Raw genomic sequence first — 115,343 nt, 5'->3', positions numbered from 1 at the left:
GTCAGTGTAACGACGCTTACTCCGCCATCATTCTGGCCGTCACGCTGGCAGAAAAACTGGGCTGTGGCGTGAACGACCTGCCGCTGTCTCTGGTGCTCTCCTGGTTCGAACAGAAAGCGATCGTCATCCTGCTGACGCTGTTGTCTCTGGGCGTGAAAAACATCGTGACCGGGCCGACTGCGCCAGGTTTCTTCACCCCGGATCTGCTGGCTGTCCTCAACGAGAAATTTGGCCTGCGTCAGGTCACCACCGTTGAAGAAGATATGCAGCAACTGTTGAGCGCGTAAGGAGTTTTAGAATGACGATGCCAACCACTCAGTGTCCGTGGCGGATGCAGGTACATCACATCCATCAGGAAACCCCGGATGTGTGGACTCTCTCATTACTGTGTCACGATCACTATCCGTACCGTGCCGGTCAGTATGCGCTGGTCAGCGTTCGCAACTCTGCGGATACGCTGCGGGCCTACACCATTTCGTCCACGCCGGGCGTGAGCGAGTACATTACGCTGACGATCCGTCGCATTGATGAAGGCGCAGGTTCACAGTGGTTAACCCGCGAGGTGAAACGCGGCGACTATATCTGGCTGTCCGATGCGATGGGCGACTTTATCTGTGAAGACAAAGCCGAAGACAAGTTCCTGATGCTGGCGGCCGGTTGCGGCGTCACGCCAATTATGTCGATGCGTCGCTGGCTGGCAAAATACCGCCCGCAGGCAGATGTGCAGGTGATCTTCAACGTGCGTTCGCCGCAGGATGTGATTTTCGCTGAGGAATGGCGTCAGTACCCGGTCACGCTGGTGGCGGAGAACAATGCGACCCACGGTTTCGTGGCGGGTCGCCTGACCACTGAATTACTGAAAAACGTGCCGGACCTGGCATCGCGCACCGTCATGACCTGCGGCCCGGCGCCGTATATGGACATGGTTGAGCAGGAAGTGAAAGCGCTCGGCGTAACGCGCTTCTTTAAAGAGAAGTTCTTTACACCAGTTGCCGAAGCGGCAACGGAGGGTCTGAAGTTCACCAAACTGCAACCGGCGCAGGAGTTTTACGCGCCTGTCGGCACCACGCTGCTGGAGGCGCTGGAAAGCAATAAAGTTCCGGTGACTGTGGCATGTCGTGCTGGCGTGTGCGGCTGCTGCAAAACCAAAGTGGTTTCCGGTGAATATACGGTCAGCAGCACCATGACGCTGACCGATGCGGAAATCGCCGACGGTTATGTGCTGGCCTGCTCCTGCCATCCGCAGGGCGATTTAGTTCTGGCATAAGCTCTCATTGCCGGATGACGCTTCGCTTATCCGGCCTGCCATTTTTCGGCAGGCCGGGTAAGGCAGTTACGCCGCCATCCGGCAATTCTTCACCGCCAGGCCGAATTTCCCGCAACAGAGAACCGCCCCGCCCCCAGAAACGCCACCGCCAGCGCGCCAATAAAGAAATAAACTAAACTTTCTATCGCCCATGCGCCGACGGCATCCAGTTGCCAGGTTTTCCCGGTGCCGACCATTAACCACGCCACCACCATCGTCAATGCCAGCACCAGCGCGGCAGGACGCGTAAGAATACCCAGCACAATCAGGCAAGGCGCAATCACCTCGCCCACCAGCACGCCATAGGCGATAAACCCGGGCAATCCTTTTGCAATCAGCATATTGCTAATGCCATCAATACCGTCGAACAGTTTATGCAGGCCGTGAAACAGCATCAGCCCCCCTACCGCGAGGCGTAACAGAAACTTGCCAAAATCTTCATGCGTCAGCATACGGTTCACTGCATTTAATAACGTTGTAACCATCTGAATTGACTCCTGGTTCCGGCTGGTTTGCCATTAAATTACGCGTTCTGTCGGTTGAAATATAGCTGCTGAAAATAAGGGGTGATGACAAAGCGTAACGATTATCTTCATCTAAACTTGTAACCGGTATCACATTACAGGAGATGGAAAACCATGAAACAAACCGTTGCCGCTTACATTGCAAAAACACTTGAACAGGCTGGCGTGAAACGTATCTGGGGCGTGACAGGCGACTCCCTGAACGGCCTGAGCGACAGCCTGAACCGGATGGGGACGATTGACTGGATGTCGACGCGCCATGAAGAGGTCGCCGCCTTTGCCGCTGGCGCGGAAGCACAACTCACCGGTGAACTGGCGGTGTGCGCGGGTTCATGCGGGCCTGGCAACCTGCATTTGATTAACGGTCTGTTCGATTGCCACCGTAATCACGTTCCGGTTCTGGCTATCGCCGCCCACATTCCTTCCAGCGAAATCGGCAGCGGCTACTTTCAGGAGACCCACCCACAAGAGCTGTTTCGCGAATGCAGCCACTATTGCGAGCTGGTTTCCACCCCGGAGCAGATTCCGCAGGTACTGGCGATCGCCATGCGTAAAGCGGTGCTTAACCGTGGCGTCTCCGTCGTGGTGCTGCCGGGCGACGTTGCGCTGAAACCGGCGCCGGAAAGCGCCAGCACCCACTGGTATCATGCCCCGCTGCCGATCGTGACCCCGGCCGAAGAAGAGCTGAAAAAACTGGCACAGCTATTACGTTACTCCAGCAATATCGCCCTGATGTGTGGCAGCGGCTGCGCGGACGCGCATAAAGAGCTGGTGGAATTCGCCGCCAAAATTAAAGCGCCAATTGTTCATGCGCTGCGCGGCAAAGAGCATGTAGAGTACGACAACCCTTACGATGTGGGCATGACGGGATTGATCGGCTTCTCATCCGGTTTCCATACGATGATGAATGCTGACACCCTGATCCTGCTCGGCACCCAGTTTCCCTATCGCGCCTTTTACCCGACCGACGCCAAAATCATTCAAATCGATATCAACCCGGCAAGCATTGGCGCGCACAGTAAAGTCGATATGGCGCTGGTCGGCGATATTCGCTCCACGCTCGCCGCGTTATTGCCGATGCTGGAAGAAAAAACCGATCGTAAATTCCTTGATAAAGCGCTGGAGCACTATCGCGACGCGCGCAAAGGGCTGGACGATTTAGCCAAACCGAGCGAGAAAGCGATTCACCCGCAATATCTGGCGCAGCAGATCAGCCATTTCGCCGCAGATGACGCCATCTTTACCTGCGACGTCGGCACACCGACCGTATGGGCGGCGCGTTATCTGAAAATGAACGGTAAGCGCCGTCTGCTGGGATCGTTTAACCACGGTTCAATGGCCAATGCCATGCCGCAGGCGTTAGGCGCCCAGGCCACCGAACCGAGCCGTCAGGTGATCGCCATGTGCGGCGACGGGGGATTCAGTATGCTAATGGGCGATTTCCTCTCTGTCGTACAGATGAAGCTGCCGGTAAAAATTGTTGTTTTCAACAACAGCGTGCTGGGCTTTGTGGCAATGGAGATGAAAGCGGGCGGCTACCTCACCGACGGCACCGAGCTGCACGACACGAACTTCGCCCGCATTGCTGAAGCCTGCGGCATTACAGGGCTCCGCGTTGAAAAAGCCGCCGACGTCGACGAGGCGCTGCAACGTGCACTGTCTATCGACGGTCCGGTACTGGTCGATGTGGTCGTGGCGAAAGAAGAACTGGCCATTCCGCCGCAAATCAAACTGGAGCAGGCCAAAGGGTTTAGCCTGTATATGCTGCGCGCGATCATCAGCGGGCGCGGTGATGAAGTGATCGAACTGGCGAAAACCAACTGGCTAAGGTAAAACAATGCACATCGCCTTTTAAACTATAGGGATGTGCAATGATCGATTTACGTAGTGATACCGTCACCCGGCCAAGTCGTGCCATGCTCGAAGAAATGATGGCCGCCCCGGTCGGGGACGACGTGTACGGAGATGACCCAACCGTCAACGCCCTCCAGCAATACGCCGCTGAGCTTTCCGGCAAAGACGCGGCGATTTTTTTACCCACCGGCACTCAGGCTAACCTGGTCGCTCTGCTCAGCCACTGTGAACGCGGCGAAGAGTATATCGCCGGTCAGGGCGCGCATAACTATCTGTACGAGGCAGGCGGCGCGGCGGTGCTGGGCAGCATTCAACCGCAGCCCATTGATGCCGCCGCAGACGGTACGTTGCCGCTGGATAAGGTCGCCGCGAAGATCAAGGCGGATGATATCCATTTTGCCCGCACTCGCTTACTCAGTCTGGAAAACACCCACAACGGTAAAGTGCTGCCGCGCGAATATTTAAAACAGGCGTGGGAATTTACCCGCGAGCGCGGTCTGGCGTTACACGTTGACGGCGCGCGTATTTTTAACGCGGTCGTCGCCTACGGCTGCGAACTGAAAGACATTACTCAATACTGCGATTCATTCACCATTTGCCTGTCAAAAGGTCTGGGGACGCCGGTAGGCTCACTGTTAGTCGGCAACCAGGACTACATTAAGCGCGCCATCCGCTGGCGCAAAATGACCGGCGGCGGTATGCGTCAGGCGGGTATTCTGGCTGCTGCCGGGCTGTACGCGTTGAAGAATAACGTCGCACGTTTACAGGACGATCACGACAACGCGGCCTGGATGGCGGAGCAACTGCGTGAAGCTGGTGCGGATGTTATGCGTCACGACACCAATATGCTGTTTGTCCGCGTTGGTGAAGAGAACGCGGCGGCGCTGGGCGAATACATGAAGGCGCGTGACGTGCTGATCAACGCGTCGCCAATCGTGCGTCTGGTGACGCATCTGGACGTATCGCGTGAACAGCTTGCTGAAGTCGCCGCCCACTGGCGCGCCTTTTTAACCCGCTAAGGAGACGGACGTGCCGCAACGTATTTTGGTTCTTGGCGCCAGTGGTTACATTGGTCAACATCTGGTGCGGGCGCTCAGCGCGCAAGGGCATCAGATTCTGGCGGCGGCACGTCGCATCGAACGGCTGGAAAAACAGCAACTGGCTAACGTCAGTTGTCATAAAGTCGATCTCAACTGGCCGGATAATCTGCCCGCGCTGCTCCGCGAGGTCGACACCGTCTATTATCTGGTGCATGGCATGGGCGAAGGCGGTGATTTTATTGCCCATGAGCGCCAGGTTGCGATGAACGTGCGCGATGCGCTGCGTGAAGTACCGGTCAAACAGCTCATATTCCTCAGTTCGTTGCAGGCGCCGAAACATGAGCAGTCTGACCATTTGCGCGCCCGGCAGTTAACTGCGGAGACGCTGCGCGAATCCGGCGTGCCGGTGACTGAACTGCGCGCCGGCATTATCGTCGGCGCAGGTTCAGCCGCCTTCGAAGTGATGCGCGATATGGTCTACAACCTGCCGGTGCTGACGCCGCCTCGCTGGGTGCGCTCCCGAACCACGCCCATCGCGCTGGAAAATTTGCTGCACTATCTGGTGGCGTTGCTGGATCACCCTGCCTGCGAGCACCGGGTTCTCGAAGCCGCCGGGCCGCAGGTCTTAAGCTATCAGGAGCAGTTCAAGCACTTTATGGCCGTCAGCGGCAAACATCGCCTGCTGATCCCCATCCCTTTTCCGACCCGCTGGATTTCAGTCTGGTTTTTAAATGTCATTACGTCCGTTCCGCCGACCACGGCAAAAGCGCTGATCCAGGGGCTGAAACATGACCTGCTGGCCGATGATACCGAACTGCGGGCGTTGGTCCCCCAGACGCTTATCACCTTTGACGATGCCGTGCGTCGCACGCTGAAGGAGGAAGAAAAACTGGTCAACTCCAGCGACTGGGGATACGACGCCCAGGCGTTTGCCCGCTGGCGACCAGAGTATGGCTATTTTGCCAAACAGGCCGGATTCACGGTTAAAACCTCCGCCAGCCGGAAAGCCCTGTGGCAGGTGATCAATCGTCTCGGCGGCAAAGAAGGCTATTTCTTTGGCAATATTCTCTGGAAAACGCGTGCGACAATGGATCTGCTGGTGGGGCATCGACTGGCAAAAGGCCGACCTGAACACGCGCTTCTTCAGACCGGCGACACGGTGGACAGCTGGAAAGTCATCATTGTCGAGCCGGAAAAGCAGCTGACCTTACTGTTTGGCATGAAAGCGCCGGGCCTTGGCCGTCTGAGCTTTACCCTTGAAGATAAAGGCGATCACCGGCAAATTGACGTGCGCGCCTGGTGGCACCCGCACGGGATGCCCGGCCTTTTCTACTGGCTGCTGATGATCCCGGCGCATCTCTTTATTTTCCGGGGCATGGCAAAGCGAATCGCCCGGCTTGCAGAACAAATCACAGATTAATCATAAAAACATACTGTATTCTTTCATGTTTCCCATTGCATACCGACGTAATTCACGGAAGAATGCGCACGAAGTTCTATTAACCACAGTGGATTGATATGAAGGTACTGGTTACCGGCGCCACCAGCGGCTTAGGTCGAAACGCGGTTGAGTTTTTGCGCAATAAAGGCATCAGCGTCAGAGCTACCGGTCGCAATGAAGCGATGGGCAAGCTGCTGCAAAAAATGGGAGCGGAATTTGTCCATGCGGATTTGACCGAGCTGGTCTCTTCGCAGGCAAAAGTGATGCTCGTAGGCATTGATACGCTGTGGCACTGCTCCAGTTTCACCTCGCCGTGGGGAACCCAGGAAGCCTTCGATCTGGCGAACGTCCGCGCCACCCGACGCCTCGGCGAATGGGCCGTCGCCTGGGGCGTACGTAACTTTATTCATATTTCCTCTCCGTCACTCTATTTTGATTATCACCACCATCGCGATATCAAAGAGGATTTTCGTCCGCACCGCTTCGCCAACGAATTTGCACGCAGCAAAGCGGCCGGTGAAGAGGTGATTAACCTGCTGGCGCAGGCCAACCCGCAAACGCGTTTTACCGTCCTGCGTCCGCAAAGCCTGTTTGGCCCACACGATAAAGTCTTTATTCCGCGTCTGGCGCATATGATGCACCACTACGGCAGCGTTCTGTTGCCGCACGGCGGCAGCGCGCTGGTGGATATGACTTATTATGAAAATGCCGTCCACGCGATGTGGCTGGCAAGCCAGGAAAGCAGTGACAAGCTGCCTTCTGGTCGGGTCTATAACATCACAAATGGCGAACACCGAACGCTGCGCAGCATTGTGCAGAAGCTGATTGATGAATTAAACATTGATTGCCGAATCCGTTCGGTTCCGTATCCGATGCTGGATATGATCGCCCGCAGCATGGAGCGTTTCGGCAATAAATCGGCGAAAGAGCCGACGCTGACGCACTACGGCGTTTCCAAGCTGAATTTCGATTTTACGCTGGACACCACGCGCGCCCAGGAGGAACTGGGCTATCAGCCCATCGTCACGCTGGATGAAGGCATTGAGCGTACCGCCGCCTGGCTGCGCGATCACGGCAAGCTACCGCGCTGACCGGCGCACAGTGAACACAAAAAACGGCAACCATCAGGTTGCCGTCAGATCGTTGTTGTACCGGATGGCACAATAGATACGACTCACCCGCCGCAGGCCCGATAAGCCTTCGCCATCGGGCATTTCAGGCGTTGTCGTTTTATATTGTCATTACAGCGCGCTCCACGCGTCAGACCATGCCAGACCCGCGCCGGGTTCATAATAGGCCGGCGCCGTATTACACCAGCCGCTATACGGGAATGGTTTGCACTGGAACAGCGTACCGTGGTTATTCACGATATCGCCCGCATTGTACTTGCTGTTCGCGCTCCATGCCGGATACGAACCCGAAGCGCCGTCGTCCTGAGATGGCGTTACCGCTTTCGCTTTCACGTTGAGCAGATAAGAGGTGGTGCTGCTCAACTCACCATCACTGACGGTCAGGCTCACCTCGTACTGCTGAGCGGTCGCCGCTTCCGGCGCGGCGAAGGTTACGACCGCTTTGTCTTCGCCAGACACGGTCTGACCATCCTGAGCACGCCAGGTGTAGGTCAGTTTGTTGCCGTCTTCGTCAGTCGACCCCTCCGCACTCAAAGAGACCTGCGCCCCCGCATCTACCGCGCCAATCGGCCCTGCAATATGGGCTACCGGCGCATGGTTAACGGTGGTCGGCTCTGCTGGCGTTTCATCCGGCACTGGCGCAGGTGCAGGCGTATCATCAGCCGGTATTGGCGTTACGGGCTCTTCATCCGGTTTAGTCGAAGAACCGTCATCATTAATGATGTTCACATTGTAGAAATGCTGTACACATTTCGTGTAATCCCCCTCTTTAAACGCGCTGAATGGCGTCTGATAACCCACCAGTTGGCAGGCATAGGTTTTGCCGTCCGGCGTATCCGAGCTCCATCCCCAATCTTGTTCCCAGTAGATCTTCAATGCGCCCGCGCCGCCTTCATCGAACTGCTTCATGTTGGCGCAGCCCAGCACTTCATCTGCCGGAACCGGTACTTTCAGGTAGTTAGCGAACTCTTTGTAGTATTTGATACGATTCTGCGACTGCGCGATTTCCGTCGGGCCGCCGCATTCAACGCCGCCGTTGATAATCTGGGTGGTGACGCCAAAGCCGGGCACCAGACCGTTAGCCTTATCGTGCGCGTTCGGCCGCCAGGTGCCATCGATGACCTGCAACATGCTAGGTTTCGGCGGCTGCGGGTAGGCGAAGAAGAAAATAGCGCTCGCCAGGTTCAGCCAGGTATCGGCAACCAGTTCCGGTTTATCCAGCAGCGTGCGAACGTCGCCATACATCGCTTCGGAGAACGGCCCGTAGTTGTAGTTATAGGACAACTGTTTCGCACCGCGGCCAAAGTAACTCAGGAATTCACCATCTTTGTCTTTGCCGCACGGCCAGGTTTGCCCCTGCCAGACGCTCGGATTACATTCGCCGTTATAGCCGCCTTTCTGCCCTTCGCTCCAGCCCATTTCACGCACATACACCAGCGCCTGACGCCATTCGGCCTCTGGACGCCAGCTCTCATGGCCGCCGGTTTCCTGCGCAAAGTGGGCGAACATCGTAGCCAGCTCTTTGCGGCAAATCGCATCACTGTCGCGACCATCGTTATAGGTCTTACACAGCGCCGGGAATTTACCGACTGCTTTCAGGAAATTGCTGTAGGTATATTCTTTAGCACGCAGCGGGAAAAGATATTCCCAGTCGCTGGCTTTGATGATTCCCTCAACGCGTTTGACGTTTTCCGGGTTGGCGGCGCGACCGGGTTCAATGAGTTCTACCTGGGCATTATCCAGCGTCTGGATCGTCTCTTTCACCGAAGCCATCAACGGGAAATTTGTCAGCTCCTGCTCCTTTTTCGCCAGATCGCTGGCTTTTATGGTGTAAGGCTCACTGCTGCTGGCCTGCAATGTATTTGCTTGCGCCATAAACGGCACCGCACAGGCACCCGCAATGAGTACACTCAATAATGTCCTTTTGCTCATTTCAATTTTTCCTTTATGTACAATAGTGATTAATTCAAATTCTGCGTTGTCCATTAACAACACGAATAAACAAACGTCAGAACCTGGGGTTTTACTTTTCGAAGAACACCAGCAGGAATTCTTCAAAAAATAAAAGCGGCTGGATTTATTTATATTGCGTGGTCATTTTTATACGCTGGTATGTTTCCCAGACTTTATGCGCGTAAATCATGCGCTGCGGGTAATTCTCTTTTTTAACTCCGGCGTTATATGCGCCTACCGCCTCCCAGTTATAACCATATACTTTGATCATATCGGATAAGATCGACGCGCCGACCATAATAGATGTACAGGGTTCCAGCATCAGTCGATACTCATCAATGCCACGGCGTTTCAGCGCTGAAAAATGCGAGCTATTTATTTGCATCAACCCGACATCCCTCGTTCCGTCGTGATTTCGTCCTACCGCATAGGGATTCATGCCAGACTCGACTTGCGCAATGGCAAATAATAAATAAGGGTCAACATGATAATAATTTGCGGCTCTGTCCCAGCAGTTGGCAAACGCGCTTTGGCTTAACATCAATAACAACAAAATTAAACGTTTCATATTTTTATCCGGTTGTCGGGGTGATCTGCTCCTTGTTCGTTATGCACATTATTTTTTAGAGATGGCCGCCCCCAGACAGGGGCGGCTACCCTTCGCGGATAGATAACGTATCCGCATTATTAAGGTAAGAGGATTATTGACAGTCTGCGGCGGCGCTTTCTTTCACCCACACGTCGCTGTTGCCGGGTTTATCACCCTGCGTCCACCATTTGGCGCGGTATACAGACCCCTGATAGGTGGTAGTCTCACCGCCGTTGTAAACCACATCGGAACGCCAGTTGAATTTCACCTGGCTGACCAGTTCCCACGCGTCCACGCCGAAGCCTGGCTGATTGCCCTGCGTCCAGTACTTCGCTTTCCACACCAGGTGATCAAAACTGACGGTATCGCCATTGTTGTAGATTTTGCTGGCGTCCCATGCCGCGTAGTGGCTGGCATTGGCATCAACCGGGCTGTCGCAACCGCCGGTTGCCGCGCCTTCATCAGACGGCGTCGTCCCTTCGTCGGACGGCACCGGCGCCGCTTTTGGCGTAACGTTAATCTGCACGTTGGACTGCACGCTGGTTTTACCATCGCTGACCACGACGCTGACGGTGTAAGTCGAGGCGGAGCTTACTTCCGGCGCGGTGATGGTCACGCTGGAGGTGTCCGTCCCCGTCGCGTTCATGTCGCCCGGCACGCTCCAGGCGTAGGTCAACGCGTCGCCATCAGGATCGGCAGCCTGCGCATTCAGCGTGTAGGTTGCGCCTGCTTCAAGCGACACCGTTTCCAGCGGATTCACAACCGGGGCCTGGTTCGCTTTTGGCGCTTTGTTCACAACCTGAACGTCAATGGCGTTACTCAGACCTTTCGCATCGGTAACGGTCAGACGGAACGCCAGATTCTGATTGCTGGAGACGGCGGCGACGTTAAAGCTCGCTTTCGCGCTGGTGCTCTTGTTCAGCGTTACGGACGGACCGGAGATCTGCGTCCACTTATAGGTGATCGCATCGCCATCCGGGTCGGTAGAGGCAGAACCGTCCAGCGTGACCGTCGCCGGGCCGGTTACGACCTGGTCAACTGCGGTCGCGACTGGCGCATGGTTGGTCACAACCGGCTCAACCGGCGTAGCCCCCCCACCCAGCAAACTTTCGTTCATCGCGTTCAGAATGTCGCCGTTATCAGAGTCGATAGACCAGGAGAACAGGCCGCCGAGGTTGTTAGCCAGGACGTATTTACCTTTCGCCGCCGCAGAGCGGGCGTCTTCATAGGTAATCAGGTCGCCGGTAGATTTATTGAAAATATACGGCGCTTCCGCCGCAGCGTCGTAACGGTATTCCCAGCCTGGTTTGCCTTTGTATTCGTTAACAATCTGACGATAATCAACCACGCCCGGCTCCCAGGTGCCTTTCACCGGGCCGGTAGCCGTACCGGTAAACGGATTGTCGCCGGTATAGCCATGCACGCCAGTCCAGCCGCGGCCATACATCCCCGCGCCCACCACGATCTTGCCTGGCTGCACGCCCTGCGCCAGCAACGCATTGACGCCATTTTCCGTGGTGTATTTGGTGTCCGGTTTCCACTCTGCGCCGTGCAGCGCCGCCTGGTGCCCCAGATCGGTGTTGCTCCAGCCGCCGTAGAAGTCGTAGCTCATCAGGAAGATGTGATCCATATACTGCTGCGCCTGGGCGTAGTCCACGTCTTCAATTTTGTCCTGACCGGAACCGATAGCGGAGGTCAACTCGTAAGTCCGACCGGTTTCGGCAGACAGTTCGTTGAGCATGGTGCGCAGATCGTGCATCAGTGCCGTGTAGGTCGCTTTATCCTGCTGCGGGTTGCCCAGCGTTTCATTCTGACCGCCGCCGCCCGGGAATTCCCAGTCAATATCTACGCCGTCGAAGAATTTCCAGGTCTTCAGGAAATCCTTAACGGAAGCAACAAACCGCGCGCGAATCGCGCTGTCATGCATCTGGAAGAACGGATCGGAAAGCGTCCATCCCCCAACCGATGGCAGGATTTTCAGATCCGGGTGCGCTTTTTTCAGCGCCATCAATTGACCGAAGTTGCCTTTATACGGGTCATCCCAGTTAGAGACGCCAGCCTGCGGTTTTTGCAGCGCCGCCCACGGATCGTGGATCGCCACGGTATAGTCCTGTCGGCCATTGCAGGCGCGTTTCAGCGCTTCAAAACTGTTGCCGCCTTCGATGGATTTCAGGCTGTCATTGATGCCGTCGCCGCCGCAAATGGGAATAAAGCCGTACAGGATATGGTTCAGATTAGCCGCCGGGATTTTATCTACCGGGAAATTACGTCCATACACGCCCCATTCCGGGAAGTACGCGCCCACCACTTTATCGGTATGCTGAGCAAACGTTTTATTGTTTTCCTTCATGGTGGTATTCAGCGGCAGCAGATGGCTACCGTCGGTATCCGCCACAATAATCAGCTTGCTGGCGCTTTTCGTACACCCGCTGGTATTACATAACTCAACCTGCTCCTGATAACGACCGCCTTTTTTGACTTTGAAGGTCGCAGAACCGGCAGCGCTACCTGCGCCAGACCATACGGTCTTACCATCCAACAGCACTTTCGCGGAGGTCGGCGCATCGCCGCTCCAGACGTTCCATTCCACCTTGACGTCCACGCCATCGTTATGAACTTTCACCAGGTTGTTATAATCCTGCGCAGCCTGATCCACTTCCACAATAGCGAATTTATCATTGCCGCTGGTAATAGACGGCGTACCCGGCGCAGCGGCAAAAACCGGACTTGTCGCTGCTGCCACAAAAAGTGCCAGATATTTAGGCTTCATAAATTTCATTATTAATTCCTGATAATTTTATTCGTGAATATTTAACAGCCATGCATTCCTTAGAGCATGGACGAATTGCAAACAGTAATTTATTTAAGACAACGGAAACCAACCCATTATAAAAATGAAATAATCTATTTCGCTTTGCGCTCCTCCCTAAAATGGCATAAGCATTAATTCTATTGACTTATGCGACAATGATAATCTGGAAAATAAATAAGTTCCCTTTATTCCCTCGGCGAAAGAATTTAAAAAAACACTTGACCAACCGCGTCAGAATGTGAATTGCAATGTCTGGAAGATAAACATCACCATTCCCGAAAAGGCCAGACAGGGACCAAAAGGAATTTGCCCCGCTTTATTTACGCCAGAGTAAAAAAGGCCATACAGCACAATACCGCTTAATGCCGCAACCAGAATTAATAACGGTAACGCCTGCCAGCCGCACCACGCCCCCAGCGCCGCCAGTAGCTTAAAATCGCCCTGTCCAAGCCCTTCCCGCCCCGTCAGCAGGCGAAAACTCCAGTACACCAGCCACAAAATGAGATACCCCGCAACGGCGCCATATAACGCGCTCGCCAACGGCATCGTGTGGAAAACGCAATGCAGCAGCAGCCCAGCCCACAGCAGCGGCTGCGTGAGACAATCCGGCAACAGCATATATTTCGCATCAATCATCGTGAGCGGCAGCAAACCGCACCATAAAACCCACAGCGCGATCAGCGTGACAGAGGAAGGGAGCACCGCCGCCGTTGCCGCAAAAAAAAGCGCGCTGGCTAACTCCACCAACAGCAAGCGCAGGGGAATCACAGACTGGCAATGGCGGCAACGACCGCGCAGGCCGCACCAGCTCAGTAACGGAATATTTTCCCACCAGGCCAGTTGATACCCGCAGTCCGCGCAGTGTGAGGCTGGAAAAAGTAAATTCCCCGCCCCTTCCTTTTCCATCACCATTGCGGGAACGCGCTCGCTGACTACGCCAAGAAAACTGCCGAGGATTCCGCCCAGACAGGCGCTCATTATGCAAAACCCAATCGGCCAGCTTTCCCGAAACAACATGATCGTATTCATGCGTTTTTATTCCAGCTCAGCGTAATATTGGCTTTCACGTCGCTTTGACGATCGACCGGCTGCAAATCCATTTTTTGCAACTGAACGCCGGACGTAACATTCACTTCACGTAGCCAGTTTTTCAGTTCATAAATATTGACCTGTTCAACAACAAAAGAGAGTGAGCGTTCATCCTGACGAATATCAGACAACGCGAGATGGATCTCTTTCGCGCTCTCTTCAATAACCGTTCGCGGGTTGTTCGTTTTTAAGACTTTCGCCTGTAAATGATTTTTATCGATTTCGTCCCGCATCCAGCGCAGCGTCTCTTTTTGCCGCATTAACGTGGACTGACTGTTTTGAATCATATGATCCAGCGGAATAATACCGCCGTAATAAATTACCGCGCAGCACATCGCCGCCGCACATCGCGTAATAAGACCACGCTCGCGATCGCTGTAGTTTTGATAGCGCGCTTTTAATTGTGCAATTCGCTCTTTCATTTATATTTCCCCGTCACGATCGCCGTATAGGGTGACTGGTTCGAAACCGGTTGTAACGCAAAGTCAAAATGGGGGCTGGCCTGCGTAACGAAATCCTGTAGCGCCTGCGCGTTCGGTGAAGCCGCGTTCAGCGTCAACACATTCTGCGCGTTGTCATATTCCACTTCATTTATCTCAATAGCAGGCACAGACTGTTTAACCTGCTCCAGCGCCTCAAGTTGCAGAAAAATACCTTTGCTCTGTTTTTTAATATTCTGACCAAAATGGTATTTGATATTGGTTTTCTGCCGCAGACTCGGGAAATAGTGTTGAGCGACCTGGGCAATCTCGGCCTGTACCTGATTTTCCTGCTGAACCAACATCCATGCCATTGCCACGCGCGGGCCAATCAGCAAACCCATCGACAGCAGCGCAGACACCGCCATTGCTGTCCTCAGATGTCGAAATCGCCCCACCTCTTTGCCGCAGGCGGCAAATGCGCCATGCAGCATATTGGCGCGACACGCTTTCCATTGCGGCTGAATCAATACCAGCGGATGCTGCCACGGCAGTTGTTCAGCGACATTGATACCCGCAGGCGCTTCGCCATAGCAGCGCACTTCGCCATCGCCGCCTTGCGCCAGCAACAGCGGCAGCAGCGTAGCATCCGCTTCGCAGGCGCCGAACGGCGGAAAGCGCAGCCACCAGCTTTCGTCACAGGAAACCAGCGTACTGCCGCCTTCGTTTACCGGCAGCAGAATGGCGTCCGGCAATACCTGAATTACCTTCAGTCCGGCCTCTTCGCACAGCGCAAGCCAGCGCTCAAAGCAGGTGGCGTCAATAGCCACGGCATCCACTTCCCGCCCTTTTTTCCGCAATACCGTCCAGTGCAGCGAGTCCACATCGCCGATCAGCGTCTCTTCCGCCAGCCATGAAAACGGTGTGGAGGCCGTCGATAACCCTTTTTTGGGCAGGGTAAAATGACGGAACACCATCTCACTGGCGGGCAACAGCAAACAAACGCGTGTCGCCAGGGGATTTACGGCAAGCGTTTTCAGCGCATCCCGACTTTCCAGCGTTGCCACCTGCTGGCTACCGGAGACGCACCACTCGATTTTCCCGTCCACGTTTGCATCGGGACGAATAAAAAGTACCTGTTTCATAGACTATGACTTTTCTTATTCAATCATTCGGTAACGGCGTTGCCAGGTTCTCACCTCGCCAGAGTCACGATCGACATGAATCTGGCTGACAACGCGCAGCGTTAAATCATCAGTATTACCGGTACTCTCGACCCGGAAATAGTGACTGTTCACCGCAACAAACGCCTGCATCTGCGCGAGGATCGCTTTGCTCTGCGGATAGTTTGTTTCGAGCGTTTTACTGAACGCGTCAACCGACGCCCACCCTTCTTCCGGGCGCGAGGCAATCAGCCGTGCTGCGTCATCCTCACTTAACGTCCCCGCAGACAGCGCAGACAACAGCGGTGCCTGCCCGGGCTTCAGGGTATTCACATCCACTTTGCTCTCCGTATCAGGCAGCGCGCACAGCACCTTGCTGGCGCGGGAATATGCCGCCACCGGAAAACCCGGCAACCGTTTTATCTCGCTGATGGTGCGCATCATCTGATTCGCAGGAAGCCGCTGCGGCATCACGCCCGCCCAGGCATCGCTTTCCAGAGCCTCTTTTGCGGTTGTGCTGTCAGCGTCCAGATAATCCACCAGTTGTTGATAAACCTCTTCCGCCGCTGCCGTACTGATGCCGCTGTCGATCAGCAACTGTTCAACGATCTGCTCTTTCACCGGCTTTGTCGGCTGCGCGGCGGCGCTATCCGCAGGAAGAGCAGGGTCAATGACCAGCAGACTGTTCACGTTAAAGCAGGTCTGGGCGTCCTCAATCTGGCTCACGACGGTATAGTTCTCACCCTGAGTTTCCAGCGGTTCGTGCCACGCGCCTTCTGGCGATAATCCATTGCTCTCACCGCTGGCGTCGGTTTGCAGACGATCTTTTATCGCCGCAGCCTGGCCTTGCATCGCCCAACGCAGCTGCTGCTGACTGACCTGATAGCGGGTTTTCTGCAAATTTCGGCAAAACTGCTGACCGATCTTTGCCGCCAGCGCTGACATCATCACCAGCAAAATCAACACCACCAGCAGCGCGACGCCGCGCTGTTTTTGCGCCGATTGCGTGTTCATTGCCGTTCTCCACCGCGTGCTGGCGGAATCGATGCCGTAACGTCAGCAGGCGTGGGTTGTGCAGCCTCAGCGCTTTCGTCTTTCTTTGCTCCCTGGATTTCCGGCATGTCTCCCGGCGTCATAAACACCCAGCGCCAGGTATCCCCGTTTTCCATCGTCAGCGTCAGTTCGGCGCCTTCCGGCTGATGGGCGGTTTCAACCCATGTCGTCTGCCAGCCCTGTCGCCAGAATCGCCACTTCATCGCTTTAACGTTGCTTAAAATAGGTACTTCTTCTGGACTCACGTCAGCGGGACTATCAATGTCAGGCCAGACATCACGCCACAGGCGATGCGCCTCCAGCCGCCAGCGCACGCGTTCCAGTTGAATTTGCCCACTGACGCCGCTTACCGTCGTCAGCTCGACGGCATGTTGATCCAGACGGAACACATCCGTTTCATTGCGCGGCGCGCGCGGCTGGAGCTGAGAGAAATCGCGCTCCAGCAGGTTACAGGCTCGCTGAAGCTGATTAAGCGTCGTCGCAGCAGCATCCGTTGCCGTGGTGGTGCGCATCGCGCCGTCAAGGATTTGCCAGGCAAGGGTGCTGATCACGGCAAAAATCGTCAGCGCAATCATGATCTCCAGCAGCGTAAAACCTTGCTGGCGACGGAGTGGCGTATTCATTTGCGCTCCTTCGGCGGGACAACCCGCAGCGTGATGATCGGCTGGCCCTCTTCGCCTTCGGCATACACCTGGACTTCATCGGCAAACGCCTTGTCATCGGTTTTCACCCGCTGTTTGCGCCAGTTCCAGCTGCGTCCACCCATCGTTTCACTGCCTTCTTCAGCGACGTCGGGAAAAACGCTTTTTGCAAGCTGCGCTTGCGCGAGCTGGTTTTCCGCAACCCAACTGGCCTGTAGCGTATCGGCAAGACCGTGCGTAAAACGCACATTCAGCGAGACGGAATTCATCAACGCCAGCGCGGCGGTAGAAAAGATCACCAGCGCCACCATGACTTCCAACAGCGTCATGCCCTGTTCTTTCGCTTCCGGTTTAGTCATTGTTCTCTACCAAAACGGGCGAAGCGCCCTGCGACACCACGCGGAAATGGTGCTGTTTGTCATAGCTCTGCAACGTCAGCGTGAATCGGCTAATTTCCCCATCCGGTAAAAAGAGCACCTGCGGATCGGCATCAGGCGTGGCCGCCAGACGCTGGGGAGCGAGCGAAACGTGCATCTCTTCAGGAAACTGTCCGTGGGTGAAAATACGCCCGGCTGTCAGCGGCGCCCAATGACGCCCGCCGTTTTCCCCGGCCCACTTCACCAGCTGATATTCCGTTGGCGTCATCACCAGCCCGACTATATTTCCGTCCATCACTGCCCGATCAGAACCATATTCAACGAGGGATTGTAATTGCTGGCCTAATATATCTGCGCCGCTGCGTGAGGGTATTGTCGAAACCACCATCATGGCGCAGCTGGCAAAAATAACCAGCGCCAGAATAATTTCCAGCAATGTAAATCCACGTTGCTTATTCATTACTTATCTTTTTTATCTAAAGACCAGTTCGTTATATCATCGGCGGTATTCGCTTCACCATCCGGGCCGGAGGAGAAAACATCTACCGCGCCATGTTCGCCAGGGCTAACCAGAATGTAATCATTTCCCCACGGGTCCTGCGGCAGACGGCGAATATAACCGTCAGCACGATAGCCGTTGGGAATCGGCGCGATCTCCGGCTTCGTCACCAACGCCTGCAACCCCTGTTCGGTGGTTGGGTAGCGATGGTTATCGAGCTTATACATATCCAGTGAGCCTTCCAGTGCGACAATATCGCTGGTCGCTTTTTGCGCATCCGCTTTCTCTTTATTCCCCATCAGATTCGGCACCACCATACTGGCCAGAACGCCAAGAATAACGATGACCACCATTAATTCGAGCAAAGTAAACCCGGCCTGACCTTTCAGGCTATTTTTTTTCACAGACATAATTAACCCACCATATTATTGAGCTGAAGAAGCGGTTGTAATATTGACAGTACGATAAATAAAACCACCGTCGCCATCGTCACTACCAGCGCCGGTTCAAATACCGACAGCGTTAATGTAATGCGATGTTGTAATGCCGACTCCTGGTTTTCGGCGGCGCGATCCATTAATGAACCGAGTTCGCCGCTCTCTTCGCCAGAAGCAATCATATAAAGCATGGTTGGCGGAAATAATCTGGCCTGCTCCAGTGCGTTATATAATGACGCGCCCTGACGCACGGTATCCGCCGCCTGTTCCAGCACCTGACGCGCATACAGATTCTCAATACCGTCCATCGCGATATACATACCTTCCAGCAACGGCACGCTACTGGCCTGTAAAATGCTCAGGGTGCGGATGTAACGGGCGCTGTTTATTGCACAGACCAGTTTTTTCAGCGGCGAACGGTTCACCAGCCAGCGGTGATATGCAAAACGATGACGCTCTTTTTTAAGCCAGGCGTTGAAAGCGATAAACGATCCGACAAGGCCGCCGCCGATAACCATTCCGTAAGCCTGCAAAAAATCGCTGACCGCAATCAGGGTACGGGTGGTGACGGGCAACTGCTGCTTCATATGCACAAACTGTTCGATGACCTGCGGCACCACCGCCACCAGCAGAATGGAGATAACCGCAATCGCCACCACCGTCAGGGTGATGGGATAGACCATCGCCTGCGACAGCTTGCTTTTCATTTTCTGTCGCTGTTCGTTGTATTCAGCCAGCTTTTCCAGCACGCCGCCGAGATGCCCGGTCTTTTCCCCTGCCATCACCAGCGTGCAATAGAGCTTGTCGAAAGTACGCGGAAACTGGCTGAAAGCGTCGAAAAGCGTGTGCCCTTCCACCACTTTATCGCGGATCTCACCGACCATCACCGCCAGCTTTTTGTCTTCCGTCTGCTTAGAAATCGCCTTCAGCGCACTCTCCAGCGGCAGTGCGGCATTAACCAACGTCGACAGCTGGCGGGTAAACATTGAGAGCACCGGTGTCGAAAGTTTTGCGCCTTTCTGAGCCCCCTTTCCGGCGGCGCGCTCGCGGGTGAGCGTAATGCTGATCGGCATCAGCTTCTGTTCGCGCAGCGTCTGGCGTACCTGCTTTGGGCCTTCAGCCTGCAAGGCGCCGCGCCGGGTTTTCCCGGCGGCATCCGTAGCCGTCCATGCGAACCAGGCCATTATTCGTCACCTCCGCGCTCGGCGGTAACACGCATCACTTCCTCCAGCGAAGTGACGCCGGAGATCACCTTCAACAAACCATTTTCCCGCAGGCTGTAGGCCTGCTTAAACAGCTGAGTTTCAATCGACATTTCGTCTTTATCTTCATGAATAGCGCGGCGCATCGCGCTGTCCACCAGCAGAAACTCATGAATACCGGCGCGTCCCTGGTAACCGCTCTGGCGGCACTGTTCACACCCCACGGCGCGATAAATCACGTCGGGGGGGCTCTCCATAAAGCTGAACAGCGGTTTTTCATTATCATCCAGCGGACTGACGGCGCGGCAGTGAGGACACAGCCGACGAACCAGACGCTGGGCAATGACGCCAAGCAGCGATGAACCAATTAAAAACGACTCCAGCCCCATATCGCGCAACCGGGTAATCGCTCCCGCCGCGCTGTTGGTATGCAGCGTAGACATGACCAGATGGCCGGTAAGCGACGCCTGAACCGCAATCTGCGCGGTTTCGCCGTCACGAATTTCACCGATCATCACCACATCCGGGTCCTGACGGAGGATCGCGCGCAGGCCTCGGGCGAACGTCATATCCACTCGCGGGTTAACCTGCGTCTGCCCCACGCCTTCCAGTTCATATTCGATCGGATCTTCAACGGTAAGAATATTGCGTTCATGGCCGTTTAGCGCCGAGAGGATGGCGTAAAGCGTCGTGCTCTTACCGGACCCGGTCGGCCCGGTCACCAGGATAATCCCGTGCGGGCGGCCAATCAGTCCCTTGAGCTGTTCCAGTTCTTCGTCGATCAGCCCCAGTTTATTGATATCCGGCTTCAGGTTGCTTTTATCCAGCAGACGCATGACCACCCGCTCGCCATACTGCGACGGGATGGTTGAGACACGCACATCCACTGCTTTACGCCCAATGCGCAGGGAGATGCGACCGTCCTGTGGCAGGCGTTTTTCGGCGATATCCAGTTTAGACATCACCTTAATCCTCGATACCAGCAGAGGCGCCAGCTTACGCGCGGGCTGCAATACAGGACGCAGCACGCCGTCAACGCGAAAACGGATACTCAGCGTGCGCTCAAAGGTTTCGATATGGATATCCGACGCGCCATCCTTCACCGCCTCGCCAAGAATGGCGTTAATCAGACGGATAACCGGCGAGTTTTCATCGTTATCCAGCAAATCCTCGTTATCGGGGATCTCCTCGGTTAACGCCATCAGATCGATATTGGCATCCATATCATCAACCAGCTGCTGCGAAACACCGCTATTTTGCTGCCAGATTTTAGCCAGCATCTCTTCAAACGCTTCTGGCGTTAATGTTACCGGCGTAAAGGCACGCCCCAGCACGCGACGCATCTCCAGCAGGGCAAACGCGGGCGCATCCTCACGGATATATACGTCGTTGTGATAAAGCAGCACACCGTTGTCTTTTGCGAAGCTGCTGCTGCACAAATTTTTGCTTAATTCATCCACGCGACACCCCGGCTTACTCTTTAAACGGATTGCGCGACGCCGTGGCTGGCGCAGCAGTGCTGGTTTTTACGGGCGACGGGAACGCGGGCAGAATGGCGTTATCGCCCGGCTCCAGGATGCCCATTTTCTTCTCCTCCATACGCTGCTGCTGGCGCGCGCGCACCTGGTCGTATTTCTCTTTCGACGCGGCGCTGTAGTTATCGTCATCGCGCAGAACGGTGGTATGGATAAAGACCATCAGGTTTCGCTTGGTGGTATCCTGCGAGGTGTAGCGGAACAGTTGCCCCACCAGAGGAATATCGCCAAGCAGCGGCACTTTCGACACATTCTGTTTGGTGACATTTTCGATAAGCCCTCCCAGCACTACCGTCTGCCCGCTGTGAACCATCACTTCGTTATTGATCGTGCGGGTGTTAAAGGTGGGGCCTAAAGACGAATCCTCCGTCGAACTGGCGTCCACGCTGGAAACTTCCTGCTCGATCTTCATGTGGATCATGTCGCCGTCATTAATCTGCGGCAGGATCTTCAACTTCGTCCCCACCGTCTTACGCTCAACGGTGTTAAAGACGTTGTCGCCCGTCGTCGTTTGCGAACCAGAAAGCACCGGCACATCCTGACCAACGTTAAACGACGCTTCTTTGTTATCCAGCGTCACCACGCTCGGCGTGGAGAGAATGTCATTTTTGCCGTTGGTCGACAGCGCCGTCATCAGCGCGCCGAAATCGCCGTTAAAGAAACCTGTCGCCATACCGGTAAAATTCACGCCTTTTATCGTCCCGTTCTTAACCTGGCCGATCGGCAGACCGGTTGCGCCAAACTGTACGCCGCCGTGTTTACTCGTCCACTGCACGCCGAGATCGGTTCCGGCGCCATCCTGCACTTCAGCGATAATGGCTTCCACCAGTACCTGGGGACGGCGAATATCCAGCTTGTCGATCACCTTCTCAAGCGAGTTCATCACGTTCGGCTGCGCGGTGATCACCAGTGAGTTTGTCGACTCGTCGGCAGTAATATTCAGATCGGTCGCGGCAACCGGCGATTTACTTTTCGCCGCGCCCGGCTTGTCCTTCATCTGCTCTCCAATGCCCGTTAACACCGACACCACTTTGGCGGCATTGGCATATTTCAGGTAGAAGACGCGGGTATTCCCCTCGTTATTCTGCTCGCGATCAAGCTGCGCTATCAGCGTGCGGGTACGCGCCCGCGCTTCTTCGCTGCCGCTAATGACCAGGCTATTCGTCTCCTCATCCGCCACCACTTTGGTCGCCAGTTGCGGTGCGTTCTGCCCTTTTTGCTCTTCGTTGTTGAGGTTATTCAACATATCCGAAAGTTCTTTCGCAGAGGCGTAATGCAGCGGAACGATTTCGCGCCGCTGTACGCCGGAACGATCGACGCGCTGAACCAAATCGACCAGGCGGTTCACCACCGAGGCTTTACCGGTGAGCAGCAGGACGTTCGACGGCTCAAAGTGCACCACGTTGCCGATACCGGTCGCATCATTCAGCTGGCGCAACAGCGGCGCCAGTTCGCGTACCGGTACATTTTCCATCCGCACGACGCGGGTAATAATTTCATCCCCTTTACCGGGATTTTTGCTGTCGGCAATCGGCGTTCCCGCGGTTCTCGCAACGGATGAACGAACCACTTTCACCATGCCGTTATCCATCGGAATCACGGAAAGTCCGTACAAATCCAGCACGCTGAGGAAAAACTGATAGTATTCATCTTCGGTCAGGACGTTATACGTCCGAACCGATACGGTTCCCTGTACCGACGGATCGACCAGAATCGTTTTATTAAGATTACGGCCAACCGTATCAATAAATTCACGAATATCAGTATTTTTAAAGCTGGCGCTAAAATTCGCCGCAAAGAGCGAACTGGAATATAACGCCAGAGTTGTCAGCGCCACGCACGCCCACGGAAATTTCTTCATGGCAATTCACTTGTTAGTTGTTTAAAACATTGACCTGAATATTTTCCAGGTGAGCGTGACGTCTTACGACTACCGCCGCTTCTTTCATTTTTGACCAGCCAGCAATGATGCTTTTCGCCTGTTCTTCTTTCGTCATATCGGTACTGTTCACCTTCACAACCACATCACCCTTCTCCAGCCCACTGTTCTGAAAGAAAGACGAAGCATTGCGCGGGTTGATTTCGTACCCTTCCAGACGACCTTTTTCAATAAACGGTTTTAGCACCAGGACATCATTAAGATGCAGGCTCTCTGCACCGGCATCGTTTGTCGGTTTTTGTAGCGGGCCGCTTTCAACACCGCCTCTGAAATAATCAGGTTTCTTTAATGCCAGTACCTGCGTAGTACCTTCATAATTAACCACCACATTGTCGTTATTGATCTCCTCAATACAGGCGTCACTCACTCCCACGAGGCTTTCGCCTTCGCGATAACTTTGCTGTCCCGCAGGCGTTTTAATAACGGCAAACGATAGCCATCTTTCATCGCTGCTGACGATGCCTTCAATCTCGGCAGAGAGCGGTGATTTAACCGCTGCTGGCGTATTTCGCTGCCAGACGGCAGGTTGAAAAAGCGCAAATGACTTTTCTTTTTCGTCATTTTTACGCACGTTAATTTTTCTGTTATTTAACTTGTTTGTAACCTTATTATAGTTTTTAAAAACAACATACCCTTGATGCCCGCTGAATATCAGTAAAACAAACATCACGCAGGGTGCAATCAATCGGGAGAAAAGCTGCATCCTCATTATTTAAATGCCTTTAATAAAGCTAAATTTCGCAGCACCGGCTGCGCCAATCGGTGCGGCAAATAGTAATGAGCGGCAAGAAAGTCGACCACTCGCTTTCCCGGCAACTTTATTGCAGAAAAACATTGACGATTTCACTTACTGGTGTTAGCGAAAATAATCAGAGTAATTTTCTCCTGTCCGGCATTTGCCCGAATAAACCCGCTCAATTATTTTTAGCGCAACGTTTCCAGAAGCCAGAAAGTACAGCGAGACACCATGTATCAGCATCATTTTAAATTTTCCGCTCAGCCGTTTGGCAAACTCACCCGGCGAACGGGAGAGTTTTTCGTTCATTATCATCAGGACATCTTTTCCCTGTTGCAGGAAAAAACCAACGTGCCCGGCATCATCGGTCTGTTTTCTGACGAACCTGAATTAGACAATGCCTTTGTGGAAAAACTGCGTAACGGCGGCACACCTGCGCTGGCCATTAACGCCTTCCCCAAACTGAGCGCCAGTACGCTGCTCTATAAACTGAACCCTGCCGTTAAAGAGGGTAAAAACAAAATTTATGCCATTGATGCCATTTTGCGCCAATGGCATGAGGAAACGCCTTCGCGTAATAAAAAAGGCAAACTGCTGATCCTCTCCACGGCACAAGCCATGAAAGATAATTGTTGGGATGTTCTGGGTATGTTGCTGACGCGGGCGCAAGAGCTGAACTTCCCGCTCACGATTCTTCTGACCGGCTCTCCCGATCAGAAATCCCGTCTTCTGGATCATTCTGGTTTACAGCCCCGCGTTCATACCTGCCTTGCGCTACGTTCGCTGACCTGCCGTGAATATCTCGACTACGTCGGGGCACAGATGGACGAACAAAACGTCGATACCTCGCCACTGACGCCCGCGCGGGTGCGCAGAATGCATGCGCTGACCAAAGGCCACGTGACCGGACTCAATAAACTGGCGCATCTGGCGCTGCTTGCCGCATGGACCGAGCGGGCGATACAGGTTTCCCCACGCCATTTACGCCTGGCTGCCGGTGAACTCCTGCCGCCCACGCCGCGCGGTAAACGCCTGGCAACCGCAGGGCTGTTTGCCTCCGTCCTGTTCGCCTGCTGCGGCTGGTACTTTTCCGGCGCGATCGCGTCTCGCCTGCCGCAACAAGTGCCGGTTCCGGCCAGCTGGAAAAAGACGCTGCCTGAGACGACTGCGCCTGTTATGCCCACCATTGAAAATGAGGTGGTTAATCAGTCGGACGCCATGCATCAGCTCTATCTTATGTGGGGTTATGATGCTTCCGCGAACGATGCGCTATGCCAGAACGCAGCGCGAGTGAACCTGATGTGTCGTCAGGGGAATACGTCTTTACAGGCGCTGGAACAGGAAGGTTATCCGTGGGCAGGAGAGATCAAAACGGGTAATCACCTGAATTACGCCGTCGTGGCCCACGTTGATAAACAGTCGCTCGATCTTCTGATCAATAACCGAACCTGGCAGGTAAGCAGACACTGGTTTAATCAACACGCCACCGGAAATTACACGCTTTTGCATCGTTTAACGCCGCAAGGGAAAGATGAGATTAGCGCGACCAGCGACGATAAAGACCTGGCGTGGCTGGATCAAACGCTAAGCCAGACGTTGAATGAACCGCTGACCCACTCGCGAAGCTGGACGGCTGAACTGGCAAAACGCACCCGTGAATTTCAGGGTAAGACAGGACTGCATGTCGACGGCATCGCCGGCGAAGAGACGCTGATGCAGTTAATGCGCGCAACCAACAGCGTTCCGGGCGTACTGGCGCAAACACTAAGCCAGAAGCAGGAACATGAAACGCAAGGGAACACGAAATAATGTCCACCATTTGCCTTGCTGCACAGCGCAGTTTCACGACGGGAGAAGCGGTCTATTTTGCCTGGCGCCTTCCGGCGCCCCAAAAAGTGCTGTTCCGCGCCATGATGTGGCTGCTGACCCTCTGCACGTTTATTATTGCCGGACTGTATGCCCATATTTACTGGAACTGTCAGCATCCGACGCCTGAGCCGAAACAGACAAAAGTGGAAAACCCGGATACCCGGCTTTCTGAGATGCACTATGTTTATATTTCGAAGCCATTCCCGCAGCCAGCCCCCAAACCGGCCCCTGCTCCCCAGGCGTTACCCCCATTGCAGGATGAAGCGCCGGTAAGTCAAGACAGCGACTGGCGGCAAGCGCCGGAAGGCGATCTCTCGGATCGGGCATTGCCCGGCGCGGAAGAACAGACGCCATCGTTGAAAGCGCGTTTCCTGCAAGCGTTACAGGAGCAAAAAGAGGACTATCAGCAGGGAAAAATACCGGAACCGCCCGATGATTGATGACGCAAGAAAACATCATTACGCCTTAATGCGCTCCCCAAAGGCCTCCGCTTCATTAGCTGAAGAGGAGACAATGGGAAATGTGATTAATATTTTTCTGGCAAGGTCGTCATCGACATTAATCGGCTTTTCTCAATGACGATATAGTTTCCTTTTTTAAGGTCAGAGAGAATTTTGATGATCGTACTACGGGCAAAATTCGTATACTCCTGAATATAGTCGTATACATTGATGTCACGGTTATGGTGAATAATCAGCTCATTAATTTCGATTAAAAATTCACGAATAACAGAGTAAGCGCTACGGGCAACCAAAACATCATCACGTTTGCTAAGCAGACAAATATACCATGACAGCACCCTGGTGAGATCTGGCCATAAACTGTGTTCAGTCAACAGGCGCATAAACTCATCTTTTTTGATTGAGCGCACGACGGTATTGGTACGAGCAAGCCCATACATATGCAGAGAACCATAAAATATGGCAGATAACCCAAAGATACACTGCCCTTGCAGGGTAAACATACATAACTCATCGGAGGTACGGCGAAATTCAACGTCTCCGCTCACGATAATATGAATATATTCCGAGTCACTGGTGGTGATTTTCTGCCATTTTTTTAAGGTTTTTTCTTTATAACCTGACGTTAAAGAAATAATACGTTCCATTTCATGATGCGGACGAATTTTCTTACCGTAAATGCTTAACATATTATGCCTTTCAAAGAATATTGATTTGAATTTAATGACAAGCGACGAGTGATAACCTCAGCTTAATGTCACTCACTGATTCAACCTGGTTAAAAATAAAATTAAGCAAAAAAAAGATTGTGCGCGCTAAGTTTCACGACTTTTAGCGTATAAGAAATATCTTCCTGATAAAATCAATCATAGATGAGGGGAATTTAAAGTCAATTAACCATAGATTAATTTGATTTTTATCCAAAATGAATTTCGATGAAAATAAACAAGTTAACTGACTTTTATCACGACGTCAGCGCCATTAATTCTGGCCATATTTTTCCAGTAACGCATTAGCAATCGCTTGCGTTTGCGCATCCGCCACCCCGTTCCATAACGCCGGGCGGAAATGCATCTGGAACGCCATGATCACCCGCTGCTGTTCACGCGCGGTCATCTCCGGTTTGACCTCGTAACCATAACGCGAAAGCAAGTCGAGCAATGATGCGGGATCGACTGGCGTATTGGGCGCGCGTCCCGCCAGATAAAACGCCACGCGCTGTTCATCAGGCCAGGCGCCAATACCCTGCGCCGCCAGATCGCGCCAGGGGAACAGAGGGCCGGGATCGTCTTTACGCTGCGGGGCAATATCCGCATGCGCCACCACGTTTTGCGGCTTAATGTCGTAGCGGGCAATGATCTCTTTCGCCAGTGGGATCAGGGCCTGAATTTGCGCAGGTTCAAACGGAGCGAAGTATTTCATTCCCGCCGACTTTTGCCAGCCGCGATTTTCCAGTTCGATACCAACAGACGTGTCGTTGATGCGCGTTGCGCCGCGCCAGAAGCTGATGCCCGCGTGCCACGCCAGATCGTGCTCTGGCACCAGTTGCCAGATACGCGGCTTGCCACGGTGAAGCGGCGGTACAGCAGGAATTAAATAGTGCGAGCTGACGTTTTTATCCGTTAACGTCGCCAGAGAGGTATCAAAGTCATCCGCCGTGTAGTGGATGACCAGGATTTTGATGCGCGGGTACGCCGCCTGTGCCTGATGACGGGTATCCAGCTGATACCCGTCTTTATCAATAATCCCTTTCTCGCCCGCGCACCCGGTTAACAGAAGCGCGAACGCGACCAGCCAGAGCAGGCGTCTCATCGGCGCGTTTTTACCGCCGTCCCGCTGACGCTCACCATCAGCATACTGCTGTCTTTGCCTACGGTCTCATAGTCAATATCGATGCCCACAACCGCATCCGCACCCAGCGCTTTCGCCTGTTCGCCCAGTTCCTGAAAAGCGATTTCACGCGCTTTACGCAACTCTTTTTCATAGGAACCCGAACGTCCGCCGACGATATCGCGAATACCCGCGAAGAAGTCACGGAAAATGTTGGCGCCCAAAATGGCTTCACCCGTTACCACACCGCAATATTCCACGATGTTCTGCCCTTCCAGCGTCGGGGTTGTCGAAAACTGCATAGCCGATCTCCTTGTTTACCTAAGCACTCGATCTCAAACGCATTATCAGACCGATACGCTATCATTGAAAAGATATAATTGATTATCGTAGATCGCTTTTTGGCAGATCGCTTATAAGGAAATCACTATGCGCTACAGCAAACTTTCTCTGCTCGTCCCTTGCGCACTGCTGCTCAGTGCCTGCACAACCGTCACTCCTGCTTATAAAGACAATGGCCCGCGCAGCGGGTCGTGCATAGAAGGCGGGCCGGACAGCGTGGCTCAACAATTTTATGACTACCGCATTCAAAACCGTACTAACGACATTACCGCCCTTCGCCCTTACTTAAGCGACAACCTGGCAAAACTGCTCTCTGACGCCAGCCGTGATGGCGAACACCGCCAGTTGGTGAGCAGCGACCCGTTCTCCAGCCGCACCACCTTCCCGGATAGCGCCAGCGTAGCCAGCGCGTCCACCATTCCTAATCGCGACGCCCGCAACATCCCGCTGCGCGTGGAGCTGAAGCAAGGCGACCAGACCTGGCGCGACGAAGTGCTGATGATCCATGAGGGTCAGTGCTGGGTTATTGATGATGTGCGTTATCTTGGCGGCAGCGTCCACGCGCCAGCCGGTACGCTGCGCCAGTCCGTCGAAAACCGCTGATCACCCGACAAAACGTCGATAAATCATAAGCCCCACAAATTGTCTGGCATTCTGCATAGAATGCCGACAATTATTCTTGCCGCCTACCGCCCCCGCTATTTTGTGCTATGTTTAGTGAAGAATGCGGTTTGCATTTAACTTTTAACGCATAAATATTGCATAACTATTCTGTCAAAGGTACTATCTGCGGCCTCAACATACACAAAATCATTCATGATGCGTCGAGGCGGCAAGTGACTGGAGTGACAAATCTGTCAGGAACAGATTTGAACGTCGCGAGCAACGGTCCGTAAGGGCGAGTCTCAGGGTGAGACGAGTCACTCAGCAGCCAACAAAGAGGCAGCATGAAGGATGACGTGTACAGTTATCAGACTGCCAGCATACGAGAATCAATGAGTATTCAATTAAACGGCATTAATTGCTTCTACGGCGCGCATCAGGCGCTGTTCGATATCACGCTGGATTGCCCTCAGGGCGAAACGCTGGTGTTACTTGGCCCAAGCGGAGCGGGTAAAAGCTCGCTGCTGCGTGTACTCAATCTGCTTGAGATGCCGCGCTCCGGCACGCTCACTATCGCAGGAAATCATTTCGACTTCACGAAAACGCCTTCCGATAAGGCGATTCGTGAATTACGCCAGAACGTAGGCATGGTTTTTCAGCAATACAATCTCTGGCCGCATCTCACGGTACAACAAAACCTGATTGAAGCGCCCTGCCGCGTGCTGGGTCTGTCAAAAGACCAGGCGCTGGCGCGTGCCGAGAAGCTGCTGGAACGTCTGCGTCTGAAACCTTACAGCGATCGCTATCCTCTGCATCTTTCCGGCGGTCAGCAACAGCGTGTGGCTATCGCTCGTGCGTTAATGATGGAGCCGCAGGTGCTACTGTTTGACGAGCCAACCGCCGCGCTGGACCCGGAAATCACCGCGCAAATCGTCAGTATTATTCGTGAACTGGCGGAAACCAAAATTACCCAGGTGATCGTCACTCACGAAGTAGAAGTGGCGCGTAAAACCGCCAGCCGGGTGATCTATATGGAAAACGGTCACATCGTCGAGCAAGGGGATGCGAGCTGCTTTGCAAACCCGCAGACCGATGCATTCAAAAACTATTTATCTCACTAAGATTCGGGACAATGACAATGAAAAAAGTTCTGATTGCCGCGCTAATTGCAGGCTTTAGCCTTTCCGCTACAGCAGCTCAAACCATCCGTTTCGCCACGGAAGCATCCTACCCTCCGTTCGAATCTATGGATGCCAGTAACAAAATCGTTGGCTTTGACGTCGATCTGGCCAATGCGCTGTGTAAAGAGATTGACGCGACCTGCACCTTTACCAACCAGGCGTTTGACAGCCTGATCCCAAGCCTGAAGTTCCGTCGTTTCGACGCGGTGATGGCCGGTATGGACATCACGCCTGAGCGTGAAAAGCAGGTTCTGTTCACCACGCCTTACTATGACAACTCCGCGCTGTTCATCGGTCAGCAGGGTAAATACACCAGCATCGACCAGTTGAAAGGCAAAAAAGTGGGCGTACAGAATGGCACTACCCACCAGAAGTTCATCATGGATAAGCACCCGGAAATCACCACCGTGCCTTATGACAGCTACCAGAACGCGAAGCTGGATCTGCAAAATGGTCGTATTGACGGTGTGTTCGGCGACACCGCCGTGGTCACTGAATGGCTGAAAGATAATCCGAAGCTGGCGCCGGTTGGCGATAAAGTGACCGACAAAGATTACTTCGGCACCGGCCTCGGCATCGCGGTACGCCAGGGCAACACGGAACTACAGCAGAAATTCAACACTGCGCTGGAAAAAGTGAAGCAAGATGGCACGTACGAAACCATCTACAACAAATGGTTCCAGAAGTAAGACTTGATGAACGAATTTTTTCCTTTAGCAAGCGCCGCCGGGATGACCGTCGGCCTTGCCGTTTGTGCGCTGATCATCGGCCTCGTCCTCGCTATGATTTTTGCCGTCTGGGAGTCCGTAAAATGGCGCCCGATAGCCTGGACAGGTTCCGCAGTGGTCACGATTCTGCGCGGCCTGCCGGAAATTCTGGTGGTGCTGTTTATCTATTTCGGTTCCTCTCAGCTTCTGCTGATGCTGTCTGATGGCTTCACCATCAACCTGGGGTTTGTGCAAATCCCGTTGCAGATGCAGATTGAAGACTTCGACGTCAGTCCGTTCCTGTGCGGCGTCATCGCGCTGTCGTTGCTGTATGCGGCATACGCGTCGCAAACGCTGCGCGGCGCGCTGAAAGCGGTTCCGTCTGGACAGTGGGAATCCGGTCAGGCGTTGGGCTTATCAAAAACCGCGATTTTTTTCCGCCTGGTGATGCCGCAAATGTGGCGTCATGCGCTGCCAGGGCTGGGCAACCAGTGGCTGGTATTGCTGAAAGATACCGCGCTGGTCAGCCTTATCAGCGTGAACGATCTGATGCTGCAAACAAAAAGCATCGCCACGCGCACTCAGGAACCGTTCACCTGGTACATTGTGGCTGCGGCTATCTATCTGGTGATTACGCTGGTGAGTCAGTACATTCTCAAACGCATTGACCTGCGCGCGACACGTTTTGAGCGGAGACCAGGCTGATGTTTGAGTATTTACCTGAACTGATGAAAGGGCTGCACACCAGCCTGACGCTGACGGTTGCGTCTATCATCGTCGCGCTGATCCTGGCGCTGATTTTCACCATCATTCTGACGCTGAAAACGCCGGTGCTGGTATGGCTGGTTCGCGGCTACATTACGCTGTTTACCGGTACGCCGCTGCTGGTGCAAATCTTCCTGATCTACTACGGCCCGGGGCAATTCCCGTCGTTACAGGATTACCCGGTACTCTGGCATCTGCTGTCCGAGCCGTGGCTATGCGCCTTACTTGCCCTGTCGCTCAACAGCGCGGCCTATACCACGCAGCTGTTCTATGGCGCGATCCGTGCGATCCCGGAAGGCCAGTGGCAGTCCTGCGGCGCGCTGGGGATGAGCAAAAAAGATACCCTGGCGATCCTGCTGCCGTACGCGTTTAAACGCGCCCTCTCCTCTTACTCCAATGAGGTGGTGCTGGTCTTCAAGAGTACGTCTCTGGCGTATACCATTACGCTGATGGAAGTGATGGGCCACGGCCAGCTGCTGTACGGTCGTACCTACGATGTGATGGTGTTTGGCGCGGCTGGCGTGATTTATCTGATCGTCAACGGTTTGCTAACCTTGCTGATGCGCCTCATCGAGCGTAAAGCGCTGGCGTTTGAGCGCAGGAATTAAGAACATCATATGTAGGCCTGATAAGATGCGTCAGCGTCGCCATCAGGCAATGGCGCAAGCGCCTTATCCAGCCTACAAAATCATCGACATAAATGCATAAAACGAAATCATAAAGACGGACAAACCACTAAACTGTCCGTCTTTTTTATAACAATAAAAATACTTAATCATTTTTATTGCATATAAATTCATTAAATGGCATTGTAAACCCATGCCGCAGACACGGTGAATAATCATAAGATTGACAGACGGGAGTTCCACCATGAAAAAGTTAGTTCTGGCCGCATTACTCGCTACTTTCGCCGCTGGCGCCTCAGCTGCCGATAAAATCAATTTCGGCGTTTCCGCCACTTACCCGCCGTTCGAATCACTGGATGCGAGCAATAAAATCGTCGGTTTCGATATCGATCTGGCGACTGCGTTATGCAAACAAATGCAGGCCGACTGTACTTTTACCAACCACGCGTTTGACAGCCTGATCCCGGCGCTGAAATTCAAAAAATATGACGCGGTTATCTCTGGTATGGATATTACCCCTGAGCGTAGCAAACAGGTGACGTTCACCAGCCCTTACTATGCCAACTCTGCGCTGGTGATTGCGAAAAAAGACAGCTATAAAACCTTTGCCGACCTGAAAGGGAAACGTATCGGCATGGAAAACGGCACCACGCACCAGAAATACCTGCAAGATAAGCATCCTGAAGTGAAAACCGTGGCTTATGACAGCTACCAGAATGCGATTATCGACCTGAAAAATGGCCGTATTGATGGCGTATTCGGCGATACCGCCGTGGTGAATGAGTGGCTGAAAACCAATCCGCAACTGGGCGCGGCAACAGAAAAAGTGACCGATCCGCAATACTTCGGCACCGGCCTTGGCATCGCTGTGCGCCCGGATAATAAAGCGCTGCTGGAAAAACTGAACGCCGCGCTGGCGGCAATCAAAGCTGATGGCACTTATCAGAAAATCAGCGATCAGTGGTTCCCGCAGTAATCTTCCTTGCCGGATGGCGCTGCGCCATCCGGCAATTCTATAAGGGCACAAAGAACCTAAACCGCGCGCCACTCACTGAATCCATCAGCCTGATCCCACCGCCGTGCAGTTCCAGCATCCGTCTTACAATCAGCAGCCCTAACCCTCCGCGATCTTCCCGCGACGCCTGATGCCCCAGCACCGATGGTCGCTGGAACAGTTGTTCACGCAACGCTTCGTCAATACCTGGCCCGCTGTCGCTGACCTCTACCTGTAGCTGCGCCTCCTCCTGCCACACCTTCAGCCGGATAGTGCTCCCCTGCGGCGAATGGCGCACGGCGTTATCCAGCAGATTCGTCACTACCCGCTCTATCATTGAGACGTCAGCATTGATAAGCGGCAGGGAATGCGGCATATCGACCTGCAAATGCAACTGCCGGGTCTCTATTGTCAGATCGAATTTTTGCGCCACATCCTGAATCAGCTCACCAATAGCAAAGCGCTCCAGTTGCGGTTTAATGCTGCCATGCTCAAGCCGCGCCAGCTCGAAAAGCTGCTGCGACAGGTGCCGCACCTTGTGCCCCTGACGCAGCGCAGTGGCGAGATATTGCTGCGTTTCCTGCGGCGTCAGCGTAGCGGATTTAAGCGATAACGTTTCCAGGTAGCCCAGCAATGACGTCAGCGGCGTGCGTAAGTCATGCGAGATATTGGCGATAAACTCCCGGCGCTGCCGGTCGCTGTCGGCCAGTTGATCCCACTGACCGGCGATTTTGCGCGCCAGCTCGATAAAAGTATTGCGCAGCACCGCAACTTCATCATTCACCGTGGTTTCCGGCTGCTGTGCCGCCAGCTGTTTGATGGCGGTAATGCTGTCCTGCTCCAGCCCGGCAACGTCCATCGTCAGGCGTTTTACCGGGCGCGTCACCCAGTACCAGATCAGTAACCCCGCCAGCAGGCCGAACAGCGCCACCCATAGCAGGGACCACAACACCGTACTCCAGAGTGCTTTATGCCAGGCCATTTCTGCCAGCGCATTTGACTCTTCACCTTGCAGGATGATGTACAAATAGCCTTTAAGCTCACCATCCTGACGTAAAGGGGTAACGCTGAAAACCTTCTGACTCTGACTACGCGGATCGTCGCCATAGACGGGCATCGCTGCGCCGCTGAGAAACGTTTGCAATGGACTAATATCGATCTTTTGCCGCTGGATATGGCCCGGCGGCGCGGCATCGGCCAGCAGTTCGCCATCAGAGGAGACGACATACAGCTCAACGCTCGGGTTAAAGGTCATCAGGCGGTCAAACAGCGGCTTCAGCACGCTGCGGTCAACCCTGCCCTGCGCATCCAGAATGGGTTCACGCTGCACAATCTGTTGCGCCAGCCCGCCGGACAGCCGCTGCACCATCGCGTTGCCGTACTGCATGCTGCTGTAGAGTTGCACCGCGCAGGCAACGGTAGCGCAGAGCATCAGCAGCAGAATGAACAGCAGCGTCAGCCGCTGGCTCAGGCTAAAGCGCCGCATCATGGTTCAGCTCCGCAAATTTGTAACCTTTGCCCCAGACGGTACGAATAATCTCCGGTTCAGCGGCATCTTTTTCAATCTTGATACGCAGGCGATTAATGTGGGTGTTGACGGTGTGCTCATACCCTTCGTGCTGATAGCCCCAGACCTGTTCCAGCAGCGCCAGACGCGAAAAGACTTCTCCAGGATGACGGGCAAAGAAGTACAGCAGCTCAAATTCACGCGGCGTGAGGTCCACGTCCTGACCGTGCAGGCGCACCGTACGCGCCAGCGGATCAAGCGTCAGGCCATGAGCCTGAATATGCCCGGCAGTCTGTGCCTGCCCCATAGCCTGCTGACGGCGAAACAGCGCTTTGATGCGCGCGATCAGCTCCTGCACCGAGAAGGGTTTTGCCAGGTAATCATCTGCCCCGGTTTCCAGCCCGGTAATGCGGTCCGTTTCGCTGCTGCGGGCGCTGATGATAATCACCGGCAGGTAGCGGGTCATCTGACGGATGCGACGACAAATCTCCAGACCGTCAACGTTGGGGAGCATCAGGTCGAGGATCACGGCATCCCAGGGTTGGGTTTCAAGGCACTGTAACGCCTTACCCCCATCCGGTTGGTGAGTAATGGCGCAGCCTTCGTCTTCTAGATTGAGGCGCAGGAGCGCCGCGATGTCGTGGTCATCTTCCACCAGCAGGATCTGCTTCATGGGTAAGCCTTCATTCTCTCAATGCCAATGACTTAAGCTTACCCGATTTCACAGGGGGGAAGAGTTCACATTTTGTTGAACTTTGTGCGGACGTTGCGCCAGGCGGCGGCTTCGCTTTACCCGGCCTACCGGTCAGCGTGCTTTGGTCAACAGCGTTAACACTTCATAATGCGCGGTATGCGGGAACATATCGAAAAGCTGAACACGCTCAATACGGTAGCCCGGCAAGTTGGCAATGTCCTTTGCCATCGTCTGCGCGTTGCAGCTGGAGTAGATGATGTATTCCGGCGCCATCTGGCTAAGATAGTCGCACAGGGCTTTTCCAATGCCGCGACGCGGCGGGTTCACCAGCACCAGTTCCGGCACCTCTCCTTGCGCGGTGGCGAATCGGGTGGAGTCCAGCGCCTGAAAATGAAGATTCGTCAGCCCCAGTTCCACGGCGGATTGCTTCGCGCAGGCGATTGCCTCTGGTGCGATCTCAATGCCCGTCAACGTCATTTCCGGGGTGGCGCAGTGCAAACCAAATCCCCCGACGCCGCAAAACAGATCCCACATATGATGAACAGGCAGCTGACGCACCCAGTCACGCGCTGTCGCATACAGATGGCTCGCAACGACCGGGTTGGTCTGGAAAAAGCTCTGCGGACGGATCCACAGCGGCACATCGTTAAAACGTTCTGCCAGCGCCTGCTGCTCCGTCAGGAAGATCTCCGTTTCCCCTTCCATAATCGCCATGTGTACCGGTTGAATATTCGCGGTAATAACCTTCAGCTGCGGTAACTGCGCCTGTAGCCACGGCAGCGCCGCGCGCAGCTGCGCCAGTTTGGTTTCTGAGCGCAGCACGAACCGCAGCATCATGCCGCCATCGAACTGACTTTCCGTCAGCAGGATGTATTTCAGCTCGCCGCGTTTGCGCGCCACATTGTAAGGCGTTAACCCGGCACGGGCGATGAACGGCTTCAGCGTGGCGAAAACGGGAGCAAACGTGTCGGGATAGAGCGGACAGTCGCTCAAATCCTCCGGGGTGCCATCGCGATGCAACATGCCTAACAGCGGCTTTTCCACGCTGCCGCTGACCACCATTTTGGCTTTATTACGAAAGGCCTGTTCCGGGCCGCTGACCGGCGCACACCACTGTTCAACTGAAAAATCGGCAAGCAGCCCCTTCAGATCGGCGGTTTTGGCGGAGAGTTGATCGCGGATCGGCTGGACTATCCACTGACAGGATCGACAGCGACCGGCGTCGTAGAGTGCGCACTGCATACAAAGACCTTCATATTACCAGGGGCGAGGATTATACACGTTATTGCAAACGGAAGAACCGCCTGCTGCCCGCAGGGATAAAGAGCAGCATCAGAACCAGCATGTCTGGCAATTTCTGCATCACCAGCGTGTGCAAAATTTCGCGTTTCGACTCCCCGGCAATACTGAACAGTTCCGGGTAGCCATAGCCCAACGACGCCGCCCACAGATAACCTGCGGCAATAACCTGCGTGAGCAGGTACACCCAGCGCGCCCAGTTGCGCCCTTTCACCAGCGAAAACGCGCAATATATTTCAGTAAAGACCAGCGCCAGGCTGCCTAAAAACACCAGCGTCAGATTCCAGGTTTGCACGCTGCGATGAATAAACTCCCCCATTCCCCGCATGCCGAGCGTGTTAAAAATCATCAGCAAATCGAGGCAGCGGATCAAAATAATCGCGAGCGCCGCCACCTGCACCAGCGTGGGTACATTTAAACGGGCATGTGATGAGGATGATTTCTTAAAAAATCCCAACGAATCGTCTTCCATGAAAACGTTACCGCGTTTGCCCACGGTAACGTGTTGCCAGGTTGGCAGATTTTAGTTTCTTCAGCCGCGTCTTGCACGTTGGATATCACGCATTCGCTGCTTTTCTGCGCGCGCCATCAGATACCAGGCGATAAAACCGACAATGCCTACCACGCCGAGGATAAGGGTCGCCAGCGCGTTAATCTCCGGGTTAACCCCCATACGCACGCTGGAGAAGACCAGCATCGGCAATGTCGTCGCCCCCGGGCCAGAGACAAAACTGGCGATCACCAGATCGTCCAGCGACAGCGTGAAAGCCAGCAGCCATCCAGAGATCACCGCAGGCATGATCATCGGCAGCGTAATCACAAAGAACACTTTTAACGGCGTCGCGCCAAGATCCATCGCCGCCTCTTCAATCGAGCGATCCAGTTCGCGCAGACGCGATGAAATAACCACCGCCACATAGGCCGTACAGAAGGTAACGTGCGCCAGCCAGATTGTCAGCATTCCGCGATCTGCGGGCCAGCCGATAGCATGAGCCAGGGCCACAAACAGCAGCAACAACGACAGTCCGGTAATCACATCCGGCATAACCAGCGGCGCGGTGATCATAAACGCAAAGCCATTCGCTCCACGAAAACGGCCAAAACGCACCATTACCACGGCGGCAATCGTCCCCAGAATAGCCGCCATTGTCGCGGCGCAAGCGGCAATCGTGAGGCTCAGGCCGACGGCGCTTATCATCGCGCTATCCCGGAACAGCTCGCCATACCAGCGCGTAGACCACCCCGCCCAGACAGTCACCAGCTTCGAGCTGTTAAACGAATAGATGACCAGCATCAGCATCGGCGCATACAGGAAGGTAAACCCGAGCACCAGAATAACAATTCGCCAGGGCGAACGAACCACCGGTAAAGTATTCATCCGAGTTCCCCCTCGCTTTTTTGCTGATGCTTATGGAACCAGATAATCGGTACAATCAGCAGTAATAACATGATGATAGCCACCGCAGAGGCCACCGGCCAGTCGCGGTTGTTGAAGAACTCCTGCCACAGTACGCGGCCGATCATAATGCTGTCTGGCCCGCCGAGCAGTTCCGGGATCACAAATTCCCCCACCGCCGGAATAAACACCAGCATCGATCCGGCAATTATTCCCCCTTTCGTTAACGGCACAATGACGCTAAAGAAGGTTTTCAGCGGACGCGCGCCCAGATCCAGCGAGGCCTCCACCAGCGAATAGTCAATGCGCGTCAGCGCGATATAAATCGGCAGTACCATAAACGGCAGATAGGCGTAGACAATACCGATATACACCGCCAGATTGGTATGCAAAATCGTCAGGGGATGATCGATAACCCCCAGCCACATCAGGAAGTTGTTCAGCACGCCGTTATTTTTCAGAATCCCCATCCAGGCGTAAACGCGGATCAGAAACGAGGTCCAGGACGGCAGGATCACCAGCAACAGCAGAATATTACGCGTTGACGGCCTGCTGTGCGCCACCGCCCAGGCCAGCGGATACCCCAGCAGCAAACAGCAGAGAGTCGAAACGCCCGCCACCTGCAAAGACTGCAAATAGGCGTCAAAATAGAGCGGATCGTCCGTCAGTTGCAGGAAGTTTCCCAGATTGAGGGTCAGGGATAGCTGCCCGTCGGCCCACGCCACCAGATCGGTATAGGGCGGGATCGCCCGCGCCATCTCCGCCAGGCTGATTTTAAACACGATCAGAAACGGCAGCAGGAAAAGCAGGATCAGCCAAAGGTACGGCACCGCGATGACCAGCTTACGCCCATGCTTCATTTGCATCCGCGCCAGCCACAGCGTCAGGCCGCCGGGCTTTTTATCGCGAGCCGGAGGTTCAAGTGTACTCATTTTCGCTCCTTAAACCGTCAACACCACACAGCTGTCCGCATCCCAGCATAAACGCACTTCATCGCCCCAGGTCGGCAACCCTTTGCGATAGCGATGCGCGTTCTGTAGCTGAGCGCTCAACATCTGGCCGCTTTTCAACCGCACATGATAAATCGACAAATCGCCGAGGTAGGCAATATGCACCACTTCACCCACGGCAAAGTTGTAGCCGTCTTCTGGCGGCGCGTCGCACAGCATGATTTTTTCCGGGCGCAGCGCGACATACACCGGAACGTTATCGACAACGGACGCATCCGCATCCACCTTCAGAGGATGCACCAGCCCCGGCGAATCAATGACCAGCCCATCATCCTGACGTTCCTTCAGCAAGCCTTCAAAGACATTCACAGAACCGATAAATTCCGCGCTGTAGCGGGTGGTCGGATGTTCATAAATCTCTTCCGGTTCGCCAATCTGCACGAATTTCCCACGGTTCATGATCGCAATTCGCCCGGCCATCGTCATCGCCTCTTCCTGATCGTGCGTCACCATCACGCAGGTCGCGCCAACGCGCTCAAGAATATCGACGACTTCCAGCTGCATCCGGTCGCGCAGCTTTTTATCCAGCGCGCCCATCGGTTCGTCGAGCAGCAACAGCTTCGGGCGTTTCGCCAGGCTACGCGCCAGCGCCACACGCTGACGCTGGCCGCCGGAAAGCTGATGAGGCTTACGTTTAGCGAACTCCTGCATATGCACCAGCCCCAGCATTTCGTTCACGCGCGCGGTGATTTCCGCCTTCGACAGCTTGTCCTGCTTCAGCCCAAACGCAATGTTCTGCTCCACCGTCATATGGGGGAACAGCGCATAAGACTGAAACATCATATTGATAGGGCGCAGATAAGGCGGGACATGCGCCAGATCGACGCCATCGAGCATGATTTGCCCGGCGGAGGGTTGTTCAAATCCGGCCAGCATACGCAGCAGCGTGGATTTCCCGCAGCCCGATGCGCCAAGCAGCGCAAATATTTCGCCTTTATAGATGGTGAGGCTGACATCATCCACGGCGTGTTGACCATCAAATGATTTTGTCAGGTTGCGGATTTCAAGAAGCGGCGTCAGCGCTTTACGGGTTTTCGCCTGTGGGCGGGGGGTCGCGTCGTTCACGGGGTGCTCTCCGGCATAAACAAAAATCAGTGCAAACGCACCATAAAAGTGCGCATTGCCCGGTAAACCTCACCGGGCAACGTTCTGATACAGCGGCTTATTTACCGCTTTTCACCTTCGTCCAGGCACGCGTACGCACACGGTCGATCTTCGGTTCCTGCACTTTCAGCGTGAACATTTTCGCTCGCACATCCGCAGGCGGATAAATGCCCGGGTTGTCACGCACTTCAGCGCTGACCAGCGCCGTCGCTTCTTTGTTGGCGTTGGCGTAGAACACATGGTCGGAAATGTGGGCGATCACGTCCGGGCGCAGCAGGTAGTTGAGGAACTGATAAGCCTCTTCTTTGTTTTTCGCATCAGCAGGCATCGCGAACACATCAAAGAACGCCATCGCCCCCTCTTTCGGAATGGAGAAGGAGATATTCACGCCGTTTTTCGCTTCTTTCGCGCGGTTAGCCGCCTGCCATACGTCCCCTGCCCAGCCAATCGCCACGCAGGTATCGCCGTTCGCCAGATCGTTTATGTATTGAGACGAGTGGAAATAACGAATGTTCGGGCGCAGCTTCAGCAGCAGATCGGTCGCAGGCCCCGTGTAGTCATCCGCTTTGGTACTGTTGGGATCTTTCCCCAGGTAGTTCAGCACGGTCGCGAACACCTCTTCAGGCGCATCAAGGAAGGAGACGCCGCAGCTTTTAAGTTTTTCCAGATTTTCAGGTTTCAGCACCAGATCCCAGCTATCGACCGGTGCGTCAGCCCCCAGCACCGCTTTGACTTTATCGATGTTATAACCGATACCGGTAGTCGCCCACATATACGGCATCGCGTATTTGTTGTCAGGATCGTGCTTCGCTACCAGCTTCAACAGCTCTGGATCGAGGTTTTTCCAGCCAGGTAGTTTGCTTTTATCCAGCGGCTGGAATACGCCCGCAGTGAGCTGGCGTTCCAGAAAACTGGCCGACGGGACAACCAGATCAAAACCGGTGCTCCCGGCCATGAGTTTCCCTTCCAGTACCTCGTTGGAGTCGAAGACGTCATAGACCACTTTGATACCGGTCTCTTTTTCAAAGTTCGCGACCGTATCCGGGGCGATATAATCAGACCAGTTATAGATATGCAGTGTTTTTTGTTCAGCGGCGAGCGTGCTGGCAGAGACGGCCATCAGAGCACCCGCAACCAGACCCGATAGCCATTTTTTATTTAAGGCGGTCATAATCTCTTTCCTTCTGAAAGTTCGTTAACAAACGAACCAAAAAAGTTGCATTCTAAGATATGCAAGAAACGTGCATATTTTGTCACTCGACACAGTTACAGAAGAGAGGGCTCTCTCCCTGCCGTCATTGCTCGCCATAAATACACAAAATCATTCAGGAGGTTGTCTGAAGGATGACGTGTAAAAGCTTCGCAAGAATAACTTTAGCCAGGGTTCGAGGCTATAGCTCAGATTAAAAAACGCCTTTTATCAATTTTTTATGCAGGTTTTGTCTATGTGATAAAGCGAAACAGGCGGAAAGGAGGTGAATTATTCTTTAAAGAAAGGTTAAAGGCAGAATAAAAAAATGCAAACAGCAGCCGCTCTGGCAGCGACTGCGTTAGACGCGTCATTCTTCAGGTTGCATGTGCGCAGATTTCAGTGAAGAAAATGATTTTCAGCGCTACTTTTTTGCGCGTCTTCTTCTGCGCTGAACAGCAGCTGATGCGCTCCGGCTTCCAGGATCACCATAGAAATCTGCTCTTCGCTCTGACGAACAAACCACTCGAACTGTTCATACGTCACGCCCCGCATAACGGATAAAGACTGGCAAACCACCAGTTTTGGCAGATTATCATCCTGCATATCCAGGAACGCTTTCACCGTTAACGAGCTGGCGTTAATTGCCGACAGATCGGCAGCCAGCGGCAGCAGCGCAGAGGGCCTCACTTCCGCCATTGCGGAAAACAGCACCGTGTTATCCACCAGGTCGATTTTCGCATCGTAAATGCCGTCAAAATTTTGCATATGGGGCAAATGCAGCGCCTGACAGGTATCACATTCAAAAAAACTCATGCCCAGGTCGTCGAGCCATTGACGCAACGTATCCAGAGTAGGAACGACCAGTGATGTCATAATAATGTGCTACCTCTTACGATAAAAAATTACCGGCACAGCTTACGCAAAAAGACCGCGTCATACCACGATCGGGAACGATATTGCGATTAACCGCCCGTTTTAAGGCAAAATTCGGGGGTGGCGTGACGCTCGATCCACTGGATCATTCGCCCGGCGATATCCACACCCGTCGTTTTTTCTACCCCTTCCAGACCCGGAGAGGCGTTCACTTCCATGACCAGCGGCCCACGCTCCGCGCGCAGAATATCGACGCCAGCGACATCCAGCCCCATCGTCTGCGCCGCTTTTATCGCGATCTCTCGTTCACGCGGCGTGATACTGGCGATACTCGCCATACCGCCGCGATGAAGGTTGGAGCGAAAATCGCCCTCTTTTGCCCGCCGCTCAATGGCCGCCACCACTTCGTCGCCCACGACCAGACAACGGATGTCACGCCCTCTGGCCTCTTTGATGTACTCCTGCACCAGAATGTGCGCATTGAGGCCACGAAACGCATCAATCACGCTCTCTGCGGCTTGCCGGGTTTCCGCCAGCACCACGCCAATGCCCTGCGTACCTTCCACCAGTTTTACCACCAGCGGCGCGCCGCCGACCATGTCGATCAGATCGCTGGTGTCATCCGGCGAATGCGCAATGCCAGTAACGGGCAAGTCAATCCCCTGCCGGGCCAGTAACTGTAGCGAACGCAGTTTATCGCGCGCGCGGGTAATCGCCACGGATTCGTTCAGCGGATAGCTACCCAGCATTTCGAACTGACGCAGCGCCGCTGTACCGTAAAACGTGATGGCGGAGCCAATACGGGGGATGACGGCATCAAAATGCGGCAACTGGCGGCCTTTATAGTGAATAGAAGAGGCCGCCGGGCTGATGTTCATATAGCAGGAAAGCGGATCGAGTATTTCGACCAGATGGCCGCGCTTCATCGCCGCTTCGCGCAGGCGTTTACAAGAATAGAGCGTTCCGTCCCGGGACAATATGGCAATTTTCACCCTGCACCTCTCTAAAAGACCTGGTAAAAGCCTGCGTATCATACACCGGGTGTTAGCGCGTCGCCCAACCCTGTTTATGCAAATAGTCCAGAATAAACGGGCGATTCTCTTTGATGATGGTACGACGGATATGATCGCTCCAGGTATCGCGGCGCGTATTGCTGTCGCGGGTCAGGTAATACTCCGCGATCTGCTCATCATATTGCGCCAGCAGCGCGGCATCCACAGGCTGATAGTGATTTTCATGCACCACCAGTTCTGCGGGCAGGCGCGGCTTAACGCCAGGGTTATCCGCAGGCCAGCCGAGGCACAGCCCAAACAGCGGCAGGACATATTTCGGTAATTTCAGCTGTTCCGTAACCGCTTCAATATGATTGCGGATACCGCCGATGTAGACGCCGCCCAGCCCCAGGGATTCGGCAGCGGTCAGCGCATTTTGCCCCATCATCGCCGTATCGACCGTGCCCAGCAGCAGCTGTTCCGCCAGCCCGAGCTGCGCGTCCGGGCAAATCTGTAAGTGACGATTAAAATCAGCGCAGAAAACCCAGAATTCCGCGGCCTGCGCAACGTGCTTTTGCCCGCCCGTCAGGGGCACCAGCGCTTCGCGCATGGCTTTATCGGTAATGCGGATAATGGAACTGCACTGTAAAAAACTGGAGCTTGAGGTTCCCCGCGCGGCGGCAATAATCGACTCACGCTGCGCATCGGAAATCGGCTCATCGGTGAAATGACGAATAGAACGGTGACCACGGATTAAATCAATGGTTGGAGTCATGCGGTTTTTCTCTTGCTGAACGGGAAGAAGAATCGGGTGAGCGCGTCATCAGTTGCGGCGCAATAAGCTGCGCGATCCGCCACATCAGCGCCACCGCAGCGGGAAGCATAAGCAGGATACCGAGAAATATCATCACCGTTACCGCCAGCGGCCTGTTCATCGGCGCGGGTAATGTGAGGTACTGATTGAGCGACAGCAACGCCGCTGCCAGCAAAATCATACCGAGAACTTCCAGAATCAACACGCTTTTGGGTAAAGCGCCAATCGAGCGCATAAGGGCCTCCCGGATAACGGATGCTCAGTGTAACGCGTTCAGGTTTATCGTGTTTAACAGATATAGCCTATAGGTATCAAAGCAACAGGCGCAACCTGCTTTTCAGATGCGTCGTTTAACGGCATCATAGCCGCCATTCGTCACAAGGCTATGAGTTCGAGGAAAAAAACAATGTTTACCGTTATTTTTGGTCGCCCAGGGTGCCCGTATTGCGTGCGTGCGAAAGAGTTAGCAGAAAAACTGAGCACTGAGCGCGATGATTTTAACTATCGCTATATTGATATTCATGCTGAAGGCATTACCAAAGCGGATCTGGAAAAAACCGTGGGTAAACCGGTAGAGACCGTACCGCAGATTTTTGTCGATCAGAAACACATCGGCGGTTACACCGATTTTGAGGCATGGGCAAAAGAGAATCTGAACCTGTTCGCCTGATCGCTGCTTTACGCCCTCTCCCGGAGGGCGTTATCGGTTCTTTTTACGTCGCTGACTAAACAGGCTGCTGATAAATAAAAAGCAAAGCGCGCCGAGCGCACACCAGAACACCGCACTGAACAACCACGCCAGTTCTTGCCATACGGAGCGCGTAGGCATAAAAACAAATCGCATCAGGACCAGACAACATGGTGCGGCCAGCATGGCGCCGATAAGAGGTTTAATGACTTCTCTGCGATGGGAAAAAAAACTGGCCACCGCGCCAGGTAACGTAAAAAACAACAGCCCAATCTCAGGATGCCCGGCAACCCGAAATGCCCCTTTCATATGCATCGTTAATGAAAGGCACACCACAATAAAGAGTACAAAGCAGCAGATTGCACCCGCCCAACCTTGTTTATGTTTCAATCGTTCCTCCTGACACTATCTCTATCGAACACTTTTTTCGCCCGAAGGCGTCCAGTCAGATAAAGTCGTTCGGCATTCCATGCCAAAAACACACCCACACGATTCTTATAGCCGTTGATACGTAATGAGATTAAACTAGCGAATTAAATTGTTGTGCTGCTTTTATTTGAGCGCCGATACGATGCCGACGCCTCATAATTTCTGGCAAAAACATTAGCGTAAATTGTCATTTCTTTCAACAGCTTACTGGTAAACAAGAAGTTAGTCTCCGTGAATATAAACGTCGCAGATTTGTTAAATGGGAATTACATCCTGTTATTATTTGTGGTCCTGGCTCTCGGGCTATGTCTGGGTAAGTTACGCCTGGGTTCAGTCCAACTCGGTAATTCCATTGGCGTTTTAGTGGTCTCCCTATTATTAGGGCAGCAGCACTTTAGTATTAACACCGATGCACTAAATCTGGGCTTTATGCTGTTTATTTTTTGTGTCGGCGTCGAAGCTGGCCCCAACTTTTTTTCTATTTTTTTTCGCGACGGCAAAAATTACCTGATGCTTGCTCTGGTCATGGTCGGTAGCGCGCTGCTGATCGCATTAGGGCTGGGTAAGCTCTTTGGCTGGGATATCGGCCTGACCGCCGGTATGCTGGCGGGCTCCATGACCTCGACCCCTGTGCTGGTCGGCGCAGGCGACACGTTACGCCATTCCGGTATGGAGAGTTCGCAGCTCTCGGTCGCGCTGGACAACCTGAGCCTGGGCTACGCGCTGACCTACCTCATCGGCCTGGTCAGCCTGATTGTCGGCGCACGTTACCTGCCGAAACTGCAACATCAGGATCTGCAAACCAGCGCCCAGCAGATTGCCCGCGAGCGCGGCCTGGATACCGACGCCAACCGCAAGGTCTATCTGCCGGTCATCCGCGCTTATCGCGTCGGCCCGGAACTGGTGGCCTGGGCCGACGGGAAAAATCTGCGCGAGCTGGGCATCTACCGTCAGACCGGTTGCTACATTGAGCGCATCCGCCGTAACGGTATTCTGGCGAACCCGGATGGCGACGCGGTATTGCAGATGGGCGATGAGATTGCCCTGGTTGGTTACCCGGATGCACACGCCCGGCTGGACCCCAGCTTCCGTAACGGCAAAGAAGTCTTCGACCGCGACCTGCTCGACATGCGCATCGTGACCGAAGAGATCGTCGTGAAAAACCACAATGCCGTAGGCCGCCGTCTCGCCCAGTTGAAGCTGACCGACCACGGCTGCTTCCTTAACCGCGTGATCCGCAGCCAGATTGAAATGCCGATCGACGACAACGTGGTGCTGAATAAAGGCGACGTCTTGCAGGTGAGCGGCGATGCGCGTCGCGTGAAAACCGTCGCGGACCGTATCGGCTTTATCTCGATTCACAGTCAGGTAACCGATCTGCTGGCCTTCTGCGCCTTCTTTATCATCGGCCTGATGATCGGGATGATCACCTTCCAGTTCAGTAATTTCAGCTTCGGCATCGGCAACGCCGCCGGGCTGCTGTTCGCCGGGATCATGCTCGGTTTCCTGCGAGCTAACCACCCCACCTTCGGGTACATCCCGCAGGGCGCGTTGAACATGGTGAAAGAGTTTGGTCTGATGGTCTTTATGGCCGGCGTCGGCCTGAGCGCGGGCAGCGGCATCGGGAACGGGCTTGGCGCGGTCGGTGGGCAAATGTTGATTGCCGGTCTTGTGGTGAGCCTGGTGCCGGTCATTATCTGCTTCCTGTTCGGCGCTTATGTATTACGTATGAACCGCGCCCTGCTCTTCGGCGCCATGATGGGCGCGCGTACCTGTGCTCCGGCGATGGAGATCATCAGCGACACGGCGCGCAGCAACATTCCGGCATTAGGCTATGCGGGAACCTATGCGATAGCCAACGTTCTGTTAACGCTGGCGGGGACACTTATTGTCATCATCTGGCCGGGCTTAGGATAAAACTGAAGTTTGCCTTTAAGTGAAAAATTTTTGCAGGTAAGCAGAACTTTTCTTCAAGGCGTCAGTCATAACTAGTGCCACTGCTTTTCTTTGATGTCCCCAATTTGTGGAGCCCATCAACCCCGCCATTTTGGTTCAAGGTTGATGGGTTTTTTGTTGCCTGAAAATCACGCCTGCCCGGCAATACGCTTCACCATGACCAGAATATCGTCCCGCGTTAAAGGCGCTCTGTCGGTGACGAAATGGAGGGTCATGCCTTCGATAAACGCGTCCAGCGCGCGGGCGGTCACCGGTTCAAACCACTGCTCCAGCGTTTGCTGACTGCGCTGCATCCAGTTCTGCATCACCGTTTTCAGCGCCGGTTTTCGGCTGGCGAAGGCATACAGCTGGTACATCAGCTCCATATTATCTGGCGTGGTCACCAGCGAGCTGTAGATCATGTCGGTAATGGCGTGACAGGCGTCCTGAACGTTCGTGACATCGGCAAAGAATGACTGAAACTGGTGCGACATTGTTGCTGTAAATCGGCTTAACGCCTCGATCAGCAACTCATCGATTCCCGAAAAATAATAGGTCATCGACCCGAGCGGCACCTGCGCTATCGCCGCGATTTTGCGGTGCGTAACGCCGTGAATGCCATGCGTTATTATCGCTTCCTGCGTGGCCTGAACGATTTTGTCTCGCCGCAGGGGATCGTTAGCTCGTCGCACTGCTTTTCCTCTCATCACGTTTGTGTACAAATGTACACAAACTTGCTAGTGTTGTCCCCTGTATTCTCTTTTTTCAGTTTGAATCAATGACCGCCATCTCATCACGTAAAGCCTTAAGACGCCGGACCTGGGCGCTTTTTATGTTCTTCTTCTTGCCAGGGCTGTTGATGGCCTCATGGGCAACCCGCACCCCCGCCATTCGCGATATCCTTTCGGTATCAACGGCAGAAATGGGGGCGGTGCTGTTTGGGCTTTCCATCGGTTCGATGAGCGGTATTCTGTGTTCCGCCTGGCTGGTAAAACGATTTGGCACGCGTAACGTCATTCAGACTACCATGTCCTGCGCCGTTGCGGGGATGGTTATCCTCAGCATTGCGCTGTGGTTCGCTTCTCCGCTGGTTTTTGCGCTTGGCTTAGGCGTATTCGGCGCCAGCTTTGGCGCCGCCGAAGTCGCTATCAACGTCGAAGGGGCGGCGGTTGAACGTGAAATGAATAAAACCGTCCTGCCGATGATGCACGGTTTTTACAGCTTCGGTACGCTGGCTGGCGCTGGCGTCGGCATGGCGCTAACCGCCTTTAACGTCCCTGCCAACGCTCATATCCTGCTGGCGGCTCTCATCGCGATCGTCCCCATTTTTATTGCTATTCGCGCTATTCCCGACGGCACGGGGAAAAACGCCGCCGACGGCGCCCACACAACGGAAAAAGGCGTACCTTTTTATCGCGATGCCCAGCTACTGTTGATCGGCGTGGTGGTACTGGCAATGGCCTTCGCTGAAGGGTCCGCCAACGACTGGCTGCCGCTTCTGATGGTGGATGGTCACGGCTTCAGCCCAACGTCCGGCTCGCTGATTTATGCGGGCTTTACGCTCGGTATGACCGTCGGGCGCTTTACCGGCGGCTGGTTTATCGACCGTTATAGCCGCGTGGCGGTAGTCCGCGCCAGCGCGCTAATGGGAGCGCTCGGTATTGGTCTGATTATCTTCGTCGACAGCGCCTGGGTCGCGGGCGTTTCCGTTATTCTCTGGGGGCTTGGGGCGTCGCTTGGCTTCCCGCTAACGATTTCAGCGGCCAGCGATACCGGCCCGGACGCGCCAACCCGCGTCAGCGTGGTGGCGACAACCGGTTATCTGGCCTTCCTGGTGGGGCCGCCGCTGCTGGGCTATCTTGGCGAACATTATGGTTTGCGCAGCGCAATGCTGGTTGTGCTGGCGCTGGTCATCCTGGCCGCTCTTGTCGCGAAGGCTGTCGCCAAACCGACATCAAACACTCAATCTGTTATGGAGAATAGTTAATGGGTATCAAGCTAATTGCGGTAGACATGGACGGCACCTTTTTGAGCGATCAAAAAACCTATAATCGCGACCGGTTTATGGCACAGTACCGGCTAATGAAGCAGAAAGGCATCCGTTTTGTGGTCGCCAGCGGTAATCAGTATTACCAGTTAATCTCTTTCTTTCCAGAGATCGCCCACGAAATCGCCTTTGTCGCTGAAAACGGCGGCTGGGTGGTCAGCGAGGGCGAAGACGTGTTCAACGGCGAACTGGCGAAAGAGGATTTTGCTGCCGTTGTCGATCATCTGCTGACCCGCGCGGATATTGAAATCATCGCCTGCGGTAAAAACAGCGCCTATACCCTGAAACAGTACAACGATGAACTGAAACAGGTTGCGGCGATGTACTACCATCGCCTTGAGTTCGTGGACAGCTTCGACAACATCAATGACGTGTTCTTTAAATTCGGCCTCAACATTACTGATGACCGTATTCCCCAGGTTCAGACGGCGCTGCATGATGCGATTGGCGATATCATGGTGCCGGTTCACACCGGTTACGGCAGCATTGATTTGATCATTCCCGGCGTACACAAAGCGAACGGCTTGCGTCTGCTGCAACAACGCTGGGGGATTAACAATGATGAGGTCGTGACGTTTGGCGACGGCGGCAATGATATTGAGATGTTGCGTCAGGCCGGCTTCAGTTTTGCGATGGAAAACGCCGGAGCGGCGGTGGCCTCTGCGGCGAAATATAGGGCGGGCTCGAATAACGCGGAAGGCGTGCTGGACGTTATCGACCGCGTGCTGAAAAACGAAGCCCCGTTCAGTGGGTAATGCCCCTTGAGGCCTGATGGCGCTGCGCCGGAGGGCCTCACCCTTCCCGTGAATCCCCTACCCGTTTGTCTTTCAGGAAGATAACCATCAGCAGCAGCCAGAGAATGCCGTTCGCCAGGTTGAAGAGGCTGAATAAGCCGTTGCCGCCGCTCAGATAAGCATGCTTGCTCACTTCAATACCCACGGTAAAGATCAGCATCTGCAACATCCCCATCGCCGCAGAAACTGTGCCTTTGCTCATATCGCTGGCGAACAGGGTCAGACGCACCAGCCCCGCGTTCGCCACGCCGATGCCAAAAGCGTAGACGCTCAGACCCGCCGTCATCCATAAATATGCATGGGAAGAGACCACCGTCGCGGCTGCGGCGATCAGCAATCCCGCCACAATCGGCCAGCCGCCCATGATAATCAATGCGCGCACCGTTCGCCGGGAGGTCAACCGCGCCAGCACCAGATTCCCGGCAATCAGCGCGCCAAAGACAGGAACCTGCAACAAGCCATATTCATAGCTGCTGAGCTGCTCACCGCTGATGATTATGATCGGCGACTGGGCAATCCACGCCAGCAGCGGCAGGCTGACGAACCCCAGCGCCAGCGCGCCGGCAACAAACCGCACGTTTTTCAGCACCAGCGTGTAATCCCGCCCCAGTTCTTTAAGCGACAGCTTCTCGCCAAGGCGGGTCGCAGTCTCCGGCATCGCGCGCTGTAAGCCGACAAAAGCAATCGCCGCCAGTACGGCAAACAGAACAAACATCCCTTCCCACGGCAGAACATGCACCCAGGCGGCGCCCACCAGCGGCCCCAGCAACGGCGCAATCAGGGCAACGTTAGCCATTAGCGCCGTAATTTTGATACACACCGCTTCTTCAAAGGATTCCTGAATGGCGGCGTACCCCACGGCGCCAATAAAGCACAGGCTTACCCCCTGCAAAAAACGCAGCAGGGTGAACTGCTCAATGTTTTGCGCCAGCAGTGTGGCAAGGCAGGTGACGATAAACCAGATCACGCCCGCTAACATCACCGGGCGGCGTCCAATACGATCCGACAGCGGCCCTAACAGCCACTGCAAAAACATCCCGCCCGCCAGGTAGGCAGTCATCGAGGTCGGAACCCAGTCGATCCCGGCCTGATACTGTTCCACCACCGCCAGCATCCCCGGCTGGATCATATCGTTGCCGATATACGTAGAAAATTCGTAAAGCACCAGACAGAGAGGGAAAAGCAGTGCCTGACGTCCGAGCCGGACGCCTGTTTGTGAAAGGTTTTGCATGCAATCTCTTCGCAAATAAAAAATCGCGCAAAGTGTAATGAAAGTACGTTACCTGAGATAGCGAATTATGTGATTTAAAAACAAAATGCGCACATTTTTACATAATCATCCTTCGTGACCTTTTGCTTTAAGGTTAATTTAAGTTGCTGGCGCTATCATGGCGAATAAGCTCGCGCCATTGTCTTAAATTTCCTCATTTTACAGGTAAATAAGACAATACCGCTTTCCCCCCGTTGCGGCACTTTGTATTCTCGCCCTTACCCGGAGCACGTAGGGTCGTTTCGTTTAATCACTGCACTGAGTCTGGATGTTATGCTGGAAAACCTTAACAACTCGCTGTTTTACTTAATCAATGCCACCCCCGACTCCGCACAGTGGATGATCGCTCTGGCCATTTTCATTGCCAGAGATTTGATTAACATCGTGCCGCTGCTGGCCGTTGTGCTTTGGTTATGGGGGCCGCGCGATCGGGTCTGCGCTCAACGCCAGCTGGTGATTAAAATGGGTATCGCGCTGCTCATCAGCCTGACGATCTCCTGGATAATGGGGCATCTTTTCCCGCACGATCGTCCTTTTGTCGATCGTATCGGCTATAACTTCCTGCATCACGCGCCCGATGACTCCTTCCCGAGCGACCACGGCACCGTTGTCTTTACCTTTGCGCTGGCGTTTTTATTCTGGCACCGCGTCTGGTCTGGCGTACTGCTCATGGCGCTAGCCGTGACGGTCGCCTGGTCACGCGTTTACCTCGGCGTTCACTGGCCGCTGGATATGCTCGGCGGTTTGCTGGTCGGGATGATCGGCTGCCTGAGCACGCAAATGCTGTGGCAAAAATATGGGGTTGCTCTCTACCACGGCCTACAAACGTGCTACCGCGTCTGCTTCGCGCTGCCCATTCGTAAAGGCTGGGTACGTGACTAACCTGGTGAAAAAAGAGTAGTATTAAGCGCTCTGTACTGTGCAGAGTGCTTATTCAACTGTCCAGGGGAATTATGGAAACACGACGCGACGAGCGTATTGGTCAATTGCTGCAAGCGCTAAAACGCAGTGATAAATTACACCTGAAAGAAGCCGCGACTCTGCTGGGCGTATCGGAGATGACCATTCGTCGCGACCTGAATAATAAAAGCGCGCCCGTCGTGTTACTGGGCGGGTATATTGTTCTGGAACCCCGCAGCGCCAGCCATTATTTATTGAGCGATCAAAAATCCCGCCTGGTTGAAGAGAAGCGCCGCGCCGCGCAGCTGGCCGCCGGTCTGGTACAGGCGCATCAGACGATTTTTTTTGACTGCGGCACCACCACGCCGTGGATCATTGAAGCCATTGATAACGAATTGCCTTTCACCGCCGTCTGTTATTCCCTGAATACGTTTCTGGCGCTCCAGGAAAAACCGCTGTGCCGGGCGATTCTGTGCGGCGGGGAATTTCACGCCAGCAACGCCATTTTCAAACCGCTCGATTTTCAGGAAACCCTGAATAATATCTGCCCTGATATCGCCTTTTATTCCGCCGCAGGCGTTCATATCAGCAAAGGGGCAACCTGTTTTAACCTCGAAGAACTGCCGGTGAAACACTGGGCTATGTCGATGGCGCAATACCATGTCCTGGTGGTGGATCACAGTAAATTCGGCAAGGTGCGACCCGCGCGGATGGGCGAATTAACGCGTTTTGATGCGGTAGTGAGCGACTGCCGCCCCGACGATGAGTTTGTCGATTATGCCAAAGCGCAGCGCATTACGTTGATGTATTGATGTCAGGTTTGCCGAATGGCGGCGCTGCCGCACCTTATCCGGCCTACAAATATGCACGTATCGTAGGCCGGATAAGCGTTAACGCCATCCGGCACCGTCACCGCGATTAAGAGAACCAGCCGCCAAACCACTGGTGGAATTTCATCAGGACGAAGTCCCATATCCGCCCAAAGAAGCCGCCCTCTTCCACGTTTTCCATCACCATCAGCGGACGCTGTTCAATGGACTTTCCGTTGAGTTGGAAGTCGATGGTGCCGACAACCTGGCCTTTCTTCAACGGCGCGGTCAGCTGCGGTTCCGTCAGCGTAAAGCTGGCCTTCAGGTTTTTCAGCTGTCCGCGCGGAATCGTCACGGAACCCGCCTCTCCCGCGCCCAGATTCACCTCGCTCTTATCCCCAAACCAGACGCGCTGAGTCACGAACGTCGCGTCAGGTTTAATGGGTGTCACCGTTTCAAAGAAGCGGAAGCCCCAGGTCAACAATTTCTCTGACTCATTAAAACGGATGCGATCGGTTTTCGTCCCCAGCACGACGGAGATCAAACGCATATCTCCCTGAGTCGCAGAGGCCACCAGATTGTATCCGGCGCCTGCCGTTGTCCCGGTTTTCATGCCGTCAACGTTCAGATTAGAACTCCACAGCAGGCGGTTACGGTTCGGCTGGCGAATCTTGTTGAAAGTGAACTCTTTTTCTTTGTGAATGGCGTACTCTTCCGGCACATCATGGATCAGCGCTTTGCCCAGCAGCGCCATATCACGCGCGGTACTAAACTGCCCCGGCGCATCCAGGCCGTGAACCGTCTGGAACGTTGTGTTGGTCAGCCCCAGTTTTTTCGCGTAACCATTCATCAAACCAATGAACGACTCCTGGCTTCCGGCAACATAATCCGCAAGCGCAATACAGGCGTCGTTACCCGACTGGATGATCACGCCCTTGTTGAGATCGGATACCGAGACCTGATCTCCGGGCTTAAGGAACATGACCGACGAACCGCGCAGAGCCGGGTTGCCCGTGGCCCAGGCGTCTTTTCCTACCGTCACCATATCCGTGAGCTGAATTTTTCCAGCCTTCAGCGCCTGCCCGACGACGTAACTGGTCATAATTTTGGTCAGGCTGGCGGGGTCCAGTTTCTCGTCGGCGTTGCCTTCCGCCAGCACCTTGCCGCTGGAATAGTCCATTAAAATCCACGCGCGCGCATCAACGCTCGGCGGCGCCGTTGTCTGCTCAGCCGCCTGTAACGTCGGCGCAAAAAGGAATAAGAGTGCTGAACCCGCAGCAAGACTACGAAGGGAAGAAGAGTATTGCGTCATAAATGCCACCCGAGTATCCATTCCAAAAAAACACGCCATACCACCGTGTTATAAGTGCGGTGAGTAATAACGCACTAACGAACTTAAAGAAACCGTAAGTTGGTAAAGTTTTTAAAGTTTATGCAATAACGCCACGCTGCGCTGCCTCCGTGAGGATTTTTTTGCAAGCTGTTGCGTAAATGTTAGCTTTATCCCACCATGGGACGAGTCGGATACCGATTGCAGAACAATTTGAGGGGTAACTATGATTACGCTGTGGGGACGGAATAACTCAACCAACGTCAAAAAAGTGCGATGGACGCTCGACGAACTGGAGCTGCCTTATACGCAAATTCTGGCAGGCGGGCAGTTCGGGCTGAATCATGACGCTGACTATCTGGCGATGAACCCGAATGGCCTGGTGCCGCTGCTGCGCGATGATGAAACGGACGTTTTGCTCTGGGAGTCCAATACCATCGTCCGCTATCTGGCGGCGCAGTATGGGCAAAAGCGTCTGTGGGTAGACTCTCCGGCGCGACGGGCAGAAGGGGAAAAGTGGATGGACTGGGCAAACCAGACGTTAAGCCCGGCGCATCGCGTGATCCTGATGGGTTTAGTCCGCACCCCGCCGGAGCAGCGCGACCAGGCGGCGATCGACGCCGGCGCCAACGTCTGCGACGGCCTGTTTGGCATTCTTGATGAGGCGCTGGCCAGCCAGACCTGGTTCTCCGGCGCGGAGTTCGGCACGGCGGATATCGCGATCGCCCCCTTCGTCTACAACCTGTTTAACGTTGGCCTGAGCTGGACGCCGCGCCCTCACCTTGAGCGCTGGTATCAGCAACTTACCGAACGCCCGGCGTTTCGTAAAACGGTGATGATCCCGGTCAGCTAAGCGCGTGGGCTGACTTTCAGCAGTTCTCCGTCGGACTCGTCGGTTAAGACATATAAATAACCGTCGGGTCCTGCGCGCACATCGCGAATACGTTTCCCTCTGTCGCCCAGAATCCGTCCGTCCTCCGTCACCTTATCGCCGTTAACGCTCAGGACAATCACATCCTGCTCTTTCAGCGCGCCGATAAACAGTTTCTGCTTCCATTGAGGGAACGTGTCGCTGTTATAAAACGCCATGCCGCTGACCGCTGGCGATTTTTTCCAGTAGAAGATCGGCTGCTCCGTTCCCTCGACAATTTCACCTTTCGCTTCCGGGATTTTAAAGCCGCTGTAGTTAATGCCCCAGGTTGCCAGCGGCCAGCCATAATTTTTACCTTTTTCGGGGATATTGATTTCATCGCCGCCGCGCGGGCCATGCTCATTCAACCACAGCGCATCGCTCCACGGGTTTATCGCCATACCCTGCGGGTTACGTATGCCGTACGACCAGATCTCAGGGCGCGCGCCGGTCTGATTCACAAAGGGATTATCCGGCGGCACGCTCCCCTGGTCGGTCAGGCGCACCACTTTGCCCTGCAACTTGTCCAGATCCTGTGCGGTAGAGCGCTGATTATTTTCGCCAAGCCCGATAAACAGATGGCCTTTGCCATCAAACACCAGTCGTCCGCCGAAATGATTACCGGTTGAGAGTTTCGGCATCTGACGAAAAACGGTCTGGAATTCCTCCAGATGCTTCAGGTCATCGCTGAGTCGCCCGAAGCCTACCGCCGTTCCGGCTTTCCCCTCGCGATCGGCCTCAGAAAAACTGAGCCAGACGCGGCGAGACTGCTCAAAATCAGGCGCGAGCGCCACGTCCAGCAATCCCCCCTGCCCGTTCGCCCAGACCTTCGGCACGCCCGTTATCGGATCGGAAAGCCCTTTATCCGCCTGCCAGTGACGAAGCTGGCCGCCTCTGAGAGTTATCAACATACCGCGATTATCCGGCAGAAAAGCCAGCGCCCAGGGATGGTCAAGTTTGGTCTGCAAAACCTCCACCTTCACCGCCGGGGTTTCTGCATTCACGAAGGGAGAAAACAGTGCCAATAAGGCAACAGAGAAAAGTGTCCGACGCATACCGCCTCCTGTATGACCCTGCGTTAAAGCGTAGTCAGCAAGGGACAGCGCGGATTGATTTTTACAAAAACTTAACGAAAAGGGGGAGTCGCCTCCCCCTGACTTAGACCTGTTCAAGCGGTGATTGCGCTTTCAGGCTCTGGATACTCAGCGTCAATGTTGTCAGACAGTTTTCAAGTTTCTCTGCGTTGACGGCGATAAACGTCGGACAGTCATGGTGTCCGCTCATGAGACATACTGCGGCGGCTGCCAGTGCGCCTTCAGCACGATGTAAAGCATTCCATTCTTCCTGATCCAGATGCAGACCTTGCAGCAGTGATTTATCGTGAAGCCCACGATTCAGTTCAAAAAAGTTGTCACGCAGATGATCACTTTCGCTGACTGACATATAGCCTTTCGCCTTTCTTAACTGCAAATAAGCGGCGAGATCGATTCGGGCGTTTATCAGCTTGTTAAGTAGCTCGGTTCTTAGTCTGTCAACGACCATACCTTGTTCCTCCTCTTTCCAACCATACTGCAACTTAATAGTATGGTCATTTTTTGAACAAAGTGCTGCCTGAGATCAATAATTCACTCGGTATTAACATACTTTACATATTTGCTATAAACTCCGTGGCGCGCTTGCCCGCACAGGCGATGAGATAGCGATACATTTTTTGCCCGGATCTCTGTAGAATCCCTGCCCTGACCATTCCAATAACTGAACAATTTTTAAGCTATGAGCAATGTAACCCGCCAGCCGAAAATCGGCTTCGTTTCCCTGGGCTGCCCGAAAAACCTGGTTGATTCGGAGCGAATCCTGACTGAACTGCGTACCGAAGGCTATGACGTCGTACCGAGCTACGACGACGCCGACATGGTGATCGTCAATACCTGTGGCTTTATCGACAGCGCCGTACAGGAGTCTCTGGAAGCGATTGGTGAAGCGCTGACTGAAAATGGCAAGGTGATCGTCACCGGCTGCCTGGGCGCGAAAGTCGATCAGATCCGTGAAGTACACCCTAAAGTGCTGGAAATCACCGGGCCGCATAGCTATGAGCAGGTTCTGGAACACGTTCACCATTACGTACCAAAACCGAAGCACAACCCGTTCCTGAGCCTGGTGCCGGAACAGGGCGTTAAGCTGACCCCGCGTCACTACGCCTACCTGAAGATTTCTGAAGGCTGCAACCATCGCTGCACCTTCTGCATTATTCCGTCCATGCGCGGCGATCTGGTCAGCCGTCCGATTGGCGAAGTGTTAAGCGAGGCCAAACGTCTGGTCGATGCGGGCGTGAAAGAGATCCTCGTCATCTCCCAGGATACCTCCGCTTACGGCGTGGATGTGAAGCACCGCACCGGTTTCCACAACGGCGAGCCGGTAAAAACGAGCATGGTCGACCTTTGCGAGCAGTTGTCAAAACTGGGCATCTGGACGCGCCTGCACTACGTCTACCCTTATCCGCACGTTGATGACGTGATCCCGCTGATGGCGGAAGGCAAAATCCTGCCGTATCTGGATATCCCCCTGCAACATGCCAGCCCGCGCATTCTCAAACTGATGAAGCGTCCGGGCGCTGTCGATCGCCAACTGGCGCGCATCAAACAGTGGCGTGAGATTTGCCCGGAACTGACCCTGCGTTCGACCTTTATCGTCGGTTTCCCTAGCGAGACGGAAGACGATTTCCAGATACTGCTCGACTTCCTCAAAGAGGCGCGCCTAGATCGCGTCGGCTGCTTCAAGTACAGCCCGGTCGAAGGCGCTGGTGCGAACGCGCTGCCGGATCAGGTGCCGGAAGAGGTGAAAGAAGAGCGCTGGAACCGCTTTATGCAGCTGCAACAGCAGATCTCCGCAGAACGTCTGCAAGAGAAAGTGGGTCGCGAAATCCTGGTCATTATCGACGAGGTTGACAAAGAAGGCGCGATTGGCCGCAGCATGGCCGACGCACCGGAAATCGACGGCGCGGTCTACCTCAACGGTGAAACCAACGTTAAACCCGGCGACGTTATCCGCGTGAAAGTTGATAACGCCGACGAATATGACCTGTGGGGCAGCCGCGTTTAATTCGCCCAAATTATCGTAAAACCCGTAGGCCGGATAAGGCATTTATGCCGCCATCGGGCGCAATGCCTGATGGCGACGCTGAAGCGTCTTATCAGGCCTACATGCTTATCAGGCCTACGGTTCTACATTCACCCCTTAATCTTCGGGTCCAGCGCGTCGCGTAGCCCGTCGCCCAGCAGGTTAAACGCCAGCACCGTCAGGAAAATCGCCACCGCCGGAAAAATCGCCACATGCGGCGCGATGACCATATCCGCCCGCGCTTCATTGAGCATCGCCCCCCACTCCGGCGTTGGCGGCTGCGCGCCTAACCCCAGAAACGACAGGCTTGCCGCAGAAATAATCGACGTCCCGATGCGCATAGTGAAAAAGACCACGATCGACGAGACCGTGCCAGGCAAAATATGGTTGAACAAAATCGTCGCGTCGCTGGCGCCAATACTGCGCGCCGACTCAATAAACGTCTGCTGTTTCAGCACTAATGTGTTTCCGCGCACCAGACGGGCAAACGCGGGGATAGAAAAGATGGCGACGGCGATAATCACATTCGCAATACCGCTACCGAGCACCGCCACGACCGCAATCGCTAACAGAATGCCCGGAAACGCGAACAGCACATCGCAAATACGCATAATCAGCCGGTCCCACCAGCCTTCGTAATAGCCCGCGACCAGCCCAAGCACCGTGCCAAGCGCCGCGCCGATAAAGACGGCGAAAACACCTGCCGCCAGCGAAATTTGCGCCCCGACCAGGACGCGGCTGAAAATATCCCGCCCCAGCGAGTCCACGCCAAACCAGTGAGCCGCCGAAGGACCGTCATTCAGGCGATCGTAATCAAAGTAATTTTCCGCATCGAAAGGCGTTAGCCAGCGGGCGAATATCGCCACCAGGATCAGCAACAGCACAAATATCCCTGCGATCATCGCCACATGCTGACGGCGAAAACGCCGCCAGAATTCATGCCACGGCGTACGCACCCGGTCGGGTTTGACCAGCGGCATGGCATCTAAAACCGCCTGACGGCGCCAGTTAAATAATCGCATCCTTACTTGTACCTGATAGCCGGGTTAATGGCGGCATAAAGCACATCCACCACTAAATTGATAAGAATAAACTCCAGAGAAAACAGCAGCACTTCAGCCTGAATCACCGGGTAGTCGCGCATTTCCACTGAATCAACCAGCAACCGCCCCAGTCCGGGCCAGTTGAAGACCTTCTCGACGACAATCGAACCGCCGAGCAGAAAGCCAAACTGCAACCCCATCATGGTCACAACCGGGATCATGGCGTTACGCAGACCGTGTTTCAGCACCACCCAGGTTTCGCTGACCCCTTTCGCGCGCGCGGTGCGCATATAGTCTTCACTGAGGACATCCACAAACGACGCTCGGGTAAAGCGCGCCATCACGGCCGCAACGGCGGCGCCAAGCGTGATGGAGGGAAGAATATAGTGCTGCCAGCTATCTGCGCCCACGGTCGGCAACCACCCCAGCTCAACGGAGAATATCTGCATCAGCAGCATCCCCAGTGCGAACGCCGGGAACGAAATCCCGGTTACCGCCAGCGTCATGCTGAGTCTGTCCGGCCAGCGATTACGCCAGACGGCGGCGATAATTCCGGCGGTCATCCCGAACAGTACCGCCCATACCATACTGGTGATGGTCAACCACAGCGTCGGCATAAAGCGGCTGGCAATCTCTGCCGATACCGGACGCCGAGACACCATCGACGTGCCGAAATCACCCTGCAACACGTTAGTCATGTAATGCCAGAACTGGACATGCAACGGCCGATCGAGACCAAGCTGCTGTCGCACCAGTTCAATCACCTGCGCGTCAGCCTCCGGCCCGGCAATCAGCCGCGCCGGATCGCCAGGCAACAGATGAACAAATAAAAACACCAGCACCGCCACAATAAACAGAGTCGGAATCAACCCCAGCAGGCGCTTAAGCACATAATTAAGCATCAGGCTCCCTTTACAAACCTTTTGCCGGATGGCGATGTAAATCCCTTATCCGACCTGCAACGAACTGCGTCTGCAAGCCGGATAAAACCATCGGGCGCGCGTTGCTTACTGCAAATCCGCGTCATCAAAACTGAAGCCAGTGTCCGGCATGATCCAGAAACCCGTCAAATTTTTACTGTGGGCTGAGACCAGTTTTTCCACCACCAGCGGAATCCAGGGGGACTCTTTCCAGAGGGTGTCCTGCGCCTCTTTATACAGGCGCGCTTTCTCCTGCGGATCGTTGGTTTTCAGCGCTGCCGCTAAGTCGTCATCAACCTGCTTGTTGCTGTAGAACGCAGTATTGAACAGCGTTGGCGGCCAGTTTTGCGAGGCAAACAGCGGTGACAACGCCCAGTCCGCCTCCCCCGTGGAAGCCGACCAGCCGGTGTAGAACATCCTCACACCGCTCTCTTTCTGCCCCTTGCCTTCCACTTCTGCCGCACGCTGCCCGGCGTCCATCGCCGTTACCTGCGCCTTAATACCGACCTGCGCCAGCTGCTGTTGCGTAAATTGCAGCACTTTCTGCGCGGTGCTGTGGTTATGAGACGACCACAGCGTGGTGCTAAACCCATTCGGATAGCCCGCCTCTTTCAGCAGTTCGCGCGCTTTCGCCGGATCGTAAGGCCACGGCGCGTAGCTCTGCGCATACGCAATGGCTGGCGGCACCACGCCCGTGGCAGGCGTCGCATAACCGGCAAAGGCCACTTTGACCAGCGCCTGACGGTTGATGGCGTAGTTCAGCGCTTCCCGCACCTTCGGATTATCGAACGGTTTTTGCGTCACGTTCATGCTGATGTAACGCTGCATGATCGACGGGCTGGCAACCAACTGTAGATTTTTGTTTTTCTCCAGAATTGTCGCCTGCTCGTATGGGATCGGGAACGCAAATTGCGCTTCCCCGGTTTGCAGCATTGCCGCGCGGGTGTTGTTGTCCGTTACCGGACGCCAGGTGATCGTATCCAGTTTAGGTAAACCTTTCTGCCAGTAATCCGCAAATTTCTTCACTTTCACGAAATCAGTCTGGTTCCAGGTATCCAGCTGATACGGCCCGGTGCCGACCGGATGGAAGCCAATGTCCTTACCGTATTTTTCCAGCGCGGCCGGAGAGATCATCGCCGTCGCCGGGTGCGCCAGAATATTGATAAACGCCGAGAACGGTTGTTTCAGCGTAATTTTTACCGTCGTCGGATCGACCGCTTCGGTTTTATCGATGTTTTTATACAGGTTGTAGCGTTTGAGATGGTTTTCTGGATCGCTCGCGCGATCGAGGTTGGCCTTCACCGCCACCGCGTTAAAGTCGGTGCCGTCCTGGAATTTTACCCCCTGGCGCAGCTTCAGGGTGTAGATCAGGCCATCGTCGGAAACGGTGTAGCTTTCAGCCAGCACATTTTTTAGCTTCATGTCTTTATCAAGACCAAACAGCCCCTGATAAAACGACTTCGCCACCGCCTGCGATAAGGTGTCGTTCGCATCGTACGGATCGAGCGTGGTGAAATTAGAGCCTACCGCTACCACCACATCTTTAGCAGCAAACGCCGGAGATGCCGCCAGTGCAGAAGCGACGCCCAGCGCAACCAGCCAATTACGGGTTACAAATGTTGTCATATTATTCTCCTGAACCCTGCCTGTTTTATGAGATGTTATAAACGCGATAACGCATTTTCTGCCTGCGGGCGCGCGACATAATGCCCTGGCCCGACTAACTGCAATGGAGCGGGCGCGATCTCCTCCCCACGTTTACGGATGTTGCTGGGGATATCGTCCGACAGCAGCACACGCTGCGGCCTGTGCCGGGAAGGATCGGCCACCGGTACTGCCGCCATTAATTTACGGGTATAGGGATGCTGCGGATTTTCAAACACCGCCCGGCGGGGGCCGATTTCCACAATCTGCCCCAGATACATCACCGCCACGCGATGGCTGATGCGCTCCACTACCGCCATATCGTGTGAAATAAACAGATACGCGATGCCCATTTCCCGCTGCAAATCGAGCAACAGATTAATGATCTGCCCGCGAATCGAGACATCCAGCGCGGAAACTGACTCATCGGCGATAATCACTTTTGGATTCAGCGCCAGCGCGCGGGCGATGCAGATACGCTGACGCTGGCCGCCAGAAAACTCATGCGGATAGCGCCACGCATGTTCCGGGCGCAATCCTACACGCTCAAGCAACCACGCCACCCGCGACGCGGCCGCCTCGCCTTCCAGCAAACCATGCACCCGCAATGGTTCCATTATGGAGTAACCCACCGTCTGGCGCGGGTCGAGCGAAGCGTAAGGGTCCTGAAAAATAAACTGAATATCTCGCCGTAGCGGCTGTAACTTACCGGCAGGAAGCGTGTCGATCCGCCGCCCGTTGAAGGTAATTTCGCCAGCCTGCGACTCCACCAGCCGCAGCAGCGCCCGCCCGGTGGTCGATTTACCGCAGCCGGATTCCCCCACCAGCGAGAGCGTTTCGCCAGGCCAGAGATCAAAGCTGACGTTTTCCACCGCATGCACTTCACGGGTCACGCGGTTAAGAATGCCGCTGCGCAGCGGGAAACGCGTCACCAGGTTGCGCACTTGCAGGATCGGATCGCCTGCCACCACCGTGTCCTGCTCAGTTTGCGGTTCCACACGATCGGGATCGTTCAGTGAAATCAGCGGAAAGCGGCGCGGCAGATCGTGTCCGCTCATCTCGCCTAATTGCGGCACGGCGGCCAGCAGCGCTTTGGTATAAGGGTGCTGCGGCGCGTGGAAAATTTGCTCAACGCTGCCGGTTTCCACCGCTTCGCCCTGATACATCACCAGGACGCGATCGGCAATATCGGCCACCACGCCCATGTCATGGGTGATAAAAATCACCCCCATCGACATATCCTGTTGCAGCACTTTGATCAGTTGCAGGATCTGCGCCTGAATCGTGACGTCCAGCGCGGTGGTCGGTTCATCGGCAATCAGCACCGCCGGGCGGCACGACAACGCCATCGCGATCATCACCCGCTGGCGCATCCCGCCGGAAAGCTGATGCGGGTAACGCGATAAGATGGCCTGCGACTCAGGAATGCGCACCTGGTCAAGCATCCGTTTCGCTTCCGCCATTGCCTCTTCGCGGCTCGCCCCCTGATGCAGGCGAATGGACTCGGCAATCTGCTCGCCCACGGTAAATACCGGGTTAAGCGAGGTCATCGGCTCCTGAAAGATCATGGCGATATCCGCGCCGCGCACGCGCTGCATCTGCGCATCGCTTTGCTCTCCCAGTTCAATGACCTGGCGATTACGCCGCCGAAGCAGCATCTGATCGCAGTGAACGTCGCCGCCCGCCTGCTCGATCAGGCGCATCAACGATAACGCCGTAACGGATTTCCCCGATCCCGATTCACCGACAATCGCCAGCGTTTCGCCTCGCTGAAGCCGAAACGACACATTGCGCACCGCGCTGACGCGTTGCTGCTCCTGCTCGAACGCAATGTTCAAATTTTTGACCGCCAGTACGTCGCTGGCGTCTAATTCGTGACTGTGTGGCACCTGTTGCTCCTCACTCCCGGTAGATCCCCGTCGTTGGCGTATCTCCGGCATATCCCCAGGCGCGATACATGCCTTCGCTGTTAAAAGGTAGGGCGACGTTGCCTTCGTGATCGACGGCAATCAGCCCACCGCTGCCGCCCAGCGCAGGCAATTTCTCCATGACCACACGCTCGCAGGCTTCCGCCAGGCTGAGTCCGCCGTAATCCATCAGCGCGGCGATATCGTAGGCCGCCAATGCGCGGATAAACACCTCGCCCGTTCCGGTACAGGAAACCGCCGCGCTGGCGTTGTTGGCGTAACACCCAGCCCCGACCAGCGGGCTGTCGCCTACGCGACCAGGCAGTTTATTCGTCATGCCGCCCGTCGACGTGGCCGCCGCCAGATTACCAAACCGATCCCGCGCCACCGCGCCCACGGTGCCCATTTTGGTGGTTTCATCCAACGGCGCGCCGCTATGGTCGAGCACCGTTTCTCCGGCGTCACGCGCCGCCAGCAGTTGCGCATAGCGCTCAGGCGTGGAGAAAAGATCGGCAGAAACGCGCTCCATCCCCCGGGAAGCCGCAAACGCTTCCGCCCCGTCCCCCACCATCAGCACATGCGGGCTTTGCTCCATCACCAGCCTGGCGGCCAGCACCGGGTTGCGTAAATGGCGAACGCCAGCGACAGCGCCTGCGTTAAGCGTATTGCCGTCCATAACGCAGGCATCCAGCTCGTGGGTGGCGTCGCGCGTGTAAACCGCGCCGATCCCGGCATTAAATAATGGGCACTCTTCCAGCAAACGCACCGCTTCCGTCACCACATCCAGCGCGCTTTCGCCCGCCTCCAGCATTTTCTGTCCTGTTTCGACGATGTCCGACAGCGCCTGAATATAGCGCTGTTCCTGCTCCTGGCTCATCTGTGCGCGCGTAATTGCGCCTGCGCCGCCGTGAATAGCAATGACTGCTTTGCCCATTATTTGTCGTCCGTTAGCGGTGGCACACAACTTTCCCTATAAATATCAGAATTGTTGTGAGTTATTGATTCGATTTTTGAATATAGAAAGATGCAGGCGGCATGTAAAGGTAAAGGGCCAGCCCCTAAGTCTGAGGTGGCATACAGCCTGCCCGCATTTTCTGACATAATAGACGGATTCGATTTTGCCTCGCAGGAGTGTTTTCATGGAATTTACCGCCGGACTGATGCCGCTTGAAACGGCGCTCACCCAGATGTTGTCGCGCATTACGCCACTCACGGCATTCGAAACCCTGCCGCTGGTTCACTGTTTTGGCCGCATCCTGGCAAACGATGTGGTCTCCCCGCTGGACGTTCCGGGATTCGATAACGCCGCAATGGACGGTTACGCGGTGCGTTTGGCGGATCTGACCGCTGGTCAACCGCTGCCGGTGGCGGGGAAAGCCTTTGCCGGGCAACCGTTCCAGGGGGAATGGCCTGCTGGCGCCTGTATCCGCATTATGACCGGCGCGCCGGTGCCTGCGGGGTGTGAGGCGGTGGTCATGCAGGAACAGACGGAGCAAACCGACGAGGGCATCCGCTTTACCGCTGACGTTCGTAACGGACAAAACATCCGCCGCCGTGGGGAAGACATCACCCATGACGCCGTGGTTTTCCCGGCGGGGACTCGCCTGACCACCGCAGAACTGCCGGTACTGGCTTCGCTGGGCATCGCCGAAGCGCAGGTCGTGCGCAAAGTGCGCGTGGCGCTGTTCTCCACCGGCGATGAACTGCAATTGCCGGGTCAGCCGCTGGGCGACGGGCAAATTTATGATACCAACCGCTTAACCGTACACTTGATGCTTGAGCAGTTAGGCTGCGAGGTGATCAATCTCGGGATCATTCGCGATAACCCGCAGCAGCTACGCGCCGCCTTTATCGAAGCCGACAGCCAGGCCGATGTGGTCATCAGCTCTGGCGGCGTTTCAGTGGGCGAGGCGGATTACACCAAAACGATCCTTGAAGAGCTGGGAGAAATCGCGTTCTGGAAACTGGCGATTAAACCGGGCAAACCGTTCGCCTTCGGTAAACTGAGCAACAGCTGGTTCTGCGGTCTGCCGGGCAACCCGGTCTCTGCGGCGCTGACGTTCTATCAGCTCGTGCAGCCGTTGCTGGCGAAACTTAGCGGCAATATCGCCAGCGGTCTGCCAGCGCGCCAGCGCGTGCGTACCGCTTCACGGCTGAAGAAAACGCCGGGCCGTCTTGATTTTCAGCGCGGCATTCTGCAACGCACGGCTGACGGCGAACTGGAAGTCACCACCACGGGACACCAGGGTTCGCATATTTTCAGCTCCTTTAGCATGGGTAACTGTTTTATTGTGCTGGAACGCGATCGCGGTAACGTTGACGCGGGCGAATGGGTGGAAGTAGAGCCGTTTAACGCGCTGTTTGGAGGCCTGTAATGGCGGAACTCAGCGACCAGGAGATGATGCGCTACAACCGGCAAATCATTCTGCGAGGGTTCGATTTTGAAGGACAGGAAGCGCTAAAGGATGCGCGGGTGCTGGCCGTTGGCCTGGGTGGACTCGGGTGTGCGGCAACGCAGTACCTCGCGGGCGCGGGCGTTGGGCAGCTTACGCTGCTCGACTTTGACACCGTTTCAGTGTCGAACCTGCAACGCCAGACGCTGCACAGCGATGCCACCGTCGGGCAGCCGAAGGTGGATTCGGCGCGCGAGGCGCTGGCACGCATTAACCCTTATATCACCCTTACACCGATCAACGCCCTGCTGGACGAACCGGCGCTGAATACGCTTATCGCCGGGCACGATCTGGTGCTGGACTGTACTGACAATGTTGCCATCCGTAATCAGCTTAATGCCGGATGTTTCGCCGCCAAAGTGCCGCTGGTTTCCGGCGCCGCCATCCGTATGGAAGGACAGATCACCGTCTTTACCTGGCAGGAAGGCGAACCCTGCTACCGCTGTCTGAGCCGTCTGTTTGGCGAGAACGCCCTCACCTGCGTGGAAGCGGGCGTTATGGCGCCGCTGATAGGGGTGATCGGTTCATTGCAGGCGATGGAAGCCATCAAATTGCTGGCGCATTACGGTCAACCCGCATCCGGCAAAATTGTGATGTACGACGCGATGACCTGTCAGTTCCGCGAAATGAAATTAATGCGCAATCCGGGTTGCGAGGTGTGCGGAGCACAGGTGCCGGCCTGATAAGACGCAAACGCGTCGCCATCAGGCATTTACGGGTGCCGGATGGCGGCTGACGCCTTATCCGGCCTACGATGGTTTGTAGGCCCGGCAAGCGCAGCGCCCCGGGCATGTTGCCGGATGGCGGCGTAAACGCCTTATCCGGCCTACGCGTCGCTCAAAGCGACGTTCGTCCGAACGCGCCTTGCCAGTCTTGCTCAAACTTCGCTACTGCGGCATCGACAGCCGGGTAACTGATAAGCTGCTGCGCGACATCCAGCGGCAGGGTGATGGATTCACACCCGGCCAACAGGCAGTCCAGCGCCTGACGCGGCGTTTTAAAACTGGCCGCCAGCACTTTGGCGTGCGGGGCGTGCATTTTCAGTAGCTGCTGCAAATCATTAACCGTCTGAATACCGTTCCCGCCCTGTGCGTCCACGCGGTTAACGTAAGGCGCAACGTAGTCGGCACCCGCCAGCGCGGATAACAGCCCCTGCGCCGCGCCGTAAACCGCCGTCCCCAGCGTCGGAATACCTTCCGCTTTCAACAATTTAATCGCTGCCAGTCCTTCGGCTGTAACCGGCACTTTTACCACGATATCAGGAATAATCGCCCGCAGCTTACGCGCATCGCTGACCATTCCTTGCGCCGTGCTCGCCATCACCTGAGCGAATAAACGCCCCTGCCCGCCCATCGCGTCGTGCAATTCCGGGAGTAACACCTCCAACGGTTTTTTACCTGCCGCCACGATACTGGGATTCGTCGTCACCCCTGCCAGCGGGAATATACGCGCCAGCGATTTCACGGCCTCAACGTCAGACGTATCCAGATAGAGTTCCATAACCATTCCTCAAACTGTGAGATTTTGCATAGTTTAAGACTATCACGACAAAACCTCTCTGAGAGTTGACCTGCGTCAACATAACTTTCATTCGAAAGTTATTTAATCTTTATACGAAAGAAAGAGAGGCCGTTTATGATTTTCAATATTCAGCGCTATTCTACCCATGATGGCCCCGGCATTCGCACCGTTGTCTTCCTGAAAGGCTGCTCGCTGGGCTGCCGCTGGTGCCAGAACCCGGAAAGCCGCGCACGCGCCAGAGATCTCTTATACGATGCGCGCCTGTGCCTTGACGGGTGCACGCTGTGCGCGCAAGCCGCGCCAGAGGTGATCGAACGCGCGCTGAACGGCCTGCTTATTCATCGCGAAAAACTGACCGATGCGCATATGGATGCCCTCACCCACTGCTGCCCTACTCAGGCGTTAACCGTCTGCGGCGAAACAAAGCGCGTGGAAGAGATCATGGACACCGTACTGCGCGACAAGCCGTTTTACGATCGCAGCGGCGGCGGTATAACGCTCTCCGGCGGCGAGCCCTTTATGCAGCCGGAACTGGCCGCCGCGTTGTTCAAAGCCAGCCATGATGCGGGTATCCATACCGCGGTCGAAACCTGTCTGCACGTACCGTGGAAATATATCGAACCGTCCCTGCCGAATGTCGATCTGTTCCTCGCCGATTTAAAACACGTTGCCGAGGCGCCGTTTAAGCAGTGGACCGATGGCAGCGCTTCTCGCGTACTGGAAAACCTGAAAAAGCTCGCTGCCGCCGGTAAAAAAATGATCATCCGCGTGCCGCTCATTCAGGGTTTTAACGCCGATGAAGAGGCGATCAAAGCCATTACCGATTTTGCCGCCGACGAACTGCACGTCGGTGAGATCCATTTTCTGCCCTATCACACGCTGGGCATCAATAAATACCACTTACTCAGTCAGCCCTACTATGCCCCGGACAAACCACTTGATGCGCCCGCGTTGCTTGATTTTGCGCAGCAGTACGCCAGCAGCAAAGGTTTAACCGCGACTTTACGAGGATAATCCCATGACCACACTGAAACTGGATACGCTCAGCGACCGCATCAAAGCGCATAAAACCGCGCTGGTGCACATTGTGAAGCCGCCCGTATGTACGGAGCGCGCGCAGCACTACACCGAGATGTATCAGCAACATCTGGATAAGCCGATTCCGGTTCGTCGCGCGCTGGCGCTGGCGCATCATCTGGCGGAACGCACTATCTGGATCAAACATGACGAACTGATTATCGGCAACCAGGCAAGCGAAGTGCGCGCCGCGCCGATCTTCCCGGAATACACCGTCTCGTGGATTGAAAAAGAGATCGACGATCTGGCCGATCGCCCTGGCGCCGGTTTTGCGGTCAGCGAAGAGAACAAACGCGTTTTACACGCCGTGTGCCCGTGGTGGCGTGGTCAGACGGTACAGGACCGCTGCTACGGCATGTTTACCGATGAGCAAAAAGGCCTGCTGGAAACCGGCATCATTAAAGCCGAGGGCAACATGACCTCCGGCGACGCGCATCTGGCGGTAAACTTCCCGCTGCTGCTGGAAAAAGGTCTTGATGGTCTGCGTGACAAAGTGGCGGAACGCCGTTCGCGCATTGACCTGACCGTACTGGAAGACCTGCACGGCGAGCAGTTCCTGAAGGCGATTGATATCGTGCTGGGGGCGGTCAGCCTGCACATCAAACGTTTTGCCAACCTGGCGCGTCAGATGGCGGCGACAGAAAGCCGTGAAAGCCGCCGTGACGAACTGCTGGCGATGGCGGAGAACTGCGATCTCATCGCCCATCAGCCGCCGCAGACGTTCTGGCAGGCGCTGCAACTGTGCTATTTCATCCAGCTGATTTTGCAAATCGAGTCTAACGGTCACTCCGTCTCGTTTGGACGTATGGACCAGTATCTCTGGCCGTATTACCGTCGTGATGTGGAGCAAAACCAGACGCTGGATCGCGAACACGCGATTGAACTGCTGCACAGCTGCTGGCTGAAGCTGCTGGAAGTGAACAAGATCCGCTCCGGCTCTCACTCCAAAGCCTCAGCGGGCAGCCCGCTGTATCAGAACGTCACCATTGGCGGTCAGAGTCTGGTCAACGGTCAGCCGGTGGATGCGGTCAATCCGCTCTCTTACGCTATTCTGGAGTCCTGCGGCCGCCTGCGTTCCACCCAGCCGAACCTCAGCGTGCGCTATCACGCCGGAATGAGCAACGACTTCCTCGATGCCTGCGTGCAGGTTATTCGCTGCGGCTTTGGGATGCCCGCGTTCAACAACGACGAAATCGTTATCCCGGAATTTATTAAACTCGGTATCGACCCACAAGACGCTTACGACTACGCGGCCATCGGCTGTATCGAAACCGCCGTGGGTGGCAAATGGGGCTACCGCTGCACCGGCATGAGCTTCATTAACTTTGCCCGCGTGATGCTGGCAGCGCTGGAAGGTGGCCGCGACGCCACCAGCGGTAAGGTCTTCCTGCCGCAGGAAAAGGCGCTCTCCGCCGGTAACTTCACCAGCTTCGATGAAGTGATGGACGCCTGGGATACGCAGATTCGCTACTACACGCGCAAATCGATCGAAATCGAGTACGTGGTTGACACCATGCTGGAAGAGAACGTCCATGACATTCTCTGCTCGGCGCTGGTGGATGATTGCATCGAACGCGCGAAGAGCATCAAGCAAGGCGGCGCGAAATATGACTGGGTTTCCGGGTTGCAGGTCGGTATCGCTAACCTCGGCAACAGCCTGGCGGCGGTGAAAAAGCTGGTCTTTGAACAGGGGGCTATCGGCCAACAGCAGCTTGCCGCCGCACTGGCCGATGACTTTGAAGGCCTCACTCATGAACAGTTACGCCAGCGGCTGATCAACGGCGCGCCAAAATACGGTAACGACGATGACACCGTCGATACCCTGCTGGCCCGCGCTTATCAGACCTATATCGACGAGCTGAAGCAGTATCACAACCCGCGTTACGGTCGCGGCCCGACCGGCGGCAACTATTACGCCGGAACCTCGTCCATCTCTGCAAACGTACCGTTTGGCGCGGCAACGATGGCGACGCCGGATGGCCGTAAAGCGCATACCCCGCTGGCGGAAGGGGCAAGCCCGGCTTCCGGTACTGACCATCTCGGTCCAACGGCGGTTATTGGCTCCGTCGGCAAACTGCCTACCGGCTCAATTCTCGGCGGCGTGTTGCTCAACCAGAAGCTGAACCCGGCGACGCTGGAGAACGAATCCGACAAGCAGAAGCTGATGATACTGCTGCGCACTTTCTTCGAAGCGCATAAAGGCTGGCATATTCAGTACAACATCGTGTCGCGCGAAACGCTGCTGGACGCGAAGAAGCACCCGGATCAGTATCGCGATCTGGTGGTCAGGGTGGCCGGTTATTCCGCCTTCTTTACCGCGCTATCGCCGGATGCGCAGGACGATATCATCGCCCGTACTGAACATATGTTGTAAAAATATGCCCGGTGGCGCTTCGCTTACCCGGCCTACATATTCCCCCGTAGGCCGGATAAGGCGAAGCCGCCACCCGGCTTTCTGACTTTCATTCGAAATTAAATTTGTGCTCCCCGTCACCTTGTTATTAGAATGTTTCAAAACGCAGTGACCCAGGAGCAATGTATGACTGTTAAAGTTATCGTCATTGATATGGACGGAACTTTTCTCGACGACGCCAAAAAGTACGATCACGCACGATTTATGGCGCAGTATCAGGAACTAAAAAAACGCGGCATCGAATTTGTCGTCGCCAGCGGCAATCAGTATTACCAACTTATTTCCTTTTTCCCCGAGCTGAAAGACGAAATTTCCTTCGTCGCGGAAAATGGCGCGCTGGTTTATGAGCATGGCAAGCAGCTGTTTCATGGCGAACTGACCCGGCATGAATCCCGTATTGTGATTGGCGAACTGTTAAAAGATAAGCAGCTTAATTTTGTCGCCTGCGGCCTGAAAAGCGCTTATGTCAGCGAACATGCGCCGGAATCTTTTGTGGCGCTGATGTCGAAGCACTACCACCGTCTGCAACCCGTGAAGGATTACCAGGACATTGACGATGTTCTGTTTAAGTTTTCACTGAACCTGCCAGACCAGCAGATCCCCTTCGTGGTTGATGCGCTGCATACGTCGCTGGACGGCATTATGAAACCCGTGACCAGCGGCTTCGGCTTCATCGACTTAATCATACCGGGATTACACAAAGCGAACGGCATCAGCCGTCTGTTGAAACGCTGGGATCTTTCGCCGCAAAATGTGGTGGCGATTGGCGACAGCGACAACGATGCGGAAATGCTGAAAATGGCGCGGTACGCTTTCGCGATGGCGAACGCCGCAGACAACATCAAAGCCCTCAGCCGTTATCATACCGATGATAACAACCATCAGGGAGCGTTAAACGTGATTCAGGCCGTACTGGATAACGCCCCGCCTTTTAACGTCTGATTCCAGATACCGGAGCGCTGCTCCGGTTCCCTCCTGCTTTTCCATTCTGCGTACCGCATCAAGTTTTTAAACTTGCATTAACTTATTTATAACTTATATTGTCATTTGTAATTAATTTAAGTTTCGAATGAAAGTCAATGCGAGGTGGTTATGGCTTTAACCTTCACAAGCGATACATTACCGGCCGATCATAAAGCGGCGATCCGGCAGATGAAGCAGGCGTTGCGGGCGCAGCTCGGTGATGTGCAGGGCGTTTTTGACAGGCTCAGCGAGGTGATTGCCACACGCGTGGCGGAAATCAATACGCTCAAAGCGCAGGGCGATGCCGTCTGGCCTGCGCTGTCTTACGCGGATATCCAGTCTGGCGCCATCACGGCAGCGCAGCGTGAACAGATCAAGCGGCGTGGATGCGCGGTCATTAAGGGCCATTTCCCGCGGGAACAGGCGCTGGCATGGGATCAATCCATGCTGGATTATCTGGATCGCAACCATTTTGATGAGGTGTACAAAGGTCCCGGCGATAACTTCTTCGGCACGTTAACCGCCTCCCGCCCTGAAATTTATCCGATTTACTGGTCGCAGGCGCAGATGCAGGCTCGTCAGAGCGAAGAGATGGCGAACGTTCAGTCTTTCCTTAATCGGCTGTGGACATTTGAAAGCGACGGCAGACAGTGGTTCAACCCGGATATCAGCGTGATCTACCCGGATCGCATCCGCCGCCGCCCGCCCGGCACCACCTCAAAAGGTCTGGGGGCGCATACCGATTCCGGCGCGCTGGAACGCTGGCTGCTGCCCGCCTATCAACGGGTTTTCGCCAGTATCTTTAACGGCGAACTGGAGAAGTACGATCCCTGGCATGCCGCCTACCGTACCGAAGTCGAAGAGTATACGGTCGATAACACCACCAAATGCTCGGTTTTCCGCACCTTCCAGGGGTGGACGGCGCTGTCAGATATGCTGCCGGGCCAGGGCTTGCTGCATGTGGTGCCGATTCCAGAAGCGATGGCGTATATTCTGTTACGCCCCCTGCTGGATGACGTTCCTGAAGATGAACTGTGCGGCGTTGCACCAGGCCGGGTGCTGCCGGTTTCGCAACAATGGCATCCGCTGCTGATTGAGGCATTGACCAGTATTCCGCAACTGGAGGCCGGGGACTCCGTCTGGTGGCATTGCGATGTGATCCACTCCGTCGCGCCGGTGGAAAATCAGCAAGGCTGGGGGAACGTGATGTACATCCCCGCCGCGCCGATGTGTGAGAAAAACCTGGCTTACGCGCACAAGGTCAAAGCCGCGCTGGAAACGGGCGCATCGCCAGGCGATTTCCCGCGTGAAGATTACGAAACAAACTGGGAAGGCCGTTTTACGCTGAGCGATCTGAACGTTCACGGAAAACGCGCGCTGGGCATGAGTTAAGCGTCATACAGCCCTTCCCGCTCTACGGCGGTGCGTCGTTTCCCTGGACGTATCCGCCGCACCGACTCCCGCACCGTCAACGTGCCGTTCAGCAACAGCGTACCGATTGGCGCATTCGGACGAACCAGACGTTGTTGCAGCATATGTACCGCCTCCGTCCCCAGCTCATCGCGCGGCACATGCACTGCTGTTAACGGCACATCCTGAATTTCCGCCAGATTAAAGCCGTCAATACTCATCACCGACACATCCTGCGGCACGCGAAGGCCGCGCTTTTGCAACGCGCTGATGACGCCCGCCGCCATAAAATCACCGCCGACCAAAAACGCCGTCGGCAACGCCTTATCCGGCGTATTCGCCAGCCATTCGCTGACCCGCTGCTCCGCCTCTTTCGCACTGAAACTCGGCGATACCAGTAAATCCCGCTTATCGTTAAATTTCAGATTATGGGTTTGCCAGGCGTTGCGAATGCCGGCCAGACGCAGCTCCATCGTGTAGCGACGCAGACAGAGCACCGTCATCACGTCGCGATGCCCCATTGAAAAAAGATAATCAGCGGCAAGTTCGCCAATGGCGCGATGATCGGGCGAAACGGCTGGCAAACGCATTCGCTGGTCGCGGCAATTAATCAGTACGCAGGGTTTCCCCACGTCCACTGCCAAATCGTGAATATGCGGATCGTCAATCCCTAACAAAATCGCCGCCTGCGTTTCCGCTTCGTTCATCCGCGCGAGGAAAAGCTGCGCGTCACTGTCCAGCTCCTCAAGCGCGCAATAACGCAGCCGTACTTCATACGCCGTCAGCCCTTTACTCACGTTCTGAATCACGCGGTAGTAAAAGATGTCGGACCGCTCATCAAACGCCCGCTGCGGCGCAAAGACCACCAGACTATTCAGCAACAGCCTGCCTGCCGCCATCCCGTCCATGACGCCCAGCTCCCGCGCGCACTCCAGCACTTTGTTGCGCGCTTTTTCACTGGTATTTGCCTTCCCCGCCAGCACGCGGGAGACGGTGCTGACGGAAAGCTGCGTCCGCACGGCAATTTCGCTGATTTTGAGCCTTTTATCCATTTTGTGATCTTGCTCCATTTGCTAAATGAAAAAATTTTCATAACGCACAAACAGGGAAATAACTGGCTTAACGTCCATCTTGCCAGAGCGATACCGTTAGTAATGAGAAAACTTGCACAAAATCCACTATTGCCCGCTCATTTTCTCACTTAACCTGAACTTGTCACACAACTTACATACTAGTTGTATAGCAACTAAGAATAAATAAAAAGATAACTTTCAATGAGATAACAAAATTTGTGTGACATCAAAACGTTTATTTCCCCTACCGTCCGTCTTGTGGAGAAAAGAAATGAGTCAGGACATCAATAACACTGTCGCCGCGAGTAAAACCCGCCGCGTCATCAAAAATTTGCGCTGGTATGTGCTGGTGCTGTTCTTACTGGGTGTGACCGTTAACTACATCACGCGTAACTCGCTGGGTATCCTGGCGCCGGAGCTAAAAGAGAGTCTGGGGATCACCACCGAGCAATACTCCTGGATTGTCGGCGCGTTCCAGATTGCCTACACCATTTTCCAGCCCCTGTGCGGCTGGCTGATCGATGTGATTGGCCTGAAGATTGGCTTTATGGTCTGCGCCGGGATCTGGGCGCTGATGTGTATCTTCCACGCGGGCGCCGGAAGCTGGCTGCATCTGGCGATTTTGCGCTTCTTTATGGGCGCATCTGAAGCGGCCGCTACGCCAGCCAACGCCAAAACCATCGGCGAATGGTTCCCGAAATCAGAGCGTCCGGTCGCGGCGGGCTGGGCAGGCGTCGGCTTCTCAATTGGCGCCATGCTGGCGCCGCCAATCATCTACTTCGCGCACGCCTCATTCGGCTGGCAGGGCGCATTTATGTTTACCGGCGTGCTGGCACTGCTGTGGGTGATCCTGTGGTGGGCGTTCTACCATAACCCGGAACAGCACCCGAACCTGAGTGAAGAGGAGCTGGAGTATATCAAGCAGGATAACGAGCCTCCGGCCGTGAAACTGCCCTTCCTGACCGCGCTGAAAACCGTGTCGAAAAATAAACGTTTCTACGGTATCGCGATCCCGGCCTTTATGGCAGAACCGGCCTGGGCGGTGCTGAGCTTCTGGGTGCCGCTGTATCTGGCGAAGGAACACGGCATGGATCTGAAGCAGATCGCCATGTTTGCCTGGCTGCCGTTCCTCGCCGCCGATCTCGGCAGCGTGGCGAGCGGCTACCTCACCCGCCTGTATACCCGTCTGTTTGGCTGCTCTCGCGTTAACTCCGTGGTGGCAAGCTCCGTGACCGGCGCGTTTCTGATGATTTCTCTCGGCATCGTGGCCATTACCCGCGATCCGTATATCACCATCGTGCTGATCTCCATCGGCGGCTTCGGTCATCAGATCATCTCCTGCATGCTGAGCGCGCTGGTCGTGGAGTCGTTTGATAAAGGCCAGATGGCGACCGTCAACGGAATGCGCGGCTCTGCGGCGTGGATCGCCAGCTTCCTCTTCTCTCTGTTAATTGGCGTTACCGCCGACAAAATCGGCTTTAACCCGCTCTTTATCGCCATGGGGTTCTTTGACCTGATTGGCGCTGTTTTCCTGGTGGCATTTATTGCTGAACGTCGCGCCAAGCGCGCCTGATAGTGGATGTATTGCGTATGAAAACCCTGAAAAACTGGATTGTAGAGAAACAGTCGGCCCATCATCTGGAACTGCTGGTCGATGGTCAACACCATCTGTGCCTGTACGTACTGGAAGAAAATCTGTTTCGCGTGCTGATCAAACGTAAAGGCGAACTGGCATTAGACAGAACCTGGAGTATCGCCCCGGCGCAGGATGTGCCGTGGGAAGGCCGCAGCCGTGAGGATGTCAGCGGCTTTAGCTGCCCGGCCTGGCAACTGACGCAGCAGGATGGCGCGCTGATTGTCGCTACTGAGCAACTGCGCGTGACCGTCCACCAGCCGCTGTGGCTGGAGTGGCACTACCGTGACGAGGCGGGCGACTGGCAGCCGCTGGTCAACGACCGCCCCACCAGCGCCTATCTGCTGAACGCTCACGGCGACGGCGTAGCGCACTATTTAAGCCGCCGTAAAGATGAACGTTTTTACGGTCTGGGCGAGAAAGCGGGCGACCTGCAACGCAACGGCCAACGCTATGAGATGCGCAACCTTGACGCGATGGGCTATAACGCGGTCAGCACCGATCCGCTGTACAAACATATTCCATTCACCATCGCCCGCCGCGATGACGTCAGCTACGGTCTGTTTTACGACAACCTGAGCAGCTGCTGGCTGGATCTGGGCAATGAAATCGACAACTATCACACCGCCTATCGCCGCTGGCAGGCGGAAGCGGGCGATATCGATTACTACATCTTTACCGGCAAGCGTGTGCTGGATGTCACCAAAGCCTTTGTGCGCCTGACGGGGAAAACCCTGTTCGGGCCGAAGTGGAGCCTGGGTTACAGCGGCTCAACCATGCATTACACCGATGCGCCGGACGCGCAAAACCAGCTGATGAACTTTATCCGTCTGTGCAATGAACACGCGATTCCGTGCGATTCGTTCCAGCTTTCATCTGGCTACACCTCCATTAACGGCAAACGCTACGTCTTTAACTGGAACTACAACAAGGTGCCGCAGCCGAAAGTGATGACCCAGGCATTCCACGATGCGGGGTTGAAGCTGGCAGCCAACATTAAACCGTGTCTGTTGCAGGATCACCCGCGCTACAACGAAGTCGCGGAAAGAGGGTTATTTATTCGTGATTCGGAAACCGACGCGCCGGAACGTTCAAGTTTCTGGGATGACGAAGGTTCTAACCTCGACTTCACCAATCCGCAAACCGTCGCCTGGTGGCAGGAAGGCGTCACCACGCAGTTGCTGGAGATGGGGATCGACTCCACCTGGAACGACAACAACGAGTTCGAAGTGTGGGATGGCGAAGCCCGCTGCCACGGCTTTGGCCGCGAAATCGCCATCAAACATATTCGCCCGGTCATGCCGCTGTTGATGATGCGCGCCTCGCTGGAAGCGCAGCAGCGCTTTGCGCCGGAAAAACGCCCGTACCTGATCTCCCGTTCCGGCTGCGCCGGGATGCAGCGTTACGTGCAAACCTGGAGCGGCGATAACCGCACCAGTTGGGATACCCTGCGCTACAACACCCGCATGGGGCTGGGGATGAGTCTGTCCGGGCTGTATAACGTGGGTCACGACGTCGGCGGTTTCTCTGGCGATAAACCGGATGCGGAGCTGTTCGTGCGCTGGGTACAGAACGGCGTGATGCACCCTCGCTTTACCATCCACTCATGGAATGACGATCATACGGTGAATGAGCCGTGGATGTACCCGGGCGTGACGCCGGCGATTCGTAGCGCGATTGAGCTACGTTACCGTCTGCTGCCCTACTTCTACACGCTGCTGTGGCAGGCGCATGCCGACGACGAGCCGATGTTGCGCCCCACTTTCCTCGACCACGAGCACGACGCGCAAACCTTCGCAGAGTGCGACGACTTCCTGCTTGGCCGCGATATTCTGGTGGCAAGCGTGGTGGAACCCGGTCAACGTGAACGCCGCGTCTGGCTGCCGGATAACGAAACCGGTTGGTACGATTTCGATAGCCACGAATGGTTCTCTGGCGGCCAGTGGATCACGCTGAACGCGCCGCTGGAAAAACTGCCGCTGCTGGTACGCGCCGGTGCAGGTCTGCCGCTGAGCGAACGGATCACCCATGTCAGCGCTGAACGCGACGATACCCGCGAGCTGAAACTGTTCCCGGTCAAAGGCGTGGGGACAACGTCCGGTCTGCTGTTTGAAGACGATGGCGAAAGCTGGGGTTATCAGACGGGCAATGCCCTGTGGGTGGAATGGGAGATGGTGTGCGATGGGGCGACCGTCAACCTGAGGATCAACGCGCGTGGCGACTATCGTCCGGCATGGAACGCGTTGAAGGTATCGTTACCGGCGGGGGAAAAACGCACGCTGCGGGTGAATGGCGTTGAAGGGAGTGAGTGGGTGCTCTGAAAATTGCCGGGTGGCGGCTTCGCCTTACCCGGCCTACAAACTGTAGCGTAGGCCCGGTAAGCGTAGCGCCACCGGGCTTTTTTTAGCCGTCGATCCCTTTACTACGCAGATAATCTTCGTAGTTGCCGCTGAAGTCCACCACGCGCTGCGGCGTAATTTCCAGCACGCGCGTCGCCAGCGAGCTAACAAACTCACGGTCGTGAGAAACGAAAATCAGCGTGCCCTGATACATCTCCAGCGCCATGTTCAGCGATTCGATCGATTCCATATCCAGGTGGTTGGTCGGTTCGTCCATCACCAGGATATTCGGTTTCTGCATCATCAGCTTACCGAACAACATACGCCCTTTTTCACCACCGGAGAGCACCTTCGCCGGTTTTCTGATATCGTCCTGGCTGAACAACAGACGGCCAAGAATGCTGCGTACAGCCTGCTCGTCATCGCCTTCCTGCTTCCACTGACTCATCCATTCAAACACCGTCAGGTCATTTTCGAACTCATATTCGTGATCCTGCGCGTAATACCCAATGCGCGCGTTCTCTGACCATTTCACGGTGCCGTTATCCGGCGCCAGATCGCCCACCAGCGTTTTCAGCAACGTGGATTTACCCACGCCGTTAGTCCCGAGTACCGCAAGCTTTTCGCCCACTTCCAGCAGCAGATTAACGCCCTTGAACAGCGGGCCATTATCAAAGCCTTTCGCGAGCGCTTCCACTTCCAGCGCGTTACGGAACAGCTTCTTATCCTGTTCAAAACGGATGAACGGGTTCTGACGGCTGGAGGCCTTCACCTCATCAAGCTTAATTTTATCAATCTGACGGGCACGAGACGTTGCCTGGCGAGACTTAGACGCGTTAGCGCTAAAGCGGCTGACGAAAGATTGCAGGTCTGCAATCTGCGCCTTTTTCTTGGCGTTATCGGCCAGCAGGCGTTCACGCGCCTGGGTGGCGGCAGTCATATACTCGTCGTAGTTACCCGGGTAAATGCGCAGTTCGCCGTAATCCAGATCCGCCATATGCGTACACACCATATTCAGGAAGTGACGGTCGTGCGAAATGATGATCATGGTGCTGTCACGTTCGTTCAGTACCTGCTCCAGCCAACGGATCGTGTCGATGTCGAGGTTGTTGGTCGGTTCATCAAGCAGCAGGATATCGGGGTCGGAAAACAGCGCCTGCGCCAGCAGGACACGCAGTTTCCAGCCTGGCGCGACTTCGCTCATCGGGCCGTAGTGCTGCTCAACCGGAATACCCACGCCCAGCAGCAGTTCGCCCGCGCGCGCTTCGGCAGAGTAACCATCCATTTCGCCGTATTTCACTTCCAGATCGGCCACTTTATAGCCATCTTCTTCACTCATTTCCGGCAGCGCGTAGATGCGGTCGCGTTCCTGTTTTACTTCCCACAGTTCAACATGCCCCATGATCACTGTGTCGAGTACGCTGAACTCTTCGAAGGCAAACTGATCCTGGCGCAGCTTACCGATACGCTCGTTTGGATCGAGAGAGACGTTGCCCAGCGTCGGTTCGAGATCGCCGCCGAGGATTTTCATAAAGGTGGATTTACCGCTACCGTTGGCGCCAATCAGGCCGTAACGGTTGCCGCCGCCAAATTTGACGGAAATATTTTCAAACAGCGGCTTGCTGCCGAACTGCATGGTGACGTTGCTGGAAACTAACACTGGCGTATCCTGAAAAATATGTGACAAACCGCTTATTATGCCACAAGTCTTAAATAAGATCGCGCCTCACGGTAAGCCGCTAAAATTGTCCTCACGGGAAAAAAATGTGATTTCGTACACATCTGAATTCCCACTTAACGGGAATGCACATATAATGCGCTCCCAACATGACAGAATTCTCAACCCAATAGCCTGCCAGGCACTGAATCTCGCATAACATGAATATGAAATTAACAACGTTTTTCGCGGCGGCCCTCGCTGTAGTTGGCTTTTGCAGCACCGCCTCAGCGGTGACTTATCCTTTACCGACCGATGGCAGTCGCGTCGTTGGTCAAAACCAGGTGATCACTATCCCGGAAGGCAATACCCAACCGCTGGAGTATTTTGCGGCTGAATACCAGATGGGGCTGTCTAACATGCTGGAAGCGAACCCGGGTGTTGATACCTTCCTGCCAAAAGGCGGTACGGTGCTGAACATTCCTCAGCAGCTGATCCTGCCGGACACCGTGCATGAAGGCATTGTCATTAACAGTGCGGAAATGCGTCTGTACTACTACCCGAAAGGCACCAACACGGTGATCGTCCTGCCGATTGGTATCGGTCAATTAGGGAAAGACACGCCAATCAACTGGACAACGAAAGTTGAGCGTAAGAAAGCAGGCCCGACCTGGACGCCGACGGCGAAAATGCATGCCGAATACCGCGCGGCGGGCGAACCGCTGCCTGCCGTCGTGCCGGCTGGCCCGGATAACCCGATGGGTCTGTACGCGCTGTACATTGGTCGTCTGTATGCAATTCATGGCACCAACGCCAACTTCGGTATCGGCCTGCGCGTCAGCCACGGCTGCGTCCGTCTGCGTAACGACGACATCAAGTTCCTGTTTGAAAATGTGCCGGTCGGCACCCGCGTACAGTTTATCGACGAGCCGGTGAAAGCGACCACTGAGCCAGATGGCAGCCGTTACATTGAAGTCCATAACCCTCTGTCTACCACGGAAGCGCAGTTCGAAGGCGGCGAGATCGTACCGATTAACCTGAACAAAAGCGTTCAGAGCGTCACCAGCCAGCCTGATGTCGATCAGTCTGTGGTTGAGCAGGCCGTTCAGAACCGTTCCGGTATGCCGGTTCGTCTGAACTGATCAGAGCAATGTGCCGGGTGGCGACTCTCGCCTTACCCGGCCTACCGCGTCGGCCCGATAAGCATAGCGCCATCGGGCCATCACTTCAGCAGCAACAATCCATATCCCACCAGCGCCGCCCAGAGCAGCATCGGCAACGAATACCAATGAAACCGCCACCAGATACGCCGATCATTTGCCATCCGCAATGCAATCAGATTCGCCAGCGATCCCGGTAGCAAACCAAAACCACCGATATTGACCGCCCAGGCCAGCAACGCGGTCGGCGGAACGTAGTTGAGCAATAAAATCGTGGCGGGCACATTGCTGATAAACTGCGACAGACCGAGCGCAGTCAGCCAAAGCCCCGACGCAGAGAGCGTTTCAACATGGCGCAGTACGCCCTGCAACACCGGTAGCTGTATCAATAAATGCACGTCGATAAACATCACTATAAACACCAGCAGCAACGTCCAGTCGACGCTCAGTACCACGCGGCGCGCCAGGACGATGAACCCTGCCGCCACAATCGCCAGCCCCCAGAGTTCCTGCTTCAGTTCAAGCGCGGTCAGAAACACGATATACAACCCAGAACAGCTCCACACCAGGCGCGGTTGCCACTCAGGGGCGCGCGTACCGGTATGGTATTGCAACGCCTTCCCCGGAAAACAAAGGCCACACAGCACCAACAGCGTCAGCATCATCACGGCGGCAAGCGGCGCCATCTGCCAGACAAAAGCCGCAAATGAGAGGCCAGAACGCCCCCACAACAAAATATTTTGCGGATTGCCAATCGGCGTGAGCAGCGAACCGGCATTGACCGCCAGCGCCTCAAAGATAATCAGCCGGTTTACCGGAATCGCACACAGTCTTTTCAGGGTAATGGTCAGCGGAACGACGATAAACAGCGCCACATCGTTGGTCAGGAACGTTGACAGCACCGCCGCCGCCAGCACCATAAACATTGCCAGACGGCGTTCCGTTTTAAAACGACGAACCATTCTGCGGCCCAGCACATCAAAATATCCGCTCAGCTCAACGCCTTTGGTCAGCAGCATCAAACCGCTCAGCGTAATAATGGTGTGCCAGTCAATTGCACCCGGCCAGGTGCGGGGGGTAAACGGGACGAACAGACTGAGTCCGGCCCCGACAAGGAGTAATAACAGCAGGAAACGATCGCGTCTTAATGCCCGCAGAAAAGGAAAACTCATTCAGAAGGCGTTCCGTGCTTTTGCGTAAACAGGCGGAAAGCCTCAAGCGTTTCCTGGCTTACATGGTGCTCCATCCCTTCCGCATCGCGGCGTGCGATTTCCGGGCTGACGCCCAGCACCAGTAAAAAGTTTTCCACGATCTGGTGGCGTTCACGGCTTTCCTGCGCCAGCTTCTCGCCTTCTGCGGTCAGGAATACCCCGCGCCAGGGGATCATTTCGATAAGCCCTACCGACGCCAGACGCTTGAGCATCTTGGCGACCGTCGGCTGGGAAACGCCAAGTCGCGCCGCCATATCAACCTGACGCGCTTCACCGACCTCGATAATTAAATCGGAAATCAGCTCAACGTAGTCATCAATCAGTTCACGGCGATGCGCTTCCCTGACCTGGCGGAACCCTTCGACGTGTTCTTCGACATTCACTAATTGCGTCACTTTTTTTGTTGTTGGCGTACCTGCGCGACGACTCATTCTGCTTCCTCGTTACTGTGACGCGTTAATTGCATCTGGCTGGAGTGGGCCCATTGTAAACCAGAGTTGCACAGGCTCAAAAATTTAACGTTTTAGCAATAGCTATATAATATAGCCTGTGCTATATCTGTATGTAATGCAGGCATCCCTCACGGATCGATGGGATCGTAAAGTCAGGAGGTTTCTATGAACGAATTTAAGAGGTGTATGCGCGTGTTTAGCCACTCTCCCTTTAAAGTACGGTTAATGCTGCTGTCCATGCTGTGTGACATGATCAACGGCAAACCCGAGCAGGATCAACCCTCGTCAAAATAACGCGGCGTCGCGGTACGCCGCTCCATTTTGACGCCATCTTCGCGGCCATCAAGGCGCGCTCGCGCTGTGTTTTATCTCAATACCCTTTCTTTTTGTCGGTTTTGCTGCCCCCTTCGCAAAACATTTTCCTTGTAGTAGTTGACCTTCTTATACACACGCTCTATCGTTGCGCAGCCCTGCATATATTGCGGCTCGCAGATGCGGACCCCATCCCCTCTTCACGCACTTTCCGGCAGGTATTGACCCTTAACGCCAGGGTGAGCACATGGCGTTTTTGCAATAGTGGCATATGAATTTAACCCTCAAAGACTCGCTTATTGCCCGCAGCAGGGCCATTAGCCCGTGGACTGGCTTCTACTTTTTACAGTCGCTGCTGATTAACCTCGCGTCGGGCTACCCGTTTAGCCTGTTCTATACAGCGGCCTTTACCTGCCTATTGCTGTTGCTCTGGCGCACCGCGCCGCGCACGCAAAAGGTGTTGATCGGGCTATGCTCGCTGATCGCCGCCATGTATTTCCCGTTCGGCCAGGCCTACGGCTCGCCAAACTTTAATACGCTGCTGGCGCTGCATTCGACCAACGTGGAAGAGTCCACCGAAATCCTGACCATCTTCCCGTGGTACAACTATCTGGTAGGCCTCTTTATCTTTGTACTGGGCGTGATTGCCGTTCGCCGTAAGCAAGAGACGGAGAAAAAAGCCTGGCGCGTTGTGGACAGCGTGTGTCTGCTGTTCAGCGTCATCGCCTTTTTTGTCGCGCCGGTGCAAAACCTGGCGTGGGGCGGCGTGTTTAAATTAAAAGACACCGGCTACCCGGTTTTTCGCTTCGTGAAGGATGTCATCGTCAACAACAATGAGGTGATTGAGGAGCAAGAGCGGATGGCGAAGCTGTCCGGGATGAAAGATACCTGGACGGTCACTGCGGTTAAGCCCCGATACCATACCTACGTGGTGGTGATCGGTGAAAGCGCGCGGCGTGACGCAATGGGCGCATTCGGCGGTCACTGGGATAACACCCCGTTCGCCAGTACCGCCAACGGTTATTTTTTCATGGATTACGTTGCCGCCAGCGGCTCAACGCAAAAATCGCTCGGTTTAACGCTCAACCGCGTGGTCGACAACAAGCCGCAATTCCAGGATAACTTTGTGACGCTGGCCAACCGTGCCGGTTTCCAGACCTGGTGGTTCTCGAATCAGGGGCAAATCGGCGAATACGATACGGCTATCGCCAGCATCGCGAAACGTGCCGATGAAGCGCACTTCCTGAAAAGCGGAGACTTCGAAGCTGACAAGAATACGCGTGACGATGCGCTGTTAAAAATGACCGCTCAGGTACTGGAGACAGAACGCACGCAGCCGCAGTTAATCGTGCTGCACCTGATGGGTTCGCACCCGCAGGCCTGCGATCGCACGCAGGGAAAATACGACGTTTTCGTGCAGTCGAAAGAGACCTCTTGCTACCTGTACACCATGACCCAAACGGATGCGTTGCTGGGAAAACTGTACGCGCAGTTGCGTAACAGCGGCGACAGCTTCTCTATGGTCTACTTCTCGGATCATGGTCTCGCATTTAAAGAGCGCGGGAAAGAGGTGCAGTATCTGGCGCATGACGACAGGTATCAGCAGAATTTTCAGGTGCCGTTTATGGTGCTTTCCAGCGATGACAAAGCGCATCGCGTGATTAAAGCGCGCCGCTCGGCAAATGATTTCTTAGGCTTTTTCTCGCAATGGACGGGGATCAGCGCGAAAGAGATTAAAACCAAATATCGTTTTATCTCTGAGCAGAAAGCCGGGCCGGTCTTCATCACCAACTTCAAGTTGCAGAAGGTGGATTACAACCATCTGGGTACGGATATTTTTAGTACCAAACAGCGCTAAACCTGTAGTCCTGTAATGTTATAGGCCTGATAAGACGCCTCAGCGTCGCCATCAGGCATTGCCGGATGGCGGCATAAATACCTTATCCGGCCTACACATCAGACAAAAAAAATCCGCCCCGAGGGGCGGATTTTTCATATCACCGAAGTGATTAGAAGCGGTAACCAACACCGGCGATCCAGGTGCCGACGTCCACGTTACGGATACGGCTCTGCTCATAGGAGAAGTCCAGCGCAACGTTTTCGATCGGGTTGAACTGCAAACCGGCACCGTAGGAGAAACCGTAGTCGCTGGTGTCGTGTTTGTCAGCCGGGGTGGCAGCAGTCTGGAATTTACCGTAACCCACACCAACAACACCGTAGATGCTTGCCCAGTCGTTCAGACGGTAAGCAGGACCGGCGGTGAGGCCGTAGTACTGAGTTTTGTTGTAATCGCCAGCACCGTTAGTACGATCTTTTTCTGTGTAGGTGAAGGAACCGATTACGCCCAGCGGGTTGTTGTCCTGCTCGTAGCGATACTTCAGGTTAAAACCGTTCATTTTGTTCGCTGCGCCCTGAGCATCGCTCTGAGCGTAACCACCCGTAACGGTAGAAGTAGCAGCTACAGCAGTACCTGCGGAAATAGCCAGAACAGCGGCCAGTGCTGAAAGACATGCAATTTTTTTCATAACCACCTCAAATGTGCTTCAAGTAAATCCTAAGTTATAAATATATCAAAAATTGATGAGAAACTCTTTGCGATTCGCGATGTCTAACGGGTCTTTTCGTGTAACAGAACATTTCCATAACCCGCTATCTCTTTCAAATAACATCACTTTTCCGGTGAAGCGCACCATTATTACGCGCACAATATGGTACATTCATCCAGATAATTCCTAATTACGCAGTTTATTAATCCATCAATTCATCGATATTTTACGGATTCTCCGGGATTTTTTTTCAACGAATACTCAACCGTCAGAGGTTATTTCTATTACACTGCCTTTTTTACTTCTATTGACATTAATTGACAGGAGAAAGGATGCCGGGGTCGTCACGTAAGCCAGTCTGGCTGCCTATTTTGGTTTTGCTCATTGCGATGTCCTCTATTCAGAGCGGAGCCTCACTGGCGAAATCGCTGTTCCCTCTCGTCGGGGCGCCGGGCGTTACCGCACTGCGTCTGGCATTAGGCACGCTAATCCTGATTGCGTTCTTTAAGCCCTGGCGTCTGCGCTTTGCCAGAGAACAGCGGCTGCCGCTCCTGTTTTACGGTCTGTCGCTTGGCGGGATGAACTACCTGTTTTACCTGTCGATTCAGACGGTGCCGCTCGGCATCGCCGTTGCGCTGGAGTTCACCGGGCCGCTGGCGGTCGCGCTGTTCTCGTCCAGACGGCCTGTCGATTTCATCTGGGTTGTGCTGGCCGTGCTTGGACTCTGGTTCCTGTTGCCGCTTGGTCAGGGCGTATCGCATGTTGATTTAACGGGTGCCGCGCTGGCGCTCGGCGCAGGCGCCTGCTGGGCTATCTATATTCTGACCGGGCAGCGGGCGGGTGAAGAACACGGCCCCGCGACCGTGGCGGTAGGCTCGCTCATTGCGGCGATCGTTTTCGTTCCGGTTGGCGCGCTACAGGCGGGAGAGGCATTATGGCACTGGTCGATTCTCCCGCTGGGTCTGGCTGTCGCCGTGCTGTCAACGGCGCTGCCCTACTCGCTGGAAATGATCGCGCTGACGCGACTGCCCACGCGAACGTTTGGGACGCTGATGAGCATGGAGCCCGCGCTGGCTGCCGTTTCGGGGATGATTTTCCTAGGAGAAACGCTGACGCTGGTGCAGCTTCTGGCCCTGGCCGCCATCATTGCCGCCTCGATGGGGTCCACGCTCACCATCCGGCGGGAAACGAAAATTCAGCAAGTCGACATTAATTAACGTTACAATTCTGCATGATTTGCATAATCATGCAGAATATTGCTTTTATCCTTCTCATTATTATTATCTCCGCTATTTTTCTGCTGCCTGAAAACCTATTTATGTTTATCGCTAATAGTGAATGAGAATTATTAACATGCTGACACTTAATTTAATAACATATTGATTTTTAATCATTTTAAATATTAAACACTTTCTGCGCTATTAAAGTGATAGGCACAGACAGAAAAGCAAAATGAAAAACCGGTGCTATACTTAGTTTCGTTAATTACCTGGGACACAAAACATCAAGAGGATATGAGATTATGAGTACCGCTAAACTGGTAAAAACGAAAGCGTCTAATCTGCTTTATACCCGCAACGATGTATCAGACAGCGATAAGAAAGCGACGGTTGAGTTGCTGAATCGTCAGGTGATCCAGTTCATTGACCTGTCACTGATCACTAAGCAGGCTCACTGGAATATGCGCGGTGCTAACTTTATTGCCGTACATGAGATGCTGGATGGCTTCCGTACAGCGCTGACCGACCACCTTGATACCATGGCAGAACGTGCCGTACAGCTGGGTGGCGTGGCATTAGGGACAACGCAAGTGATTAACAGCAAAACACCGCTGAAAAGCTATCCGCTGGATATCCATAGCGTTCAGGATCACCTGAAAGAGCTGGCGGATCGTTACTCTGTTGTCGCCAATGATGTTCGTAAAGCCATCAGCGAAGCCAAAGACGAAGACACTGCTGATATCTTTACCGCTGCTTCCCGCGACCTCGATAAATTCCTGTGGTTCATCGAAGCCAACATCGAATAAGCAGCATGATAAGTAAGACCTATGAACCCTCGCTTCGGCGGGGGTTTTGCACTTTTATAGTGCATCAAATTTCTTCCGCCCTGCCGTAAAGTAAAATATTTGTAATAATCACCTCACACAATCGTTAACGAGAGATTGTTTTAGCAACAATTTTTGCGCTAAATAGTCATACCGTTTGCACCTGATTCGGTCTGCACTAAATCAGTGCCCCAAAACGGTGCAATCCGTCAGTTTTGCCACGCTTATTGTGCATTAAAATGAAATGCCTTCTTTTTAAAACAATGAGTTGCATAATTGGCACGATTCTTTCATTACGCCATATGTTCTCGCAGGGGATCGCCCCGTGGATATAAAAGGAAATGCTATGAAGTCTGTATTAAAAGTTTCACTGGCTGCACTTACCCTGGCTTTTGCGGTGTCTTCTCACGCCGCGGATAAGAAACTCGTCGTGGCAACCGACACGGCGTTCGTTCCGTTTGAATTCAAACAGGGCGACAAATACGTTGGCTTTGATGTGGATCTGTGGGCCGCTGTCGCGAAAGAGCTGAATCTGGACTACACCCTGAAACCGATGGATTTCAGCGGCATCATCCCGGCGCTGCAAACCAAAAACGTCGACCTGGCGCTGGCAGGCATCACGATCACCGACGAACGTAAAAAAGCGATCGACTTCTCTGACGGCTATTACAAAAGCGGTCTGTTGGTCATGGTGAAAGCCAATAACAACGATGTGAAAAGCGTGAAAGACCTCGACGGCAAAGTGGTTGCGGTGAAGAGCGGCACCGGTTCTGTCGATTACGCGAAAGCGAACATCAAAACCAAAGATCTGCGTCAGTTCCCGAACATCGATAACGCCTACATGGAACTGGGCACCAACCGCGCAGACGCCGTTCTGCACGATACGCCAAACATCCTCTATTTCATCAAAACCGCGGGCAATGGTCAGTTCAAAGCGGTAGGTGAGTCTCTGGAAGCGCAGCAATACGGCATCGCCTTCCCGAAAGGCAGCGACGAACTGCGTGAGAAAGTGAACGGCGCGCTGAAAACACTGCGTGAAAACGGCACCTATAACGAAATCTACAAAAAATGGTTCGGTACTGAACCTAAATAATAACGCTGTATTTTAGCTCGTTACGCCCGGTGGCGCTTGCGCTTATCGGGCGTACAGGCCTTTGAGTATTTTCACCACGGTAACAGGAACAATTTATGGAGTTTGACTGGAGTGCCATCTGGCCCGCCATCCCGCTGTTGATTGAAGGCGCCAAAATGACCCTGTGGATTTCAATCCTTGGTCTGGCTGGCGGCCTGGTCATCGGGTTGCTTGCGGGTTTTGCGCGCACCTTTGGTGGTTGGATCGCCAACCACGTTGCGCTGGTCTTTATCGAAGTGATTCGCGGTACGCCTATCGTTGTGCAGGTGATGTTTATCTACTTCGCGCTGCCGATGGCGTTTAACGATCTGCGAATTGATCCCTTCAGCGCCGCCGTTGTTACCATCATGATTAACTCGGGCGCGTACATTGCAGAAATCACGCGCGGTGCGGTGCTGTCTATCCACAAAGGTTTTCGCGAAGCGGGCCTGGCGTTAGGGCTGTCTCGCGGCGAAACCATTCGCCACGTTATTTTACCGCTCGCGCTGCGCCGTATGCTGCCGCCGCTCGGTAATCAGTGGATTATCAGCATCAAAGATACCTCGCTGTTTATTGTTATCGGCGTCGCCGAACTGACTCGTCAGGGGCAGGAAATCATCGCCGGTAACTTCCGCGCGCTGGAAATCTGGAGTGCCGTTGCGGTGTTCTATCTGATCATTACGCTGGTACTGAGCTTCATTCTGCGTCGTCTGGAAAGAAGGATGAAAATCCTGTGATTGAATTTAAAAACGTCTCCAAGCATTTTGGGCCAACCCAGGTGCTGCACAATATTGATCTGAACATCAAACAGGGTGAAGTGGTGGTCATCATCGGGCCATCCGGCTCCGGGAAGTCCACTCTGCTGCGCTGCATCAACAAACTGGAAGAGATCACGTCCGGCGAGTTGATTGTTGATGGTCTGAAAGTGAACGATCCGAAGGTGGATGAGCGGTTAATCCGTCAGGAAGCCGGCATGGTGTTCCAGCAGTTCTATCTCTTCCCGCATCTGACGGCGCTGGAAAACGTCATGTTCGGGCCGCTGCGCGTGCGCGGCGCGAAGAAAGAAGATGCCGAAAAGCAGGCCAAAGAGTTATTAGCGAAAGTCGGGCTGGCAGAGCGTGCGCATCACTATCCTTCCGAACTTTCCGGCGGTCAGCAGCAGCGTGTGGCGATTGCCCGCGCGCTGGCGGTGAAGCCGAAAATGATGCTGTTTGATGAACCGACCTCCGCGCTGGACCCGGAACTGCGTCACGAAGTGCTGAAAGTCATGCAGGATCTGGCGGAAGAAGGGATGACAATGGTCATTGTGACCCACGAAATCGGCTTTGCCGAGAAAGTGGCCTCCCGTCTGATCTTCATCGACAAAGGGCGCATTGCGGAAGACGGTAATCCGCAAACCCTGATTGAAAATCCGCCCAGCCAGCGTTTGCAGGAGTTCTTGCAGCACGTTTCCTGAGGCACGCCCCTCCCTTCCGCCCGGAAGGGAGGGTTTCCCCGGAATCCTCCCATTTCAAATCCCTCCCCTTTAAGCATCTATACTTATCTTTTTGCTTATATTTCTCACAGGAGGAGTCATGCGGCGGATCCTGTTCATCCTCTTTTTACTGCTGGGCGCCCCCGCGCATGCGGTCGCGATCCCCGGCGTCACAACGGACGCCTCAGGCAGTCAGGAGGCCGCGTCTGCGGCTGAACCCGATGTCGAACAAAAGAAAGCCGCCTACGCAGCGCTGGCGGATGTGCTGGAGAACGAGACCTCTCGCAAGGAGCTCATCGACCAGCTACGAAAAGTCGCCGCCACGCCGCCGCCAGAGCCCGTCCCTACGATAACGCCACCCACGGTTACGGAAGAAAAAACGGTACTGGAGAACGTAACCGACATCAGCCGGCATTACGGAGAAGCCCTCTCCGGGCGCTTTGCTCAGCTTTATCGTAACATCACCGACTCGCCGCATAAGCCGTTTAACACGCAGGCATTTACCAATGCCCTGACCCACTTCCTGATGCTGGCGGCCTCGGTGTTTGTCTTTTACTGGCTGATACGACTTTGCGCACTGCCGCTGTATCGCAAAATGGGTCAGTGGGCGCGCAAAAAAAATCGCGACCGCAGCAACTGGCTACAGCTTCCCGCAATGATTATCGGCGCATTTATCATCGATCTGCTCCTGCTGGCGCTGACCCTGTTTGTCGGGCAGATACTGAGCGACAGAATGAACGCCGGCAGCCGAACCATCGCCTTTCAACAAAGTCTGTTCCTGAACGCGTTTGCCCTGATTGAGTTTTTCAAAGCCATTCTGCGTCTGATCTTTTGCCCTAACGTAGCGGAGTTGCGTCCGTTCACGATTCAGGACGCCAGCGCGCGCTACTGGAATCGCCGTCTGAGTTCGCTCAGTAGCCTGATCGGCTATGGTCTGATCGTCGCCGTGCCGATTATCTCCAACCAGGTCAACGTCCAGGTCGGCGCGATGGCGAACGTCATCATCATGCTGTGCATTACGCTGTGGGCGCTGTATCTGATCTTCAAAAACAAAAAAGAGATCACCCAACATCTGCTGAATCTCGCGGAACGGTCGCTGGCCTTTTTCAGCCTGTTTATTCGCGCCTTCGCGCTGGTGTGGCACTGGCTGGCCAGCGCCTATTTTATCGTGCTGTTTTTCTTCTCATTGTTCGACCCGGGCAACAGCCTGAAGTTTATGATGGGCGCGACGGTACGCAGCCTGCTCATTATCGGTGTCGCCGCGTTTGTTTCCGGCATGTTCTCACGCTGGATAGCCAAAACCATTACGCTGTCGCCCCCTACGCAGCGCAACTATCCTGAGCTGCAAAAACGGCTGAACGGCTGGCTGTCAACCGCCCTGAAAGCCGCGCGAATCTTGACGGTTTGCGTGGCGATCATGCTGTTGCTCAACGCCTGGGGGTTATTCGACTTCTGGAACTGGCTGCACAACGGCGCGGGAGAAAAAACCGTCGATATTCTGATCCGCATTGCGCTGATCCTCTTTTTCTCTGCGGTCGGATGGACCATCCTCGCCAGCCTGATTGAGAACCGCCTGGCATCAGATATTCACGGCCGCCCCTTGCCCAGCGCGCGTACCCGAACCCTGCTTACGCTGTTTCGTAACGCCCTGGCGGTGATCATCAGTACAATCACTATCATGATCGTGCTGTCAGAGATTGGCGTGAACATTGCCCCCTTACTGGCCGGCGCCGGGGCGCTGGGGCTGGCGATTTCGTTCGGTTCGCAAACGCTGGTGAAAGATATTATTACCGGCGTATTCATCCAGTTTGAAAATGGGATGAATACCGGCGATCTGGTGACTATCGGCCCGCTGACCGGTACGGTGGAGCGAATGTCGATTCGCTCGGTAGGCGTGCGTCAGGATACCGGGGCGTACCACATTATTCCGTGGTCTTCGATTACTACCTTCGCGAACTTTGTGCGCGGCATTGGTTCGGTTGTGGCTAACTATGACGTGGATCGCCATGAAGATGCGGATAAAGCCAATCAGGCATTGAAAGACGCAGTGGCTGCGGTGATGGAGAGGGAAGATATTCGCGGGTTGATTATCGGAGAACCGTCATTCTCCGGGATCGTCGGGCTGACCAATACCGCCTTTACGCTGCGGGTCTCCTTTACCACCTTGCCCTTAAAACAGTGGACGGTACGCTTCGCGCTCGACAGCCAGGTGAAAAAACACTTCGATCTGGCGGGCGTTCGCGCGCCGGTGCAAACGTATCAGGTACTGCCCGCACCGACGATCAGTCAGGCGCCAGCGACAGCCCCCTTGCCGCCGAGCGAACCCACGCTTTAGCGCTTACGCGCCATAAAGCGGCGACGCTGATCGTCATCCATAAAGGTCCAGGCAATAAAGCGACTCTGCTTTTGCCCCTGGGCCATCTCCTTTTTGACCACTTTTACCGCCCCGACGTCCGTCAGCGCGCGGTATAGCGGCGGCAAATTTTCGCCGCGCGACACTAACGTGGTGAACCACATCACCTGGCGGCCAAAGGCCTGGCTTTCCGCGATCATCGTTTTGATAAACGCCACTTCCCCGCCTTCGCACCAGATTTCCTGCTGCTGGCCGCCAAAATTCAGGGCATCGTTTTTATCCTGCCCCAGATTGCGACGTTTGCGCTCGCTTCCCGCACGGGCAGAAGCCGCCGAATCGTGGAACGGCGGATTGCACAGCGTGGCGTCATACTGTTCATTCTTATGAATGATGCCGTTGAAGATTGCCGCAGGATCTTTCTGCCGACGCAGACGAATCGATCGGGTTAATCCTGGGTTGCCGCTGATGATCGCCTGGGCGCTGGCCAGCGCCTGCGCATGGACTTCGCTGCCGGTAAAGCGCCAGCCGTATTCATGCACGCCGATAAGCGGGTAAATGCAGTTCGCTCCTGTCCCCACATCCAGCACGCTCGCATCCGCCGGAATCGCGCCTGTGGCTTCGCCCAGCAGATCCGCCAGATGGTGAATATAATCGGCGCGGCCTGGCACCGGCGGGCACAGAAAGCCTTCGGGAATATCCCAGTTTGCCACCTGATAAAAATACGCCAGCAGCGCTTTATTGAGCGCCTTGACTGCCAGAGGATTCGCGAAATCAACGCTTTGCTCACCCGCAGGCGTACGGGTAAGAAATTGCGCCAGTTCTGGCGTGACCTGGCATAACGTCGCGAGATCGTAACGATGATGATGGCGATTACGTGGGTGCAATCCCGGTTTCTGGGCAGACATGGCATTCTCCTTTTAGCAGCGGCGTAAGATACTCGCATAACGCAACGCGGTAAACAAACCTGACGGAGAAAGCCCGCTTATACCGCAAACGAACACGGGTCGCTCCGCAGGCTTAGCGACAAAATCCTGGAAAATCAACAATCTGTATGTCATTGATTTGTCAATATTCGTCAAAAAATATCGTTCAAAAAACAAGCACATCATAATCAATTTTTTGCGTTAATTTTGCGTCATCAACGTCCTAAACTTATGAGGCACCACCTGTTGTTTCTAAGAGGATGCCGTTATGAAAAAATGCCTCACCGTACTGGCTGCTGCTCTGCTCACTGGCATGAGTTTTAGTGCATTCGCCGCGCAGCCGCTTAGCAGCTCAGAAGCAGGCCAGCTCAGACCCGCCGGGACCGTCTCAGCAACGGGCGCGACGACGCTGAGCGAACTTGAAAATAAACTGGCAGAAAAAGCGCGTGAACAAGGCGCCAAAGGTTTTGTCGTCAATTCTGCCGGTGGCGATAACCAAATGTATGGCACTGCCACTATCTACAAATAACCCCCTACCAGGTAACTGCATTCCCACCGAATGCAGTTTTCCTTAGCATAGAAAACTTCCCCCGTCTTTTTCATTCGCTGATGTTTTTCGCTGACTGATATACCGGCCTGCTTCTGCGCTATTGACTGTACGATTTTTGACCCCATATTCACTACACTTACCGTGTGGAATAAAGGTGGAGGAACCGGTATATGGCATCCGGGTGGGCGAACGACGACGCCGTTAATGAACAAATCAACAATACTATTGAAGATGCTGTCGCCCGCGTTCGCGGCGAAATTCCTCAAGGCGAAAGCCTGTATGAATGTGAAGAGTGCGGCGATCCTATCCCGAAAGCGCGGCGTAAAGCCGTTCCGGGAGTAAGGCTATGCATTGCCTGCCAGCAGGAGAAAGATTTACATAACTCAACATTCTCAGGATATAATCGCAGGGGATCGAAAGATAGCCAGTTACGCTAACTTTTCTTTACGTAAAACAACAGCGTAAGCATGTTCTTTTACTCTCATGCTTTTTCACCTTCTGCGTGGCAAAATGTGCCGTTACTCTCTCTTCTGTAAAGTGAAACGGCAAGAAGCGTAAATCCATGTTTTGAATTTATTAATAATCAATAAGTTATTTGTCATTCAAATTATTTGATGGATGACGTCAATTCTATTCGATTTTATCTCCCGCAAAAAACCGTGATACTTATCACATCGACGGAACAACGTCTTACTACACAAGAATAACCTGCGAGAGATTAATCATGAAAAATATCAAATATGCTGTTGCTGCTATCGCTCTGTCTACCCTGTCATTTGGCGTTTTCGCTGCCGAGCCGGTAACGGCTTCCCAGGCGCAAAGCATGAATAAAATCGGTGTTGTTTCTGCGGAAGGCGCCACCACTCTGGATGGCCTGGAAGCGAAACTGGCTGAGAAAGCGGCAGCTGCCGGCGCAACCGGTTATAGCATCACTTCCGCAACCAACAACAACAAAATGAGCGGCACTGCTGTTATCTACAAATAATTTCACGCGTTTCTGTTATACCCGTCTGTTTGCCGACAGACACACTGCTCCAACCCTCATTGAACCTGTGTTACCCTTGTTCGCCCGTCCGCCACTGGACGGGCTTTTTTTTGCCTGACGCTTAAAAATGCTGCGCTACCCGCGCAAGCCCTTCCGTTAACGTCGCCGCTTCTCCCGTAGCCACCAGGCAGCACGCCATCTGAATTTTCAGGGAAGCCGGGATCGGCTCGCTTCCCGCCAGGCAGCGCTCAATCCAGCGGGCGGTGGTTTCCGGGTCTTTTGCCGCAGGCAGCGGCACCGGCTCGTCGGGCATCTCGCTCTGGCGATCCTGAAGCACCTGCACGCCGGAACGGTCGATCAGGCTGATTTGCGGGCAACGCTGTGGATTGGCATACACCTCCCCTTCCGTGCCGTGCATCAGCAAACCGCGCCCGCCGATGTCGGCAAAAAATTTCGCGACGCGCGGAACGTACTCCGGGTGCGAGACGCTGGACAACCGCAAGGCGGCATCTTCCGCAAACGGCGTCGCTAACTTCGCCAGCGTGTGCGCGCTGTTACGCACGCCCAGCCGCCAGCGCATTGCCAGCTGTTTTTCCAGCGGCGGGCACAGCGTACCAACAGGAATAAACACCGGCTCGTGCCCATCCAGTTTCGCCTGGGCCTGACCGGCGTGCAGCGTCGGCGCAATCCCCATCAGTTCGAAAATGGTCTCCGTCAGTACGCGCGTCGGATCTTCGCTTACGCCATGTACCACCACCGGAAAGCCCAGTTTATGCAGCAGAATCGCCAGCAACGGCGTCAGGTTCGCCTGTTTGCGCGCCCCGTTGTAGCTGGGGATGACAATCGGCATCGGTTTGGCGACCGGCGGCGTAAGCGTAATCGTGTGGTTCTGCATGGCTTCATAAAAGCCCAGCATCTCCGCTTCGCCTTCCCCTTTAATACGCAACGCGATCAACACGCCGCCCATTTCCAGTTCGGGCACATCGCCATTCAACATATGGGTATACAGGCCGCGCGCGGTATCCTGATCCAGGTCGCGGGCGTGATTTTTACCTCGACCGACCTCTTTGATGATTTTGCGATAATCCATGACATTCTCCACTGCGACATTTTTTTAACAATATAGCCCCTCTGGAGACCCGGCCGTTAGTTTTTTATCTCAGCCATCAATCACCTGTTTTTGTAGTAATTATTAAAACGCAAGCATTAGTTCAAATATTTGTGATTTTTATACACGATTCTAATCTGTAAACAATCTGATTAAATATCTGGCGAAGAGTTATTGAGGGTCCACGGTGAAAACGTCCAGGCTGGTTTTCACCACTTATACACCAGGATTTATGATGAACAAGGTTGCTTTAGGTTTATTCATCGCTGCAACAGTAGGATGTTCCGCATCCGCATTTGCGGCAACAAATGGCGAAGGTCAGATTAACTTTACGGGTGAAATCATTGACTCCGCTTGTCAGGTCGTTAATGGGTTAAGTAACCCGCTAAATGTCGAGTTGGGCAGAGTGTCTAAAACCGTATTTTCTGGCGCAGGCTCTACCAGCACACCAACGAAATTCGATATTCAGCTAAAAGACTGCCCGGAAACGGTGACCTCTGCCGCCATTAATTTTGGCGGTACGCCGGATACAGATAACAGCACGACCCTGGCATTAACGCCAGACACGGAGACGGCTACCGGTGTGGCAATTCAGTTGCTCGACTCGTCAGAGCAACCCGTCAGCTTATATACCCCTTCCCGTCAATATCCACTGACGGCAGGAAGCACGGTAAACGATCTGGAATTTGCAGCGCGTTATATTCAGACTCAGGCTGCCGTTACGGCCGGCCCGGCAAATTCCGTATCTACCTTTACCGTTATCTATAACTGATATTATCCATCCGAAGATATTAGCCCTTTCTTCAGGGCTAATATCTTTTATTCATGCTGAGAAATATTTATGCGTCACGGTTATTTACTGAGCACTCTTTTTCTGGTAGCAGCGACAGCGCATGCTGGCGTTATTATTAACGGCACCCGTCTTGTGTACCAGGGAGACAAAAAGGAATCCTCGCTTGGTCTTTCAAACCCAGATTCAACGGACTATCTGGTACAATCCTGGGTCGATTCCGGCAGTAAAAATCCGGGCAACACCCCCTTTCTGATTACGCCGCCGCTGTTTCGCCTGAATGCGAAAGAAGACAACGTTCTGCGGGTTATTCGCACAGGCGGCAATCTGCCTGAGGATCGTGAATCGCTGTACTGGCTGAATATCAAGGCTATTCCATCCTCAAAACACGTTGAGGGGGTAAATACCCTGCAAATCGCGATCAACACGCGTATTAAATTATTGTATCGCCCATCCTCCGTGAAAGGTAAGCCAGAAGAGGTTGCTGACAAACTGGAATGGCATCGTGAAGGTCACGATCTGGTCGTCAATAACCCGACGCCGTTTTATATGAATTTCCAGAGCGTGATGATTAATGGTCATAAAATCAGTAAAGCGACCTGGGCAGTACCTGAAACGGCAACCCACATGGCTCTGCCCGCCAATACTGGCGGTAACACCGTGACCTATTCCATTATTACTGATTACGGCAGCATCAGCCGAACCTGGTCTAAGCCTGTCCATTAAGATAACGGCGCACAGGCAATTAAAATAATCATGTACCGCGATAAAAAGCCGTTTTCCTGCAAATTATTCACACTGCTGCCCCTGTTATGTGGCCTGGCAGTGTTCTGTTTTGCGCAGCAAACGCGGGCAGATGATTATTTTAACCCGGCGCTCCTGGATATTGATAATCCCCGACAGGAAAAAACCGATTTATCGGTATATGAAAAAGGTCCAGGACAAGCACCAGGAAAATACCAGGTATCAATCTTTATTGATAATAATAAAGTCGACACCCGCGATGTCACATTTAAATTACAGAAAGATGTTAAGGGCAACCGTTCACTCCAGCCCTGTTTCAGCCTGGATGATTTAAAGAGTCTCGGCATTAAAACGAAAGCGTTTCCGAAGCTCATGGCACAAGGAAAATGCGCAGATTTAAGCGCCATTCCCGCCGCCTCCGCCACGTTTCGCGTGCGCAACCAGCAGCTATTGCTCAGTATTCCCCAGTCAGCGCTGGGCCAGATTCCGCGCGGTTATATCGACCCAAAAACGTTCGATGAAGGCATTACCGCCGGTCTACTGAACTACAGCGCCAACGCCAGTCAGAGCGACGCCCGCCGACAGGGTGAACAGGATAACAGCAGCCAGTATGTCAACCTGCGTCCCGGGTTCAACATCGGCGCCTGGCGCGTGCGCAATTACTCAACCTGGAATCGTAACGTCACGGGCCATGACGAACAGCAGAAATTCTCGTCGGTTTATACCTACGCGCAGCGCGATATCGTGGCGATGAAAAGCGATCTCACGGTAGGGCAAAGCACCTCTCCGGCGGACGTGTTCGACAGCGTGCCTTATACCGGCGTACAACTCAATTCCGACAGCGACATGCTGCCGGATAGCGAAAAAGGCTATGCGCCGATTATCCGTGGCACCGCACACAGTAACGCCCTGGTGATGGTTCGTCAGAACGGCTACGTCATTTATCAGAACACCGTAGCGCCAGGCGCATTTGAAATTAACGATCTCTACCCGACGGGCAGCAGCGGCGACTTGCAGGTCACCGTCAAAGAGACGGACGGCAGCGAAAGCCATTTCGTGGTGCCCTACGCCTCCGTACCCGTGTTGCAGCGTGAAAAAAACCTGCGCTATAGCGTAACTGCCGGTCGCTATCGCGCCTATGACAAAGACGTCGAGCAAACTCCATTTGCTCAGGGGAGCGCGATCTATGGCCTACCTTATGGTTTTACCGCCTATGGCGGCGCACAGCAAAGCCGCCATTACCAGTCGCAGGCGATCGGCACCGGGAAAAACCTGGGGGATTTAGGCGCGTTTTCTGTCGACGTCACGCGGGCCAAAGCATTGCTGAAACAGCAGCAGGCCAGCACGGGGCAGTCATGGCGCGTGCGTTACAGCAAAGATTTTGCAGGCGCAGGCACCAACTTTTCCCTGGCCGGGTATCGCTATAACAGTAAGGGTTTTTACACCCTGGAAGACACAATGGAGTCCTATACCCGCGCCAGCGACTGGTCCGCCCCGCAGCAGCGCCGAGCGCGTACCGAAGCCACTGTCGATCAGACGCTCGGCGAGAGCTGGGGGTCTTTTACGCTGAGTCTGGTCAAAGAGACCTACTGGAGCCAGCGCCAGGATATGACCTCCATGAGCCTCAGCTACAACAACAGCTGGCATGGCGTGAGCTATAGCCTGAGTTACAGCATGAACAAAAACACCAGCGACAGCGATGAAAACGGTGAGTCCGTTACCCATGACAACCAGTTCGCGCTGAGCGTTTCGGTTCCACTCGACCACTGGATGCACAACACCTGGGCGACGTACAACCTGAACAACAGTCAAGACGGCGCCACGCAAAACATTGGCCTTAACGGTACCGCTCTGGCCGAAGACAACCTGAACTGGAATATCCAGGAAGGCGTGAGCAATACCGGAAGCGGCAACTCAACCAGTATGAATACCGATTACAAAGGAACCTATGGCGAAGTGAGCGGCGGCGTCAGCCAGGACAGCCATCAACGGAGCGTTAATATGGGTCTGCAAGGCGGCGTTGTGGCGCACGCCAACGGCATCACTCTGACGCAACCGCTCGGTGAAACCATCGCGCTGGTGAAAGCACCGGGAACACATGGCACACACATTACCAATCAGACCGGCGTCAAAACCGATTTTCGCGGCTATACCGTTGTGCCATTTGTATCAGCCTACCGCCACAACACGATTGCCCTGGACACAGAAACACTGCCAGACGATGCCGACGTAACCCATGCCGCGCGAATAGTAACCCCAACGCGCGGCGCGGTAGTCCGCGCCAGTTTTAACACCCGCGTGGGCAGCAGGGTTTTAATGATGCTCACGCAAAACGGTAAGCCGTTGCCCTTTGGCGCAACCGTCACCACCGACGATAAAGACAGCGAGTTTATTGTTGGCAACGGCGGTCAGACTTATCTCTCCGGTTTACCTCAGCACGGAACGCTCTTCGTGTCGTGGGGTCAGGATGCCAGCGAACACTGCATCGCAGAGTACACGCTAACGGATGAGAGACATAAAACCAGCATCATTAACGCTGCCGCGCAGTGTCATTGATTCACCATGCAGACTCAACATTATGCAAATGATTAAACAGTGTTTTTTCCTCCTGATTTTGGCCAGCGCAGCCTTGTTTATGCCGCATGCAAAGGCGGCCTGCACAACGCCGGATATGCCCAAAATGATCAACGTGGCATCTGTTTCCGTACCGACGACGCTGGCGATTGGTGAGACCATTCCAGGAACAGAGCAAACCGTACACGTTGCCGGACAGTGCGATCAAAGTATTGATAGCGGTCTGGAAATTGTCTCCTGCTATTACGGAACAGGCGCTGAGATACCAGGCCTGAGAGGGGTGTACGACTCCGGGGTGCCCGGCGTTGGCATCGCGCTGATGAACGAGCAAGGCCAGCGGATCAGCGGCGCAGGCGGCGTACAGTGCGATTCACGCGGCACGCCGATCGGTTATGTATCCAGCGATGGGCAGCAGTCATTTAACTTCAACGTCACGCTTGAACTGGTGAAAACCGGCAGTGACGTGACCTCCGGTACACTGGTGCAGGCGCAAACAGAGTTTGGGATTGGCGTGTTTGGTCACGAAGGTATCGGGAGTCCTAACCACATTGCCTATGCCGGCAATGTGGATCTCGAAACCGTAACCTGCTCCGTGTTACCGAAAAACCTGACCGTCAATCTGGGCGACTTTCCGATCAGTGATTTTATGGGAGTAGGCACCCTCTCGATGCCAGCACAAAATTTTAACGTTACGGTCAATTGTAATTCCACCGTACAGCCTGAAGTGAAGATCACCAGTGCGAATGGCTACGAATCGGGTTTTGCCGGCGTGATGAAACTGACTCAGCAAAGCGGGATGGCGACCGGCGTCGGCGTCAGAATGCTGTTTGATGGCAATATCGCCACCTTCGACAACTACGTCAACACGCAAAGCGAGGCAAAAGCCAACGAAACGCTGGATATTCCGTTCCAGGTCCGCTATGAGCAAATCAGCGACGACGTTACGCCAGGCCCGGCAAATACCGTCGCCACGATTACGCTGGCCTATAAGTGATCGCGATGAAAAAAATGGTTTTCTTACTCACCGCAGGTCTGATGACGTATGCCTGCGCAGATGATATCCAGGTGCAAATGGTGGGTAACATCTATGCCAACACCTGCTCCGTGGACAGCGCCAGTAAAGATTTAACCGTCGATTTGGGGCAGGCGTCATCGAGTGATTTCAAAGACGTAGGCGATACCGGCGAATGGAAAGCGTTTTCCCTGGAAGTAACGCATTGCCCAAAAACACTCACGCTGGCCAACGCGTTTTTTTACGGACAGGCCGATAGCGTACACCCGACCAAATTTGCCAACAGCGGCAATGCGAAAGGGCTTGCGCTGGAGCTGGCCGATCGGCAGGACAATATTCTCATCGCCCCGCAGGCAAGCTTTAACGTGCTGATCAACCAAAGCGATCACACGGCCACTTTCCCGTTAGCCGCCCGCTATTACGCCACGTCCATGCCCGTCAGCGCGGGCTCGTTCGATAGTGTCATACAGGTCACGTTTACCTATCAGTAGGAGAGCGCCCCTTCGCACGGATGCTTTTTTTACGCCCGGCAACCACTTTTGTCGGGCGTTTTTTTACCTCCGGCACTTCCGGGCGTTCAATCGGAAATACCGGGAGCGCATTCAGCAAACGCTGCCCGTAGCTTTTGGTTAACAGACGCTTGTCGTAAATCACCACCTCTCCCCAGCAGCCGTGGCTACGAATCAAACGGCCCACCTGCTGGATCAGGTTAAACGACGCGCTTGGCAGGCTCTGCACTTCAAACGGGTAGCGATTCAGGCTTTTCAGCCACTCGCCTTCGGTGATCACCACCGGGCTGTCGATGGGAGGAAACGCAATCTTGTGAATATGCACCTGAGTCAGCAGGTCGCCTTTCAGATCCAACCCCTCGGCAAAAGATTGCAGGCCAATCAGCACGCTGCGCTCGCCGTTCGCCACCCGCTTACGGTGCAGTTCCACCAGGCGATAGCGCGGCTGATCGCCCTGAACCAGCAGCAAAAGACGCAAATCGGTCACATGCTCCAGAAAGCGCTGCATCGCCCGTCCGCTGGCAAACAAAACCAGCATGCCGTGGTGTTTTTTGCTTTCCAGCGCCTGACGGAAATAGGCCGCCATCTCCGCAATATGCTGCTCTTCGTTATCAATCAACGGTTCATAGCGCATCTGCGGAATGACAATTTTACCCTGTTCCACATGATTAAAGGGGGAGTCCAGCGCCACAAAGCGATCGCCCGCTTTCTCCTTCAGGCCGCTCATCTCCTGCAAGCGCGAGAAGCTGTTAAGCGAACGCAGGGTCGCCGACGTTACAATAATATGCGGCACGCTGCGCCAGAGCAGCCTTTCAAGCTGATCGCTGACGCGAATGCCCACACAGTGGAACCAGACGTGTATCTGCCCATCGCGCGCCTCCCGCGTGGCCCACTTAGAGACCGGCGCACCGGAAGACTGCGCCAGCGACGCCAGCCGCCAGAGCTTGCTTTGCGCCTCAAACATGCCCAGCGCGCGATTCATCTGCAAAATCACCCGGTGCAGGCGCACAATATCGTGCGAGCCGGTTTTCTCGCTGAGATCGTTAAGGAACAGCTCCGCCAGCCCACGCAGCATTTCCGTCAGCTTCGCCAGCCGCTGGCAGATCGCCATGATCTCATCCGGTAACTCGCCCATCGCAAAGCGGTGCTCAGCGTCCTGCGTCGCAGGCATATACAGATTCAGGATGTTGTTGAGCGAGGCAATCAGCTCGTACAACTCTTCGCAGTGCGCATTCAGGCGCTCAGGATTCGCCAGCGGCGGCGTGGTTTTCGGGCGAAACTGTTCCAGGCAGGTCGCCACCAGCTTAGTGAACAGATCCAGTTGCAGGCGATACCAGGGGGCGGAGATCTCAGCGCTCATCTCCAGCGCGTCGCGCGCGACATCCGGCAGATGGTGGCCTTCGTCCAGCACCAGCAGAAGATTTTTCGGCTCCGGCAGCACCGCTTCGCTCTCCATCGCCGCCATCACCAGCGCATGGTTCGCCACCACCACTTCAGCTTCCTGAATTTCCCGTCGGGCGACAAAAAAAGGGCATTCGCGGTAGTAATGGCAATTGCGGTTCAGGCAGTTGGCTTTATCGGTGCTCAGGCGCTTCCAGAGCGCGTCGTCAATGGCGATATCGGTATGATCGCGCAACCCGTCCCATTTGTAGCTGTCAAGATCGCCCTTTAGCCTGGCGCAGCGCTTTTGCTCTTCCTGGTTATTCGGCGTCAGTTCGTCATCCAGAAACGCGAGCAGATCCTGTTGATTCGGTTCGCTGCTGGCCAACGCCGCCAGATTACGCGGGCAAACGTAGCGCCCACGACCAAACGCGGCGGTAAACCGCAAGTCAGGAATGATTTTGCGCAGCAGCGGGAGATCTTTGCTGTAGATCTGATCCTGCAACGCCACGTTGGCGGTGCTCACCACCAGCGTTTTTTGTTCTTCGCGGGCAATGGCAATACCGGGAATAAGGTAAGAGAGGGTTTTCCCGACCCCGGTCGGCGCCTCAATCGCCAGATGACGACCTTCTTCACCCGCCAGCGTTTTGGCGACATCGGCAATCATCTGCCGCTGCGGCGCACGGGGGATAAAGTCGGGGATCTGCTCCTGAAGCGCCTTATACCAGGCGGCGATTTGCGCTTTAAGCGCAGCGGTCAATGCCATGAGAAAACCTGAAATACTGTATAAACAGCCACTATTGTGGCACTTTCTGGCGCGGGTCGCAAAAAGAAAAGCCCGACCTTTCGGCCGGGCTCGCAATTAATCCGCCAGTCTGCGCGGGCGGCGCGGCGGACGCGGTTTATCGCCGCCTGGCTTACCTTCTCCGCTGCGCGGTTTGGCTTTCGGCGCCCCGCCATCATTGCGACGTGGTTGCTGGGCGCGGCCTGCTCCGCCCTGTCCCTGGCCCTGGCCTCGGCCGCGACCACCGCCGCCACGCTGCTGCTGGCGACCGTTCTGAATCGGCTCCGCTTTAATTGACGGGTCTGGTTCATAACCCGGCGTGGTGATGCGCGGGATCTCTTTTTTCAGCAGCTTCTCGATATCGCGCAGCAGTTTGTGTTCATCAACGCAGACCAGCGATAACGCTTCGCCGGTCGCGGCGGCACGACCGGTACGGCCGATACGGTGAACGTAATCTTCCGGGACGTTTGGCAGCTCATAGTTCACCACATGCGGCAGCTCTTCGATATCCAGCCCGCGCGCCGCGATGTCGGTCGCCACCAGGACGCGGATATCGCCGGATTTGAAATCAGCCAGTGCGCGGGTACGCGCGCCCTGAGATTTATTACCGTGGATCGCCGCACTGCGAATGCCGTCTTTATTCAGCTGTTCCGCCAGATGGTTGGCGCCGTGTTTGGTACGGGTAAAGACCAGCACCTGCTGCCAGTTGCCTTTGCCAATCATCTGCGACAACAGTTCGCGCTTGCGTTTTTTATCCACGAAATGAACGTGCTGGGTCACCTGCTCAGAAGCGGTATTACGGCGCGCCACTTCAATTTCCAGCGGGTTATGCAACAGCTTTTCAGCAAGCGCTTTAATGTCATCGGAGAATGTGGCGGAGAACAGCAGGTTCTGGCGCTTCGGCGGCAGTTTTGCCAGCACGCGGCGAATATCGTGGATAAAGCCCATGTCGAGCATACGGTCAGCTTCATCCAGCACCAGAATCTCAATCTGATCCAGCTTCACCGCGTTTTGATGTTCCAGGTCGAGCAAACGCCCCGGCGTTGCCACCAGCACGTCAACGCCGCCGCGCAGTTTCATCATCTGCGGGTTAATGCTGACGCCGCCAAACACGACCAGAGAGCGAATGTTCAGGTATTTACTGTAATCCCGGACGTTTTCGCCAATTTGCGCCGCCAGCTCACGGGTCGGCGTCAGAATCAACGCGCGTACCGGGCGACGGCCCTTCGCGTGCGGCTGCTGCGTGATCAGATGTTGTAACAGCGGCAGCGTAAAACCGGCTGTTTTACCCGTCCCCGTCTGGGCGCTGGCCATCAGGTCGCGGCCTTCCAGCACCGCAGGGATCGCCTGCTGCTGAATAGGGGTAGGTTCACGGTAACCCTGCTCGGCAATCGCGCGCAAAATATCAGGATTCAACCCAAGGGAATCAAAAGACATAACTACTCCGAACCGCCCCGACCGTTACCGGTGTAGTTTTCAGGGAGATACTCACAAGAGGGATGACAAAAACCACAATGTCATGAAGGGGCGGAGTGTAGCAGTTTTTGTGACATACCGCATAAATTATCCCCGTGACTGGAAAAAACAAAATAAACCACCACACTGGACAAGAACAATTATCGGTCATAATCTTAATCAATCGATTGATTAAGAATTAGGTTGCGCGATGAATACCCCAACCATGACGACGAAAGGCGAACAGGCCAAAAGCCAGCTTATCGCCGCTGCGCTGGCGCAGTTTGGCGAATACGGCCTCCATGCCACCACGCGCGACATTGCCGCCCAGGCCGGACAAAATATCGCCGCCATCACTTACTACTTTGGCTCCAAAGAGGATTTATACCTCGCCTGCGCCCAGTGGATAGCCGATTTCATCGGCGCCCAGTTTCGCCCTCATGCCGAGGAAGCGGAACGACTGTTCGCCCAGCCGCAGCCCGATCGCGCCGCAATGCGCGAGCTGATCCTGCGCGCCTGCAAAAATATGATCATGCTGTTGACCCAGGACGACACGGTTAACCTGAGCAAATTTATTTCGCGCGAGCAGCTCTCCCCGACGGCGGCTTACCAACGGGTGCACGATCAGGTTCTCAACCCCCTTCACACGCATCTGACGCGCCTGATTGCGGGGTATACCGGCCGCGATCCGGGAGATACGCAAACCATTCTCCACACGCACGCGCTGCTGGGCGAAGTGCTGGCCTTCCGCCTGGGGAAAGAAACCATTTTGCTGCGTACCGGCTGGTCAACGTTTGATGAAGAGAAAACAGAACAGATTTACCAGACGATCACCTGTCATATCGATCTCATTCTGCAAGGCTTAACGCAAAGGAGTCAGGAGCAATGAAAAAACCTGTCGTTATCGCACTGGCTGTCGCGGCGCTGGTCGCCGTGCTTGCCGGTGGTACATGGTGGTATCAGAGTCGGCAGGATAACGGGCTGACGCTCTACGGCAATGTGGATATTCGCACCGTCAATATGAGTTTTCGCGTCGGAGGCCGGCTGGCTTCGCTGGCCGTTGACGAAGGCGACGCCATTACGTCCGGGCAGGTATTGGGCGTGCTGGATAAAGCCCCGTACGAGAACGCGTTGATGCAGGCTAAAGCAGGCGTCTCCGTCGCCCAGGCGCAGTATGATCTGATGCTCGCGGGGTATCGCGATGAAGAGATAGCCCAGGCCGCTGCCGCCGTGAAACAGGCGCAGGCCGCATTTGATTATGCGCAGAACTTTTATCAGCGCCAGCAGGGATTGTGGAAAAGCCGCACGATTTCCGCCAACGACCTGGAAAACGCTCGCTCATCCCGCGATCAGGCGCAGGCGCAGCTGAAATCCGCACAGGACAAATTGAGCCAGTACCGTACCGGTAACCGCCAGCAGGATATCGCCCAGGCAAAAGCCAGCCTCGAACAGGCGCAGGCGCAGCTGGCGCAATCAGAACTCGATTTACAGGATACAACGCTGATCGCCCCCTCTGACGGTACGCTGTTAACCCGCGCGGTAGAGCCCGGCAGTATGCTCAACGCAGGCAGCACCGTGCTGACGCTGTCGCTGACTCGTCCGGTATGGGTTCGCGCCTACGTGGATGAACGCAACCTCAGCCAGGCACAGCCCGGCCGCGAAATTTTACTCTACACCGATGGCCGCCCTGACAAGCCTTACCACGGCAAAATCGGCTTCGTATCGCCGACCGCTGAATTCACCCCGAAAACCGTTGAAACGCCGGATCTGCGCACAGACCTGGTCTATCGACTGCGCATTGTGGTGACTGACGCGGACGATGCGCTGCGCCAGGGAATGCCTGTGACGCTAACGTTCAGCGACGAGGCGCGGCATGAATGACGCCGTCATTACGTTAAACGGCCTGGTGAAGCGCTTCGCCGGAATGGAAAAACCGGCGGTCGCCCCGCTCGACTGTACGATCCACGCCGGTTATGTCACGGGTCTGGTCGGGCCGGATGGCGCAGGCAAAACCACGCTGATGCGGATGCTGGCAGGGCTGCTCAAGCCCGATAGCGGCAGCGCGTCGGTGATCGGGTTCGATCCGATCAAAAACGACAGTGAATTGCATGCGGTACTTGGTTACATGCCGCAAAAATTTGGTCTGTATGAAGATCTGACCGTGATGGAGAATCTCAATCTCTATGCGGACTTACGCAGCGTAACGGGCGAAGAACGGCAAAAAACGTTTGCCCGTCTGCTGGAATTTACCGCCCTCGGCCCCTTCACCAAACGGCTGGCAGGCAAGCTCTCGGGCGGGATGAAACAAAAACTCGGGCTGGCCTGTACGCTGGTCGGCGAGCCGAAAGTGCTGCTGCTTGACGAACCGGGCGTCGGCGTTGACCCCATCTCCCGTCGCGAGCTGTGGCAAATGGTGCATGAACTGGCGGGTGACGGCATGCTTATCCTGTGGAGTACGTCATACCTGGACGAAGCCGAACAGTGTCGCGACGTGCTGCTGATGAACGAAGGAGAGCTGCTGTATCAGGGCGAACCGACTAAGCTAACGCAGACCATGGCAGGACGCAGTTTCTTAATGAGCAGCCCGCAGGAGAATAACCGCAAGCTCCTGCAACGCGCGTTGAAACTGCCGCAGGTGAGCGACGGTATGATTCAGGGGAAATCGGTACGGCTGATCCTGAAAAAAGAGGCTACCGCAGAGGATATCCGCCGGGCCGAAGGGATGCCGGAGATAACGATTAACGACACCACGCCGCGCTTTGAAGATGCCTTTATCGACCTGCTTGGCGGCGCGGGTACGTCGGAGTCTCCGCTCGGCGCGATCCTGCATACCGTTGACGGCACGCCGGGTGAGACGGTCATTGAGGCCAAAGAACTGACCAAAAAATTCGGCGACTTCGCCGCCACCGACCACGTTAACTTCGCCGTTGAGCGCGGAGAAATCTTCGGTCTGCTCGGCCCCAACGGCGCGGGGAAATCCACCACGTTCAAGATGATGTGCGGTTTGCTGGTGCCAACTTCCGGCAAAGCGCTGGTGCTGGATATGGATTTGAAAGTCAGCTCCGGCAAGGCGCGCCAGCATTTAGGGTATATGGCGCAAAAATTTTCCCTGTACGGCAACCTGACGGTAGAGCAAAACCTGCGTTTTTTTTCCGGGGTTTATGGCCTGCGAGGCCGGGCGCAAAACGAAAAAATCACCCGCATGAGCGAAGCCTTCGGCCTGAAAAGCATCGCCTCTCATGCGACGGATGCGCTGCCGCTCGGTTTTAAACAGCGTCTGGCGCTGGCCTGTTCGCTGATGCATGAACCCGACATTCTGTTTCTCGATGAACCTACCTCCGGCGTCGATCCCCTCACCCGCCGTGAGTTCTGGCTGCACATCAACAGCATGGTAGAAAAAGGGGTCACGGTGATGGTCACCACCCACTTTATGGACGAAGCGGAATACTGCGACCGTATCGGGCTGGTTTATCGCGGCAAGCTGATCGCCAGCGGGACGCCGGACGATCTGAAAGCGCAGGCGGCAGACGACGACACGCCGGACCCGACGATGGAGCAGGCCTTCATCACGCTCATTCACGACTGGGATAAGGAGCATGCTCATGAGTAACGCCCTGCTCTCCTGGCGGCGCGTACGCGCGCTGTGCGTGAAAGAGACGCGTCAGATTATCCGCGATCCCAGTAGCTGGCTGATCGCCGTGGTGATCCCGCTGCTGTTGCTGTTTATTTTTGGCTACGGGATTAACCTCGACTCCAGCAAGCTGCGGGTCGGCATTCTGCTCGAACAACAGAGCGAGGAGGCGCTGGATTTCACCCACGCTATGACCGGTTCGCCGTATATCGACGCCACCATCAGCGATAGCCGCCATGAGCTTATTGAGAAAATGCAGGCCGGGCGCATTCGCGGGCTGGTGGTGATCCCGGTCGATTTTGCGCAAAAGATGGCGCGAGAGAATGACACCGCGCCGATACAGGTTATCACCGACGGCAGCGAACCGAACACCGCCAACTTCGTGCAGGGTTACGTGGAGGGGGTCTGGCAGATCTGGCAAATGCAGCGGGCTGAAGATCGTGGGGAAGAATTTGAACCGCTGATCGACGTGCAGACCCGCTACTGGTTTAACCCGGCGGCCATCAGCCAGCACTTTATCATTCCCGGCGCGGTCACCATTATCATGACGGTGATTGGCGCCATTCTCACTTCGCTGGTGGTTGCACGAGAGTGGGAGCGCGGGACGATGGAGGCCCTGCTCTCGACCGAGGTGACGCGCGCAGAGTTGTTGCTGTGCAAACTGATCCCCTACTACTTCCTCGGCATGCTGGCGATGCTGCTGTGTATGCTGGTGTCGGTGTTTATTCTTGGCGTGCCCTGGCGCGGCTCGCTGGTGATTCTGTTTCTTATCACCAGCCTGTTTCTGCTCAGTACGCTGGGAATGGGACTGCTGATTTCCACCATTACCCGTAACCAGTTTAACGCCGCGCAGGTCGCGCTGAACGCCGCTTTTTTACCGTCGATTATGCTGTCAGGCTTTATTTTCCAGATAGACAGTATGCCTGCCGTCATCCGCGCGGTGACTTACATTATTCCGGCGCGCTATTTCGTCAGCACCCTGCAAAGCCTGTTTCTGGCGGGGAACATCCCCATTGTGTTGATCGTTAATACGTTATTTTTAATCGCTTCGGCAGCCATGTTTATCGGCCTGACGTGGATGAAGACCAAACGCCGGCTGGATTAAGTTTTCTGCCTGATGGCGCTTCGCTTATCAGGCCTACGACCACATATTTTGTAGGCCGGATAAGGCGCCGCCGTCATCCGGCATGGCATGCATAAGGGAGAGAAACATGTTTCATCGCCTGTGGACATTAATCCGCAAAGAGCTGCAATCGCTGTTACGCGAGCCGCAGACCCGCGCGATCCTGATCTTACCGGTGCTGATCCAGGTGCTGCTGTTTCCCTTTGCCGCCACGCTGGAAGTGACCAATGCCACCATTGCCATTTATAACGAAGATAATGGCAAACATGCCGTCGAGCTGACGCAACGGTTCGCGCGCGCCAAAGCGTTTACCCATATCCTGCTGCTAAAAAGCCCGCAGGAAATCCAGCCGACGATCGACACGCAAAAAGCGCTGCTGCTGGTGCGCTTTCCGGCCGATTTTTCCCGTCACCTGGATAACCTCCAGCCCGCGCCGCTACAGCTCATTCTTGATGGCCGTAACTCCAACAGCGCGCAAATCTCCGCCAATTATCTCCAGCAGATCGTCAAGGATTATCAGCAGGAGCTGATAGAGGGCAAACCCAAGCCCAACAACAGTGAGCTGGTGGTACGCAACTGGTACAACCCGAATCTGGACTATAAGTGGTTTGTGGTGCCGTCCCTGATCGCCATGATCACCACAATAGGCGTCATGATCGTCACCTCGCTTTCCGTTGCCCGCGAGCGTGAACAGGGTACGCTGGATCAACTGCTGGTTTCCCCTCTCACCACCTGGCAAATTTTCATCGGTAAAGCGGTGCCCGCGCTGATTGTCGCCACTTTTCAGGCCACGATCGTACTGGCTATTGGCATCTGGGCGTACCACATCCCCTTTGCCGGTTCGCTGGCGCTGTTCTACTTCACAATGGTGATTTACGGGCTGTCGCTGGTTGGATTTGGCTTGTTAATCTCGTCACTCTGCTCCACCCAACAGCAGGCTTTCATCGGCGTATTCGTCTTTATGATGCCTGCTATCCTGCTATCGGGATATGTTTCTCCGGTCGAGAACATGCCGGTATGGCTACAAAATCTGACGTGGATAAACCCTATCCGCCATTTTACGGACATCACCAAGCAGATTTATTTGAAAGATGCGAGTCTGAAGATCATCTGGGGGAGTTTGTGGCCGCTACTGGTGATCACGGCCACAACGGGGTCAGCGGCGTATGCGATGTTTAGACGCAAAGTGATGTAGCTTTTTCTCCTTCGCCAGCAGCGAAACCACAGCAGGCCCGGCAAGGATCGCCAGCCCAGCCAGCGCCAACAGCAGGTTGTTGTGCAGTACGCGGGACAGCAGCCACAGGGCAATCATCGCGGCGCCGAAATACCAGGTGGTCGTCAGCTCTTCCAGCACATCCGCAACGTCGCGCCAGCGCTGTTCGTGGTGGCGTTGTAACGCCAGCATCAGCAGCACCGTCACGCCATAAAGCACGCATAATCCCAGGCCGACACGGACTAAAGCGCCGCTCATCCAGCCCATTACCAGCAGCGCCACTACCAGTAAATGCAACATTATCTGCCAGCAACTAAGACCCGTTGCGACACGAACACGTTGTTGCCACCTCATGGCTTTTTCTCCTGAAGGATTTTTATCTAATTATTCAGAGTACCGAACTTTACGGAAAATTCCGTAAGACCGCATCTTTTTGTGACGACGACTACACTATTTCAATCAGGATAGTGACGCGGACAGGAAGAAAATGATCCAACAAACGCGAAATTTTTCATTCAAAGTGCTCACAATTAACACGCATAAGGGTTTTACCGCCTTTAATAAGCGCTTTATTCTGCCGGAGCTGCGCGACGCCGTCAGAACCGTCAGCGCGGATATTGTCTGCCTCCAGGAAGTGATGGGCGCGCATGAAGTTCATCCGCTGCACGTCGAGAACTGGCCTGATACCACCCATTACGAATTTCTTGCCGACACCATGTGGAGCGATTTCGCCTATGGTCGTAATGCCGTCTACCCGGAAGGGCATCACGGCAACGCGGTACTGTCGCGCTATCCGATTGAACACTATGAAAATCGCGATGTCTCCGTCGGCGGCAGTGAAAAACGCGGCGTGCTGTATTGCCGTATTGTTCCGCCGATGCTGGCTCAGCCAATTCATGTGATGTGCGTGCATCTCGGCTTACGGGAAGGCCACCGCCAGGCGCAGCTGGATATGCTGGTTGAATGGGTTAACGCCCTTCCCGAATCCGAACCCGTGGTGGTCGCCGGGGATTTCAACGACTGGCGGCAGAAAGCCAACTATCCGTTAAAAGCGTCTGCGGGGCTGGAGGAGATCTTCACCCGCGCGCATGGCCGCCCGGCGCGCACCTTTCCGGTCAGGCTGCCGATACTGCGACTCGATCGTATATACGTCAAGAATGCCAATGCCAGCTCTCCTGCGGCGTTGCCGTTGCGTAACTGGCGACATTTATCTGACCATGCCCCTCTTAGCGCGGAGATACATCTATGAAATGTGGATGGCGTGAAGGCAATCAGATTCAGCTACTGGAAAACGGCGACCAGTTCTATCCCGCCGTGTTTGACGCCATCGCGCAGGCACAGCAGAGGATCATCCTGGAAACCTTCATCTGGTTTGAAGATGACGTAGGTAAGCAGCTACACGCGGCGCTGCTTAAAGCGGCCAGACGCGGCGTAAAAGCGGAAGTGCTGTTAGACGGCTACGGCTCACCTGACCTCAGCGAGGCGTTTGTCGGGGAACTGACCGCAGCGGGGATAATCTTCCGCTATTACGATCCGCGTCCTCCCTTGTTCGGCATGCGCACCAACCTCTTTCGCCGTATGCACCGTAAAATCGTGGTTATTGACGATCGGGTCGCGTTTGTCGGCGGGCTGAATTACTCCGCAGAACATATGTCCGATTACGGCCCGGAAGCCAAACAGGATTACGCCGTTCGCGTCGAGGGGCCGGTCGTGGAGGATATTTTGCAGTTTGAGCTGAAAAACCTGCCGGGGCAAAGCGCCGCGCGCCGCTGGTGGCGACGCCATCATCGCGCCGAAGAAAACCGGAAACCCGGCGAAGCGCAGGTGCTGTTTATCTGGCGCGATAATGATGAACATCGCAACGATATTGAACGTCACTATCTGAAGATGCTTACGCAGGCGAAACGTGAAGTGATTATCGCCAATGCCTATTTCTTTCCCGGCTATCGCCTGCTGCATGCCATGCGCAAAGCCGCCCGACGCGGCGTGCGGGTAAAACTGGTGATCCAGGGGGAACCCGATATGCCCATCGTCAAAGTCGGCGCGCGTCTGCTGTACAACTATCTGGTGAAAGGCGGCGTCCATGTCTATGAATATCGCCGTCGCCCGCTGCACGGCAAAGTGGCGTTGATGGACGATCACTGGGCGACCGTCGGCTCCAGCAACCTCGATCCGCTCAGTCTGTCGCTTAACCTTGAAGCAAACGTCATTATTCATGACCGCACGTTTAACCAGACGCTGCGCGACAACCTGAACGCCATTATCGCCAATGATTGCAAGCAGGTGGACGAGTCTATGCTACCGAAGCGCACCTGGTGGAATCTGAGCAAAAGCGTGCTGGCGTTCCACTTCCTGCGTCACTTCCCGGCGCTGGTCGGTTGGCTGCCGGCGCACACGCCGCATCTGGCGCAGGTTGAACCGCCCGCTCAACCGACGATGGAAACGCAGGATCGGGTCGAAGCGGAAAACACGGGGGTGAAGCCCTGATGTCAACATCACACCCGCGATGGCGGCTGGCGAAAAAGATCCTCACCTGGCTGTTTTTTATTGCGGTGATTGTCCTGCTGGTCATTTATGCCGGAAAGGTCAACTGGGAAGATGTCTGGACGGTGATCCGGGATTACAACCGGATTGCGCTGTTGAGCGCGGTTGGACTGGTGATTGTCAGCTACCTTCTTTACGGCTGCTACGATCTGCTGGGACGCTTTTACTGCGGCCACAAGCTGGCGAAGCGGCAGGTCATGCTGGTGTCGTTTATCTGTTACGCCTTCAATCTGACGTTAAGCACCTGGGTCGGCGGAATCGGTATGCGCTACCGTCTGTACTCCCGCCTCGGCTTACCGGGGAGCACCATCACGCGTATTTTTTCGCTGAGCATTACCACCAACTGGCTGGGCTATATTCTGCTGGGCGGAATTATTTTTACCTTCGGCGTCGTGCAACTCCCGGCCCACTGGTATATCGATGAAAATACGCTGCGCATTCTCGGTATTGTGTTGTTGCTGGTGATAGCCGTCTACCTGTGGTTTTGCGCCTTTGCGAAACGGCGTCATATCACGATTAAAGGCCAAAAGCTGATGCTTCCGTCATGGAAATTCGCCCTCGCGCAGATGGGGATTTCCAGCGCTAACTGGATGGTGATGGGCGCCATTATCTGGCTGCTGATGGGGCAAGACGTTAATTATTTCTTTGTACTTGGCGTGCTGCTGGTGAGCAGTATTGCCGGAGTGATCGTGCATATCCCGGCCGGGATCGGCGTTCTGGAAGCCGTGTTTATGGCGCTGCTGGCGGGTGAGCATACGTCGCAAGGCACCATTATCGCCGCCCTGCTCGCCTGGCGTGTGCTCTATTATTTTATTCCGCTATTGCTGGCGTTGATTTGCTATCTGCTGCTGGAAAGTCGGGCAAAGAAGCTGCGGGCGAAAAACGAGAAAGCCTTAGCGAAGTGACGGGTTATTTGCTGCTTATCAGGTGTATTACCGGCCTAACCTGTAGGCCGGATACAGCGTTCACGCCAATTAACGGCGATTACCGAAAATACGCAGCAGCATCAGGAACAGGTTGATGAAGTCCAGATACAGCGTTAACGCGCCGAGAATCGAGTATTTCCGCAGCGTCG

General features: G+C 54.8%; 109 protein-coding genes (2 of these 109 cut by a window edge). 55 read left to right on the top strand and 54 right to left on the bottom strand.

Features of this window, described 5'->3' with window-relative positions; genetic code table 11:
* A protein-coding gene (gene hcp / locus OGX84_RS19615; protein ID WP_286458308.1) for a hydroxylamine reductase crosses the window boundary here: on the top strand, positions 1–287 show its 3' portion. It extends 1,366 nt beyond the left edge of the window; only the last 287 of its 1,653 coding nucleotides appear in the window; the start codon falls outside the window, past its left edge; the stop codon is at positions 285–287.
* Positions 288–298: 11 nt separating this feature from the next.
* Positions 299–1,267 (top strand): NADH oxidoreductase, encoded by a 969-nt coding sequence (gene hcr / locus OGX84_RS19610; RefSeq protein ID WP_112002313.1) that lies wholly within the window; start codon positions 299–301, stop codon positions 1,265–1,267.
* Between the two features lie 89 nt (positions 1,268–1,356).
* Here the strand turns inward: hcr and OGX84_RS19605 are convergent, their stop codons facing one another.
* Positions 1,357–1,791, bottom strand: coding sequence for a DoxX family protein (locus OGX84_RS19605; protein ID WP_024130489.1), 435 nt, complete (start codon positions 1,789–1,791; stop codon positions 1,357–1,359).
* 153 nt (positions 1,792–1,944) lie between these two features.
* On the opposite strand from OGX84_RS19605, the gene poxB reads away from it, so the two are divergent.
* From poxB to OGX84_RS19585, 4 genes are all read left to right on the top strand, one after another.
* On the top strand, positions 1,945–3,663 hold the full coding sequence (poxB, locus tag OGX84_RS19600; RefSeq protein WP_112002314.1) for a ubiquinone-dependent pyruvate dehydrogenase: 1,719 nt from the start codon (positions 1,945–1,947) through the stop codon (positions 3,661–3,663).
* Positions 3,664–3,701: 38 nt separating this feature from the next.
* On the top strand, positions 3,702–4,703 hold the full coding sequence (ltaE, locus tag OGX84_RS19595) for a low-specificity L-threonine aldolase (RefSeq protein ID WP_058668943.1): 1,002 nt from the start codon (positions 3,702–3,704) through the stop codon (positions 4,701–4,703).
* Positions 4,704–4,713: 10 nt separating this feature from the next.
* Positions 4,714–6,144, top strand: a complete 1,431-nt coding sequence (locus OGX84_RS19590) for an SDR family oxidoreductase (RefSeq protein WP_286458307.1) — start codon at positions 4,714–4,716, stop codon at positions 6,142–6,144.
* A gap of 98 nt (positions 6,145–6,242) precedes the next feature.
* Positions 6,243–7,256 carry a 3-beta-hydroxysteroid dehydrogenase gene (locus OGX84_RS19585; RefSeq protein ID WP_286458306.1) on the top strand — a complete coding sequence of 338 codons (1,014 nt, stop codon included), beginning with the start codon at positions 6,243–6,245 and terminating at the stop codon, positions 7,254–7,256.
* Between the two features lie 150 nt (positions 7,257–7,406).
* Here OGX84_RS19585 and OGX84_RS19580 read toward each other — a convergent pair whose 3' ends face one another.
* The 15 genes from OGX84_RS19580 to gspC form a co-directional block, all read right to left on the bottom strand.
* Positions 7,407–9,227, bottom strand: a complete 1,821-nt coding sequence (locus tag OGX84_RS19580; RefSeq protein WP_286458305.1) for a glycoside hydrolase family 19 protein — start codon at positions 9,225–9,227, stop codon at positions 7,407–7,409.
* A gap of 145 nt (positions 9,228–9,372) precedes the next feature.
* Positions 9,373–9,816 carry a type III secretion system invasion protein IagB gene (iagB, locus tag OGX84_RS19575; RefSeq protein WP_047457844.1) on the bottom strand — a complete coding sequence of 148 codons (444 nt, stop codon included), beginning with the start codon at positions 9,814–9,816 and terminating at the stop codon, positions 9,373–9,375.
* A gap of 133 nt (positions 9,817–9,949) precedes the next feature.
* Entirely contained in the window at positions 9,950–12,616 is a 2,667-nt protein-coding gene (locus OGX84_RS19570; protein ID WP_112002316.1) for a glycosyl hydrolase family 18 protein, read from the bottom strand.
* Positions 12,617–12,880: 264 nt separating this feature from the next.
* A complete protein-coding gene (locus tag OGX84_RS19565) occupies positions 12,881–13,678 on the bottom strand; it encodes a prepilin peptidase (protein ID WP_112002317.1) in 798 nt (265 codons plus the stop codon).
* A complete protein-coding gene (locus OGX84_RS19560) occupies positions 13,675–14,160 on the bottom strand; it encodes a type II secretion system protein M (protein WP_112002318.1) in 486 nt (161 codons plus the stop codon). The genes OGX84_RS19565 and OGX84_RS19560 overlap by 4 nt, the downstream gene beginning before the upstream one ends.
* Positions 14,157–15,302 (bottom strand): type II secretion system protein GspL, encoded by a 1,146-nt coding sequence (gene gspL, locus OGX84_RS19555; protein WP_112002319.1) that lies wholly within the window; start codon positions 15,300–15,302, stop codon positions 14,157–14,159. The genes OGX84_RS19560 and gspL overlap by 4 nt, the downstream gene beginning before the upstream one ends.
* A gap of 15 nt (positions 15,303–15,317) precedes the next feature.
* Complete coding sequence (gspK, locus tag OGX84_RS19550; protein ID WP_286458304.1) at positions 15,318–16,334, bottom strand: type II secretion system minor pseudopilin GspK; 1,017 nt, start codon at positions 16,332–16,334, stop codon at positions 15,318–15,320.
* Complete coding sequence (gene gspJ, locus OGX84_RS19545; RefSeq protein ID WP_112002321.1) at positions 16,331–16,996, bottom strand: type II secretion system minor pseudopilin GspJ; 666 nt, start codon at positions 16,994–16,996, stop codon at positions 16,331–16,333. Before gspJ ends, gspK begins: the two co-directional genes overlap by 4 nt.
* On the bottom strand, positions 16,993–17,373 hold the full coding sequence (gspI, locus tag OGX84_RS19540) for a type II secretion system minor pseudopilin GspI (protein WP_112002322.1): 381 nt from the start codon (positions 17,371–17,373) through the stop codon (positions 16,993–16,995). The genes gspJ and gspI overlap by 4 nt, the downstream gene beginning before the upstream one ends.
* A complete protein-coding gene (gspH, locus tag OGX84_RS19535) occupies positions 17,366–17,851 on the bottom strand; it encodes a type II secretion system minor pseudopilin GspH (RefSeq protein ID WP_012133074.1) in 486 nt (161 codons plus the stop codon). Before gspH ends, gspI begins: the two co-directional genes overlap by 8 nt.
* Complete coding sequence (gspG, locus tag OGX84_RS19530) at positions 17,851–18,300, bottom strand: type II secretion system major pseudopilin GspG (protein ID WP_012133075.1); 450 nt, start codon at positions 18,298–18,300, stop codon at positions 17,851–17,853. The genes gspH and gspG overlap by 1 nt, the downstream gene beginning before the upstream one ends.
* A 2-nt stretch (positions 18,301–18,302) precedes the next feature.
* Positions 18,303–19,511, bottom strand: a complete 1,209-nt coding sequence (gspF, locus tag OGX84_RS19525) for a type II secretion system inner membrane protein GspF (RefSeq protein WP_104868859.1) — start codon at positions 19,509–19,511, stop codon at positions 18,303–18,305.
* Positions 19,511–20,989, bottom strand: a complete 1,479-nt coding sequence (gene gspE / locus OGX84_RS19520; RefSeq protein ID WP_012133077.1) for a type II secretion system ATPase GspE — start codon at positions 20,987–20,989, stop codon at positions 19,511–19,513. Before gspE ends, gspF begins: the two co-directional genes overlap by 1 nt.
* Before the next feature lie 13 nt (positions 20,990–21,002).
* Positions 21,003–22,925, bottom strand: coding sequence for a type II secretion system secretin GspD (gene gspD, locus OGX84_RS19515; RefSeq protein ID WP_112002323.1), 1,923 nt, complete (start codon positions 22,923–22,925; stop codon positions 21,003–21,005).
* Positions 22,926–22,938: 13 nt separating this feature from the next.
* Positions 22,939–23,670: a type II secretion system protein GspC gene (gene gspC / locus OGX84_RS19510; RefSeq protein ID WP_112002324.1), complete on the bottom strand. Its 732-nt coding sequence runs from the start codon at positions 23,668–23,670 to the stop codon at positions 22,939–22,941.
* 300 nt (positions 23,671–23,970) lie between these two features.
* On the opposite strand from gspC, the gene OGX84_RS19505 reads away from it, so the two are divergent.
* On the top strand, positions 23,971–25,548 hold the full coding sequence (locus OGX84_RS19505; RefSeq protein WP_286458303.1) for an ExeA family protein: 1,578 nt from the start codon (positions 23,971–23,973) through the stop codon (positions 25,546–25,548).
* Positions 25,548–26,048 (top strand): type II secretion system protein GspB, cryptic system variant, encoded by a 501-nt coding sequence (locus tag OGX84_RS19500; RefSeq protein ID WP_112002326.1) that lies wholly within the window; start codon positions 25,548–25,550, stop codon positions 26,046–26,048. Before OGX84_RS19505 ends, OGX84_RS19500 begins: the two co-directional genes overlap by 1 nt.
* A gap of 86 nt (positions 26,049–26,134) precedes the next feature.
* On the opposite strand, the gene OGX84_RS19495 is transcribed toward OGX84_RS19500, so the two are convergent.
* From OGX84_RS19495 to OGX84_RS19485, 3 genes are all read right to left on the bottom strand, one after another.
* Complete coding sequence (locus tag OGX84_RS19495) at positions 26,135–26,758, bottom strand: helix-turn-helix domain-containing protein (RefSeq protein WP_012133085.1); 624 nt, start codon at positions 26,756–26,758, stop codon at positions 26,135–26,137.
* Positions 26,759–27,050: 292 nt separating this feature from the next.
* Positions 27,051–27,881 (bottom strand): N-acetylmuramoyl-L-alanine amidase, encoded by an 831-nt coding sequence (locus OGX84_RS19490; RefSeq protein ID WP_047457875.1) that lies wholly within the window; start codon positions 27,879–27,881, stop codon positions 27,051–27,053.
* Positions 27,878–28,201: a heavy metal-binding domain-containing protein gene (locus OGX84_RS19485; RefSeq protein WP_012133087.1), complete on the bottom strand. Its 324-nt coding sequence runs from the start codon at positions 28,199–28,201 to the stop codon at positions 27,878–27,880. The genes OGX84_RS19490 and OGX84_RS19485 overlap by 4 nt, the downstream gene beginning before the upstream one ends.
* Before the next feature lie 127 nt (positions 28,202–28,328).
* On the opposite strand from OGX84_RS19485, the gene OGX84_RS19480 reads away from it, so the two are divergent.
* The 6 genes from OGX84_RS19480 (at position 28,329) to artJ (ending at position 33,099) form a co-directional block, all read left to right on the top strand.
* Positions 28,329–28,844, top strand: a complete 516-nt coding sequence (locus OGX84_RS19480) for a lipoprotein (RefSeq protein ID WP_112002226.1) — start codon at positions 28,329–28,331, stop codon at positions 28,842–28,844.
* A gap of 392 nt (positions 28,845–29,236) precedes the next feature.
* The gene (gene artP / locus OGX84_RS19475) at positions 29,237–29,965 is read left to right on the top strand and encodes an arginine ABC transporter ATP-binding protein ArtP (protein WP_024130493.1); all 729 of its coding nucleotides are present in this window, start codon (positions 29,237–29,239) and stop codon (positions 29,963–29,965) included.
* Between the two features lie 17 nt (positions 29,966–29,982).
* Entirely contained in the window at positions 29,983–30,714 is a 732-nt protein-coding gene (gene artI, locus OGX84_RS19470; protein WP_024130494.1) for an arginine ABC transporter substrate-binding protein ArtI, read from the top strand.
* Positions 30,715–30,720: 6 nt separating this feature from the next.
* Positions 30,721–31,437, top strand: coding sequence for an arginine ABC transporter permease ArtQ (gene artQ, locus OGX84_RS19465; protein ID WP_012133091.1), 717 nt, complete (start codon positions 30,721–30,723; stop codon positions 31,435–31,437).
* Positions 31,437–32,105, top strand: a complete 669-nt coding sequence (gene artM, locus OGX84_RS19460) for an arginine ABC transporter permease ArtM (RefSeq protein ID WP_012133092.1) — start codon at positions 31,437–31,439, stop codon at positions 32,103–32,105. Before artQ ends, artM begins: the two co-directional genes overlap by 1 nt.
* Before the next feature lie 262 nt (positions 32,106–32,367).
* Complete coding sequence (artJ, locus tag OGX84_RS19455) at positions 32,368–33,099, top strand: arginine ABC transporter substrate-binding protein ArtJ (protein ID WP_112002224.1); 732 nt, start codon at positions 32,368–32,370, stop codon at positions 33,097–33,099.
* Between the two features lie 37 nt (positions 33,100–33,136).
* Here artJ and OGX84_RS19450 read toward each other — a convergent pair whose 3' ends face one another.
* From OGX84_RS19450 to OGX84_RS19395, 12 genes are all read right to left on the bottom strand, one after another.
* Positions 33,137–34,606 carry a sensor histidine kinase gene (locus OGX84_RS19450; protein ID WP_049009774.1) on the bottom strand — a complete coding sequence of 490 codons (1,470 nt, stop codon included), beginning with the start codon at positions 34,604–34,606 and terminating at the stop codon, positions 33,137–33,139.
* Positions 34,590–35,297, bottom strand: coding sequence for a response regulator transcription factor (locus OGX84_RS19445; RefSeq protein WP_112002223.1), 708 nt, complete (start codon positions 35,295–35,297; stop codon positions 34,590–34,592). The genes OGX84_RS19450 and OGX84_RS19445 overlap by 17 nt, the downstream gene beginning before the upstream one ends.
* A 132-nt stretch (positions 35,298–35,429) precedes the next feature.
* Entirely contained in the window at positions 35,430–36,560 is a 1,131-nt protein-coding gene (gene rlmC, locus OGX84_RS19440) for a 23S rRNA (uracil(747)-C(5))-methyltransferase RlmC (RefSeq protein ID WP_112002222.1), read from the bottom strand.
* Positions 36,561–36,600: 40 nt separating this feature from the next.
* Positions 36,601–37,089 carry a YbjO family protein gene (locus tag OGX84_RS19435; RefSeq protein ID WP_112002244.1) on the bottom strand — a complete coding sequence of 163 codons (489 nt, stop codon included), beginning with the start codon at positions 37,087–37,089 and terminating at the stop codon, positions 36,601–36,603.
* 60 nt (positions 37,090–37,149) lie between these two features.
* Positions 37,150–37,995 carry a putrescine ABC transporter permease PotI gene (potI, locus tag OGX84_RS19430; RefSeq protein WP_012133100.1) on the bottom strand — a complete coding sequence of 282 codons (846 nt, stop codon included), beginning with the start codon at positions 37,993–37,995 and terminating at the stop codon, positions 37,150–37,152.
* Positions 37,992–38,945 (bottom strand): putrescine ABC transporter permease PotH, encoded by a 954-nt coding sequence (gene potH / locus OGX84_RS19425; protein ID WP_047457887.1) that lies wholly within the window; start codon positions 38,943–38,945, stop codon positions 37,992–37,994. The genes potI and potH overlap by 4 nt, the downstream gene beginning before the upstream one ends.
* A 9-nt stretch (positions 38,946–38,954) precedes the next feature.
* Entirely contained in the window at positions 38,955–40,088 is a 1,134-nt protein-coding gene (gene potG / locus OGX84_RS19420) for a putrescine ABC transporter ATP-binding subunit PotG (protein ID WP_012133102.1), read from the bottom strand.
* A 97-nt stretch (positions 40,089–40,185) separates the two neighbouring features.
* Positions 40,186–41,298, bottom strand: a complete 1,113-nt coding sequence (potF, locus tag OGX84_RS19415) for a spermidine/putrescine ABC transporter substrate-binding protein PotF (protein ID WP_012133103.1) — start codon at positions 41,296–41,298, stop codon at positions 40,186–40,188.
* 417 nt (positions 41,299–41,715) lie between these two features.
* A complete protein-coding gene (locus OGX84_RS19410; RefSeq protein ID WP_047457888.1) occupies positions 41,716–42,192 on the bottom strand; it encodes a YbjN domain-containing protein in 477 nt (158 codons plus the stop codon).
* A gap of 89 nt (positions 42,193–42,281) precedes the next feature.
* Complete coding sequence (gene rimK, locus OGX84_RS19405; protein WP_024130496.1) at positions 42,282–43,184, bottom strand: 30S ribosomal protein S6--L-glutamate ligase; 903 nt, start codon at positions 43,182–43,184, stop codon at positions 42,282–42,284.
* A gap of 52 nt (positions 43,185–43,236) precedes the next feature.
* Positions 43,237–43,959, bottom strand: coding sequence for a nitroreductase NfsA (gene nfsA, locus OGX84_RS19400; RefSeq protein WP_071259591.1), 723 nt, complete (start codon positions 43,957–43,959; stop codon positions 43,237–43,239).
* Positions 43,943–44,233 carry a YbjC family protein gene (locus OGX84_RS19395; protein ID WP_112002221.1) on the bottom strand — a complete coding sequence of 97 codons (291 nt, stop codon included), beginning with the start codon at positions 44,231–44,233 and terminating at the stop codon, positions 43,943–43,945. Before OGX84_RS19395 ends, nfsA begins: the two co-directional genes overlap by 17 nt.
* Before the next feature lie 171 nt (positions 44,234–44,404).
* Here OGX84_RS19395 and OGX84_RS19390 point away from each other — a divergent pair, with 171 nt between their 5' ends.
* Complete coding sequence (locus OGX84_RS19390; RefSeq protein ID WP_024130497.1) at positions 44,405–44,668, top strand: GrxA family glutaredoxin; 264 nt, start codon at positions 44,405–44,407, stop codon at positions 44,666–44,668.
* A 30-nt stretch (positions 44,669–44,698) separates the two neighbouring features.
* Here OGX84_RS19390 and OGX84_RS19385 read toward each other — a convergent pair whose 3' ends face one another.
* The gene (locus OGX84_RS19385) at positions 44,699–45,076 is read right to left on the bottom strand and encodes an inner membrane protein YbjM (RefSeq protein WP_024130498.1); all 378 of its coding nucleotides are present in this window, start codon (positions 45,074–45,076) and stop codon (positions 44,699–44,701) included.
* A 270-nt stretch (positions 45,077–45,346) separates the two neighbouring features.
* Between OGX84_RS19385 and OGX84_RS19380 the strand changes: the two genes are divergently transcribed.
* Positions 45,347–47,032, top strand: coding sequence for an aspartate:alanine antiporter (locus tag OGX84_RS19380; protein WP_012133110.1), 1,686 nt, complete (start codon positions 45,347–45,349; stop codon positions 47,030–47,032).
* A gap of 167 nt (positions 47,033–47,199) precedes the next feature.
* On the opposite strand, the gene OGX84_RS19375 is transcribed toward OGX84_RS19380, so the two are convergent.
* The gene (locus OGX84_RS19375; RefSeq protein ID WP_112002220.1) at positions 47,200–47,742 is read right to left on the bottom strand and encodes a TetR/AcrR family transcriptional regulator; all 543 of its coding nucleotides are present in this window, start codon (positions 47,740–47,742) and stop codon (positions 47,200–47,202) included.
* An 86-nt stretch (positions 47,743–47,828) separates the two neighbouring features.
* Here OGX84_RS19375 and OGX84_RS19370 point away from each other — a divergent pair, with 86 nt between their 5' ends.
* Together OGX84_RS19370 and OGX84_RS19365 are read left to right on the top strand one after the other, a co-directional pair.
* The gene (locus OGX84_RS19370) at positions 47,829–49,037 is read left to right on the top strand and encodes an MFS transporter (RefSeq protein ID WP_112002219.1); all 1,209 of its coding nucleotides are present in this window, start codon (positions 47,829–47,831) and stop codon (positions 49,035–49,037) included.
* Entirely contained in the window at positions 49,037–49,852 is an 816-nt protein-coding gene (locus OGX84_RS19365) for a Cof-type HAD-IIB family hydrolase (RefSeq protein WP_012133115.1), read from the top strand. Before OGX84_RS19370 ends, OGX84_RS19365 begins: the two co-directional genes overlap by 1 nt.
* Positions 49,853–49,889: 37 nt before the next feature.
* Here the strand turns inward: OGX84_RS19365 and OGX84_RS19360 are convergent, their stop codons facing one another.
* Positions 49,890–51,122, bottom strand: a complete 1,233-nt coding sequence (locus OGX84_RS19360; RefSeq protein WP_112002218.1) for an MFS transporter — start codon at positions 51,120–51,122, stop codon at positions 49,890–49,892.
* A 312-nt stretch (positions 51,123–51,434) separates the two neighbouring features.
* Between OGX84_RS19360 and ybjG the strand changes: the two genes are divergently transcribed.
* Positions 51,435–52,043, top strand: a complete 609-nt coding sequence (ybjG, locus tag OGX84_RS19355; protein ID WP_012133117.1) for an undecaprenyl-diphosphate phosphatase — start codon at positions 51,435–51,437, stop codon at positions 52,041–52,043.
* 71 nt (positions 52,044–52,114) lie between these two features.
* Positions 52,115–52,873 carry a DNA-binding transcriptional repressor DeoR gene (deoR, locus tag OGX84_RS19350; protein WP_058668858.1) on the top strand — a complete coding sequence of 253 codons (759 nt, stop codon included), beginning with the start codon at positions 52,115–52,117 and terminating at the stop codon, positions 52,871–52,873.
* Between the two features lie 106 nt (positions 52,874–52,979).
* Here deoR and dacC read toward each other — a convergent pair whose 3' ends face one another.
* Positions 52,980–54,182, bottom strand: a complete 1,203-nt coding sequence (gene dacC, locus OGX84_RS19345; RefSeq protein WP_024130500.1) for a serine-type D-Ala-D-Ala carboxypeptidase — start codon at positions 54,180–54,182, stop codon at positions 52,980–52,982.
* Positions 54,183–54,426: 244 nt separating this feature from the next.
* Between dacC and OGX84_RS19340 the strand changes: the two genes are divergently transcribed.
* Positions 54,427–55,053, top strand: a complete 627-nt coding sequence (locus tag OGX84_RS19340; protein WP_049008548.1) for a glutathione S-transferase family protein — start codon at positions 54,427–54,429, stop codon at positions 55,051–55,053.
* On the opposite strand, the gene OGX84_RS19335 is transcribed toward OGX84_RS19340, so the two are convergent.
* Positions 55,050–56,165, bottom strand: a complete 1,116-nt coding sequence (locus tag OGX84_RS19335) for a PQQ-dependent sugar dehydrogenase (RefSeq protein ID WP_286458302.1) — start codon at positions 56,163–56,165, stop codon at positions 55,050–55,052. The genes OGX84_RS19340 and OGX84_RS19335 overlap by 4 nt on opposite strands.
* 103 nt (positions 56,166–56,268) lie before the next feature.
* Complete coding sequence (gene bssR, locus OGX84_RS19330) at positions 56,269–56,652, bottom strand: biofilm formation regulator BssR (protein WP_024130501.1); 384 nt, start codon at positions 56,650–56,652, stop codon at positions 56,269–56,271.
* A gap of 231 nt (positions 56,653–56,883) precedes the next feature.
* Here bssR and rimO point away from each other — a divergent pair, with 231 nt between their 5' ends.
* Positions 56,884–58,209, top strand: coding sequence for a 30S ribosomal protein S12 methylthiotransferase RimO (rimO, locus tag OGX84_RS19325; protein WP_112002215.1), 1,326 nt, complete (start codon positions 56,884–56,886; stop codon positions 58,207–58,209).
* A 128-nt stretch (positions 58,210–58,337) separates the two neighbouring features.
* Here rimO and gsiD read toward each other — a convergent pair whose 3' ends face one another.
* The 5 genes from gsiD to iaaA all read right to left on the bottom strand — a co-directional run bounded on the left by gsiD (position 58,338) and on the right by iaaA (position 64,675).
* Positions 58,338–59,249 carry a glutathione ABC transporter permease GsiD gene (gene gsiD, locus OGX84_RS19320; protein WP_012133126.1) on the bottom strand — a complete coding sequence of 304 codons (912 nt, stop codon included), beginning with the start codon at positions 59,247–59,249 and terminating at the stop codon, positions 58,338–58,340.
* A 2-nt stretch (positions 59,250–59,251) separates the two neighbouring features.
* Positions 59,252–60,172, bottom strand: coding sequence for a glutathione ABC transporter permease GsiC (gene gsiC / locus OGX84_RS19315; protein WP_049010826.1), 921 nt, complete (start codon positions 60,170–60,172; stop codon positions 59,252–59,254).
* A 105-nt stretch (positions 60,173–60,277) separates the two neighbouring features.
* A complete protein-coding gene (gsiB, locus tag OGX84_RS19310) occupies positions 60,278–61,816 on the bottom strand; it encodes a glutathione ABC transporter substrate-binding protein GsiB (RefSeq protein ID WP_112002213.1) in 1,539 nt (512 codons plus the stop codon).
* A gap of 35 nt (positions 61,817–61,851) precedes the next feature.
* Positions 61,852–63,723, bottom strand: coding sequence for a glutathione ABC transporter ATP-binding protein GsiA (gene gsiA / locus OGX84_RS19305; RefSeq protein ID WP_024130503.1), 1,872 nt, complete (start codon positions 63,721–63,723; stop codon positions 61,852–61,854).
* Positions 63,724–63,733: 10 nt separating this feature from the next.
* Entirely contained in the window at positions 63,734–64,675 is a 942-nt protein-coding gene (iaaA, locus tag OGX84_RS19300) for a beta-aspartyl-peptidase (protein WP_012133130.1), read from the bottom strand.
* 205 nt (positions 64,676–64,880) lie between these two features.
* Here iaaA and moeA point away from each other — a divergent pair, with 205 nt between their 5' ends.
* On the top strand, positions 64,881–66,116 hold the full coding sequence (moeA, locus tag OGX84_RS19295) for a molybdopterin molybdotransferase MoeA (RefSeq protein WP_012133131.1): 1,236 nt from the start codon (positions 64,881–64,883) through the stop codon (positions 66,114–66,116).
* Positions 66,116–66,877 (top strand): molybdopterin-synthase adenylyltransferase MoeB, encoded by a 762-nt coding sequence (gene moeB, locus OGX84_RS19290; RefSeq protein WP_112002212.1) that lies wholly within the window; start codon positions 66,116–66,118, stop codon positions 66,875–66,877. Before moeA ends, moeB begins: the two co-directional genes overlap by 1 nt.
* A gap of 154 nt (positions 66,878–67,031) precedes the next feature.
* Here moeB and fsa read toward each other — a convergent pair whose 3' ends face one another.
* Complete coding sequence (gene fsa / locus OGX84_RS19285) at positions 67,032–67,694, bottom strand: fructose-6-phosphate aldolase (protein WP_047457926.1); 663 nt, start codon at positions 67,692–67,694, stop codon at positions 67,032–67,034.
* 135 nt (positions 67,695–67,829) lie between these two features.
* Here fsa and OGX84_RS19280 point away from each other — a divergent pair, with 135 nt between their 5' ends.
* The 4 genes from OGX84_RS19280 (at position 67,830) to OGX84_RS19265 (ending at position 73,560) form a co-directional block, all read left to right on the top strand.
* Positions 67,830–68,729: a glycyl-radical enzyme activating protein gene (locus OGX84_RS19280; RefSeq protein ID WP_012133135.1), complete on the top strand. Its 900-nt coding sequence runs from the start codon at positions 67,830–67,832 to the stop codon at positions 68,727–68,729.
* Positions 68,730–68,733: 4 nt separating this feature from the next.
* Complete coding sequence (locus OGX84_RS19275; protein ID WP_112002211.1) at positions 68,734–71,166, top strand: glycyl radical protein; 2,433 nt, start codon at positions 68,734–68,736, stop codon at positions 71,164–71,166.
* 165 nt (positions 71,167–71,331) lie between these two features.
* Positions 71,332–72,147: a Cof-type HAD-IIB family hydrolase gene (locus tag OGX84_RS19270; protein ID WP_104868877.1), complete on the top strand. Its 816-nt coding sequence runs from the start codon at positions 71,332–71,334 to the stop codon at positions 72,145–72,147.
* Positions 72,148–72,297: 150 nt separating this feature from the next.
* Positions 72,298–73,560 carry a DUF1479 domain-containing protein gene (locus OGX84_RS19265; protein WP_047457936.1) on the top strand — a complete coding sequence of 421 codons (1,263 nt, stop codon included), beginning with the start codon at positions 72,298–72,300 and terminating at the stop codon, positions 73,558–73,560.
* Here the strand turns inward: OGX84_RS19265 and OGX84_RS19260 are convergent.
* Positions 73,557–74,630 carry a LacI family DNA-binding transcriptional regulator gene (locus OGX84_RS19260; RefSeq protein WP_286458300.1) on the bottom strand — a complete coding sequence of 358 codons (1,074 nt, stop codon included), beginning with the start codon at positions 74,628–74,630 and terminating at the stop codon, positions 73,557–73,559. The genes OGX84_RS19265 and OGX84_RS19260 overlap by 4 nt on opposite strands.
* 292 nt (positions 74,631–74,922) lie before the next feature.
* Here OGX84_RS19260 and OGX84_RS19255 point away from each other — a divergent pair, with 292 nt between their 5' ends.
* Together OGX84_RS19255 and OGX84_RS19250 are read left to right on the top strand one after the other, a co-directional pair.
* Positions 74,923–76,224, top strand: a complete 1,302-nt coding sequence (locus OGX84_RS19255; RefSeq protein ID WP_012133145.1) for an MFS transporter — start codon at positions 74,923–74,925, stop codon at positions 76,222–76,224.
* Positions 76,225–76,241: 17 nt separating this feature from the next.
* A complete protein-coding gene (locus OGX84_RS19250) occupies positions 76,242–78,605 on the top strand; it encodes a glycoside hydrolase family 31 protein (RefSeq protein WP_147294132.1) in 2,364 nt (787 codons plus the stop codon).
* 82 nt (positions 78,606–78,687) lie between these two features.
* On the opposite strand, the gene OGX84_RS19245 is transcribed toward OGX84_RS19250, so the two are convergent.
* Positions 78,688–80,283, bottom strand: coding sequence for an ABC-F family ATPase (locus tag OGX84_RS19245; RefSeq protein WP_047457942.1), 1,596 nt, complete (start codon positions 80,281–80,283; stop codon positions 78,688–78,690).
* A 218-nt stretch (positions 80,284–80,501) separates the two neighbouring features.
* On the opposite strand from OGX84_RS19245, the gene ldtB reads away from it, so the two are divergent.
* Positions 80,502–81,422, top strand: coding sequence for a L,D-transpeptidase (gene ldtB / locus OGX84_RS19240; RefSeq protein WP_012133148.1), 921 nt, complete (start codon positions 80,502–80,504; stop codon positions 81,420–81,422).
* Positions 81,423–81,502: 80 nt separating this feature from the next.
* Here ldtB and OGX84_RS19235 read toward each other — a convergent pair whose 3' ends face one another.
* Complete coding sequence (locus OGX84_RS19235) at positions 81,503–82,612, bottom strand: anion transporter (protein WP_153258259.1); 1,110 nt, start codon at positions 82,610–82,612, stop codon at positions 81,503–81,505.
* On the bottom strand, positions 82,609–83,082 hold the full coding sequence (gene mntR / locus OGX84_RS19230; RefSeq protein ID WP_012133150.1) for a manganese-binding transcriptional regulator MntR: 474 nt from the start codon (positions 83,080–83,082) through the stop codon (positions 82,609–82,611). Before mntR ends, OGX84_RS19235 begins: the two co-directional genes overlap by 4 nt.
* Positions 83,083–83,268: 186 nt before the next feature.
* Between mntR and mntS the strand changes: the two genes are divergently transcribed.
* Positions 83,269–83,397, top strand: a complete 129-nt coding sequence (mntS, locus tag OGX84_RS19225) for a manganase accumulation protein MntS (protein WP_047457949.1) — start codon at positions 83,269–83,271, stop codon at positions 83,395–83,397.
* A gap of 289 nt (positions 83,398–83,686) precedes the next feature.
* A complete protein-coding gene (locus OGX84_RS19220) occupies positions 83,687–85,273 on the top strand; it encodes a phosphoethanolamine transferase (RefSeq protein ID WP_112002207.1) in 1,587 nt (528 codons plus the stop codon).
* Positions 85,274–85,424: 151 nt separating this feature from the next.
* On the opposite strand, the gene ompX is transcribed toward OGX84_RS19220, so the two are convergent.
* A complete protein-coding gene (gene ompX / locus OGX84_RS19215) occupies positions 85,425–85,940 on the bottom strand; it encodes an outer membrane protein OmpX (RefSeq protein ID WP_012133153.1) in 516 nt (171 codons plus the stop codon).
* Between the two features lie 353 nt (positions 85,941–86,293).
* Here ompX and rhtA point away from each other — a divergent pair, with 353 nt between their 5' ends.
* The 6 genes from rhtA (at position 86,294) to ybiO (ending at position 92,925) form a co-directional block, all read left to right on the top strand.
* Positions 86,294–87,178, top strand: coding sequence for a threonine/homoserine exporter RhtA (gene rhtA, locus OGX84_RS19210; RefSeq protein ID WP_012133156.1), 885 nt, complete (start codon positions 86,294–86,296; stop codon positions 87,176–87,178).
* Positions 87,179–87,483: 305 nt separating this feature from the next.
* Positions 87,484–87,987: a DNA starvation/stationary phase protection protein Dps gene (dps, locus tag OGX84_RS19205; protein ID WP_012133159.1), complete on the top strand. Its 504-nt coding sequence runs from the start codon at positions 87,484–87,486 to the stop codon at positions 87,985–87,987.
* Between the two features lie 364 nt (positions 87,988–88,351).
* The gene (gene glnH / locus OGX84_RS19200; RefSeq protein WP_012133160.1) at positions 88,352–89,098 is read left to right on the top strand and encodes a glutamine ABC transporter substrate-binding protein GlnH; all 747 of its coding nucleotides are present in this window, start codon (positions 88,352–88,354) and stop codon (positions 89,096–89,098) included.
* A 95-nt stretch (positions 89,099–89,193) separates the two neighbouring features.
* The gene (gene glnP, locus OGX84_RS19195) at positions 89,194–89,853 is read left to right on the top strand and encodes a glutamine ABC transporter permease GlnP (RefSeq protein WP_012133162.1); all 660 of its coding nucleotides are present in this window, start codon (positions 89,194–89,196) and stop codon (positions 89,851–89,853) included.
* Positions 89,850–90,572 carry a glutamine ABC transporter ATP-binding protein GlnQ gene (gene glnQ / locus OGX84_RS19190; RefSeq protein ID WP_012133163.1) on the top strand — a complete coding sequence of 241 codons (723 nt, stop codon included), beginning with the start codon at positions 89,850–89,852 and terminating at the stop codon, positions 90,570–90,572. The genes glnP and glnQ overlap by 4 nt, the downstream gene beginning before the upstream one ends.
* 118 nt (positions 90,573–90,690) lie before the next feature.
* Positions 90,691–92,925: a mechanosensitive channel protein gene (gene ybiO, locus OGX84_RS19185; RefSeq protein WP_275166471.1), complete on the top strand. Its 2,235-nt coding sequence runs from the start codon at positions 90,691–90,693 to the stop codon at positions 92,923–92,925.
* On the opposite strand, the gene rlmF is transcribed toward ybiO, so the two are convergent.
* On the bottom strand, positions 92,922–93,848 hold the full coding sequence (gene rlmF / locus OGX84_RS19180; protein WP_286458299.1) for a 23S rRNA (adenine(1618)-N(6))-methyltransferase RlmF: 927 nt from the start codon (positions 93,846–93,848) through the stop codon (positions 92,922–92,924). The genes ybiO and rlmF overlap by 4 nt on opposite strands.
* Before the next feature lie 286 nt (positions 93,849–94,134).
* Between rlmF and mcbA the strand changes: the two genes are divergently transcribed.
* From mcbA to ybiJ, 3 genes are all read left to right on the top strand, one after another.
* Positions 94,135–94,395, top strand: coding sequence for a DUF1471 family periplasmic protein McbA (mcbA, locus tag OGX84_RS19175; protein WP_012133167.1), 261 nt, complete (start codon positions 94,135–94,137; stop codon positions 94,393–94,395).
* 191 nt (positions 94,396–94,586) lie between these two features.
* Positions 94,587–94,853, top strand: coding sequence for a DksA/TraR family C4-type zinc finger protein (locus tag OGX84_RS19170; protein ID WP_275166469.1), 267 nt, complete (start codon positions 94,587–94,589; stop codon positions 94,851–94,853).
* Positions 94,854–95,140: 287 nt separating this feature from the next.
* Positions 95,141–95,401, top strand: a complete 261-nt coding sequence (ybiJ, locus tag OGX84_RS19165; RefSeq protein ID WP_012133170.1) for a DUF1471 family protein YbiJ — start codon at positions 95,141–95,143, stop codon at positions 95,399–95,401.
* A gap of 121 nt (positions 95,402–95,522) precedes the next feature.
* Here the strand turns inward: ybiJ and ybiB are convergent, their stop codons facing one another.
* Positions 95,523–96,491, bottom strand: coding sequence for a DNA-binding protein YbiB (gene ybiB, locus OGX84_RS19160; protein ID WP_012133171.1), 969 nt, complete (start codon positions 96,489–96,491; stop codon positions 95,523–95,525).
* Positions 96,492–96,744: 253 nt separating this feature from the next.
* Here ybiB and OGX84_RS19155 point away from each other — a divergent pair, with 253 nt between their 5' ends.
* The 5 genes from OGX84_RS19155 (at position 96,745) to OGX84_RS19135 (ending at position 102,120) form a co-directional block, all read left to right on the top strand.
* Positions 96,745–97,281, top strand: a complete 537-nt coding sequence (locus OGX84_RS19155; RefSeq protein ID WP_047457960.1) for a fimbrial protein — start codon at positions 96,745–96,747, stop codon at positions 97,279–97,281.
* 69 nt (positions 97,282–97,350) lie between these two features.
* The gene (locus OGX84_RS19150; RefSeq protein WP_049011139.1) at positions 97,351–98,025 is read left to right on the top strand and encodes a fimbrial biogenesis chaperone; all 675 of its coding nucleotides are present in this window, start codon (positions 97,351–97,353) and stop codon (positions 98,023–98,025) included.
* Positions 98,026–98,055: 30 nt separating this feature from the next.
* Positions 98,056–100,599, top strand: a complete 2,544-nt coding sequence (locus OGX84_RS19145; protein ID WP_286458298.1) for a fimbria/pilus outer membrane usher protein — start codon at positions 98,056–98,058, stop codon at positions 100,597–100,599.
* 22 nt (positions 100,600–100,621) lie between these two features.
* Positions 100,622–101,611: a fimbrial protein gene (locus OGX84_RS19140; protein ID WP_049011137.1), complete on the top strand. Its 990-nt coding sequence runs from the start codon at positions 100,622–100,624 to the stop codon at positions 101,609–101,611.
* A 5-nt stretch (positions 101,612–101,616) separates the two neighbouring features.
* The gene (locus tag OGX84_RS19135; RefSeq protein ID WP_104869153.1) at positions 101,617–102,120 is read left to right on the top strand and encodes a fimbrial protein; all 504 of its coding nucleotides are present in this window, start codon (positions 101,617–101,619) and stop codon (positions 102,118–102,120) included.
* On the opposite strand, the gene dinG is transcribed toward OGX84_RS19135, so the two are convergent.
* Entirely contained in the window at positions 102,107–104,284 is a 2,178-nt protein-coding gene (dinG, locus tag OGX84_RS19130; RefSeq protein WP_112002205.1) for an ATP-dependent DNA helicase DinG, read from the bottom strand. The two genes, OGX84_RS19135 and dinG, sit on opposite strands and share 14 nt — an antisense overlap.
* Positions 104,285–104,380: 96 nt before the next feature.
* Entirely contained in the window at positions 104,381–105,739 is a 1,359-nt protein-coding gene (gene rhlE, locus OGX84_RS19125) for an ATP-dependent RNA helicase RhlE (protein WP_047457973.1), read from the bottom strand.
* Between the two features lie 229 nt (positions 105,740–105,968).
* Here rhlE and cecR point away from each other — a divergent pair, with 229 nt between their 5' ends.
* The 5 genes from cecR to OGX84_RS19100 all read left to right on the top strand — a co-directional run bounded on the left by cecR (position 105,969) and on the right by OGX84_RS19100 (position 111,706).
* The gene (cecR, locus tag OGX84_RS19120; RefSeq protein WP_071259642.1) at positions 105,969–106,646 is read left to right on the top strand and encodes a transcriptional regulator CecR; all 678 of its coding nucleotides are present in this window, start codon (positions 105,969–105,971) and stop codon (positions 106,644–106,646) included.
* On the top strand, positions 106,643–107,638 hold the full coding sequence (gene hlyD, locus OGX84_RS19115) for a secretion protein HlyD (RefSeq protein WP_112002204.1): 996 nt from the start codon (positions 106,643–106,645) through the stop codon (positions 107,636–107,638). The genes cecR and hlyD overlap by 4 nt, the downstream gene beginning before the upstream one ends.
* Positions 107,631–109,367: an ATP-binding cassette domain-containing protein gene (locus OGX84_RS19110; RefSeq protein ID WP_112002203.1), complete on the top strand. Its 1,737-nt coding sequence runs from the start codon at positions 107,631–107,633 to the stop codon at positions 109,365–109,367. The genes hlyD and OGX84_RS19110 overlap by 8 nt, the downstream gene beginning before the upstream one ends.
* Positions 109,360–110,493, top strand: coding sequence for an ABC transporter permease (locus OGX84_RS19105; RefSeq protein ID WP_012133183.1), 1,134 nt, complete (start codon positions 109,360–109,362; stop codon positions 110,491–110,493). The genes OGX84_RS19110 and OGX84_RS19105 overlap by 8 nt, the downstream gene beginning before the upstream one ends.
* Before the next feature lie 106 nt (positions 110,494–110,599).
* Positions 110,600–111,706, top strand: coding sequence for an ABC transporter permease (locus OGX84_RS19100; protein ID WP_286458296.1), 1,107 nt, complete (start codon positions 110,600–110,602; stop codon positions 111,704–111,706).
* Here the strand turns inward: OGX84_RS19100 and OGX84_RS19095 are convergent.
* The gene (locus tag OGX84_RS19095) at positions 111,668–112,078 is read right to left on the bottom strand and encodes a YbhQ family protein (protein WP_024130510.1); all 411 of its coding nucleotides are present in this window, start codon (positions 112,076–112,078) and stop codon (positions 111,668–111,670) included. The two genes, OGX84_RS19100 and OGX84_RS19095, sit on opposite strands and share 39 nt — an antisense overlap.
* A gap of 133 nt (positions 112,079–112,211) precedes the next feature.
* Between OGX84_RS19095 and OGX84_RS19090 the strand changes: the two genes are divergently transcribed.
* The 3 genes from OGX84_RS19090 to OGX84_RS19080 are packed head-to-tail and all read left to right on the top strand — an operon-like array spanning position 112,212 to position 115,173.
* The gene (locus OGX84_RS19090) at positions 112,212–112,973 is read left to right on the top strand and encodes an endonuclease/exonuclease/phosphatase family protein (RefSeq protein WP_012133186.1); all 762 of its coding nucleotides are present in this window, start codon (positions 112,212–112,214) and stop codon (positions 112,971–112,973) included.
* On the top strand, positions 112,970–114,211 hold the full coding sequence (gene clsB / locus OGX84_RS19085; protein ID WP_198448335.1) for a cardiolipin synthase ClsB: 1,242 nt from the start codon (positions 112,970–112,972) through the stop codon (positions 114,209–114,211). The genes OGX84_RS19090 and clsB overlap by 4 nt, the downstream gene beginning before the upstream one ends.
* Complete coding sequence (locus tag OGX84_RS19080; protein WP_047457979.1) at positions 114,211–115,173, top strand: lysylphosphatidylglycerol synthase domain-containing protein; 963 nt, start codon at positions 114,211–114,213, stop codon at positions 115,171–115,173. The genes clsB and OGX84_RS19080 overlap by 1 nt, the downstream gene beginning before the upstream one ends.
* A 69-nt stretch (positions 115,174–115,242) precedes the next feature.
* Here OGX84_RS19080 and OGX84_RS19075 read toward each other — a convergent pair whose 3' ends face one another.
* Positions 115,243–115,343: the final stretch of a Bax inhibitor-1/YccA family protein gene (locus OGX84_RS19075; protein ID WP_024130511.1), read on the bottom strand. 604 nt of this gene lie beyond the right edge of the window; 101 of the gene's 705 nt are visible here — the last part of the coding sequence; its start codon lies beyond the right edge, outside the window; its stop codon occupies positions 115,243–115,245.

The sequence above is a fragment of the Citrobacter sp. CK202 genome, from assembly GCF_030333225.1.
Classification (GTDB): domain Bacteria; phylum Pseudomonadota; class Gammaproteobacteria; order Enterobacterales; family Enterobacteriaceae; genus Citrobacter_B; species Citrobacter_B koseri.
This window is presented reverse-complemented; position numbering and strand designations above follow the sequence as displayed.

Bases quoted from the DNA above. Each gene is read 5' to 3' on its own strand.
- OGX84_RS19500 (WP_112002326.1), top strand. From the start codon at position 25,548: ATGTCCACCATTTGCCTTGCTGCACAGCGCAGTTTCACGACGGGAGAA.
- gspJ (WP_112002321.1), bottom strand. From the start codon at position 16,996: ATGAATACGCCACTCCGTCGCCAGCAAGGTTTTACGCTGCTGGAGATC.
- glnP (WP_012133162.1), top strand. From the start codon at position 89,194: ATGGAGTTTGACTGGAGTGCCATCTGGCCCGCCATCCCGCTGTTGATT.
- OGX84_RS19370 (WP_112002219.1), top strand. From the start codon at position 47,829: ATGACCGCCATCTCATCACGTAAAGCCTTAAGACGCCGGACCTGGGCG.
- OGX84_RS19605 (WP_024130489.1), bottom strand. From the start codon at position 1,791: ATGGTTACAACGTTATTAAATGCAGTGAACCGTATGCTGACGCATGAA.
- OGX84_RS19580 (WP_286458305.1), bottom strand. From the start codon at position 9,227: ATGAGCAAAAGGACATTATTGAGTGTACTCATTGCGGGTGCCTGTGCG.
- rimO (WP_112002215.1), top strand. From the start codon at position 56,884: ATGAGCAATGTAACCCGCCAGCCGAAAATCGGCTTCGTTTCCCTGGGC.
- OGX84_RS19275 (WP_112002211.1), top strand. From the start codon at position 68,734: ATGACCACACTGAAACTGGATACGCTCAGCGACCGCATCAAAGCGCAT.
- ybiJ (WP_012133170.1), top strand. From the start codon at position 95,141: ATGAAAAATATCAAATATGCTGTTGCTGCTATCGCTCTGTCTACCCTG.
- hcr (WP_112002313.1), top strand. From the start codon at position 299: ATGACGATGCCAACCACTCAGTGTCCGTGGCGGATGCAGGTACATCAC.
- OGX84_RS19395 (WP_112002221.1), bottom strand. From the start codon at position 44,233: ATGCGCTCGATTGGCGCTTTACCCAAAAGCGTGTTGATTCTGGAAGTT.
- artI (WP_024130494.1), top strand. From the start codon at position 29,983: ATGAAAAAAGTTCTGATTGCCGCGCTAATTGCAGGCTTTAGCCTTTCC.
- OGX84_RS19255 (WP_012133145.1), top strand. From the start codon at position 74,923: ATGAGTCAGGACATCAATAACACTGTCGCCGCGAGTAAAACCCGCCGC.
- ybiB (WP_012133171.1), bottom strand. From the start codon at position 96,491: ATGGATTATCGCAAAATCATCAAAGAGGTCGGTCGAGGTAAAAATCAC.
- OGX84_RS19335 (WP_286458302.1), bottom strand. From the start codon at position 56,165: ATGCGTCGGACACTTTTCTCTGTTGCCTTATTGGCACTGTTTTCTCCC.
- gspG (WP_012133075.1), bottom strand. From the start codon at position 18,300: ATGTCTGTGAAAAAAAATAGCCTGAAAGGTCAGGCCGGGTTTACTTTG.
- OGX84_RS19410 (WP_047457888.1), bottom strand. From the start codon at position 42,192: ATGACATCACTGGTCGTTCCTACTCTGGATACGTTGCGTCAATGGCTC.
- gsiD (WP_012133126.1), bottom strand. From the start codon at position 59,249: ATGCGATTATTTAACTGGCGCCGTCAGGCGGTTTTAGATGCCATGCCG.
- OGX84_RS19080 (WP_047457979.1), top strand. From the start codon at position 114,211: ATGTCAACATCACACCCGCGATGGCGGCTGGCGAAAAAGATCCTCACC.
- iaaA (WP_012133130.1), bottom strand. From the start codon at position 64,675: ATGGGCAAAGCAGTCATTGCTATTCACGGCGGCGCAGGCGCAATTACG.
- gspL (WP_112002319.1), bottom strand. From the start codon at position 15,302: ATGAAACAGGTACTTTTTATTCGTCCCGATGCAAACGTGGACGGGAAA.
- mntR (WP_012133150.1), bottom strand. From the start codon at position 83,082: ATGAGTCGTCGCGCAGGTACGCCAACAACAAAAAAAGTGACGCAATTA.
- ompX (WP_012133153.1), bottom strand. From the start codon at position 85,940: ATGAAAAAAATTGCATGTCTTTCAGCACTGGCCGCTGTTCTGGCTATT.
- ldtB (WP_012133148.1), top strand. From the start codon at position 80,502: ATGAATATGAAATTAACAACGTTTTTCGCGGCGGCCCTCGCTGTAGTT.
- gspI (WP_112002322.1), bottom strand. From the start codon at position 17,373: ATGACTAAACCGGAAGCGAAAGAACAGGGCATGACGCTGTTGGAAGTC.
- OGX84_RS19585 (WP_286458306.1), top strand. From the start codon at position 6,243: ATGAAGGTACTGGTTACCGGCGCCACCAGCGGCTTAGGTCGAAACGCG.
- gspC (WP_112002324.1), bottom strand. From the start codon at position 23,670: ATGTTTGTTTTACTGATATTCAGCGGGCATCAAGGGTATGTTGTTTTT.
- dps (WP_012133159.1), top strand. From the start codon at position 87,484: ATGAGTACCGCTAAACTGGTAAAAACGAAAGCGTCTAATCTGCTTTAT.
- hlyD (WP_112002204.1), top strand. From the start codon at position 106,643: ATGAAAAAACCTGTCGTTATCGCACTGGCTGTCGCGGCGCTGGTCGCC.
- rlmF (WP_286458299.1), bottom strand. From the start codon at position 93,848: ATGTCTGCCCAGAAACCGGGATTGCACCCACGTAATCGCCATCATCAT.
- artQ (WP_012133091.1), top strand. From the start codon at position 30,721: ATGAACGAATTTTTTCCTTTAGCAAGCGCCGCCGGGATGACCGTCGGC.
- OGX84_RS19100 (WP_286458296.1), top strand. From the start codon at position 110,600: ATGTTTCATCGCCTGTGGACATTAATCCGCAAAGAGCTGCAATCGCTG.
- OGX84_RS19095 (WP_024130510.1), bottom strand. From the start codon at position 112,078: ATGAGGTGGCAACAACGTGTTCGTGTCGCAACGGGTCTTAGTTGCTGG.
- OGX84_RS19260 (WP_286458300.1), bottom strand. From the start codon at position 74,630: ATGGATAAAAGGCTCAAAATCAGCGAAATTGCCGTGCGGACGCAGCTT.
- gspF (WP_104868859.1), bottom strand. From the start codon at position 19,511: ATGGCCTGGTTCGCATGGACGGCTACGGATGCCGCCGGGAAAACCCGG.
- OGX84_RS19560 (WP_112002318.1), bottom strand. From the start codon at position 14,160: ATGAAAGAGCGAATTGCACAATTAAAAGCGCGCTATCAAAACTACAGC.
- cecR (WP_071259642.1), top strand. From the start codon at position 105,969: ATGAATACCCCAACCATGACGACGAAAGGCGAACAGGCCAAAAGCCAG.
- OGX84_RS19135 (WP_104869153.1), top strand. From the start codon at position 101,617: ATGAAAAAAATGGTTTTCTTACTCACCGCAGGTCTGATGACGTATGCC.
- OGX84_RS19140 (WP_049011137.1), top strand. From the start codon at position 100,622: ATGCAAATGATTAAACAGTGTTTTTTCCTCCTGATTTTGGCCAGCGCA.
- OGX84_RS19505 (WP_286458303.1), top strand. From the start codon at position 23,971: ATGTATCAGCATCATTTTAAATTTTCCGCTCAGCCGTTTGGCAAACTC.
- ybiO (WP_275166471.1), top strand. From the start codon at position 90,691: ATGCGGCGGATCCTGTTCATCCTCTTTTTACTGCTGGGCGCCCCCGCG.
- mntS (WP_047457949.1), top strand. From the start codon at position 83,269: ATGAACGAATTTAAGAGGTGTATGCGCGTGTTTAGCCACTCTCCCTTT.
- OGX84_RS19090 (WP_012133186.1), top strand. From the start codon at position 112,212: ATGATCCAACAAACGCGAAATTTTTCATTCAAAGTGCTCACAATTAAC.
- OGX84_RS19565 (WP_112002317.1), bottom strand. From the start codon at position 13,678: ATGAATACGATCATGTTGTTTCGGGAAAGCTGGCCGATTGGGTTTTGC.
- potI (WP_012133100.1), bottom strand. From the start codon at position 37,995: ATGAATACTTTACCGGTGGTTCGTTCGCCCTGGCGAATTGTTATTCTG.
- artP (WP_024130493.1), top strand. From the start codon at position 29,237: ATGAGTATTCAATTAAACGGCATTAATTGCTTCTACGGCGCGCATCAG.
- gsiB (WP_112002213.1), bottom strand. From the start codon at position 61,816: ATGACAACATTTGTAACCCGTAATTGGCTGGTTGCGCTGGGCGTCGCT.
- fsa (WP_047457926.1), bottom strand. From the start codon at position 67,694: ATGGAACTCTATCTGGATACGTCTGACGTTGAGGCCGTGAAATCGCTG.
- OGX84_RS19105 (WP_012133183.1), top strand. From the start codon at position 109,360: ATGAGTAACGCCCTGCTCTCCTGGCGGCGCGTACGCGCGCTGTGCGTG.
- clsB (WP_198448335.1), top strand. From the start codon at position 112,970: ATGAAATGTGGATGGCGTGAAGGCAATCAGATTCAGCTACTGGAAAAC.
- nfsA (WP_071259591.1), bottom strand. From the start codon at position 43,959: ATGACTCCAACCATTGATTTAATCCGTGGTCACCGTTCTATTCGTCAT.
- OGX84_RS19220 (WP_112002207.1), top strand. From the start codon at position 83,687: ATGAATTTAACCCTCAAAGACTCGCTTATTGCCCGCAGCAGGGCCATT.
- OGX84_RS19485 (WP_012133087.1), bottom strand. From the start codon at position 28,201: ATGCAGTTTTCGACAACCCCGACGCTGGAAGGGCAGAACATCGTGGAA.
- OGX84_RS19390 (WP_024130497.1), top strand. From the start codon at position 44,405: ATGTTTACCGTTATTTTTGGTCGCCCAGGGTGCCCGTATTGCGTGCGT.
- OGX84_RS19150 (WP_049011139.1), top strand. From the start codon at position 97,351: ATGCGTCACGGTTATTTACTGAGCACTCTTTTTCTGGTAGCAGCGACA.
- rlmC (WP_112002222.1), bottom strand. From the start codon at position 36,560: ATGCAGTGCGCACTCTACGACGCCGGTCGCTGTCGATCCTGTCAGTGG.
- OGX84_RS19270 (WP_104868877.1), top strand. From the start codon at position 71,332: ATGACTGTTAAAGTTATCGTCATTGATATGGACGGAACTTTTCTCGAC.
- OGX84_RS19280 (WP_012133135.1), top strand. From the start codon at position 67,830: ATGATTTTCAATATTCAGCGCTATTCTACCCATGATGGCCCCGGCATT.
- OGX84_RS19235 (WP_153258259.1), bottom strand. From the start codon at position 82,612: ATGAGTTTTCCTTTTCTGCGGGCATTAAGACGCGATCGTTTCCTGCTG.
- OGX84_RS19360 (WP_112002218.1), bottom strand. From the start codon at position 51,122: ATGCAAAACCTTTCACAAACAGGCGTCCGGCTCGGACGTCAGGCACTG.
- artM (WP_012133092.1), top strand. From the start codon at position 31,437: ATGTTTGAGTATTTACCTGAACTGATGAAAGGGCTGCACACCAGCCTG.
- moeA (WP_012133131.1), top strand. From the start codon at position 64,881: ATGGAATTTACCGCCGGACTGATGCCGCTTGAAACGGCGCTCACCCAG.
- OGX84_RS19445 (WP_112002223.1), bottom strand. From the start codon at position 35,297: ATGAAGCAGATCCTGCTGGTGGAAGATGACCACGACATCGCGGCGCTC.
- gspD (WP_112002323.1), bottom strand. From the start codon at position 22,925: ATGAAGAAATTTCCGTGGGCGTGCGTGGCGCTGACAACTCTGGCGTTA.
- OGX84_RS19570 (WP_112002316.1), bottom strand. From the start codon at position 12,616: ATGAAATTTATGAAGCCTAAATATCTGGCACTTTTTGTGGCAGCAGCG.
- iagB (WP_047457844.1), bottom strand. From the start codon at position 9,816: ATGAAACGTTTAATTTTGTTGTTATTGATGTTAAGCCAAAGCGCGTTT.
- OGX84_RS19110 (WP_112002203.1), top strand. From the start codon at position 107,631: ATGAATGACGCCGTCATTACGTTAAACGGCCTGGTGAAGCGCTTCGCC.
- ybjG (WP_012133117.1), top strand. From the start codon at position 51,435: ATGCTGGAAAACCTTAACAACTCGCTGTTTTACTTAATCAATGCCACC.
- rhlE (WP_047457973.1), bottom strand. From the start codon at position 105,739: ATGTCTTTTGATTCCCTTGGGTTGAATCCTGATATTTTGCGCGCGATT.
- OGX84_RS19490 (WP_047457875.1), bottom strand. From the start codon at position 27,881: ATGAGACGCCTGCTCTGGCTGGTCGCGTTCGCGCTTCTGTTAACCGGG.
- OGX84_RS19340 (WP_049008548.1), top strand. From the start codon at position 54,427: ATGATTACGCTGTGGGGACGGAATAACTCAACCAACGTCAAAAAAGTG.
- OGX84_RS19145 (WP_286458298.1), top strand. From the start codon at position 98,056: ATGTACCGCGATAAAAAGCCGTTTTCCTGCAAATTATTCACACTGCTG.
- moeB (WP_112002212.1), top strand. From the start codon at position 66,116: ATGGCGGAACTCAGCGACCAGGAGATGATGCGCTACAACCGGCAAATC.
- OGX84_RS19480 (WP_112002226.1), top strand. From the start codon at position 28,329: ATGCGCTACAGCAAACTTTCTCTGCTCGTCCCTTGCGCACTGCTGCTC.
- OGX84_RS19495 (WP_012133085.1), bottom strand. From the start codon at position 26,758: ATGTTAAGCATTTACGGTAAGAAAATTCGTCCGCATCATGAAATGGAA.
- dinG (WP_112002205.1), bottom strand. From the start codon at position 104,284: ATGGCATTGACCGCTGCGCTTAAAGCGCAAATCGCCGCCTGGTATAAG.
- OGX84_RS19265 (WP_047457936.1), top strand. From the start codon at position 72,298: ATGGCTTTAACCTTCACAAGCGATACATTACCGGCCGATCATAAAGCG.
- OGX84_RS19435 (WP_112002244.1), bottom strand. From the start codon at position 37,089: ATGGAAGACGATTCGTTGGGATTTTTTAAGAAATCATCCTCATCACAT.
- potH (WP_047457887.1), bottom strand. From the start codon at position 38,945: ATGAGTACACTTGAACCTCCGGCTCGCGATAAAAAGCCCGGCGGCCTG.
- deoR (WP_058668858.1), top strand. From the start codon at position 52,115: ATGGAAACACGACGCGACGAGCGTATTGGTCAATTGCTGCAAGCGCTA.
- OGX84_RS19450 (WP_049009774.1), bottom strand. From the start codon at position 34,606: ATGATGCGGCGCTTTAGCCTGAGCCAGCGGCTGACGCTGCTGTTCATT.
- OGX84_RS19155 (WP_047457960.1), top strand. From the start codon at position 96,745: ATGAACAAGGTTGCTTTAGGTTTATTCATCGCTGCAACAGTAGGATGT.
- gspK (WP_286458304.1), bottom strand. From the start codon at position 16,334: ATGAACACGCAATCGGCGCAAAAACAGCGCGGCGTCGCGCTGCTGGTG.
- bssR (WP_024130501.1), bottom strand. From the start codon at position 56,652: ATGGTCGTTGACAGACTAAGAACCGAGCTACTTAACAAGCTGATAAAC.
- OGX84_RS19250 (WP_147294132.1), top strand. From the start codon at position 76,242: ATGAAAACCCTGAAAAACTGGATTGTAGAGAAACAGTCGGCCCATCAT.
- artJ (WP_112002224.1), top strand. From the start codon at position 32,368: ATGAAAAAGTTAGTTCTGGCCGCATTACTCGCTACTTTCGCCGCTGGC.
- OGX84_RS19170 (WP_275166469.1), top strand. From the start codon at position 94,587: ATGGCATCCGGGTGGGCGAACGACGACGCCGTTAATGAACAAATCAAC.
- ltaE (WP_058668943.1), top strand. From the start codon at position 3,702: ATGATCGATTTACGTAGTGATACCGTCACCCGGCCAAGTCGTGCCATG.
- glnH (WP_012133160.1), top strand. From the start codon at position 88,352: ATGAAGTCTGTATTAAAAGTTTCACTGGCTGCACTTACCCTGGCTTTT.
- poxB (WP_112002314.1), top strand. From the start codon at position 1,945: ATGAAACAAACCGTTGCCGCTTACATTGCAAAAACACTTGAACAGGCT.
- mcbA (WP_012133167.1), top strand. From the start codon at position 94,135: ATGAAAAAATGCCTCACCGTACTGGCTGCTGCTCTGCTCACTGGCATG.
- rhtA (WP_012133156.1), top strand. From the start codon at position 86,294: ATGCCGGGGTCGTCACGTAAGCCAGTCTGGCTGCCTATTTTGGTTTTG.
- gsiC (WP_049010826.1), bottom strand. From the start codon at position 60,172: ATGCTTAATTATGTGCTTAAGCGCCTGCTGGGGTTGATTCCGACTCTG.
- OGX84_RS19365 (WP_012133115.1), top strand. From the start codon at position 49,037: ATGGGTATCAAGCTAATTGCGGTAGACATGGACGGCACCTTTTTGAGC.
- dacC (WP_024130500.1), bottom strand. From the start codon at position 54,182: ATGACGCAATACTCTTCTTCCCTTCGTAGTCTTGCTGCGGGTTCAGCA.
- potF (WP_012133103.1), bottom strand. From the start codon at position 41,298: ATGACCGCCTTAAATAAAAAATGGCTATCGGGTCTGGTTGCGGGTGCT.
- gspH (WP_012133074.1), bottom strand. From the start codon at position 17,851: ATGAATAAGCAACGTGGATTTACATTGCTGGAAATTATTCTGGCGCTG.